Raw genomic sequence first — 115,343 nt, forward strand, 5'->3', positions numbered from 1 at the left:
TATAATGAAAGAAAACATGGAAAACAAGAATACCTGTTGATTTTTAAATGCACGATAAAAGGAAGATGATTTATCACCCTCCTTTTTCTAATCTAATATTTCACATTAATTCACTGCAAGGTGGTATATAAATACCTTTATCAATAAGATAAAAACTTATTGTACCACCCCGTTCTCCGCAGGAGATAAATCTATATTGTTGGAGGCAGGTCTTCTGACTTATCCTTTCCTAGAGTCTTCCCATTCATGAATGAACAGTGACGTAGTTCTAGGAAGTCAACTTCAAATTGAAGTTAGGACTTACAGCTGCGGGAACAGTTACCGAATTACACGGTATTCCCTTTTAATCTTTATCTAAGATAAAAGAACCTCTTTCCTATGATATTAATAAATTGCTATATTTTTATGACAATTTATTTTTAAGAACTCTTGGCAAAGATAAATAATATTTCTTTGAATATATCCCTTTGTTGTGTGATTTTTCTATTGAATATGAAAAATATTTTAGAATATGTCAAGTTGAAATTTGATTTTTTCAACAGATGATGAATAGAGAGTAATCCAAACATTTTGAAAATTTTGGGTGTAATATCATGGGGCGGGAAGGGAATCCGGAGAAGTACTTTATGTCGAGAACGGGATGAGGTTCTCCTCAAAAACTATATAAATTCAGTTTGAATTCCGTATCAATTCCGGTTTACTTCCGATTATAAAGTTTTTACTAAGCTTTTAGTAAGCTATTAAAACGCTATTACAATATAGGGTTTTAATAGCGTTTTAATAGGGAACTAATAGCGTTTTACACGGAAGTGAACCGGAATTCATACGGGAATGATACAGTATTCGGGTAGGATTTATTACTGTTTATCAGTCTTATTGGTACTGAAGTCTTCAGTTGTTAATTGAATTTCTCTTTTGGAATGTATTTATTGTCTTTCGTGTAGCACGTGAAGATGCCCAAAGCTCCTTGTATGTTACCGACGAGGGGAACGGGAGTGGTGATACTTCCTTGGTTGGCGCTGTTCGCCTCGTAAAGGGAAATCTGGTAATTATAGCATGCCTCGGTGATACGCATCAACGTGATAAAAACAGCGTCGGCTTGCTCTATCTGCGGGCATTTTATCGTTTTTTCGATGGATGTTCCCGGGGTATGGTCGGACAGATCCATGTAGATGGTTTCTTTTTTCAATATCGGGTCATCCTGAGCGCTCTTTCGGGCTTGCATACTGAAAATATAGTAGTTTTGCCTCGGGTTCCGGGATGTCGGGAATGTAATTGACACGGAATTGGTTGTTTGGGAAACCGTGTAAGAAGAAATTTCAATAGCCTCGGGAACGGCTGTTTTAGCTGTAATGTGTTCGTCCTCGGGTGTAAGGATGCTCAGGAAGAGAGAGTCTATCCCGTAATTCTCCATGCGGGTCATGTGTTGGTAATTGCCTAGAAAGGAAGGGGCTCCCGGCACGGGTACCAGTTGAATGACGCTGTCGGCTTTGATAGATACATCCAAGTCAACGACGGCTCCCGGGTCAATCATTTCGGTAAGAGGTAAAATCTTTGCCGCGTTTAGAATATAAGGTTCTCCGGGGATGCAATAACATTCGATAAAATATCCGGAGATGGCTCCCATGTCTTTGATCGGGAGTTCCTCTTCGGGCATACAGGAGAACAGCCCTGCCAATATGAATATGGAGATGATTTTCCTCATTCGTTTTTACCAATTAATGCGCAGTGAAAGGTAAGGAATAAATGGTAACATTACCTTGGATTTTGGGATAATTTTTGTTAAGTTACGGGTGGTTTCCGATTGAAAATAAACAAACGAGGGGTTGGATTGGTTGTACACGTTGTATGCCCCGATGCTTAATTTGTAAAAGGTTTTCTTGCCGCTGAATTTGTAATCCAGACTGGCGTCCAGCCTGTGGTTGTCCGGTAATTTGTAATTATAACGGTCCGTGTACACGGGAATCAGAACCGGATTTTCCCCTGTCTGGATTTCCGTGATGTTTTGTGCCACGACCATCCCTTTCGGGAATGTCGTGTACACGCCCGACGAGAATGTCCATAGCGTGTTCAGCAGGAAACGGGGTGAAATTTCATAAGACAGGTTCAGTACGACGTTGTGTTTCACGTCATACGGGGGAAAAAAGGATCGCCCGTTGTTGATTTCGGCAAACTTGCGTTTGGATTCCGAGAGCGTGTAGTTGGCACGTGCATACAGGGCATGGTGGTTTAACGTGAGGTCAAACTCCATGCCTTTGGCATATCCCTTGCCTTGAATCAGGTTGTCGGTCAAGGCGGAGTATTCCGTCTGGATATCCGAGGCGAAGTCTTTCACGTTACGCATGTCTTTGTAAAACAGTCCGGCATAAAAAGAAAGGGTTTGCCCGATCTCTTGGTTTACGCCGATCGAGTACTGGTGGCAGATCGCGGGTTTCGTGTTTTTTGCCAGCGGGTACCAGATGTCGATAGGGGTTTTTACCGTGAAATAAGGGTACAGGCTCAGATACTGCACCGTTTTCGCGTAGTCAGCCCACAGGGTGGTTTTGTTATTTGTATAGCTGATCTTTGCCCGGGGGGAGAACGTGTGAGCTCGGGTATCCCCGTGGTAATACTGGTAATTGCCCCCGATATTTAACGTGAAGTTGTGATTTAACCGGTAGTTTATATCCATGTAAATCTCGTATAGATTAAAATCCCTGTCGGAACTTTTTATCAGAAGGTTTTCACGTTCGTTTGATTTGTTCGCCGTTTCAAAACGCGAATACTCGAATTTGCTCCCTGTGTTTATATTTATTTTGTCGGAGAGTTTACGGTTGTAGGAAATTTGTCCCAGTAAAGCGTAATGGCGGTTGCCGCCGCCCATGGGGATGCTGCCGAAGGCGTCGCCCTCGCTGTACGTGTTTTTACCACCGAATTGGAAATCCCATTGTTCTTTGGAAGTGGGGGTATAGGAAGCGTTGATGTTGCCGGAAAACGTGTGCCAGTCGAATATGTATTGCACGTGTTCGCTGATCTTCATTTTCATGTGGTCGATGGAGAAGAGCCCGAAAGCGGAGGCTTTCCACTTGTCCGAAAGACGTGAATCTATACTCGCGGTAATATCACTGAAAGAGTACTCCGGCATATAGTTAGGATTTTGTTCGTTGTCCATTGACCGGTTGTAGAGTTTGGAGATATGCTGCAAATAAGAGGTACGGGCGGAAACGGCAAACGAGGTGTGATTCTTTATGATCGGTCCTTTGGCTTTAAGAGCGGATGACACGAGTCCTATGGTGACTTCCCCCTCGTGTTTGTATTTGTTGCCCGGATCGGGACGCATGTTTATATAAGAGGAGAGAAAGCTGTTGTATCGGGCGGGGAAGCCGCTTTTGAAAAGGGTGGAATTTCCCAGAATGTAAGGGTCGAAAGTGGAAAGTACCCCGGTAAGGTGATCCGGGTAGGCTATCACCATGTTGTTGATTAAAAAGCCGTTCTCGTTACTGTTTCCCCCGCGGACGTAAATGCCGGAGTTCAGCGCGTTGGTGGTCACGATGCCGGGCATCGTGGCAAGGTATTTCAAAACGTCCTGTTCTCCCAGTATCGCGGGTATCCGTTCAATATTTTTTATGGACGAGAGGATACGTCCGCTTGCCGGCACGGCTTTTACCACTACTTCTTTCAGGTTGTTTTGCTTGTTTCGTAACGTGACGACGAAAGGAGCATCACTTTTCGTTAGTTTGTAGGTTTCGCTCTTGTAGTTGACATGCGAAAATTCCAAGGTACAGGGGATCGTGCATTCCAGTTGGAAAAAGCCTAGCGAGTCGGTGGTGGTGCCGTTTTTATTCTCCATGCAATAGATATTTACCCCACTCACGGGTTCTCCCGAGTTCGCGATGACTTTTCCCATGACAAGCGTTTGTGCCTCAAGGGAAAAAGAGATAAGGGTGAACAGGATAACGAACCATCTAGCCATACATGCAACCATTTGTATTTCCGAAACATTACAAATGTAGTAAACAAATTAACAGGATCATGGTTGAGCGTGTGAATAAATGTTGTTATTTTGCAGATTAACAGTAAAACTCATGTCATGGGAATATATGTACACGTGCCTTTTTGCCGGAGTAAGTGTTTTTATTGCGGTTTTTATTCGGTGGCTTCTCTGAAATTGAAAGAGGCTTATCTGGACGCGATTGAGCGGGAGATAGCGTTGCGGCGGGGGTATTTGCCGGGTAAGGATGTGAGTACGGTTTATTTCGGCGGGGGAACTCCGTCCTATCTGGAGCGGGGGGAGTTGCAACGGATAGTGGATGCGTTGGAAATGCATTATGATATTTTGCCGGGAGCGGAACGGACTATCGAGTTGAACCCGGAGGATTTGACAAGGGAGCGGTTGGCGGGTATCCGGGAGATGGGTTTTAATCGTTTAAGCATTGGTGTACAGTCGTTTTCTGACGTTCATTTGAAGCGAATAAACCGGACGCACACGGGGCGGCAGGCAATCGAGGGGGTGCGATTGGCGGCATCTTTGGGGTTTGATAATATCAGTGTGGATTTAATTATCGGGTTGCCCGGACAGACGGACGAGGAGTTGATGCATGATGTTGATATTGTAAATAGTTTGCCTGTAAAGCATTTGTCGGTTTACATATTAAGTGTTGATTCAAATACGGTTTTCGAGGTGATGGTGAGGCAGGGGAAGTTTAAGCCGGAGGATGAGGAGGTGATGGCTTGTCGTTATGACAGGGTGTGCAAGCGTTTGAAAAGTATTGGTTTCGAGCATTATGAAATATCTAATTTCGCGCGGGAGGGGAGATATTCGATTCATAACACGTCCTATTGGCAGCAAAAGCCTTATATCGGTTTCGGTCCTTCGGCTCACTCGTATGATTTGTATTCCAGACAATGGAACACGGCGAATTTGAAAACCTATATAGAGAGTTTAAATAATGGATTGTTATCTTTTGAAAAAGAGGAATTAACGGATGTTGATTTGTATAACGAGTACGTGATGACGAATTTGCGGACGATGTGGGGGATAGATAAGTTGGATGCGGATAAGAAGTTCGGGAAGTTTTGGAGGGAAGTCGGGATGTCGTTACAAAAGTATTTGGACTCCGGCGATTTGGTAGAGCGGGATGGGAAAATCCGGATTACGGAATCCGGTTGGGTGATATCGGATGCTATTTTGAGTGATTTGTTTATAGCCTAGTGATGGGGCGAACGGGAGATTTCGGGTTCTGTGATGGAAGAATCTAAGAGAGAATTCTAAGTTTGGCAAGCAATTTGTACAGCACCGAAAGGGTCTATAAGTTATTTTTTAAGGGTTTTGACTGTGCCGTAGTGGAAAAAATACTATTTTTGCAGTGTAAGTTTAATATTTAAATGTTTTTCAGATGAAAACAAGTAGAATGTCAGTCAAAGAACTGTTGCAATCAACGGATTGCGGTATTGAGGTTGAGGTTAAAGGATGGGTAAGAACCAAACGCGGTAATAAACAAGTGAATTTTATCGCGTTGAATGACGGCTCTACGATAAATAATATACAGGTGGTGGTTGACATGGAGAAGACCCCGGAAGAGGTGATGAAGAAGGTGACAACGGGTGCGGCTGTTCACGTGAAGGGGTTGCTCGTGGAGAGTGCCGGAAGTGGACAGGCTCGTGAGATTCAGGCTTCGGAGGTGATCGTGATGGGAGAGGCCGATCCAGATAAGTACCCGATTCAACCGAAAAAGCATAGCTTGGAGTTCTTGCGGGAAGTGGCGCATTTACGTTTCCGCACGAATATTTTCGGTGCGGTGTTCCGTATTCGCCACGCGATGGCTTACGCTATCCACAAGTATTTTAACGATCATGGTTTTTATTATTTGCATACGCCGTTGATCACGGCTTCCGATTGCGAGGGGGCGGGAGAGATGTTCCGGGTAACAACGCTTGATCCGGTTAACCCGCCATTGATGGAAGACGGGAGTGTTGATTTTAAGCAGGATTTCTTCGGGAAAGCCACGAACTTGACAGTGAGCGGACAGTTGGAAGGGGAGTTGGGGGCTATGTCCTTGGGACGTATTTACACGTTCGGACCTACTTTCCGGGCTGAAAATTCCAATACTACGCGGCATTTGTCGGAGTTCTGGATGATCGAGCCGGAAGTGGCTTTCTATGATATTAATGATAACATGGATTTGGCGGAGGATTTCTTGAAATACTTGATCCGTTACGCTTTGGATAACTGTATGGATGACTTGCAATTCTTGAGTAAGCGTTTGCAAGAGGAAGAGAAGGACAAGAAAGCGGAAGAGCGTTCCATGGAGTTGATAGAGAAGTTGCAATTCGTGCTGACTCATGATTTCGAGCGGGTGACCTACACGGAAGCTATCGATATATTGATGAACAGCAAGCCGAATAAGAATGGTAAGTTCCAGTATCCGGTGACGGGCTGGGGCGTGGATTTGCAAAGTGAGCACGAGCGCTATCTGGTGGAGAAGCACTTCAAGAAGCCGGTGATTTTGACGGGATACCCGAAGGAGATCAAGGCTTTCTACATGAAGCAAAACCCGGACGGCAAGACCGTGGCGGCGATGGACGTGCTTTTCCCGCAGATTGGGGAGATTATCGGTGGGTCGCAACGTGAGGAGAATTACGATAAGTTGGTTACCCGTATGCAGGAAGTCGGGATTCCGGAGTCCAGCATGTGGTGGTATTTGGATACAAGACGTTTCGGTTCGGCGGAGCATAGTGGTTTCGGGCTTGGATTCGAGCGATTGTTGCTGTTCGTGACCGGAATGGGAAATATCCGTGACGTGATCCCGTTCCCGCGTGCGCCGAAGAATGCTGAATTTTAATTTTTAGGATAAAGGGATGCTCAAGCAGAGTTTACAACAGAAGTTGGGGTTGAAAATCAATCCGTTGCAAATCCAGCTGATAAAGCTGCTTGAGCTTCCCACGTATCAATTGGAACAACGGATAAAGGAGGAGTTGGAGTCGAATCCTCTTTTGGAAGAGGGAGAAGAGAAGCCGGAACCGGAGGTGGATTTCAAAGAGGGGGATGATGAGGTGGATTACGAAGAGAATGCGCATGAAGAAGAGGAATATAATTCCGCGGATGATGAATTTTCTTTGGATGATTATATTAGTGACGATGATGATATTCCGGATTACAGGCTGAGTTCCTCGAATGCATCCAAGGATGATGATGCCCGCGAGTTCGTGCTTTCGGGCGGGATTTCGTTCCGCGAGAATCTGGTGCAACAGTTGGGCACGCAGCATTTGCGTGAGCTGGATCGAAAAATTTGCGAGTATATTATCGGTAATATTGACGACGACGGTTATTTGCGCCGGGACGTGGAGAATATCGTGGATGATTTGGCTTTCGGCGCGGGTATCGAGGTGGACGACGCGAAGATCGAATCCCTGTTGAAGGTCGTGCAGCAATTTGACCCGCCGGGTGTAGGGGCGAGGGATTTACGCGAGTGTCTGTTGTTGCAGGTGAAACGCCGTTTGTCGGAAGGGGCTTCCCCCGCGTTGGTGGATGCCCGTATTATTCTGGAGGATTATTTCGAGGAATTTTCCAAGAAGCATTACGAGAAGATTTCCAAGCGGATGAAGATTTCGGATGCCGAGCTGAAAGAGGCGGTGGACGAGATATTGAAATTGAACCCGAAACCGGGTGGACAGATTTCCGATTCGTCCGTGCCGGGTGCGGAAAAGATTATACCGGATTTTAATCTGGATATCGTGGACGGGGAGTTACAACTTAGTTTGAACACGGGAGATATTCCCGAGTTGCGGTTGAATAAGTCTTACGTCAATATGCTGGAGGATTACCAGAAGCATTCCAATTCACGGGAGAAAAAAGATGTGGTTTCTTTCGTGAAATACAAGTTGAGTTCAGCCCGTTCGTTTATCGATGCCGTGCAGCAGCGGAATAACACGTTGATGCTGACGATGACGGCTATCGTGCAGTTCCAGAAACAATTTTTCATGACGGGGGACGAGAGTAAGTTGAAACCGATGATCTTGCGGGATATTGCTGATATCACGGGATTGGATGTTTCGACGATATCGCGTGTTTCCAATTCAAAATATATACAGACATGGTTTGGTATATATTCTTTGAAACAGTTCTTTTCAGGGAGTATGCCGACGAGTAGCGGAGAGGAAGTGAGTACAGGGGAAATTAAAAATGTGCTTAAGGATATTGTAGAAAGTGAGGATAAGCGTAAGCCGTACACGGATGACGAATTGGTGGATATGATGAAAGACAAGGGATACCAGATCGCCCGGAGGACGATCGCCAAGTACCGCCAATTGCTGGATATTCCGGTTGCCCGACTTCGTCGAGAAGTTTAAAATGAATGTTTTTTTAATATGAGAATTTTTGCATGGTGTGTGTCGGTACTTTTTCACCCGTTGTTGTTGCCGATGTATATGTTATTTATCACGTTTAATTCGGACACGATTTTCTCGGGGATTCCGGTTTACACGCAACGTATGTCTTATATGTTGACTTTACTGGGAGTGACGATGCTGCCGTTGTTGAGCCTTCCGTTGTTGAAATGGCTTGGGTTAATAGGTAATTATCGGTTAATACATAAGCAAGACAGGGTGTTTCCCGTGCTGGCTACTGTCGTGGGGGCTTTTTTGGTGTTTTATCTGTCCCGGAATCTGCCGTTTTCCAATATCGTGCGGGAGTTGTACTTGATTATGGTGATTCTGCTTTCCGGGTTTATGATCGTGACGATGCGCTGGAAGATGAGTATGCATATGACCGCGATAGGGGCTTTGTGTGCTTTTGTCTTTACGTTGGGGACGAAGTATTTCGGGGAGGTGGTAAACCTGTTGCCTTTTCTGATTCTGATTGCCGGGGTTCTGGCTTTTTCAAGGCTATACTTGAAACGACACACTCCCGCCCAGATTTATGCCGGGTTCTTTTATGGCGTAATCGTGGTGAGCGTACTGTTTAATAAAGGGTAATCCAGATATCATCCTGTTTCAAGCGGCGAGCCAGTTCGTCCCTTTGCCTTGTGGCTTCCTGTTTGTCGGGATTGTTCGCTATACTTACCCGGTAGCGTTGGTCTTTCGTGATGATTCGCGCGTCGGTGTATCCCTGTGCTTTTAACCGGGCGACATCTTCCCGTGCGAGGCTCTCGCGGGGATGGCTTGCCACGATGATGTGGTAGCTTTTTGTCGGTGTTGCAGGTTTTTTCGTTGTTGTCGTTTGAGGTGTCGCGGAAGGTTGTGCTTCCGCCGGCGGCACGGGTGTTTCTTCCGTACTTTTGGCGGCGGCTGTTGCCTTGGCGGGAGTCACGCTCAGTTCTCGCTTGACATTAACGGTTGTCAGGTTTTTAGGATTCATTTTATCGCGTTGACAACCGACGAGGGTGAGCAACGCGATAAATGACAGGAATAACACGAATTTCATAGTCGTTCAATTATTTGACAGGATGTATCCATGCTTCTTCATTGCCGGGAATCTTGTGGAGTTGCCGAGCAGCGGCAACGGCCTCTTTGTGAGTGGCGTATCCCTCGTAAGCGACCAGATACAGGTTTTCAAAATAGGGCATGACTAACGCGTTTGGGTATCCTTCTTTCTGAAGTTTCTCGCGTAGGCGGTCCGCGTTGCTTTTGTATTCAAAACATCCGGCGATAAGGAAATAAGCGGGAGCTTCTTTTACGGAGGTCGTTTTTGGCTCTTCCTTGTTTATATAAACAGTGTCCCGGATGATAACCGTTTCTTTCTGAACAGTCTGAACGGTTTCTTTTTTAGTGGTTTTCTCCGTGCATGAGGAGAAAAAAGCGACTAGAACAGCAATCGTGAGAAATAAATATGCTTTCATACTTCGTGAAATTTATAATTTATCATGCCAAGATACGAACAAATTTATTGTTAATAAAGTATTTTCCTCTATTTTTGCGTGGAAAGTAAGAATTTCTAATTTAACTACCGATTATGAATAAGATTATTGGCGTTTTGTTGCTTTTGGTGATGGTTTCTTCCTGTAAGGAGGAGGCTGAACCTGTCGTGAAAATTTCCACGAATTATGGTGATATCCGGATTCGTTTGTACGAGAATACTCCCAAACACCGGGATAATTTTTTGAAGTTGGTGAAAGAGAATTTCTATGACAGTTTGTTGTTTCACAGGGTGATAAACCACTTTATGATTCAAGGTGGTGACCCCACGTCCAAGAATGCAGCGCCGGACGTGATGTTGGGCGAAGGGGATGTCGGCTATCGGGTGGACGCGGAATTCCGTGTGCCGGAATATTTTCACAAGAAGGGAGCGCTTGCTGCGGCTCGTGAAGGCGACCAAGTAAACCCGGAACGCGGTTCCAGCGGGGCACAATTCTATATCGTTCAAGGGCGGGTTTATGAACCGGAAGAGTTGGAAACCATGGTGCAAAGTATTAACGGAAGACGTAAACTGGCATTGTATAACCAATTAAAGATGAAATATGTAAGCGAATTGGAGCGTTTGCAGGAAGCGAACGACACTGCCGGTCTTGCTACCTTGTCGGAGAAATTGACGCAAGAGTGTGACAGTCTGTTCGCCGACGAGGAATTGGTATTGTCCGAAGAACAGAAAAAGGCTTACACGACGGTTGGCGGTACGCCGCATTTGGACGGGCAATACACGGTTTTCGGGGAGGTGATCGAGGGATTGGACGTGGTAGATAAAATTGCAGCCGTGAAAACGGGAAGTGCCGATCGCCCGGAGAAGGATGTGGTGATTTATAGCGTGAGGAAGGAGTAAGAATAGATTATATAATATAATGGATTAAGGAGGGCGTGTCAAAACACGCCCTCTCGTCCATAAAGTCTGAAAGTGTCAAAAGTCATTTTTAACTCCCTCCCCCCTTCGGGGTATTGAGCCCGGAAACCGGTCTCGAGGTGGCTGCGAAGCAGACGGAGGAGTTTTAGAAGGGAATGGACTTTTGACACATTCTTTTATCTCTTTTAGATACCCGTGATTTTCTTGATCTCGTTCAATTTGTTCAAGGCTTCCAAGGGGGTTAAGCTGTTGATGTCGAGTCCCGCGATTTCGTCACGGATTTGGAGTAACACCGGGTCTTCCAACTGGAAGAAACTTAATTGAATACCTTCCCGTTCGTTGCCGATGTTGGCTACATTTTTTTGTATGTTTCCGTTGGAATTACGGTCATTTTCAAGTTGTTTCAGTATCTCGGACGAGCGTTTGATGACGGATTGGGGCAGTCCTGCCATTTTACCGACTTGGATTCCGAAGGAGTGGTTGGAGCCGCCCTTGACCAACTTGCGGAGAAATACGATCTTGTTGCTGATTTCTTTCACCGACACGTTGAAGTTCTTGATCTTTGGGAAGGAACTTTCCATTTCGTTCAGTTCGTGATAGTGGGTGGCAAATAGTGTTTTAGCTCTATTTTTGGGATTCTCGTGCAGGAATTCCACGATAGCCCAAGCGATGGAAATTCCGTCGTAAGTAGAGGTACCCCGTCCCAGCTCGTCGAAGAGGACAAGACTGCGGTCGGAGATGTTGTTTAGTATGTTTGCCGCCTCGTTCATCTCGACCATGAAGGTGGATTCCCCGAGGGAAATATTGTCAGAGGCTCCTACACGGGTGAAAATCTTGTCGACATACCCGATTTTGGCAGATGCGGCGGGGACGAAACATCCGGCTTGTGCCATGATGACGATGAGTGCCGTTTGCCGCAAGAGGGCGGATTTACCTGCCATGTTGGGTCCGGTGATGATAATGATTTGTTGTTTCTCGTTATCCAGATAAAGATCGTTGTCGATGTAATTTTCTCCCGGGGGTAATTGTTTCTCGATCACGGGATGGCGTCCGGCTTTGATGTCGATAACGAATGATTCGTTGATTTCCGGGCGATGGTAGTCGTTAGTTATGGCAACGTTGGCAAACGAGATTAAAGCATCAATATGCGATATGATCCGGGCATCCTGTTGGATAGGGCGGATATATGTCGTTGCCTTTGCCATGAGTTCGTTGTAGATGTCGCTTTCCAGTGTTTGAATCCGTTCTTCGGCACCCAGTATCTTTTCCTCGTATTCTTTTAATTCCGGGGTGATGTAACGTTCGGCATTGACGAGCGTCTGTTTGCGGATCCATGTTTCGGGAACTTTGTGCGTGTGGATTCTGGTGACCTCGATATAGTACCCGAACACGTTGTTGAAGCTGATTTTCAGCGTGGGGATTCCGGTATTTTCGATTTCCCGTTGCTGCATTTTCAACAAGAGTTCTTTCCCGTGGGAAGAGATATTCCGCAATTCGTCCAGTTCCGCGTTCACGCCTTCGGCGATCACGTTGCCCTTGCTTAGTAAAGCGGGGGCGTCTTCCCGGATGTCTTTTTCTATTCTTTGGTATAATTCTTCGCAATCATCCAGTCGTTCCACCCATTTGCATAGAATCTCGTTGCCCGTAGACAAGGCTTGTTCTTTTAACGGTTTAATGGCTTGTAATGCAACTTTTAGTTGAACTATTTCCCGGGGGGAGATACGTCCGACGGCAATTTTAGAAGCAAGACGTTCCAGATCGCCGATGGTGCGAAGTATTTGTTCCAGTTCCAAGCGTTCGTTCTCGTGGTTCACGAAACATTCCACGATGTCAAGACGTTCGTTGATCTCTGCCGGATTTTTCAAGGGCATACAGAGCCAGCGGCGTAATGTACGTCCGCCCATGGGGGTGATGGTTCTGTCGATAATGTCTGCCAAGGAACGTCCGCCCTCGTGAAGCGTGTCCAGAATTTCGAGATTGCGCAACGTGAACCGGTCGAGCAATACGCAGGTCGATTCGTCGATACGGGAGATCGAGGTGATATGTCCGACAAGCTCGTGTTTGGTTGCATCAAGATAGTAAAGTACGGCTCCGGCGGCAGAGATACCGCAATCCATTTTGTCGATCCCGAATCCTTTCAGGGTGGTGACCTCGAAATGTTTTTTCAATCGGTCGGCTGAAGATTCGGTTTCAAAGAACCATTCTTCTATGGGGTACGTGTAATATTTAGAACCGAAGATTTCGTTGAAACGGGTTTCCGAGCCTTTGGGGTAAAGAACTTCCTTGGGCTGGAAACTGTTTAGTATCTTGTCCATGGTTGCCGGGGTGCCTTCCGTCGTGAGAAATTCTCCCGTGGAAAGATCCAGAAGGGAGAGGCCGGCTTTGGTCTTGGTAAAATAAACGGCAGCGAGAAAAACGTTATTTTTGTTGTCAATGGTGTTCTCGTTGTAGGAAACACCGGGTGTTACCAATTCGATAACGCCTCTTTTCACGAGTTTCTTGGTTTTCTTGGGATCTTCCAATTGTTCGCAAATGGCTACACGTTGCCCCGCACGCACGAGTTTCGGGAGGTAGTTGTCTATGGCGTGATACGGGAAGCCTGCCAGTTCGACGTCACCGGGAGAGCCGTGGGAACGTTTCGTCAGGGTGATGCCTAGAATTTTAGCGGTGAGCTTGGCGTCTTCGCCGAAGGTTTCGTAAAAGTCACCCATACGATATAACAGGATCGCGTCGGGATATTTTGCCTTTGCCGAATAATATTGCTGCATTAACGGGGTCGTTTGTTCTTCTGTTTTGGTTGCCATATATTTTATTATCTTTAGCTTATAGATTACGGTTGAATTTCACCTTCCAAAATTAATTATTTTGGGCGAGATTTACTTTAAAACCTCACAAACATTGTGTAAATTTGCCTTGGCTTTAGGAAACGAACAAGGGTTATTGCCATAACCCAGTGGTGTTTTTTTCGTATGAAGGAAGATGGAGGTAGGGGAGGAGCCTAAGTAATAAATTAAAGTATATGGAGAATATAGTGGAAACATTGGCGGCTTACGGGTATTCAAATTTGGAAGATCGTATCGAATTTGAGTTGGACGGCGTGATTGAAAAAGAAATCGCTCCGGCTTATTGCAACGAGAATTTCGAGTTGTGCGTTTCTTGTATGGATTACACGACGTTGAAAGTGACTGACTCCGAAAAGTCCGTGACTGCTTTTGTGACAGAACTTTTAAAGAAAATCAAGAAGAATACGTTGCCGGACGTGGCTTCTGTTTGCGTTTTTCCCCGTTTCGCTCCAGTCGTGAAAGCAGGGTTGGCGGGTACGCCGATCAAAACGACCGTGGTAGGGGCTTGTTTTCCTGCCGCGCAGACATTTCTCGATGTGAAGTTGGCCGAATGTAAGGAGGCTATTGCCGCCGGGGCAGACGAGATTGACGTGGTTATTCCCGTGGGGGAGGTGCTGGAACGCAATTACGAACAAGTTTATAAAGAGTTGGTTGCTATTCGGGAAGCGTGTGCCGGAGTCGTGCTGAAAGTGATTCTCGAAACAGGAGAATTGAAGACGATAGAAAGTATATTCAATGCTTCTCTGCTCGGGGCATACGCTGGGGCGGATTTTATCAAGACGTCAACGGGAAAGGTGCCTATGAATGCTACCCCGGAGGCGGTTTACGTGATTTGTGAGGCTTTGCGCCAATTCCATGTTCAAACAGGGAAAATGGTCGGAATAAAGGTAGCCGGGGGTATCACGAAAGTGCAAAACGCTATTCGTTATTTGACAATCGTGAAACACGTGCTGGGTGAAGCATGGATTAGTCCGAAGTATTTCAGAATAGGAACGTCACAATTATTGGAAGACGTACTGAAAGAGATAAAGACGGTAGCGGCTAAAGACGCGAGTCTTTAGTCATTGCCATTTGCCAAGCGCGTGTAATCTTTTAAAATGGTTTTTACAAAGTCGAGAGGTACCATATCGGTTTCAATACCTGTTACCTCTTTAATTTTTTTTGCCAAAGGGGCAAGTAAGCTGTAATTTTTGTTTCTGTTTACTTCACGAAGTATGTCTTTGATGATTTTGATATCCTTGTCGGAAAGGAGAGCGGCTTGTTGAAACACGACCTCGTATTCCTCCGGGGCATCGTACTGGCTCATCTGTTTTAACGTGACGCTTCTCTCGTGACGAATTACGGTTGTCCCCGCTGCCAGATCTCCAAGACGTTGCGTGTGTTTGGAAACAATGATGGATATAAGGGCGACGGCTCCGCTGGAAATGGTGATGTCAACCAAACGGAATACCCAACGGAGCATACAATCCCAGAATGTGAGTTTTTTACCGTTTAGTTTGACTACTTGAAGACGCATGGTAAATTTTCCGAGGCTACGCCCGTTGAACGCGTATTCACAAATTAAATGATAGAGAGATAATAGAAATACAAGAATGAATATCGCCCAGTCCATGTCTATGAAAGTACTCAATGCGCCTAACACGAAAGCACCCATGAATAGCAACCCGAACAGGAATGCAAAGTCTATAATGGTGGCTAAAACACGGTCTATAACTCCCGCGGGAGTGTAATTGATAGCTACATTATGGGCGGTATTGATAGAGATGTTCATGTTTTATGGAAATATTTTCACAAAAATACAGTTTTTCTCTCGAAATGCATTAATTTTAGCACAGTAAAAAACGTGTGGAAAACGGATTATGAAAGAATCGCGGTTTGTAAATAGGAATAAATCAAAATGGGCGGAAATGGAGAACGTGGGACGTTTGAACACGGATACGCTTGCCTCTAATTACGTGATTTTGTCTGATGATCTTTCTTATGCCAAAACTTTTTACCCGGGAAGCGACGTGGAGAAGTATCTGAATCAGTTAATATCTGTTTACCAGATTAATATATACGGCAAGGGTGAACAGTCCGAGAGTAGAGGGATGTTGACATTCTGGGGACACGAGTTTCCCTTGTTGCTTTACCGGGAACGACGGACTTTATTGTTCGCGTTGCTTCTCTTTTTGTTCTCGGCATTAATCGGGGTGTTTTCCACGGCACATGACGAGAGTTTCGTGCGTTCTATTTTGGGAGATGCTTACGTGGAAAGAACGATCAGTAATATTGAGAATGGGACGCCAATGGGTATTTATGCTTCCGGGGACGAGTTGGATATGTTCGTGATGATTACCACGAACAATATAAAAGTGTCGTTTGTCGCCTTTGTTTTCGGTATTCTTTTCTCGGCGGGGACTTTGTGGATTCTTTTCACGAATGGTTTGATGGTCGGGGCTTTCCAGTATTTTTTCTTCCAACAGGGATTGCTGTTACATTCGGTTCTTTCGGTCTGGGCACACGGGACATTCGAAATTACCTCTATTATTATAGCCGGAGGAGCCGGGTTGGTTATGGGGAATAGTTTCTTGTTTCCGGGCACTTACCGACGGATGTATTCATTTAAAGAGGGTGCGTTGCGGGGTATAAAGATTGTCACGGGATTGATTCCTTTCTTCGTGATTGCCGGATGGATTGAAAGTTTTATCACGAGATATGCCGATAGTTATCCTGTCGTGGGAGCCGCGGCGATTATCCTTTCGCTGGGTGGCGTGATCGGTTATTTTATTGTTTATCCTTATTACTTACATAAAAACGAATTGCATGGAAAAGATTAATTTGAGCGTGGAACGTTCTTTTTCGGACTTGATAACAGCAACTATAAATTTTATGAAACAGGAGTTCGTGCCTTTTATTCGGGCTTTCGCGGTGATCGGGTTTCCGGTAATTCTGTTGGTTGTGTTTTTAATGAAGGATTTGTTATTGGGTGCGCTTGATATGACTTATAATCCGCAACAATATCTGGGAACGACGGATGCTTTCGGGAATATGATGATTAATTCCATGATGACGGGACTTTTTGCCATGATTATGGTGGCGTGGGTGCAACTGTTCTCCATTTGTTATCTTCGGGTATATTGGGATCATTACCGGGGAGGGGTGGAGGAACGGATTACGATTAACGAGGTATTTGCCATGATGATGAGAAAACTAGGAATCTTTATCGTATGGTCGCTTTTTTATATGATTATCGTGGTTGTGGGATGTCTTTTTCTGATTGTACCGGGGATTTATTTTGGGGTGGCTTTGACTTTCGGGACTTATTTGATTATTATCAAGGACAACGGCTTTGATGCCTTGATGTCTAGGGCTATGGCGATCACGAAGGGGAACTGGTGGCGAACTGTCGGTTATGCCGTGGTTTTGCAGTTATTGGTGGGAGTTGTTGCTTATGTATTCAGTATACCTTATATGGCATTGACCGTAACTTCAGCGTTTACGGGGGAAATGCCGGGAATTTACGAGGTGACGTTCACGCTGTTACTTTCTTACTTGGGAAAATACACGCTACACACGATTGTGTTTATCGGGCTGGGGATGTTCTTCTTCTCCCGGTCGGAAGAGATGGAACATACGACATTGTTGAGCCGGATAGATGAATTGGGAACTCGACCTGAAAATAAAACGGATGAGATGGCTGACTAGATATATTATTCTGTTTGTACTGGTTTGCTGCCGGGGAACGATGCTGGCGGAAGAGGTGACGCGTTCCCCCGGTGCCAATTTTCTGGAAAAATATAGAAATGACGCTAATTTCGATTACGAGAGGGATATGTCTGCCGCTCCCGGGTTGTGGGATTGGATTAAACGTTGGATTTTGGAACGGTTGTTCCGGATGAAATGGTCTGATTCTTCTTCACAGGTCATGGATATCGTGTTATATATTATCTTGATTCTTTTGGCGGGCGGTTTGATCATTTTACTTATAAAATATCGGAAGAGTTTGGTTTTCAGAAAGAGGGGAGAGGGACTTTTTGCCGCGGATACGGGAGATTATAACGGGGAGCAGGACGGGGATACTTTTTCCCGGATGTTGGTAAAGGCGGAGCAGGAAAAAGATTACACGCTCGCTGTCCGGGTAAGTTATTCCGGGTTGCTTCAAATTTTAGATGAGAAGCAGGTGATTCGTTGGGAAGCTTCCAAAACCAATCGGGACTATGTTTACGAGATACGTGACCGGGAATGGAGCCGGACTTTTGAAGATCTAAGCCGTATATTCGATCACGTTTGTTACGGGGAATTTCCGGTCGACGAAGAGGCATACCGGAATATCCGGCAATATTTTATAGACTTCAGAAAGGAGGTGGAGAAATGAAGCGTAGGCAGAATTTGTGGATCATCCTTCTCGTGGTAGCGCTAATGACGGTCTACACGATTTACGAGGCAAATAAGCCGCAACCCGTGGATTGGAGTATGAATTTCTCGGTGGATAAGAAAGGACCTTTCGGGACTTATATCATGAAAGACGCCTTGCCGTATATGTTCCCAGAAGGAAAGACAACGGTTTCACGGGTTTCCCCGCGAGAGAGATTGCGTCTGAAAGATAGTGATGAACCGGAAGTATATTTCTTCGTGAACCGATATTTTAAAAATGCGAATGGAGAGGCTGATATTCTGTTGGATTACGTGGGAGGGGGAAACACGCTTTTTCTTTCGGCAGAATATATACCGGATACGTTGTTATCTGTCGCGGGAGTAAAAGAAGTACAGGATTTTCGGGAAGGGAATGATTACATCCGCGGGTTTGGAAAGGCATATCCTTTCCGGGTAAAACACCGGTATTTTAAATTGGAAAAATCATTTGCCGGGGAAATACTGGGATACGTGGATACGGTAACGATGCCGAATTTTATCCGTCTGCCTTATGGTGAAGGGGTGCTTTACCTGCACGTGAATCCGGTCGCTTTCACGAATCTTTATTTGTTGGATTCTTTGGCGGGCGATTATTACCAGAAGGCACTGTCTTTTCTCCCTGCCGATCTGAACGCGATTTGGGACGAGTACCAGAAAAACGAGCGCAAGGGACAGGCTACTCCTTTCCGGGTACTTCTTCAATATCCGGCATTGAAATGGGCGTATATATTATTGTTGCTGGGTGGCATTTTGTACGTGTTGTTCCGTTCAAAGCGGGAGCAACGGTACATTCCTGTCATTCGTCCCCCGGAGAACAGAACGTTGGAATTTGTCGGGGTGGTGAGTTCCCTGTATTATAAACACCGGGATCACGTGGCGATTGCTAATAAACGGATAGATTGTTTCTTGGAGGAAATCCGGTATTACTATAAGTTACGGACAGATGAATTAAACGCCGAGTTCGCGGTATTATTGGCGGAACGTTCGGGAGTACCGAAAGAGGAAACGGAGAAGTTGGTGAACTTGATTTTGTTGATCCGGAAGACAGAACACGTGAACGAAGAGAAGTTACGAGAATTAGTGAAATATATAGAGTTGTTTAAAACTAAAAGATAAAAGCATGGAAGACCAGATAAATTTTGAGTCCAGAATTGACTTCACGAGTCTGCACGAGAAGGTTGCCCGGATTCGGGAACAAATGGGCAAAGTGATTGTCGGACAGCGGGAAGTGGCGGATTTGTTGTTGACGGCGATGTTGGCTGACGGACATATTCTGATCGAGGGGGTACCCGGTATCGCCAAAACATTCATGGTGAAGGTCATGTCCCGGATGCTGGACGTGAATTTTAACCGGATACAGTTTACGCCGGATTTGATGCCGAGCGATATTTTGGGGACCTCGGTATTTATTCCCGCGACAGGACGTTTCGAGTACCGGAAAGGACCGATATTTACCAATCTTGTTCTCGTGGACGAGATCAACCGTGCCCCGGCAAAGACTCAAGCGGCTTTGTTCGAGGTGATGGAAGAGCGGCAGATCACGAATGACGGGGTAGAATACAAGATGGACTACCCGTTTATCGTGGTCGGTACCCAGAATCCGATCGAGCACGAGGGGACCTATCGGTTGCCGGAAGCACAATTAGACCGTTTCCTGTTCAAGATAAACGTGACTTACCCGTCCGCGGAGGAAGAGGTTGAGGTGCTTGAATTGCATGACCGTGGAGCAATCAAGGCTTGGAACACGCTGGAACCCGTGCTGAATGTCAATATGTTGCGGGAGTTGAGGGAATCCGTGTCTCAAGTGGTGGTTGATCCGAAGATCAAAACGTTTATCGTGAATATCGTTTACGCTACCCGCAAGAGTGGCTGGTTGTATTTGGGGGCTTCTCCGCGTGCTTCTATCGCTTTGATGAATGGAGCAAAGGCTTTCGCGGCCATCCAAGGAAGAGATTTTGTGACCCCGGATGACGTGTTGCAACTGGTGGCTCCCGTGTTGCGGCACAGGGTGCAGCTGTCTTCCGAGAAAGAGTTGGAAGGTGTGACAGTCGATCAGGTTATACAACAAATCGTTTCTAAAATAGAAGTACCAAGATAGTGCGAGTATTTAAAGATACATATCTGACCGGGCGTTTTTTCACCTGTTTGCTGTTGGGCATTTTTGCCCTCGTGATGGCTTATGTCTTTCCTTTACTATTGATATGGGTGGCGGGGGCTTTGCTCATGTACGCGGTGATGGTGTTATTGGAGTTGATAACCTTGTACCGTTATAAACAAGGATTCGAGGCTTCCCGTGTTGTTTCGGACAAGCTTTCTAACGGGGAGGAAAATCCCGTTCGTGTCGAGGTTCGGAATCGTTATCCCGTGGGGGTGCATTGCCGTTTGATAGACGAGATTCCTGTAGAGTTCCAGAATCGGCATATTTCTTTCTCTTTAAATATGATGCCCGGCGAGCAGCAGGGAATAAATTATACTTTGCGCCCAACCAAACGGGGCGCATACGGGTTCGGCAAGGTTCGGGCTTTTATATCTACCCGTTTGTCGCTGGTGGAAAGGCGTTACTCTTTTGATTTGGAACGGGAGGTTGCCGTTTACCCGTCGTTTATGATGATGCACCGGTACGAGTTAATGGCTTACGGGAATTATCACCCGGAGAATGGTGCAATGCGTACCCGTGCGTTGGGGGGAAATATGGCGTTCGAACAGATCAAGCCTTACGTGGTGGGGGATGATCCCCGTACCGTGAACTGGAAAGCCACGGCAAAGCATAACCATTTAATGGTAAATACTTACACGGAGGAACGCTCGCAACAGATTTATTGCCTCGCGGATAAAGGTCGTACCATGCAATCCCCCTTTAACGGGATGACGATGCTGGATCATGCAATTAATACTATTCTGACATTGTCCAACGTGATATTGAAAAAAGGTGATCGGGCAGGATTGATCTCGTTTTCCAATACTTCCCGGAATTGTGTGAAAGCGGATAATCGGGTGGGACAATTGAATAGAATCAGTGAATCCCTCTATCGGTTGGAAACACATTATCAAGAGTCGGATTTCGAGAAATTATATATTTCGGTTGTCCGACAAATCCCGACACGTAGTCTGTTAATCCTTTTTACCAATTTCGACACCGTAACCGGAATGCAGCGTCATCTTTCGGCTTTGCGACGACTGGCGAGCCGACATTTGGTATTGATTGTTTTATTTGAAAACTCGGAGCTGAATAAAGCTTTGGAACGTCCTGTACGTGGTGTCAAAGATGTCTATTTCGAAACCATTGCCGCCGGATTTGCCATGGAGAAACGACAAATGGTGCGGGAATTGAGCCAAATGGGTATCCGAGTGATTCTTTCCAAACCGGAAGCCCTCACCGTGAACAGTATCAATAGTTATTTGGATTTGAAGGAGCGGAAGCTGATATGATGCTTCCGCATTCTCTATTTTTCTTTCGTTTCCTCTTCCGAGAAGATATCAATTTTTGGGTCTTGGAATGTTTTGTTCGTGGTGTGTTTATCCAGCGTCAGCAAGAGTGACGGGAGGAGGATCAAGTTGGAAAGCATGGCGGCGAGCAAGGTGATCGATACTAGGATTCCCAGTGCGACGGTTCCCCCGAAATCGGAAAGGGCGAAGATGCCGAAGCCGAAGAACAGGATGATAGCGTTGTATATCATACTTTGTCCCGCTTCTTTCAAGGCCAACACTGCGGAGGAACGGATACTCCAGTTCGTTCCCTGCAATTCCTGACGGTATTTGGCCAGATAGTGAATGGTTCCGTCTACCGAGATTCCAAAGGCAATACTGAATACCAGTATCGTGGATGCTTTGATGGGGATTCCGAAATACCCCATGATGGCAGCCGTGATGATTTGCGGGATAATATTGGGGAGCAATGCCACGAGTACCATACGTTTGCTCTTGAACATCCACGCCATAAAGAGGGCAATCAGAAGAATGGCCAAGGCAAGTGAGGTAAAAAGGTTGAATACAAGATATTGGGTTCCTTTAAAGAAAATGATACTTGAACCTGTCACTTTCACCGTGTAACGATCACTTGGAAAATACTTCTCCGCGATTTCATACAGTTTAATTTCTTTTTCCTGCATTTTCTTGGTGCCGATGTCTTTAATCCGGAAACTTAACCGCGTTCGCTGGAGAGTGGAGTCAATAAATGAATTGGCTTGGTTACCAAGTTCTCCCGTGGATTGTGAAGCGTATTTCAGGATGAAATTCTTCGTCATATTGGTCGGAAGTTTGTAATAAGTCGGTTTGCCGTTATAAAAGGCTTGATTGGCAAACTTGATTACTTCCACGATAGAAATAGGCTTGGATACATCTTCATCTTCGGCTAATTCTTTGGAGAGTCTATCCAGTTTTTCGAGATTAGGTAAATTTAAAACCTGCTTTGGTTTTTTGAAATCGACAGTTACTTCCAACGGCATCAGTCCGTCAAAATTCTTTTCAAAAAAGGAAAGGTCTTGACGAATAGGATCTGTTTCTTTCAAATCATCCACCATATAGCCGGTAGATTTTATCATGGATATCCCTATTCCACCTAGAATGACTATCACGATAGCTATGGCGTAAACTACGTTTCGGCGATTTAGAATAAGTTGGATGACACGATCTATTGTATTATTTACTAATTTGTTATGCAGATGTTTGATTTGTTTGCTATCCGGGGCAGGCATAAAACTGAATCCACAGGGAATCATGATGAGGCACACGAAGTAAACAAAGGCGATACCGATAGATGCCGTGATACCGAACTCTACCAGAATTTGGCTGGAAGTCACGATAAACGTGGCAAATCCGGCAGCCGTTGTCAAGTTACTCAAGAAAGAAGCGTTTCCGATTCTTTGAATCATGCGTTGCAATGCCTTGATTTTGTTACCGTGTCGATCGTATTCCGCGTGGAATTTGTTAATCATGAATACCAGATTCGGTATACAGATCACGATTAATAATGGTGGAAGCATGGCGGTCAGCAGAGTAATTTTAATCCCCAGCATAGCCATGACGCCGACCGTCCAACTCACGCAAATCAGTACAATCAACAAGCAGAAGCCGATAATCCGGAACGACCGGAAAAACAGGTACAAGATGCACGTGGTAATCAGCAAGGACAAGAAAATGAACATGTACATTTCTCCCTTGATATTCTCGGCATTGATTACCCGGATGTAAGGCATCCCCGAATAATGCATCTGTATGTTATATTTCTTTGAATACTCTTCCGTGATTTCCAACACATCCTTTACCAGTCCTACCCGTGCCGGAGAATTCATCACATCGGCGGAAACCGAAATCATCATCCCGTAAATATCTTTCGCCTTGTTAAAAAGCGTCCCGTCGTAGAAGGGTAAGTTTTCAATAATATTGACAAGGCTGTCCAGTTCCTTCTGATCTTTGATACGATTCGGAAAAATGGGATGAATCTCGAATTTTTTGTTGAGAGTGTCCTTTTGCAAGTTATATGAATGCGTAATATCCACTAGGGCAATGACTCCATGCAAAGCCTTTAAACTATCACACATGGCAATCCAGTCATTCAACTTATCCAACTGGTAGAAGTTCGAATCTTGAACGGCAAAAACCATTACATTGCCTTCTTGACCGAATTTCTCGTGAAAATCAATGTAATCCAGATAGGCGCTATCTGTGGCTGGTAGCAAATTGGCATATTCGTAAGACATTTCCACTTTTGGAATTTGGAATCCCATGAAGATGGTTATGATCAAGATCCCTGTAATAAAGGCAATCCGGTTACGAAGAAGAATCCCTGCTATCTTAGTCCACATGATATATTTTATTGTTTACGCATTTGTAGGCAAAAGTAGGATAAATGTGGTTAATCTTTAAAGAGTTTGGGATTTTTTTTGTGCCGATTAGCATCTCTTGCTGTTTTTTTGGCAAAATTATTGTTTATGGCCTCGTTCAAATCCACCCCTGTTTGATTTGCCAGACACACCAAGACCCACAACACGTCGCTTAGTTCTTCGGCCAAATTATCTACTTCTCCTTCTTTATAGGATTGTTCCCCGTACTTCCTTGCTATCACCCGGGCTAATTCCCCGACTTCTTCCACGAGAATCGTCATGTTCGTCAACTCGCTGAAGTATCTGACTCCATGCGTCTTGATCCATGCGTCTACTGCTGTTTGTAATTCCGCAACATCCAAAGTGTTATAATTTTAAAAGTGAATTAATTTGAAAGTCCCAAAAATAGTCATTTCATTTTTAAATTTTGGATTTGCTATCAATAATAATAGTCACCGGACCATCATTGATGAGTTCTACTTTCATATCTGCACCGAATTGACCGGTTTGCACCGGTTTATGAAGTTCTTGGCTTAATACCGAGACAAATTTTTCGTACAAGGGAATCGAGATTGCCGGTGGAGCGGCGTCAATATACGATGGACGATTGCCTTTTTTCGTGCGAGCCATCAGTGTGAATTGGCTGACGGCGAGGATTTCACCACTCGTTTCTAAGATGGATTTGTTCATTACTCCGTTTTCGTCATCGAAAATACGAAGGTTCACTATTTTGGAAGAGAGCCACGCGATGTCTTCATCCGTGTCGTCAGCTTGAATGCCCACCAATATAAGCATTCCTTTTCCTATGGAAGAAAACAATTGTTGCTCGATCGTGACGCTGGCACGTGTAACTCTTTGAATAACTATTTTCATTTAAATTTGAGTTTTAAAATTTAGAGTGAAATATATGAATTTTGTTCATATACTCCACTCTAAACTTTAAATTTTAAATTCTAAATTATTTATGTCTTGCGTACAATTCTTTGATAGATTCGGCAAGTCTTCTCACACCTTCGATGTTCATTTCCTCGCTCATGTACGAGAAGTTGATACGCATGGTGTTTTTGCCTTTACCGTTCACGAAGAACACGGTTCCGAGAACGAATGCCACGTTTTTCTCGATGGCGATCTGGAACAATTCTTCAGCGTCGTATCCTTCCGGCAAGTTCAAGAACAAGAACAAACCACCTTCCGGACGAGTCCATGTAACACCTTCCGGCATGTATTTTTCGAAAGCACCTAACATGGCCTCCAGTTTCTTGCGATACATTTCAACGATATTCTTTACGTTGGCATCGAAGTAGTTCTTCTGGAAGAATTTCACCGTGATTTTTTGCAAGAACGCGGAAGTACAAAGGTCTGTATTTTGTTTTGCTTTCACGAAGTTGTCGATTACCATCGGGTGAGCGAGAACCCAACCCATACGGAATCCCGGTAAGAAAATTTTAGAGAAAGTTCCCAACGTGATCACGTTACCTTCACCCTTGTCCAGATCATACAACATACGTTGCGGTTTACCCGTGAAGCGTAATTCGCGGTAAGGGCTATCCTCGATAATCAAGATGTCGTATTTCTTGGCAATGCTCAGGATTTCCATTCTTCTGGCCTCCGGCATAGTCATACCGGCGGGATTCTGGAAGTCCGGAATCAGATAAATAAATTTCGGTTTTTCACCTTTAGCCTTCATTTCAGCCAAAGTTTTTTCCAATTCCACGGCACTCATACCTTGTTCATCTTGAGGGATTCCTACGCCAACGCCGCCGTAAGAGTTGAATGCACCTAAAGCACCAAGATAAGAGGGCAATTCGCAAATATATTTATCTCCGCGATTCAAGAAAAGTTTACCAACAGAGTCCAATCCTTGTTGAGAAGAAGTGGTCATCGTGATATTTTCTTTGGTAACAAAACTTAATCCTTGGTCACGATAACGTTGAGCCAGAATTTCCAATAATTCCGGAACACCTTCGGTTGAACCGTATTGACAAGCGGCAGCACCATCCGTGGCGATTACTTCCGCGGAAATCTCCTGTAATTGTTCTAACGGGAAAGATTCTTTGGCGGGAAGTCCCCCGGCGAAAGAAATGATTTCCGGTTTTTGAGTTAACTTTAATAACTCCCTGATAGCAGAGCGCTTCATTCCTTTGGCGCTGTCTGATAGAATTTCTTTGTAGTCGCTAACCATGTTTATCTGTTTTAAAGTGAATATACGCTGTTATGTATTTGTGTTGCGAAGTTAATAATAAGTTTTTGAAATAAAATTTTTCATATCAATTTTTTAATAAAATCGATTGCAAAACTTTCAATTTCGATGTTTTAAGGCTGTTTTAGTAATAATTTAATTTTTAGACAAGCGGAGATAACGAGTGATACACACGGGAATAAAGGTTATTAGTGTCAGCTGTGTGTTTTAAAATATAACAAAATAGCATACTTTTCGACAATTACATCTTAAAAGTGACTCCGGTAAAGAAATAAAATTCATACCTTTGTCTCAGGTAATTAATTAAAAAGGTGTGTATGAGAAAAGTTTTATCTGTTTTGGTAGCCGGAGTAATGTTCGGAGCCTGTTCCGACGGCTTAAAAAGTGACCTTACAAAGGAGGATGTTTCTCGTTTTATTACAACGGAAGAATTTAATGTTCCGGTGAAGGACGGGAAAGTAACTATAGTAACCGTGGGAGAAGATACGGTAGCCATTGGGTATTCGGAGTTTCCGATACTTGTTCCTAAAGGCGTGCAGGCAAAAGTTTCTTACGTGGATAAGAATGAAGATCTTGGGGGAAGAAGTTTGTCCAGAGGTTTTGATGATAAATTCCCGAATATTGTAGGAGAAAATCAATTCCGATTGTTTCAAGTGATTTGTTTCGAGGATTCTTGGGTGGGTGACTATGATTATAATGATCTCGTGATTCACGTGAAATACCAGCAATCGGGAAACATCTTTGGCTTCGGGGTACAACCGGTTGCGTTAGGTTCTACAAAAGAGATAAAGTTGGGATGTGACGTTTATAAAGGAAGTAAGCAAATCTTCAGTGGCCTGATCACGAAAGACAAGACTTGCCGAAAACAAATGTTCAATTACGGGAAAGAGCAGGATGACAAAGAGTATGAGGGGTTTCTCAATGTCATGTTCAATGAAGTAAATTTTGACCGGAATAGAACCTTTCTCGGTTCCACGATAAGAAGTTGGGATATATCCAAGATTAACGGGGAAGGGGCTATGAGAGTAGAATGGTTTATTGAAGTGGACGGTGGGACTCGAATATACGCTTTATCCGTGAATCACTTGAAAGAATCTTTGGATAAGGATAAATTGCCTTACGGTTTGGTGATTACCGAAACGGGAATGCAATATAAAGACAAAAACAATCAAGTGTGTGGTAAAGATTGGTTTAATTACCCGCAAGAGATGAAACATATAAAAGACGTGTATCCCGAAATTTGGGAATGGATGAACGGGAAGGGTGAATTTGACGGGAAGATTTATGAAAACGGACGAGAGATTTGTCCGGAAGGTGCTTTTAATGCTAATGAACTGGGAGTGTACGTGATAGAAGATGATTCCGGTGTATTGAACAACGGACGGCAGAATTAGGGGAGATTTGTCGGAAAATGATTGCACGATGATGGAGAACTTGGTGAGGATCTTTTTTCATAGCAAAGCTATCGGCAATTTGGCTGGTAGCTTTTTTTATACTTGAACGGATTTATATATGTATTTGAGGCTTTTCGAAAAAAATGACTTGAAAAGTTGTATTGGAGAGTTGAATCTGCGGATTTGTGAATTGAAAATATTATTTGGAACTAACGTTTTTTTCGATTAGTTTTGCAATTCGATTAGGAGCCCCTGTAGTTCAACGGATAGAACGGAAGTTTCCTAAACTTTAAATGGCAGTTCGATTCTGCCCGGGGGTACGGTTAGACTTGATGGTGTTTTGCTGTCAAGTCTTTCTTTTTAAAATCCAAAGATGATAAATTGTAAGTTTTTGCGCAGGATTGCGATAGCCCGTTTATAATGTGTTTTTGCGGTTGATTCGGCGATATCCAGCTCTTTGGCGATAGAAGGGAGAGTCTTGTGTTCTACTGCGTGTTTTAATAGCACCTCTTTTTGTTTTTCCGGTAATTGGGTGAGGATTTGATTCAAACGGCGATGCAGATTTTCGTCCGGTTCTTCGTCCGGGAGGTTAGAAAAGAGAATGGCTTCGATCATCTTGTCTTGGTTATTGTCGTGAATTTTAAGATCACGGATATATTTCAGACAAGCGTTTTTGACAATCGTGAGCAAGTAAGCGATGATATTACGGTTTTCATTGTATTTGTCCAAGTTGCACCATAACGTGAAGAAGGCTTCCTGTACAAGATTTTCCGCTTCATCCCAGTCGTAAAGGTAACGCATGGCGTAATGTTGGAATTTTGAGAAATATTCCAAGTACATGACACGAAAGGCTTCTTCATCTCGCCTTTTGATTCTTTTTCCAAGTTCATTGATATTTATTTCTTCGTTCATGTGAAATGGATTTTGATTACAAATTTATTTATATTCTCGATTCTTTGACAAAAAAGATAAAAATATTGTCCCCCGTTTTGGAGTTGTGTGGATATTATACTTGAAAATTGAAACACGGATATATGAAACAGGATGAATACATAGATTGGAGTTTACTCGTGCGGAGCATGAACGGGGAGCTGTCAGAAGAGGAAAAAGCATCTTTTGAAGAATGGATGACAGACTGGAAGCATCGGGAGTATTATGAACGGATGGTTGCCGAATGGAATGAGGATGTGGTACACGAAACGAATATGCCGAGAGTCATGTTGCGATTGGATAGCATGTTGAAAGAGCAGAAACGACAACGGCGTTTGACTTTACGTCGGAAATGGTTGGGTTGGAGTGCTGCGGTTGTGTTATTACTGGGTATCGGGGGAATATTTATGATAGAGAATCGGGCAATAGAGGAGGAAAATGTAACGGTTGCAGAGATTACCCCGGGGGAGAGCAAAGCAATTCTAGTACTGGCTGACGGGACGAATGTAAACTTGGATAAAACGACAGACACGGCTCGATTGGCGATAGGGGTGGCGGAAATTATACGAAACGAGGGAAAAATCACTTTCATGGGGGATGGGGAGGCAGGTGAGTTGGCGTACAACACGGTTATTATTCCCAAGGGGGGTGAGTATCATGTGGTATTGAGTGACAAGAGTGAGATTTGGCTGAATGCGGATTCGGAATTAAAATTCCCCGTGAATCTTAAGGGACGGGAACGTCGGGTGATTCTTTCGGGAGAAGCGTATTTTAAGGTGGCGCATGATACGGAACGTCCGTTTGTGGTGGAAACAGATTTGGGAAATGTAAGGGTTTACGGGACGGAATTCAATGTGAAGAGGTACATGGGGGAAAAGGAGATAAAAACTACTTTGGTGGAGGGAAGCGTGGGATTTTGCAAGAAGGACGACAAGGAGAATTATATAAAAATCAAACCGGGGTTCCAGATCAGTTATGAAAATGGCGGGAATCCGGTTGTTCAGGAAGTGAAGGTTGATAACGAGATTGCTTGGAAAAGTAAACAATTCCGTTTCGAACGTTGTCCTTTGAATGAGATCATGAATGATGTCATGCGTTGGTACAACGTGGATATCTCGTTTAGTGATGAGACGTTGAAAAAGTTGTATTTCACGGGGACATTGAATCGTTATGCCAAAATTGAAACTTTATTACGCTTTTTTGAAGAAGGGTGTGATATTAAGTTTGAGATAAAAGGCCGGAGTATTGTGGTTATGAAAAGATAAAAAAGTACGAGTCGTAAGTTTGGCGACCTAAACTCGTACCTCTAACAAGTTTCACATTAATGTTAACATGTAAACAATCAAAAGTATGAAAAAAAATCGGTTTGACAGGCAAGGTATTCCTGTTAATTTAAGAAAAATGTTTTCGGGCATGAAATTACGCGTTGTTTTCATTCTGTTATTAACGTTTACTGTTTCGAGTGCCATTTTGGCGCAATCGAAAACAGTAACGTTGAACGTGAAATCGGAACCGCTGAGTGATGTTCTGATTTATATTAAGGATGCGACGGGAGTACAGATTATTTTTAACGAGAATCAATTGGAAAAAGTGATGTGTGGTCCTGTGTCATTGAAAGATGTTTCGGTAAAAGAGGCTATTGATGCTGTGTTGAAAGGGAAGGGTTTCTTTTGCGAGGTGCTTGACGGAGTTTATGTTATAAAACGAGAAACGAAAAAAGAAGAGGTGAAGAAGTTGACGATTACCGGGAAGGTGGTCGACGTGCAGAATAATCCGCTTCCGGGAGTGACCGTGCGTATCAAGGGTACGACGTTGGGTGTTGCCACGGATGTTGATGGAAATTATTCTATCACGTTGACGGCCGGACAGGAGAAACCGGTGCTGGTCTTTTCGTTTGTCGGCATGACTTCGAAAGAGGTCGTATATGCAGACAAGGATGTAATTAACGTGACATTGGAAGATGAGACCTCAGAGATTGATGAGGTCGTGGTTACCGGTATCTTCAAGAAAGCGAAAGAAAGTTATACGGGGGCCGTTTCAAGCATTACTTCAGAGCAATTGAAAATGTACAAGGGACAAAACGTGTTGCAGACATTAAAAAATATTGATGCATCGTTGAATTTTATGGTGAATAATGCGGTCGGAAGTAACCCGAACGCTATTCCTCAAATCAATATCCGGGGTAATTCTTCATTGCCCGTGAGCGTGCAGGAGTATAACGAGAGTGCATCTAATGCTGTTAATACTCCCTTGATTATCATGGATGGTTTCGAGATCACGCTGGAGAAATTGATGGACTATAATGATGATGAGATTGAATCGATCAACATATTGAAGGATGCGGCGGCCACGGCTATTTACGGTTCAAGGGGATCGAACGGTGTGATCGTGGTAATTACCAAACAACCGGAGGCAGGTAAATTGAGGATTAACGCGGAGATTGGGATGGATATCGAGGCGCCGGATTTAAGTTCTTATGACCTGTTAAATGCTGCAGAGAAGCTTCAGTTGGAAAAGATGTCCGGGTTGTACGAGTCTTCTTTACCGGGAAATGACGTGAGATACACGGAAAGATATAACAAGCGTTTGAAGGCTGTACTTGCAGGGGTTGACACGGATTGGTTGAGTAAGCCTTTACACACGGGCGTGGGATCTCATTATAATTTGCGAATGGAAGGGGGAAGTGAACAATTTCGGTGGAGCGGTTCTTTGGCGTATAAAAATGTAGTCGGGGCGATGAAAGGTTCTTCCCGGCGTAATTTCAATGGTTCGATCACGTTGATGTATACGATTGATAATTTGATTTTCAAGAATTACACGTCTTACGGGATGAATCGGGGACGCGAAAGCAGGTATGGTTCGTTCAGTACTTATGCAGAACAACAGCCGTATGATGCGCCGTATGATGAGAACGGTAATCTCGTGCGTTATTTTGACGGTTTTCGTTATAGTGATCTGGATAGGCAGAATCCGTTGTATGATGCCTCGTTAAATTCTTTTGATAAAACGGGATATCAATCATTGACTAATAATTTCTCGATCGAGTGGAATATTATGGAAGGATTGATGCTGAGGGGGCAATTAGGTATTTCCAGCACGGATAATAGTAGTGATTATTTCTTACCGGCAGAGCATTCTTATTTCACAACCGGGGATAAAAAAGCGGAATATGCCACGGATGAAGGTTTTTTTCGTAGAGGGTTATATCGCTACGGAACCGGGAAAGAGTATAGTTACAGCGGAAATGTCACGATGACGTATAATAGAACTTTTGCGGAAAAACATCTTTTGTCCGTGGGTATTGATTGGTCATTGGCGGAGACTCAATCTCGTTCGTATAGTTTTGAGTTGGAAGGATTCTCGAGTGAAGATATGAGTTTTCTGGGGAATGCCCGACAATATATGAAAGACGGGATTCCTAACGGATTGAAAACAAGTACCCGCCGTTTCGGGTTGACCGGGAACGTGAATTATATTTATGACGGTCGTTATTACGTGGATTTGGCTTACCGGGTTGACGGTAGTTCCACGTTCGGGAGTGACAAGAAGTATGCCCCGTTCTGGAGTTCCGGTATCGGATGGAATTTGCATAACGAGTCTTTCTTGCAAGGTCATCCGGTAATAACCATGCTGAGGTTGAAGGGGTCTTACGGTGAAACAGGTTCGCAGCAGGGGTCATCTACCGGGGCATCGACAACTTACAAGTATTCCACGGATAACAAGTATATGAATTGGAACGGGGCGATTCTGCAAGGATGGGGAAATCCGAGGTTAACGTGGCAAAAAACGAACGAGTTGAATGTAGGCATGGAAGTTGGTTTGTGGGCAGGGCGTTTGAAAGGTGAATTGAACGTGTACACGAAAAAGACTGCAAATCTTCTTTCCAGTATGGATTTGCCATTGTCCATGGGTTACTCTTCTTATATCGCGAATGTTGGGGAGGTGAAGAATAATGGTTGGGAGTTGGCTTTGAGCGGGTATGCTATTCGTGATTATGAGCGGGAGGTTACTTTGATGTTTAGCGGGCAATTGGTATATAATAAGAATCGTATCACGAAACTTTCGGAGGCGATTAAGGCGCAGAATGAATTGTATTTACAAGAGGACGTGGACGTGAGCAACTTGTTCTACGAGGGACGCCCGCAAAACGCTATTTATGCTGTTCGTTCTTTGGGGATTGACCCAAGTACGGGTAACGAGATTTTTCTTGATAAGGACGGAAATATCACGGATACTTGGAAGCCGTCGGATAAGGTGTATTTGGGTGCGAAAGAGCAGAAATACCGGGGGAACGGTAGTATCCTGTTCATGTGGAAAGGGTTGACGGTGAATGTTGCCTGTTCTTATTACTGGGGAGGTAAAGCGTATAATGAAACTTTGTTGAACAAGGTGGAGGTGACAAAAAATACCTTGACTAGCCAAAATGTGGACGCCCGTGTGCTAAAAGCCCGGTGGTTTCAAGCGGGTGACGTGACGTTCTTCAAGCAACTGAGTAATACCCAAACTCGTGCGACATCCCGTTTCGTGATGAATGATAACGTGTTCGAGATATCTTCTGTCGGGATACAATATCGTTGGGATTCTCCTTGGGTTCAGAAATATACTCGTGCCGGTTCTATCACTTTTGGCGTGAATATGTCTGATATTCTGCATTTGTCATCCATTAAAATGGAGCGCGGAACCAGTTACCCGTATGCTCGTAATATTCAAGGATATATTAAGTTCTTATTCTAACATGTAATATTAAAAACTGTATTTATGAAAAGATTATATATCATAACGGTAGTCATGGCTTTGTTTTCCGTTTCCTGTAATGATTGGTTGGATGTGCGGCCGGACACGGAACAGAAAGACAAAGACTTGTTTACCACGTACAAGGGATTTCAGGATGCTCTCACGGGTTGTTACATGAGTTTAGCCGGTCAAGATATTTATGGGGAGAGATTGACAATGTCTAATATCGAATCATTGGCAAATCTTTGGTATCAATTCCGTAATTCGACTCGTTACGAGGATAATGATTTGATGGAACATAATTACACGAGTGATTATTCTAAGGCCGCGATCAAAACGATATATGCCGGGTTGTTTAACGTGATTGCTCAGGCTAATATGATTATTAAGTACGCCGAGAAAAATGGTGATGTCATCGAAGATCCGGCGGCTCGTGCCGTGATTACGGGAGAGGCTTACGCCATCCGTGCTTTTTGTCAGTTGGATGTGCTTCGCTTGTTCGGGCAGATGCCGCAAGGAGCAAGCCAACAAGTTGAATTACCCTATTCTGAAACTACCTCTATTGACGAAATGCCTGCTTACTATGGTTTCGATGCTTACGTGGCAAAACTAGAAAGCGATTTGGTTAAAGCGGAATCTTTCTTGAAAGATAGTGATCCGGTGTTTCAATATACTTTCTCCAACTTGAATTCTGTAAGCGGGAATGAATTGAATGACAGTTATATGTATTATCGTCAAGCTAGAATGAACTATTGGGCGGTGAAAGCAATTCAAGCTAGAATGTACCTTTATTTGGGAAAAAAAGAAAAGGCTTACGCGTTGGCGAAAGGAATTATAGACGCCAAAGGTGTGGATGGAAAACCTGTCATGACAATGAGTGGCGAAACGGATATCGCAAAAGGGTATAAGACTTGTCCGTCCGAATGCCTGTTGTATCTCAGTAAATATAACGTGAAAACCTACTCGACGGAATTTTTGCTTGGAAATCAGACAGACGTGCAGGTTGGTTCGGGACATTTGGTTGTCTCCCATTCGATGTTGACAGATTTGTACGCGGGACAGAATACGGGTTCGCATAACAGATATTTGAATTGCTGGAACCGGAACGTGAAAGATGCGTCGGCTAGCCTATATGCGGCGATCACGAAGTATTATTTCGCGGATGATGCTGAAAATCAAATGCTGTATTATCAGATTATTCCGATGTTGCGTATGTCCGAAGTTTATTTGATTGCTATGGAAACATCTTCCGATTTGGATGAGATAAACGGGTGGTATACGGATTACATGTTGGCTCATAACGTGGTGTTGAATGAAGCGGGATTTTCTTCCTTGAACGATGTTCCCAAGGAGATCGTGAACGAGTATCGCCGGGAGTTTTATGGAGAGGGGCAGATGTTCTATACCTACAAGAGAACCGGAACGGCAAGTATGCTTTGGGGTAATGGGACGGCTGACGAGAAAGTATATATTCTTCCTTTGCCGGAAACCGAATATAATCCTAATTCTCAAATAAAGTAAATGATTATGAAACAGTTGATAAATATAATGATCGGTTGTATCCTACTTTTGGGGATGAGTTCTTGCGAAAAAGATTTGCCGGTGTATAGTACGTCGGATTGCTGGTTAAATTTCGTTTATTACAATTATGACGGAACTATCGTGGAAACGGAAAAGGTTACGGACGAGATGAGATACGCCTCGTATTCATTCGTGTATGCCGGGGAAGATGTGGACGTTGATACGGTTTGGTTCAAAATATCAACGATGGGTTTCGTGTCGGATGAAGATCGACCGTTGGAGTTGGAGCAGGTTCTTACCGGGCAGAATGATGCGAAAGCGGATGTACATTATGTCGCCTTCACGAATGAAGAGTTGAAAGCGAAATACTACATCATCCCTGCTCGTAAAACGATAACGGAAATTCCGGTGGTTGTAAAAAAGGATCCTTCATTGGAGAATGGAGATGTCACGTTACAATTTACATTCAAGGATAACGGTTATTTTAAACCGGGATATGCGGGATTGACTGTCCGTGTGCTGTCAATCTCTGCAAAATTGACGAAACCTTCGGTATGGGAGGAATATTATTGTGATTATTCATTTGGCCTTTACGGAACAGAAAAACATCGTTTGATGATAGAATGGACAGACGAGAAATGGGATGACGAGTATATCAAGGAACTGATGGAGGGTGACAGTGCTTATGTCGATTATCTGGCAGGATGGTTTGCTCGGAAGTTAGAGGAAGAGAATGCCAAAAGGATAGCGGAAAATAAGGAACCTTACAAAGAAGAAGACGGTACCCCGGTAAGTTTTGAACCGAAATCTTGGAATTGATAATTTAATGGATGATAGTATGAAAAAATATATTTTATTAGCCGTATTGTTTACATTGTTCGGGCTAGTTGCCTGTTACGATGATGATAGTAGTTTGGCAACCAGAGAGATTGGCGATATTGCGATTGATACATTGAAAGATGCTTCAATTATCTCTTATAGTGGAAATAAATTGGAACGGGAACCGAAAATCGAGACAAAATATTCGGAAGAGCAGTTAGCTTACGCGTGGTATATTTATAAAGAGGATCAACAAGAGGGATTCCGGACGAATAAAATCGATTCCGTCAAGAATTTATCGTACGAGATAAATTTGGCGGCCGGGAATTACACGGTTGTGTTTGAAGTGACGGCTAAAGAGAACGGTTATTCAGTTGCGGAAGAGATGAAATTAGCTGTTTCCACGACTTTTTCTCAAGGTTTTTACATCTTGAAAGAAACGGCGGAAGGGAACTCGGAATTGGACGTATATACACAAGACGGTCTTGTTTCAGATCTTTTGACGAACTCGCAAGGGGAACCGTTGATTGGGGCTCCTCGTAATTTGTCCGTGTGTTTCGGGCAGGCTTTTATTGATACGGAAGAGAACGTAATGGCAACGGGCAACACGGTATGTGTTACCACGGAACAGAATAAATTTGCCTGTTTCCGTACGGTGGATATGTTGAAAGTTTTTGATAATTCGAATTTACTTTTCGAGGAAATGGAGGCCGATGAGTCCCCTTATTGTATGGTTAGAAGTCTTTCGAGAATATTTTATTTTTCCAGTAAAGGCATCCGTTCTGCTTCTACCGATGAAAATAGCGGTAAAATGGGCTTCCCCTTGGATAGTGAAAGCAGTAAGCATGTGCAAATAGTGAACGGGGGATTCGGAGGTCATGTATACTGGAATAATAGTAAACATCGTGTCATGACGGTGGATTATAATTGTTCCGGTGTATCGGAAGTTGAGTTCAATACGGAAGTGAATCAAGATAATTTGGAATGCCTGTCGAGTGGACTTAATTACGTGGGAGGAAGTGAGATGATCTATTTCCTGTGTCAGGATAAAACTTCGGGAGTCCGGTATTTGTATTTGCTTTCCGGGGGAAATATCGTGGAGATTAGGCCTTTAAAATCTAATTTGCATTTGGCTCAAGGGGATATTATTGCGGGCAACGGTTTGACGGGAACATTGATTTATTGTGTGCATGATAATAAATTATACGGTTATAATTTTGATGCCGAGAGTGAAATGGAGATTCCGATAACCGGCATCCCGGAAGGAGCTACAATTTCTTATTTCTCCAATCAATATTGGAACATGGGGTTATTCGGGGATACATCGTTGAATTTTGACAACATAGTGGTCGGGACACAGGAAGGTGATAATTATACCGTGTATTTGTATAATATACGCGGAGGACAACCTTACGGGGAACCTATAACAGTTTTCTCCGGCGAAGGCAAACTGAGAAGTGTGCGGTATGTTTGTCAGGCGGCTGTGGATATGACTGCCATGCTGGGACCTATGTATGGATTTGGTCCATGTTTCCCTTATTGATTATAACGTGTAAATAAAAAGACGAATATAATGAAAAAGATTGTTTTGTTGTTGTTTGTTTCTTTGTTGGTCATTTCTGCAACGGCGCAAACGAATTTCCGGAATATTACTTATAAAGAAGCCCTCGCTGCCGCGAAAGACGAGAAAAAACTGGTATTTATCGATTTTTATACCTCTTGGTGTGGTCCGTGTAAAATGATGATGAAAAATATCTTCCCGTTGAAAGAGGTTGGGGATTATTTGAATGATAAGTTCGTGTGTATTAAGATTGATGCTGAAAAAGGAGAGGGACCGGAATTGGCAAAAAAGTACAAGGTAAAAGCGTATCCTACTTTTGTAGCCATAGATGTGGTTGAGAGAGTATTAATGATTAAAGAGGGAGGTTCGGTGGATGGAACTGCTTTTATCACGAGTATTGACCGTCAAATAGACCCCGATAAAACTCCCGAACGAATGCAACAACGTTATGAAAGCGGCGAGCGTACAGCCGAGTTGATTTCTGCCTATGCGGGAATGAAATTGGAACAAGTATACCGGAATCGTCGTCCGGATATGTCTAAAAAAGAAGAGGCTTTTAAAATCGTGCAAGATTATTTTAGCGGGTTGAATGATAAACAAAAGCTGGCCGATGAAAACTTGTTTGTGTATATTTCTTTTACCGAAAGTCCTATGGATGCAATCGCCCGCTATATGATAACTTGTCGGGATAAATTTGCTCCTGCCGTGAAGGATAAAATCTCGGAACAAATCGGGAATTTGTATAAAATGGAAATGCAAAAATATCTGATAGCTCAAATACCTTTTGAACAACAGCAATATGATGTAGTGAAAAGGGAGATTATTGATTTGGGATTGAATAAGGATAATTATTACACGGAAGCATTTCGTTTCATAGAATGCCACGGGAAAGGTGATTTGAATGCTTTTATGACTCTGTGTGAGAAGGAGTATGCTCAGTTGAATGATGACTATAAAGCGTATATCATGTATAATTTTGCGGCATTGTTTGTGAACGGGGATGAGGTCGTGAAAAAGCGTGCGGCGAAATTCGTGCGGCGGTTATTCATGGAAATGGATGCGACAATGATTATGTTTGTTGCCCAGCAATTAATGCAATTGGAAGGCGGCGGACATTAAGAAGATGCTCTCGAAATCGTTTTTCGTGTATCCCGGTTTTCCTTGTCGGAAGCCGGGATATTTCTGTTAAAAAGATATTTCTGCTTGTTAATGATGCGTTGTTTGCTCTTTTTTTATACTTTAGCGGAACAAATTTGTAAAACGTGAAAGAGATGTACACACTAAATGACTTAAGGGAGATTATAACGAAAGAGTTAGAGAAAAAAGAGTATATGCAAGAGCCGTATTCGTTGTTTGAGCCGATACAGTATATACTGGAAGACGGTGGAAAACGGTTACGTCCGATGCTTACTTTAATGGCTTATAATCTCTACCGGGAGGACATCGAGAAGGTGTTGAAATCCGCTATCGGGATAGAAATCTTTCACAATTACACGCTTTTGCACGATGACGTGATGGATGATGCCGAATTGAGAAGAGGACGTCCGACGGTTCACAAGAAGTGGAACAGTAACGTGGCGATATTAAGTGGTGATGCGGCTGCTATTATGGCTTACAAGAGTATAGAGCATTGCGAGGATAAATACTTGCGTCGGGCAATTGACTTTTTTAATCAGGTGGCGCTGGACGTGTGCAAGGGACAGCAGTATGATATGGTGTTCGAAACGAGAAATAACGTGACCGAGGAAGAGTATATCCACATGATTTATTTGAAGACAGCCGTTTTGCTTGCCGGTAGTTTGCGGCACGGGGCGTTGCTTGCCGGGGCTCCGGAACACGAGTACAAAGCGTTGTATGATTTCGGGGGATATCTTGGGTTAGCTTTCCAGTTACAGGATGATTACCTTGACGTGTATGGGGATGTTGCCGAATTCGGGAAAAACATAGGTGGAGATATCGTGGCAAACAAGAAAACTTATATGCTTATCAAGGCGTTGGAGTTGGCTGATCCGGCGACAAAGGAGGAGTTGTGGGGATGGATAGAGAAGAAGGATTTTGATCACAAGGAAAAAGTGGAAGCCGTTACACGGATATATGATCGTTTAGGGATAAAAGAAGTCGCTTTTGCGGCAATAGATAAATATTTGGAAAAGAGTCGGGAGATATTGGATAAGATTGAAGTTCCGGCAGAACGAAAAGTCGATTTCTACGAGATGTTGGACGAGATAGGAAGTCGGAAGAAATAAAATAGTGTATTAAATGGAGAAATCTAAACAGCGATTGTTAGACGAGCGTTATTTGAGAATGGCCCGGATATGGGCGGAAAATTCGTATTGCATACGTCGTCAGGTAGGAGCCTTGATCGTGAGGGGCGATGCCATTATTTCGGACGGGTATAACGGGACTCCTTCCGGGTTCGAGAATATATGTGAAGACGAGGACAATAAAACAAAGCCCTACGTGTTGCATGCCGAGGCGAACGCTATCACGAAAGTGGCGAAATCGAATAACAGTAGTTTCGGGGCAACGTTGTACGTGACGGCTTCTCCTTGTATCGAATGCTCGAAGCTGATTATTCAGGCGGGCATCCGACGGGTGGTATATTCGGAACATTACAGGAGCGCGGATGGAATCGAATTACTGCAAAAAGCGGGAATAGAAGTGGAGTATATAGGGTTTGCGGATGATAAAGAGATAAAAGATTAAATATGAACAAGAGTAATTTAAGAGCGTTATTGACACCGATCGTGTTGGCTTTGGCCATCGTGCTCGGTATGATGATAAACAGGTTTTTGCCGGATCGCGGACAAATGTCTGTTGCTGCGGGAGTGTACCCGCAGATGGGCAATAAATTGGATGTGATTTTGGGAATGATACAACACTCGTACGTGGATACGGTGAACATGACAGAGTTGATAGAGAATTCAATCCCGATCATATTGAATGATTTGGATCCTCACACGATATATATTCCTGCGAAAGATATGCAGCGGGCAAATGAAGGAATTATCGGTAATTTCGGGGGTGTAGGCGTGCAGTTCTATAAATATCTGGACACGGTTACGGTCGTGAAAGTCGTTCCCGGCGGACCTTCCGAGAAAGCGGGGATATTGGATGGTGACCGGATTATCCGGGTAGGCGATTCTGTGGTAGCCGGGGTAAACAAGAACACCGACCAGATTATGGCAATGATGAGGGGAGAGTTCGGTTCGAAAGTAGATTTGACCATCGTGAGAAGGGGTGAACCGAAGCCGATCAAGAAGACGGTTACCCGCGGCAGTATCCCGGTAAAAAGTGTTGATGTGGCGTATATGCTCAATGATACAACGGGTTATTTGAAAACCAATACATTCGGTATGGTTACCTATATGGAGTTTATGAATGCTATGGAGAGCTTGAAGCAGGCGGGGATGAAAAAGATAATCATCGACTTGCGGGAGAACGAGGGCGGTGTGCTGGAAACGGCAATCAAGATGATAAATGAATTTCTGGACGCGGACAAGCTGATTTTGTACACGCAGGGAAACGCCAGAGCCCGTATGGATTTCACGTCCAACGGTCAGGGACGTTACAAGGATATCCGTGTGGATGTATTGATTAGTGAGTTTAGTGCGTCCGCCAGTGAGATTTTCGCGGGTGCAATACAGGATAACGACCGGGGATTAATTATCGGACGTCGTTCTTTCGGCAAGGGATTGGTACAGGAACAACGCCCGCTATCCGACGGTTCTGCCGTACGGTTGACGGTAGCCCGTTATTATACGCCTTCGGGACGTTCTATTCAGAAACCTTATGACCAAGGGAAAGAGAAATATTACAGCGATATTTACAACCGTATGATGCACGGGGAGTTTTCTCAAAGGGATAGCATCACGTTTGACGAGAATTTGAAATATCAGACTGTTGGCGGACGTACCGTGTATGGCGGTGGCGGAATTATGCCGGATGTCTTTGTGCCGGCTGACACGACTGGGGCTACCCGTTATCTGGCAGCGGTGACGAGAACTCAGTTCTTGTATGATTATACTTTTGATTTCATGGATAGACACCGGAATGAGATGAAGGATTTAAAAGATTACAAGGCTATCCAGCGATACTTGAAGCAGTTCGATCTGGTAAACGAAATGGCGAATTATGCTGCCCGCCGTGGATTGAAGCGGAATGACAAGGAGATAAAAGAGTCTTACCAGATTTTGAGAACACGGATAGAGGCTTATATCGGTCGTCACGCTTTGGATGATATCGGTTTCTACCCGATAATCGGTCAGATTGATAATACCTTACAGGAAGCGATTAAACAATAGACAATGATGAATATTTTACACGGGAGGCTGATAGGCCTCCTGTTTCTGTTTTGCACGCTGGGTGGTTTCGCGCAAAACCGTTATATTCCCTCGGGGGAGGGAATGTTGGTTGAATATACCTATTATTGTTTGGGTTTTGACAAAGAGCATAAACAGGCGAATTGGGTGTATTACGAGTTGGAAGCCAAGAATCTCACGGGGAAGGCGAGCCGGAAAGATAATTTTCGGGTAGACCCGAAACTAGATACATGGAGTGCCACGTTAGCCGATTACAAGGGAAGCGGGTATGACCGGGGGCATTTGTGTCCTGCTGCTGATATGTCGTTTAACGCGAAAGCGATGAGCGAAACGTTTTACATGTCGAATATGTCGCCGCAAGTGCCGATGTTTAACCGGGGTATCTGGAAGAAGTTGGAGGAACACGTTCGGGAACGGGCAAAGCGGGAAAAACTGTACGTGGTAACCGGACCGATTTTCAAGAGTAACAAGGGGAAGATAGGCAAAGGAAAAGTGACCGTTCCCGGTTACTATTACAAATTATTTTACTCCCCGTCGAAGCAGCAGATGATAGCTTACGTGTTGCCGAACGAGGAGAGTCGGCGCCCGATAAACAGTTTCGCGGTACCCGTGTCGAAAGTGGAGAAAATGACCGGTATTGATTTCTTCCCGCAACTACCGGATGAGCTGGAAAAGCTGTTGGAAGCGGATACCCTTTCGCATCTGGAACATATGCCCAAGCAACCCGGTAAATCATATCCCCCGACCCGGAAAGAACAAATTATCGCCGTGGCGGGAGCCGTGCTCTTGTTCTTGCTCGTGTATTTCCTGATCAAACACCGGGGTGGGAAAAAGAAGAAAAAGAAAAAAGCCAAGAAACCTCTCAAGAAAAAGAAATAAGCCCGAAAGGCTTATTTCTTTTTCAACAAATCATCAATCACTTTTGTCATTTCCTCGAACTCTTTCGGTTCGTACAGGCGGGTGAGATAGACAATCTTCCCCTCTTTGTCTATGATAACGTTCCGGGTGACGCCTGCGCCTTGTGCGGCAAAAGAATAAAAGGCTTTACCTTCCGGATCGAGCAGGAGAGGGTAAGTGATACCTGTTTCTTTGGCAAATTTTTTGACCACTTCTTTCGATTCCTTAAGATCAATGCCGTATAAAACGAAGTCGGGATTATCCTTGTGTTTCAGCCAAATATCTTTTTCGATAAAGGGCATTTCTTTTCGGCATACGCCACACCAGCTGGCAGTGAATTGAAGCATAACGATTTTCCCTTTTAGGTCTTTCAGTTGTTTCTTTGTGCCGTCGGGAAAGATTAATTCGATATCAGGTGCTTTGTCGCCTACTTTCACGATGTATCCTCTATCGTCTTCCGGGGCTTGAACCCAAGCACAGGTCATGAATAATAATAAAATTAGAGTCAGGTGTTTCATATTGGATCATGTTTGATTAATATCGTTTCAGACTTTTCGGGCTACCGCTCCACGAGCATCCCAAGCAATAGAGAATTGTCGTGTCGAATCCCTCCAGAGAGTCATTTTCATTTACCGGAACAACCTCGTAATCGGTTGTCACTTGCACCAGACATGGATTGCCTTGTGCGTCTTTCACGTGAAAACGGCGTATGCCGCATTGTGGACAAAGTAAAAATCGCATATTCTAAAATTTGAGACATAGTTACTGATTATTATTGATAGTTGTACGGGGTACGAGGGAAAAATTGTTACTTTTATCAGATTCTTTTCATATACGGGAAGAAAGACTGTATATTTGTCGTAACAAGATGATAGTAGTTAGTGGGTTTTGATATGGAAAAACAGAAGAAATATAAAATACATTTTGCACCCGTGCAGGGGCATACAGATTGGACGTACCGGAACCTGCACGAGAAATACTTCGGGGGAGTGGACGCCTATTATACCCCGTTTATCCGGGTTGAAAAAGGGGATAGTTTCCGGTCGAGAGATATGAAGGATTGTGATCCCGAATTAAATACCGTGCAGAGATTGATCCCGCAGGTGTTGGGGGGCGACCCGATGGAATTGGATGTATCTCTGGAGATGTTGGAAGAGAGAGGCTTCACGGGGGTGGATATCAACATGGGATGTCCTTTCCCGATGATCGCGAGGCGGGGGAAAGGAGCGGGCGTGTTGTCCGACCCGAAGCGGGTACGGGAGCTGATGGAAGTTGTGAAGGAATACCCGGGGATGCAGTGTTCCGTGAAAATGCGTTTGGGATGGGAGAATCCTGAAGAATGTTTGTCATTGCTTCCTGTTTTGAATGACACCCCTTTAACTGCCGTTATCCTGCACGCTCGTGTCGGTACGCAGGAATACAAGGGAGAGGTTAACCCGGATGCGTTTGAGGCATTTTATAATCAATGTAAACATCCCTTGTATTACAACGGGGATGTGTTGACCCTAGAGGATATTCAACGGGTGACGGCACGCTTTCCCCGTTTGGAAGGCGTCATGATCGGCCGGGGATTGTTAGCGAACCCCGCGTTGGTAATGGAATACTTGGATGGTAAAGAATTGACCTCGGAGGAGAAGTACAGGAAATTCAAACTCTTTCATGCCGAACTTCTGGCCGCTTATGCCGAACGTTTGCAGGGTGAGCATCAATTAGTGATGAAAATGAAAACTTTCTGGGAATATTTCATGCCGATGACCGACCGGAAAATATTGAAGAAGATTCACAAGAGTAACAAACTATCCCAGTATAACGAAGCGCTTGCGCGTGCCTTCGTGCCGGGACAGGAAGAAGGGTGATTGCGGATGAAGAAAGCGATATATATCATTATAGGCTGTATTTCCGTGGTGTTGGGTATAATCGGTATTTTCGTGCCCGGTTTGCCGACGACACCTTTTCTTTTATTGAGTTCATGGCTTTTTTACAATAGTTCCAAGCGATTGCATGATGCCTTGCATCGTTCCAAGTGGTTGGGGCCTTATATCCGGCATTTTCAAGAGAAAAAAGGAGTGGGTTGGAAGACAAAAGCGGTATCCATTATTTGTATGTGGACGATGATCAGTATTTCCGCTTTCGGGATTATTGAGAATTTGCATGTGAGGATATTATTATTGATATTGGGTGTGGTTGGGACATGCAGCGTGTTGTTTATCGTACCGAATCCCAAAAAGAAATAAAAGAGAGCGACGCTCTCTTTTATTATTATCCTATCACCACGTTCACGATTTTTTTCGGTACGATAATCATTTTCTTGATTTCCTTCCCGTCCATCCATTTCGCGAAGTCCGGAGTGGCTTTTACGGCTGTTTCAATCTCCGCGTTGGTTGCTGTCGTGGGCATGGCGAGTTTGAAACGTACCTTGCCGTTGAAGGAAACCGGGTATTCGAACTCGTCTTCCACGAGGTATTTTTCTTCCCATTTCGGGAAGGCTTCTTTCGTGATGCTTCTAGTGTGGCCTAGCAGGCTCCACAGTTCTTCCGCCATGTGTGGGGCAAAAGGAGCGAGGGTGATCACGAGAGGTTCGAGGATAGCCCGTTTATTGCATTTCAAGGCTGTCAGTTCGTTCGTGCAGATCATGAAAGCGGGAATGGACGTGTTGAACGAGAAGTTCTCGATATCGTATTCCACCTTCTTGATCGTTTTATGCAGTACTTTCAATTCTTCTTTGGTCGGCATCTCGTCGCTCACGCTGAAATCTTCGCCGTTTTGGAACAGGCGCCAGAATTTACGCAGGAATTTGTACACCCCGTCGATACCTTGCGTGTCCCACGGTTTGCTGAATTCCAGTGGTCCGAGGAACATCTCGTACAGGCGCAACGTGTCAGCCCCGTATTCTTCGATAATCGTGTCGGGGTTCACCACGTTGAACATGGACTTGGACATCTTCTCGATAGCCCAGCCACAGATGTATTTCCCGTTTTCGAGGATAAACTCGGCATTGGCGAATTCCGGTCGCCATGCACGGAACGCATCCACGTCTAACACGTCATTCTTCACGATATTCACGTCCACGTGTAACTCCGTGGTCTTATGTTGATCCTTCAACCCGAGGGAAACAAACGTATTCGTGCCTTGTATCCGGTACACGAAATTCGAACGTCCTTGAATCATACCTTGGTTGATTAGTTTCTTGAAAGGCTCTTCTTCGGTGGCAACACCGATATCATGCAAGAACATGTTCCAGAAACGGGAATAAATCAAATGTCCCGTGGCGTGTTCTGTCCCGCCCAAGTAAAGATCCACGTTTTTCCAGTAATTGCAGACGTCCTTATCTACCAGAGCCTTGTCATTGTGCGGGTCCATGTAGCGTAAAAAATACGCCGAGGAACCCGCGAAGCCGGGCATCGTGTTTAATTCCAGAGGATAACCCTCTTCCGTTTTCCAGTCTTGTACACGACCTAGAGGCGGTTCTCCTGTTTCTGTCGGCAAGTATTTATCTACCTCCGGCAACTCCAGCGGCAATTTTGACTCGTCGAGCATATATGGCATACCGTCTTTGTAATACACTGGGAACGGTTCGCCCCAGTATCGTTGACGACTAAAAATGGCATCCCGCAGGCGGTAATTGATCTTGCTTTTACCGATTCCTCTTTTCTCGACTTCTTGCGAGATATACGCGATGGCATCTTTTACTTCCATGCCGTTGATGATACCGCTGTTAATCATCTTGCCGACTTTCGTGTCGTATGATCCTTCGGACATATCGTGTCCTTCCCCGTCGTCAATCACGGGAACGATCGGGAGATTGAAATGACGTGCGAAAGCGTAGTCGCGGCTGTCGTGTCCCGGTACTGCCATGATTGCTCCGGTTCCGTAGCCGGATAGCACGTATTCGCTGATCCACACGGGTATCGCCTCGTTCGTGAACGGGTTAATGGCGTATGAACCGGTAAATACTCCGGTCACTTTTTTCACTTCCGTCTGGCGCTCCCGTTCCGTGCGTTTCGACACGTAGTCCAAGTACTCGGCAACGGCGTCCGCCTGTTCCGGGGTGGTCAGCTGTTTCACGTAATCCGATTCGGGAGCCAGCACCATGAATGACACCCCGAATATCGTGTCCGGGCGGGTGGTGAAGATTTCCAGTTTCACGTCCGAATCTTTCACGTCGAAAATCACGTCGGCACCTTGCGAGCGACCTATCCAGTTGCGTTGAATATCCTTCAGCGAATCCGACCATTCCACTTTATCCAACCCGTCCAATAGCCGTTGGGCATAGGCGGATACGCGGAGCGACCATTGGCGCATTTTCTTTTGTACCACGGGATAACCGCCTCGTTCGGACAGCCCGTCTTTCACCTCGTCGTTGGCAAGCACGGTTCCCAGTTCCGGGCACCAGTTCACCATCGTGTCGGCAAGATAAGCGATACGGTAATTCAATAATATCTCTTGTTTCTCCTTCTCCGATTTGGCTTTCCATTCTTCGGCAGTGAAATGCAATTCTTCGCCGCATGCCGCGTTCAGTCCTTCCGTACCCACCGTTTCAAAAGCTTTTACCAGATCGCTGATCGGCATGGCTTTTTGCTCGTTGTAACAGAAATAGCTGTTGAACATCCGGATGAAAGTCCATTGTGTCCATTTGTAATATCCCGGGTCGCAGGTACGGATTTCTCTGTCCCAGTCGTACGAGAAGCCGATCTTGTCCATTTGTTCCCGGTAGCGGTTGATATTTTTCTCCGTCGTGATAGCCGGGTGTTGCCCTGTCTGGATGGCGTATTGCTCTGCCGGCAGTCCGTAGGCATCATACCCCATGGGATGCAACACGTTAAAACCTTTCAAATGCTTGTAACGGGAATAGATATCGGAAGCGATGTAGCCTAGCGGGTGTCCGACGTGTAGCCCTGCCCCGGAGGGATAAGGGAACATGTCCAGCACGTAATATTTGGGTTTGGAAGGATCCATTTCAACCCGGTAAGTTTTGTTCTCTTGCCAGTAGCTTTGCCACTTTTTCTCGACTTCCTTGAAATTGTATTCCATGTTATTCTTTTTTTAGTTCTCGTAATGAATGACAAAGGTAATAAAAATACAGAAGTCGGAAACTCTTTTATTATTTTATGTCATAGGGGTGATTACCTAATATTGTAAGAGGATGTACTCTTTTCCTATATAAATCCGGTATGAATTCCGTATGATTTCCGGTTCAATTCCGTTTATAAAGTTTTTACTAAGCTTTTAGTAAGCTATTAAAACGCTATTACTATATAGGGTTTTAATAGCGTTTTAATAGGGAACTAATAGCGTTTTACACGGAAGTGATGCGGAATTCATATGGAATTGATATGTATTTTATTATTGTAATCCAGATGTTTAGTGACTGACGTGATATCTTATTTGTACCGTGGTGAAATTTAAGGAAGAATCCCTAATATAGATGAAATGGAGTCTGTTTTTCCTCATTTTTGGGGATTGTGAAGGGATGTTCGGGGATATACTTTTGTGGCGATAAATAGTCTGTTAAATTAAAATTTTTATATAATGAAAAAGATGAATCAGTTTATCGCGTGGGGGCTGATGTTGTGTGTTGCCTGTTTTACAGCTTGTTCTGATGACGATAACGGTAGTGGTTGGGATGGTGAATACACCGTGGTTGCTGCCGCCGATTATGACGCGTGGACGTATTTCGATTTTAAGACGGGTACCGTGAAGACGCTTAGCGTGAAATCCCAAGAAGGTGGTATCACCGGGATATACAAGGGTGATTTAGATATCTCCGTTATGGGGAGTTCTTACGGGAATCAAGAGGGCGTGAAGTTGATTATTTCTACAATTGCCGAGGATTCGGTATTGCTTTCTCTGGATAGTTTGACGCTCAGCATGAGTGGTGATGTGGAGCCTTATTCTTTATCGGCGAAAGCGGCAATAGCGCGGGACGGGGAAGAGTGGGTGTTGACGGGAGTACCGACAAGTGTCGATGTGGTCAACGGAGAAACAACCACGGTGTACAAGGAAGTAACTTTCAGCGGAAGAATAGGTGCGGCAGCCGGAAGTGCGGCAAGTATAAAGGTGACTTTTAAGCCGGGCGCTATGCCTATGGCGATCACTGGGACTTATACCGTGAAAGAGAGGGATAACAAGGTCTATATGTTGAACGGGGACGAAACCTCTTTTGACTGGGATATTGCTTTCCACAAGTATGATGTCAAGACGAACGGCGGGGGTGCGGTGAAATTGAACACGTTCGACCTTGACGCGGTAACCTTGTCTTCCGTAACCGGGGAGAATTTCACGGCTGACACGGACGATCACCAAGTAATGGTGGATATGACGAACATGATGGAAGGTTTCGTGGGGTATCAGTCCACGAAATTGAATGAAGTATTGTGTGGTTGGGTGACGGCAACCCCGACAGGTTCGATGCCGCCTTATACTTACGAGATCAATAAGAATGTATTCGTGTTGAAAACGGCAGCCGGGGAGTATGCTAAAATAAGATTCACGGATTATTCCAATGATAAGAACGAGAAGGTATATGCCGCGTTTGATTACGAATATCCTCTAAAGTAACGCACGGAAGCCGTGCTTGGTTCAATGGAGAAGCAGATGAGAAACGGATTGTTGATATTGTTTTTGATATTTTTGTCCCCGTGTTTAATGGCGGATGAACACGAGAATGAGGCTCCCTCTTTTAAGGTAAAAGGAGTAGTCGTGGACGAGAAAGGGGAACCGCTGGCAGGGGCTTCCGTGTGGGTGAAAGGGACTGTTGTCGGTGCGGGAACGAACGCGAAGGGGGAGTTCACGGTAAAACTGACGTCGAGGGAGAAATGTGTGTTAAGAGTTAGTTTCACGGGTTATGCCCCGAAGGAACGGGAAGTAGTTCCCGGTCTGGATAGTTTGTTTCACTTCGCACTGGCTCCGGGTGATAACGCGCTGAACGAGGTGGTGATCACGGGAACCCGCACGATGAAACCGTTGAAGGATGTACCCGTGCTGACCCGTGTCATCTCACGAGAGGATATAGCACAAATCAATCCTTTGGATTTGCAGAGTCTGTTGGAGTACGAGATGCCGGGATTGCAGTTCGGGTTGGCTCACGGTTCGGGTTTGCCGGAATTGAAATTCCAAGGCTCGGCGGGGGGATACGTGTTGTTCTTGATTGACGGGGAACGCGTATCGGGAGAAGGTTCCAGTAATAATATAGATTATAGTTTGATTGATGTTGATAATATCGAGCGGATAGAGGTGGTGAAAGGACCTATGTCGACGTTGTACGGTTCGCAGGCGATGGGGGGCGTGGTGAATATTATCACGAAGGATGCCGATCGTCCCTTCACGGGAAACGCTTCCGTCCGTTACGGTAATAACGACGAGAGTAAGTATTCGCTGTCATTGGGTACGAAGCAAGGGCGATTCTCCGCGTTGACGTCGCTTTCTTATCGCACGCGGGATGCTTATGCGCTGAAAGACGAGGTCGGGCAAATTCAATACACGCACTACAAGGATATGTATGACCGGGATTCGGTCGTCGCGGATACTTCGACCAAAGGGATGACGAGCGTTAAGGGGTTCGAGATTTGGCAAGTGAACCAGAAATTGAGTTTCACGTTTAACGATCGCTTCCGTGTATCGTTGGACGGAACGTATTATAACAATCATATTCTGGAATATATACAGGAAAAGGAACAGGATGTGTTTTCGACTTACAAGCTCAACCCGAAGATGTTTTACGCGATAAATGATAGGCATATTCTGGATTTGTCGTACGTGTTCGAGAATTACGAGAAGAAAATAGAGTATAAAAAATCTCCCACGGAAAAGAGGCTTGGGGATATGATCCATAACATGCGATTGAATTACACGGGATATCTCCATGACAGACACACGCTGACCGCGGGGATCGAGATGAACACGCAGCGGTTGCAGCATTACTGGTTTGATAACGGGTCGGGCAAAAAGTTTGATGCGCAGACTTACGTGTTGTATTTGCAGGAGGATTGGAAAGTGAGTGATTCGTTTAGTATTCTGGCGGGTGTGCGGTCGGATTGCCATTCGGAATACGGTTTCCACGCGAGTCCGAAAATATCGTTGATGTACAGGTACGGGGTGTTGGCTTTGCGTGGCGGTTACGGGATGGGATTCCGTATACCTTCGTTGAAAGAGTTGCACAGCGAGTATGATATGGGCGGACAAGGTTTCTTTATGATTTACGGTAACGAGGATTTGGAACCGGAGATCAGTCACCAAGGGACGTTGTCGGCGGAGGTGACGAGGGGGATTTTTAACGGTTCGGTATCCGGGTACTACACGAGGTATTTCGACGAGATCGGTTTGGGGTTGTCTTCGGACGGGAAGAACCAGCAATATTATAACGCGGATAACGCGACAAGGACGGGGGTGGATGTGATGGCGCAATTCCGTTTCAGGAACGGGTTGACGTTGCGCGGCGCATACGCCTATATTGATGCGCATTCCGAGGTTGACGGGTATAATATGGCGAGTGACCGTCCGCATAGCGTGACGTTCACGGCGAATTATTCCAAGACGTTCGGGAAGGTGACGCTGTCGGTGGCACTGAACGGGCGTTGGATGTCCTCGGTGGAAACGTGGTACAAGAATAGCGCGGGCGGTTACGTGCAGAATGAATATGACAGCCGGACGTTTTGCGCGTTGAATCTTAGCGGGCGTTTCCCGCGAGGGTTCCGTTTTACGGCGGGACTGGATAACCTGTTTAATTTCAAGGATAAAAACGTGACTGCCGATCAATCGGTTACCCCGCAACGAGGAATAGGGGTGCTCGGGACGTTGTCCGTGAATTTGGCGGATTTGTTTAAATTATAATCAGATAAAAAGAAAACGGATGAAAAAGAAATGGCTTAAATGGGGATGTCTTTTGGTCGTGATCTTGTTGGGAGTGTGGGGGTATCGTGTATGGTTCGGGACCACGAGGATTGCTTTCGTGAATTTCCAGACGATGACGATGGGGAGTATCGCGAAGGCGAATGACAATTCATTTATTCAATTGCAGGAAGTTCCCGTCGAGGAGTTGGGGCGTTTGTCCGGCTTCGATATGGTGTTCGTGAACGGGATGGGGTTGCGTGTCGTGGAAGAACAGCGGCAGCAGATACAAAACGCGGCGGACAAGGGTGTACCGGTGTTCACGACGATGGCGACGAACCCGGCGAATAATATATGCACGATAGATTCGGTCGATCAGGCTGCCTTGCGGGCTTATCTCGGTAGCGGGGGCAGGCGGAATTACAAGAATTTGCTGAATTACGTGCGGAAGAATATTGACAGGAAGGTGATGATTGCTGTCGAGGAACCGGGGGAGCCGATCGAGCGGGCATCGGATATCCTGTACCATGCGGATTTGGACAAGCCGGGGGAGGAACTGGACTTTCTGTCTGTCGGGGAGTACGAGAAATATTTGAAAGATAAGAAATTATACAGGGATGGGGCGAAAAAAATCGTGGTGACGGGACAGATGGCCGATGCCACGGGGTTAATCGACACGCTGGAACGGGTCGGGTATAATGTTTACCCGGTGTTGTCGTTGCGGCGTTTGCTTGATTTTATCTGGGAGATTGCCCCGGACGCGATAATTAATATGGCGCACGGCCGTTTGGGCGATGACATGGTGCGTTATTTGAAAGAACGTAATATTCTGTTGTTCGCGCCGCTGACGGTGAATAATCTGGTGGAGGAATGGGAACGCGATCCCATGGGAATGTCCGGCGGGTTTATGTCCCAGAGTATTGTTACGCCCGAAATAGACGGGGCTATCCGCACGTCGGCTTTGTTCGCCCAGTATAAGGACAAGGAGGGATTACGCCATTCCTACGCGGAGCCTTCCCGTTTGAGAACATACGTGGAGAATATACAGAAAACGCTTGCCTTGAGGGATAAGCCGAATAGCGAGAAACGGGTGGTGATTTATTACTATAAAGGACCGGGACAGAGTGCCATGAGCGCGGCGGGAATGGAAGTGGTTCCCTCGTTGTACAATCTTTTGAAGAAGATGAGAGAGGAGGGCTACCGGGTGGACGGCCTTCCGGCAAATCACAAGGAACTGGAGAAAATGATCATGGCGGAAGGTGCCGTGTTCGGGACTTATGCCGACGGCGTGGTAGATCGTTTCTTGAAAGAGAGTCACCCTTTGTTGATTTCGAGGGAGGAGTACGAGAGTTGGGTGAAACAAGCCCTGCGCCCGGAGAAATATGCCGAGGTGGTTGCCGCTTTCGGGGAATTTCCCGGGGAATACATGAGTCCCGCTGACGGGATACTGGGAATATCCCGGATACAGTTCGGGAACGTGGTGATAATGCCGCAACCCGCTGCCGGGGGCGGGGATAACGCTTTCCAGATCGTGCATGGGACGGATGCGGCTCCCCCTCATTCTTATATTGCGGCTTACTTGTGGATGCAATACGGGTTCAAGGCGGATGCCATGATACATTTCGGGACGCATGGCAGTCTGGAGTTTACGCCCAAGAAGCAGGCAGCCCTGTGCGATTTGGATTGGCCGGACAGACTCGTGGGCAGTGTGCCTCACTTGTATATTTATTCCATTGGCGACGTGGGCGAGGGGATGATTGCCAAACGTCGGGGATACGGGATGTTGCAATCCTATCTGACTCCCCCGTTTATGGAGAGTAACGTGTGGGGTATTTACCGGAGTCTGACGGAAAAGATAAAGATATACAACCAGAAATTGTACCCGGAGAAGGGTATCGCCAACGCGAAGGACGTGGAGCAGGCTTCCTTGGCGGTGAAAGAGTTGGCGGTTTCCTTGGGCATGCACCGGGAGTTGGGGTTGGATAGCGTGTTGACGGTTCCCTATACCGAGGAAGAGGTTTTGAAGATTGAAAACTTCGCGGATGAACTGGCGGCGGAGAAGGTGACCGGACAGTTGTACTCTATGGGAGTGCCTTACGAGGCTGCCCGGATAGAGTCTTCCGTTTATTCTATGGCGACCGACCCGATTGCTTACGGGTTGTACGCGTTGGATAAGTTGCGGGGAAAGGCGGATGCCGGGGTATTGAAGCGGAAGGCTATTTTTACCGAACGTTATCTGGAGCCGGCGAAGAAGTTGGTCGGGAGGTTGTTGAACGGGAGAGAGAACGTGAACGACGACTTTATTTGCCGCGTGGCAGGAATCACGAGCGGGGAGTTGGCTCAAGCCCGGGAGATTGATGCGGACCGGAACGCGCCCAAGGGGATGATGGCGATGATGATGGCGGCGACGGCAAAGCAACCGACCGTGAAAGATGAAAAGAAGGAAGAGGGGATGTCCGGGATGATGAAGGAGATGATGAAACAGATGGGCAAGGACAAGACTCCCGAGGAGCGATTGGCTATGGCGGAGAAGATGGGAGCGCCGAAAGAGGCGATGGAGAAGATGAAGGCGGCAATGACGAAGCCGAAAGAGGATAAGCCCGATATGAGTGCCATGATGAAAGCGATGATGGGCAAGAAAGCGAAAGAGTACTCGAAAGAGGAGGTGAACAAGGCTCTTGCCATCATGGAGGTGGAGAAGACGTTGAAGAACGTGAATAATTACAAACGGGCATTGGCGGAAAGTCCGGCAGTCGAATTGCAGTCGTTGATGAACGCTTTGAATGGCGGGTACACGGCTCCTTCGCCCGGCGGGGATCCTATCGTGAACCCGAACACGTTGCCGACGGGGCGCAATCTTTTTGCCATTAACGCGGAGGAAACTCCCACGGAGTCCGCTTGGGAGAAAGGGATGCAGTTGGCAAAGAGTACTATCGAGATGTACCGGAAACGGCATGACGGGGAGTTCCCGAAGAAGGTGAGCTACACGCTTTGGTCCGGCGAGTTTATCGAAACGGGAGGAGCCACGATAGCCCAAGTGTTGTATATGCTCGGCGTGGAGCCCGTGCGGGATGCTTTCGGGCGGGTGAGCGATTTGAAGCTGATTCCTTCTGCCGAGTTGGGACGTCCCCGGGTAGACGTGGTGGTACAGACTTCCGGGCAGTTGCGGGATATTGCGGCTTCCCGTCTTTTCCTCGTGAATAGAGCCGTGGAAATGGCAGCGGCTGCCAAAGATGATAAATACGAGAATCAAGTGGCTGCCGGAGTGCTGGAAGCGGAGAGGACATTGATTGATAAGGGAATTTCCCCGAAGGATGCCCGTGAGATTTCGACATTCCGGGTGTTCGGGGGTGCGAATGGCGGTTACGGAACCGGAATCACGGTGATGGTAGAGGCGGGAGATCGCTGGGAGAGTGAATCGGAAATTGCGGCGACTTACTTGAATAACATGGGGGCTTACTACGGTAGCGAGAAGAATTGGGAGAAATTCAGGCAATTCGCTTTCGAGGCAGCGCTAACCCGCACGGACGTGGTGGTACAACCCCGGCAGAGTAACACGTGGGGAGCGTTGAGCCTTGATCACGTGTACGAGTTCATGGGCGGAATGAATCTTGCCGTGCGTAACGTGACGGGGAAAGACCCGGATGCTTACCTGAGTGATTACCGGAACCGGAATAATAACAAGATGCAGGAGGTGAAGGAGGCGATCGGGGTGGAATCCAGAACGACGATATTCAATCCCTCGTATATTAAAGAAAAAATGAAAGGAGAGGCAACCTCCGCATCCGGTTTTACTGAAATTATCCGTAATACTTACGGGTGGAACGTGATGAAACCTTCGGTGATTGACAACGAGATGTGGGACGAGATTTATAACGTGTACGTGAAGGATAAATTTGACCTCGGGGTGCAGGATTTCTTCGAGAAAGTGAGTCCTGCCGCGTTGCAGGAGATCACTGCCATTATGATGGAAACCGCGCGTAAGGGGATGTGGAAGGCTACCGGGCAGCAGTTGGCGGATTTGTCGGAGTTACACACGGATTTGATTAAGAAGTATAAACCGGCATGTTCCGGATTTGTGTGTGATAATGCCAAATTGCGTGATTTTATCGCTTCCAAAGCGACTCCCGAAGCGGCGAAAGAGTACCGGAACAGTATTCAGCAGGTGAGGGAGGTTGCGGCAGACCGGTCCAAAGGGGTGGTGATGAAGAAAGACGAGATAGCCTCGGAAACACAGAAGCGCACGAATCGGGTGAGTACGCCGTGGATAGCGGCAGGGGTGATTGTGGTGTTGATCGGTTTGGCGGTCTTGATGAGGAAAAGACGTAAAAGCAGTATGTAATCATGGATACGATAGTTTGGATTCTGATTCTATTGACGGCATTTAATTTTTTGTTGAAGCAGACCTTTTGGAAACCGGTAGCGACGCTTGTCGCTACCGGTATTGCCGCGGTTTTCGTGTTGCTGGTGTGGCCTTACGCTATCGAGCAATCGAAGACGCAGATCGCGGATTGGTTGTTCGACAATCAGTTGATGCTGGATACATCGGTGATTCTGACACTGGAACTGTCCCTGCAAATGGCTTTTTGCCTGTTGTCGGTTCACGTGGCGAATTTCTCTCCCGTGAAGCGGCGTATGATGTGGGCTTACCGGGTGTTGTACCGGTTCCCGGGGGTGTTGATATTGCCGGTATTGTTTTTCGGGCTCACGCAAACGATATTTACATTCCCGGGTGTGTCGTTTGAATTAATCGCTTGGTTGTTTGCCTTGTTTATCGCGGTAGTTGTTCCCTTGGGACGTTGGTTTATCAAGTGGTTGTTGCCGGAGGCGGAATTGCGGTTGGAATTGTTTTTCCTAACCAATGCTCTGGCGGCCATTCTGGGGATTATTGCTACCGTGAACGGGCGTACAGCCGTGGACGGGACGACGCGAGTTGATTGGTCGGCAATGTCCGGCTGTATCGGACTTTTTGCGGTGGGGGCTGTCGTGGGGTGGAGCGTGTATGTAATAAAAAGAAAACTAACTTTTAAATTGAAAAGATAATGAACGCGATTTCTGATATCATGTTTTGGATATCAACAGGATTGTTGGTGCCTGTTATTGTATTGTTGATTTTATTGTTTTTCCGCTCCCTTTTGCTGGTGGGCAGTTTCTTCGGTCAGTATGTTTCTATTCGCAAGACGGACAAGTTGATCCGGGAGCAGATGGAAACGCTGCATGTGGATAATATCGATCATTTCGGTTCCAAGTTGCCGGAGAAGAGTAGTTCATTGGTGGTGATGTTTATGAAACGGATATTGGCGGAACAGGGGAACAAAGCCCAAGTGCAGCGGTTGTTGGCGAATTTCGAGATTGCCGCCGATAAGGATTTGGCAACTTCCAAGATGTTGACGAAGCTGGGGCCCATTCTCGGGTTGATGGGAACCTTGATTCCCATGGGACCGGCGTTGGTAGGGTTGTCAACGGGTGATATCGCTTCTATGGCTTATAATATGCAGGTGGCTTTTGCCACGACGGTGATCGGTCTGGTGGCGGGAGCTATCGGTTTCCTGACGCAGCAAGTGAAACAACGTTGGTATTTGCAGGATATGACTAATCTGGAATGTTTGGTCGAGGTGTTGAACGAAAAAAATGAACGAAAATGAAACGCAATTTGTTGAAGAAGGAGGAGGATAATGATCCGATTAGCGCGGTATCCAATCTTTTCGACGTGGCAATGGTGTTTGCCGTGGCGTTAATGGTTGCGCTGGTGACTCGCTATAATATGACGGAAATGCTTTCGACAGAGGATTTCACCATGGTGAAGAACCCGGGAAAGGAAAATATGGAGATCATTACCAAGGAAGGTGAGAAGATCAATCGTTACACTCCCTCGGAAAATCAAGACAAATCGGGTAAGCGGGGAAAGAAGGTGGGGATTGCCTATGAACTTGAGAATGGTGAAATTATTTATGTCCCGGAATAGAAAAGGAGCGTAAAGTGACTATATTTGCCGTGGAATTTAAAATAATTGTCTGTGTCCACGAGTGTAGTTTTAGCGATATTGCTGTCTTATTTTCTGTTGTTGATTCTGGTTGGCTTCGTGACAACCAGAAAGGCGAATAGCGAGATGTTTTTTACCGCGAACCGAAATTCGCCTTGGTATCTGGTGGCTTTCGGGATGATCGGGACTACGCTTTCCGGGGTGACTTTTATTTCCATTCCCGGGGAGGTCGGCAATACGCATTGGACGTATTTGGCAGTGGTTGCGGGCAATTGCGTGGGGTATATCGTGATTGCCCTCGTGCTTTTGCCCTTGTATTATAAACAGAATCTGGTTTCCATTTACTCGTGGCTGGGTTCCCGATTCGGGAAGAAAGCCCGGTTGACGGGTTCTTTTTTCTTTATCGTGTCGCAGTTGGTGGGGGCTTCCTTCCGCTTGTTCTTGGTCGTGGGGGTGTTACAGTTGGCTTTTTTTGACGCAGTGGGGATTCCGTTTCCCGTGACGGTGTTTGTCACGATTGCTTTCGTGTGGATTTATACCGTGCGGGGAGGTATAAAAACGATCGTGTGGACGGATGCCTTGCAGACGATATGTATTCTGGTGTCGGTCGGTCTGACGATTGCCGTGGTGAATAAAGCGTTGGATCTCGATTTTTCATCGGCAGTGGCGGCGGTGAAAGAGAGTCCTCTCTCGCGAGTGTTCGATTTTGACTGGCGTTCGGGGCAGAACACTGTGAAGCAGTTCTTGGCGGGAATAGCGATCACGGTCAGTTTGAACGGGTTGGATCAGAATATGATGCAGAAGAATCTGACTTGCCGTTCCCTGCGGGATTGTAAGACGAATATGTTCACGTTTTCGTTTCTCTTTCTGGTGACGAATTTGTTGTTTCTTATGCTGGGAGCCTTATTGTACATGTATGCCGAACGGGAGGGGATCGTGTTGCCGGGGAAGTCGGACGATGTGTTCCCGTTTTTATCGTTAAATTATTTCGGTACGGCGGCGGGAATATTCTTTTTGCTGGGAATCACGGCGGCGGCTTATTCTTCTGTCGATTCTTCGCTGACCTCGTTGACAACCTCTTTCTGTATTGATTTTTTGAAAATAGATCCCCGGAATAAGCGGGATAAGAGAAAGCGTATGGGGGTGCATGTCGTTTTCTCTTTGTTGATGATTTTTGTCGTGGTACTTTTCCGGGAGTTGAATAATTCGAGCGTGATTTTGGCTCTTTTTAAAGCGGTGGGGTACACGTACGGTCCGTTGCTGGGGCTTTTTGCCTTCGGGTTGACTACCCGCTGCCAAGTGCGGGAAAAGTATATTCCTCTCGTGTGCTTGATTTCCCCGGTGCTGTCTTACGTGGTGAATTGTTACTCGGAAGAACTGCTTTTCGGGTATAAGTTCGGTTTCGAGATTCTTTTGCTCAACGGGTTGCTGTGCTACCTCGGACTGTTGCTTATCCGGGAAAAGCGTCATAAGTCTATGCCCGTGACGACTCTTAAAGCGTAACCGATACCGAAACTGATTGCCGCTATGCCAAGGCTGATCGCCGCCATTTCGAGAAAGCGTTTTCTGAAGTTTTCGTCTTTCACGATAGAATAGTAATAGTTGAATATCGCGATGATCGTGATTGCCCCGGTAAGGCAAACGACCAATGCCCGGTACGGGTTCGACATGACGACGAAAGGCATGATGAGTACGACTACCGTGATGATATAAGCTATTCCGGTGTATATTGCCGCTTTTATCGCGTTCTTCCCGTCATTCTCTGCGCGGGAGGAAAGATATTCGGAAGCCGCCATGGAGAGGGCGGCGGCAATACCCGTGATACTTCCGGTCAAGGCTATCAGTTTGGGATTTTGCAGGGCGAAAGTGTAACCTGCCAAGGCTCCCGTGAATTCTACCAGAGCGTCGTTCAGTCCCAGTACCACTGCTCCCATGTAATTGAGCCCTTCTTCATCAAGCAGTCCGATGAGTTTGCTCTCGTGTACTTCTTCCTCGTCTGCCATGGTCTGCAAATCTTTCTCGTCCGCCCATTTACGATAGGAGTCTTGCGCGTGAACTTCTCCTTTCTCCATGAGCTTTATTCCGAAAGTAAGACCGAAAAAACGGGCAATCAACACGTAGAGTGTGATTTTCCAGTGCTTGGGAGAAGGGCTTTTGCCCGTGTATTTTTTTAGAATATGGTAGTGTTTGAGTTCCTCGGCGGATAACTCCTTCAATACTTCGCTGTTGTGCGTGTCCTTTTGTATGTTTGCCAGTCGGCTGTAAATTTTACTTTCTGTGATTTCATTTACTTGAAAGTCAACAAGTTGTTTTATATCTTCCGGTGTCATTTGTGTTCTTTGTTTGAAAAATGATAATACTGGTTTTTCCTTACGGGATAGATTTGTTTTAGTTTGTAAAAGTACTCTTTTTTTAGAGGAGGTTAACTTGATACAGGGTTGACATGAAAAAAACCGTATCCCCAAAGATACGGTTTTTTCACGTGTGTTATATATTATTGATAGGGTGGAACTTCTATAAATAATACCCGTGATTTTTCTGTGGCTTTGAATTCGACTTCTTCCGTGTCATACACGCCTACACCGTCACGGCGTTTCAATTCCAGCTCCTTTATCGTGATGCCGCCCTCGATGATGAAAATGTAGACGCCAAGGCTGTCTTTTGATTTCATCTTGTAGCTTTGCAGCACGTTTTTGTCCAAATGGCCGATGGAGAACCAAGCCTGTTGATATATCCATAGCCCTTTGGCGTTCCCGGGGTAGGGAGATACAATTTCACTGATTTCGTTGCGTTGTACCAGATCGGAAATAATGGCGTTCTCGTATCGGGGCGGAACGTTTTTCTTGTTCGGGAATACCCATATCTGCAAGAACTCGGTGGGACGGTCGTCGTTCCGGTTGTACTCGCTGTGCATGATACCCGTTCCGGCACTCATTACTTGTATTTCACCCTCTTGAATGGTATCCTTGTGACCGAGGCTGTCCTGATGTTCCAAATCCCCTTTTAACGGGATGGAAATCACTTCCATGTTCTGGTGCGGGTGCAGGTCAAATCCCGTGCCGCCTTCAATCCGGTCGTCGTTGAGAACTCGTAAAGCCCCGAAATTAATGCGTTGCGGGTTGTAGTAATCCGCGAAACTGAATGTATGGTGGGTTTTTAACCACCCGTGGTCGAAAAATCCCCGGCTTTCAGCTCTATGTAATATTGTTTTCATTGTCTTTTATTTTTGGTGTATAGATTGTTGTACGTGAGAATGTGGAAAGGGTTTTCTTGTGTTGTTTTTTGGAGGATTGAGGATTAGAGTTGGTTATCTCTTTTAAAAAGATTATATTTGTACATACTAAAAGTTTGATTATGTCAGAAAAAGAAATGAACTCTTATCGTTTGACGGGTTTGGAAGAACCATCAGATGAAATGCTTGCTACTTTAATGAAGGAGGTAGCAGAAGAAGCTAAGCGTAAGTCAGAAGAAGCTCATAAAAAGTTTTTTCAAGAAATAAGGGATTATATCCGTGGACATCAAGCGGAGTGGAGCAAAGAGTATAATGTGAGTTTTTAATAATGAGTGATTTTCATAAACCGGTACTTATTGTCATTGCGGGGCCTAATGGCTCTGGTAAGACATCTGTTACTTCAAAAATTCTTCATCATGAATGGATGGAAAATTCGATTTATATAAACCCAGATATTGTTGCTCAAGAAAAATTTGGTAACTGGAATTCTAGAGAGGCGGTGATGCAAGCCGTGAAATATTGCGAAGATTTACGAGAGGATTGTTTGATAAAACGACAGAGCCTTATTTTTGAAACGGTTCTTTCTGTTGAAGACAAGGTTAATTATATTTATAGAGCTATTGATGCGGGTTTTTTTGTTCGTTTCTTTTTTGTTTGTACAGAGTCTCCTACGATAAATGCTGCACGAATTGCTGGTAGGGTAATGGAAGGGGGGCATGATGTTCCTATTACCAAGATTATTTCAAGATATCAGAAATCTATTTCTAATTGTTGTTTAGTTTCTAAATTAGTGGATAGAATGTATATTTATGATAATTCAATAGAGGATAAAGAAGCTACATTATTATTTCGCTCGATGAAAGGGCGATTAACAAAACAATACGTAGAAATCCTTCCGGAATGGGCAGTCCCGATTTATGATTGTAATTTATAATCAAATAGAAATGGTGTAAGTTTTAACTTACACCATTTCTATTTGATATTTTGTAACGAAAATTACATAAGGAAATGGTCGCTAATGGACTTGTGCTCGTAAATGTTGCGGATAGTGTCTGCAAACATCGGGGCGATAGGCAATACCTTGATTTTCGAGCATTCTTGTTTTTGCGGAATGGAATCCGTGAAGATCACTTCCGTGAGTTTTGAATTCTCGATGTTCTCGTATGCTTTGCCCGAGAGAACGGCATGAGTAGCCACGGCACGTACACTGGCTGCTCCCGCCTCAACGAGCATATCGGCAGCCTTGCAAATTGTTCCCGCAGTATCAATCATATCATCCACGATGATAATGTTTTTGCCTTCAACATCTCCGATTACTTTCATGTCGGCTACTTCGTTGGCTCTGATACGGGTTTTGTGGCAAATGATTAAGCCCGAATCGAAGTATTTTGCCCACGAATTAGCTCGCTTGGCACCACCGATGTCAGGAGAAGCTATGGCGAAATCTTTTAATCCCAACGATTTGATGTAAGGAATCAATATCGTGGAACCGTACAAGTGATCTACCGGAATATCGAAAAATCCTTGGATTTGATCGGCATGCAAGTCCATCGTCATTACACGGTCTACCCCGGCAGCTTGCAGCATATTGGCTACAAGTTTTGCCCCGATGGCAACACGCGGCTTGTCTTTCCGGTCTTGACGGGCAAACCCGAAGTAGGGAATTACCGCGATTACCTTATAGGCTGACGCTCTTTTAGCCGCGTCAATCATCAAGAGTAACTCCATGAGATTATCACTTGGCGGGAAGGTTGATTGAACGATAAACACATGTTCCCCTCTCACCGTTTCGTCGAAAGAGGTGACGAATTCTCCGTCACTGAATCTTGTAAACGTTTTTTTACCGAGCTCAAGCCCAAGAGAACTAGCGATGCTTTCCGCAATGTATCGACTGTTTTCTCCGGCGAAAACTTTAATTTCGGGCAAATTTGACATATCTAAATCATTAGTTGAAACACTTGGCAAAAATAGAAAATTAATCTTAGATAGCATGTTGAAATGTTGAAAAGTTTCGATAAATACGTTTGTCAAAACAGTTACAAGTTACAACTTAGCAAGTTGCAGGTTCTGGGTATTGAACTTATAACTTGTAAACCTGTAACTTGCAACCGGGTGAAGGAATTAAACGGCAGCGTTTTTTACACGTACCGTTTGATTCCTTCACCCGAATATATTATATTTACACGGCGAAAGCGTGTTTATTATTTATTAATCAATATATATTCAAGTAAATGGAAGAAATCAAAAAGTACGTGGAAGAGAACAAGGAGCGTTTCCTGAACGAGTTGTTCGAGTTAATCCGGATTCCTTCAATCTCTTCATTGTCCGAGCATAAGCCGGATATGTACCGTTGTGCCGAGCAATGGACCAAGATCATGTTAGCCGCCGGGGCTGACCGGGCAGAAGTGTATGAAACAGACGGAAATCCCGTGGCGTACGGGGAAAAGATCGTAGATCCCGCTCTCCCGACCGTGTTGGTTTACGGGCACATGGACGTGATGCCGGTTGATCCGATCGACTTGTGGAACACGAAGCCTTTCGAACCCGTTATCAAGGACGGTAGGATTTGGGCTCGTGGGGCTGACGATGACAAGGGACAGGCTTTCATGCATGCCAAGGCTTTCGAGTATCTCGTGAAGTCCGGCAAGTTGAATTGCAACGTGAAATTCATGATCGAGGGAGAGGAAGAGATTGGTTCTCCTAACCTGCCGAAGTTCTGCAAAGAGCATAAAGATATGCTGAAAGCTGACGTGATTCTGGTTTCCGACACGAGTATGATCGCTCCCGATGTACCTTCTATCACGACCGGGTTGAGAGGTTTGGCGTACTGGCAGGTAGAAGTGACCGGACCGAACGCTGACTTGCATTCCGGTATTTTCGGTGGTGCGGTGGCAAACCCGATCAACGTGCTGTGCAAGATGATTGCCGAGATGCAGGACGAGAAAGGACATATCACGATACCCGGTTTTTACGACGATGTGCTGGAAGTAAGTGCCGAGGAACGTGCTAAAATGGCAAAGGCTCCGTTTAATTTGGAAGATTACAAGAAATCTCTCGATATCAAGGAGGTAAAAGGCGAAGAAGGATTCTCCACTAACGAGCGCACGGGTATTCGCCCGACGTTTGACGTTTGCGGTATCTGGGGCGGTTACACTGGAGAAGGTGCAAAAACCGTTTTGCCGTCAAAAGCTTATGCCAAGATTAGCTGCCGCTTGGTTCCGAACCAGAAGCACGAGAAAATTGCGAAATTATTCAAGGAATATTTCGAGTCTATCGCTCCCGATTACGTGAAGGTAAAAGTGGAATACCTGCATGGGGGACCTTCTTACGTGTGCCCGATTGACCTTCCGGCTTACGCGGCTGCCGAAAAAGCATACGAGGAAGTGTACGGAAAGCAACCCGTTCCGGTACGTTCCGGCGGAAGTATCCCAATCATCGCCACTTTCGAAGAAGTGTTAGGCATCAAGTCTGTGCTGATGGGCTTCGGTTTAGGTTCTGACGCTATCCACTCGCCGAACGAGAACTACCCGTTGGAGCAGTTCTACAACGGAATCACGACCATCCCGTTATTCTACAAGTATTTCGGGGAGATTATGAAGAAGTAAGGCACTTTAATTTAACAAGAAAATCGCCAAATCCGTTACTTGGGTTTGGCGATTTTTTGTCTCTTATATTTAATGTATTTGTGATGTATGGTTGTTTGGTGATTCCAATAATCCAAGGTAAAAGGTCGTGAATTTCTAGGGGCTTTCAGGAATTGCGTAGTAAGGCTTGCCGATAGATTTCGTTGATTCTTGCCTTGAGATTTAATGGTTGAATAACTCGCAGGGAGCGGCTTCTAGAAAGGAGTTCCATGACAAAATCGTTCGTGACGCGCAAGCGAAGGGTGATGGTGAACTCGTCGGGAGTGTCTTTTATGATTTGTTGCGAGTGGTGGAAGGGTTTCGTTTTTATGTATTGCCCGTCAAGGGCGTCAAACGATAGGGTGATGTCCTCGACGGGGAATTTCTCGTCGTTTATAATCCCGAAAGAATCCCGGAAGGAGCGATTGATGTCGATAGCGTTATTTCTCTTGAAAGCGCACGGGGTGATATTTAAGTTCGTGATGTAGTTTAAGCTGAATGTTTTAAATATGTTCGAACCGGATTCTTTCCCGATTAGGTACCAGCGTCCCCTGCATTCTTTCACGGCGTATGGTTCTACTTCGCGGGAGGTCATTAATTGTTCTCGGAATTTGTAGTAATTGAAAGTGATAAGCCGATTTTCTTTCATCGCTTGAACAAGGGGGTAGAGGTGTTGTGTACCGGAAGGGTGATGGTGTTCCGGGAAAACAAAGCGGGATAGCCCGTTGTCCGCGTTCAGGGAGTTTAGAATCTCGAAAGATTCCAGGAAGCGGGCGATTCCCTCCGGGTCGTTTGCCTCGTCATTGTCGGGGATGTAGTATCCTTTTCTTCGGTTGTCCCATTCTATGGCAAAACCGAGTTTGTCGCGTATTTCTTGTAAATCCCGTTTCAGGGTGCGGGTAGAGAAGGAGGTGGCTTCCGAGTCGTGTAGAACGAGTTGCCGTGACACGTGTTCGATTAATTCTTTACTGGAGATGTAAGGGTGTTCCTGTACGTCGCGGATGATGTATAAATATCGCTTGGTGTAGTCGCTTTTTGCCATAATATGTCGTGTAAAACGGTTTAAAGATAATATTTTTTTCGAGTGCGTGCCATACTCTGTCCCTGTTCCCGTTTTTCTTTGTCATAAATTAAAGTTCTTGCAACAACCCACGGACGTTGTTTATTTCGTGATAAAATTGTAAATTTGTTGCATCACGGGCATGGAGATGTCACGTGGTGGATATATTTTATATTGAAGCGTTTTGTTTGATTCTTGGTAAAGAAAGTCTGGTAAATTTTCAAGGTACAGGAACACAAACGAATGACGTTCATGCTTGCCGTATATGTATTTCATATATACCGGTTAAGCGTGGGTTGTTGTTTATTTGTACCAATGGTTTACCAGAGCCACTTTACCGGATAAGCATACAGTACCCACGCTTTTTTCGTGTATATATTTTTCCGCATCGGGGACTGGCGGAAGGAATAAAAATGAGAAAAAAATGATGAAGTTACATGAAGCTATCGAGAAAGTCTTGAAAGACTAAAAAAACTAATAACAGCGGCAGAAATTATGTTTGAGAAGAAAGGCGAGTATATTAAGTTATCTTGTTGTTAATTGCGGGATTATGATTATTGCGATTTGTATTGTAGGTTTAGCGTTGTTGGTATTAGGTGCAGCAGCGGCTAAAAAGCCGGAGCCCATGACTCATGAGGAGATGGTAAAAAAGAATGAAGAAAGGGCTAATCGGGTAACGGGATGTGTATTTTCTATTATAGCCCTTCTAATGTTAGTAGGGATTATAATATCTTTATTCGAGTAGTAGAGAATATTTTGTAAGGAATTCATCAAATAGTAAATAACTAAAAAATGTTGTATGGCAATTACAGTTTACAATTTATTGAAAGAGGTAGGATTGAATCCTACGAATTTGAAACGAGTGAGATGGGGTGAACGATTTACTTGTCAAGAGATAGGAATTTATATCATTTCAACTTCTTGCGATGCATCAGAAGATAGAAAACTTTATTCGTTAGCTCCGATTGATGAAAAAATATTAGCTTTTTGGTTGAATAAAGTTTCCTGTTTGCAATTGGATAATAAACGTCCGAGTATACAGGAATTAAAGAAACGACTTACTGATTTTGGGTTACCAGATGAGAATATTCTTTATATTGGTCAGACTGAAAATACATTGGCTAAACGAGTAAGTCAATATTATACGACAGAATTAGGTGATGCAAAGCCTCATGCCGGAGGACATTGGATTAAAACATTAAAAATATTGCATGATTTGTGGGTGTATTATATACCTTGTTCTTCCCCGAAAGAGAAAGAAGAACAACTTTTAGCGTGTTTTGGGAAACAAGTATCAAAAGATTCATTGCAAGGTTTGCCAGATAAAAATCTTGTTCTTCCTTTTGCTAATTTAGAGTTAAGTAGAGGAAGAAGAAAAATGCATGGTATACGCAGTTCAACATTGAAGAAATAACAACAAGATGATGCAAGCATGATTACAGAATATTTTACCGGTAAGGAGATATTAGAAGAGTTAAAAAAAGAAGACAAAGAGATTGGGGCTTATTTATCTCGGGAACAGAAAAAGATTGTCCGATTTTTTTGTCATCGGACAGTCTTTCCCGTGATGACTTCCTTGGATTATCGTTCCAAGGGAGGTAATCAGTATATAGTCTTTTTGGAGTGTAAAGAGAGGCGATGGAGGAATGATTTTGGCCATTTGCTTTATCATGCTGTTTGTATTTATAATAATGGTGGTGCTTGTGCGGCTATTTTGAATACGGATTTTGACGAAGTGAACGGACAAGCTGGTTTGGATATTTTTTCGGCTCACGTGTTTTCACGTTACCGGAAACGTCTTTTGAAAGACGATAATATCTCGAATAAAGAGTTGATAAGAAGTTTCTTTATGCGCAATATCGGTGTTGCGTGGAAAGAGGGGATAGCCGAAAATCACATGGAAGGAAGTACCCAAGATGGAGTGCTGTTCGCTATACAACAAGAGAATGTTTGTATGATTAAAACCTTCGTGACATTTGATATGTTATTCGAGAGTCAAAAAGAATTGAAAGAAGAGTTGCAAGAAAATTATCTTGATATGAAGAACACGATGACAGATAGTTTGCTGCAAGAACTAGAAATAACAGCTCCGGATGCGTTGGAAAAATATATCGAGCGCTTAAAACGGACGGTAAAATGAATATCACGTTATGGGAACAGTCGAAGTTATGGTTATTTTGTAAATGAAGTTTTTGTACTAATCTGTATATATTGTTTGTTTCATGATAAAATTATAAGTTTGTATGTCATAGAATTTACTTGTTGTTAAAATGTTGCGTGAACAATAAAAATTTGATGTGTTTAATTATTAAATAAAAATTGTATGGGGAGCAAGCTACATAATCGCATAAAAACTTGGAAAAAACTTTTGTTAGATTTTGGTAAAAGAAATAGGCTTATAAATTTCAAAGATGGTAAGCGCTCTAATGTTGAGATTGTGATGCCTTCGTACAAGCCCCTATACGACTTGATTGCTGTGCATGAAAAGGAGGTAATTTTTCCATATGCAGGTAAAGTTCGTGTCAATGAAAATGGAGAAGAAGTGTACAATGCTGTAATAGAAGGTAATGTAGAAACGACAAAAACAGTAGGTGAATTACAAAAAACACTTAAAATGTTGAGATATAGAGCTAATACTTCTATTGAAGAACAGGGAATTAATACTTTATACCTTGCTTTTGGTTTGTTAAAATGGACAGAGAGAGAAGATTCTTCCCAAACTTTTGCATCACCGTTGATACTTGTTCCTGTAAAACTTACGATTGATTCATTGACATCTCCCTATAAATTGCTTTTGCATGAAGATGAAATTGTCGTGAATCCGACATTAACATACAAGTTAGATAATGATTTTTCGATTAAAATTCCCGGATTTGATAATACCCAAGATGATATAGAGAGCTATTTCGAGCACGTGGAGAAAATGATAGCAAAGAGGGGATGGTCTGTTGATCGTTGTGTAAACTTAACAAACTTGTCATTTCTTAAGATAAATATGTATAAGGATCTTGAGAACAACAAAGAGAAGTTGCAAGCCAATCCGATAATTTCAGCGATAGCGGGGGAGCATGAGCCTATTAGTTTTCCTGCAGAATTGAATAATTATGACCATGATACGAATACACGCCCTATAGATATTTTTCAAGTTGTGGATGCAGATTCTAGTCAGCAAGATGCGATTTTACTATCAAAGGCTGGGAAAAGTTTTGTGTTGCAAGGTCCCCCGGGAACAGGTAAAAGTCAAACTATTACTAATATTATTTCAGAAGCATTGGCTGATGGGAAAAAAGTATTGTTTGTATCTGAAAAAATGGCAGCATTGCAAGTCGTGTATAAGCGACTTGCAAATGTTGGATTAGCGGATTTTTGTTTTACTCTTCATAGTCATAAAGTTAGTAAAAAAGAAATACTTAATGAACTTGCGAACGCTATAGCAATAGACCGAAAGAGAGTGCGTGAAGAAGCATTAGTGCGATTGGATATGCTTGAACGCAAACGTTCTATACTTAATGATTATCAAAAAGAATTACATACACCTTGTTCAGCTTTGAACAATACGATATTCAATATTAATGGTAGGTTGGCTAAGTTAGATGATGTTCCAGAATACATTTTTGAGATAACGGATGTAGAGAATACCACAGAATTACAATTGGGTGAAAAAATATATTTACTTTCAGAATTGGCAAAAACTATTGATAACAATAATGTATGGAAAGATGCCACGATACCTTATTTATCCAATGAATTGCGACATGATATAGATGCTAAGATTAATTCTATTGTGGCAATTCTGCCTGATATTGAAAAAGATTTGCTAGTTTGTAGTCAAGAGTTAGGAATTTCTATCACACCGTCTTTATCTGGGTTAGATTTTGCAATGGAATTGCTTAGAATTGCGGCAAAATCACCTCTGACATTGAAAAAATGGGTGTATCAGGATGATTTTGAAGAATTGGAAAGTAAACTCGCAGAACATAGGGAATTGTGTGAGTCATATGTTGTTCAAAAAACAACTATCTTAAAAGAATTTGATAGAGAAATTCTTGGGCTGGATTACTATCCTATTTTGCAAAGATTTCGAAGTGACTATAACACTTTTATGAGAAAACTGAAAAGTGGATATCGTAAAGATATTCAACTGCTTAATCGTTTTTCAAGTACGGGTGCGAAACTTGATTACAATGAAGCCATAGAATTGTTGAATAATATCAAATCGTATCATGAAAAACTTGATTGCGTGTTAAGTCAAGAGGGTATAATGAAAACTTTGTATGAGGGATATTATTGTGATGAAAATACAGACTGGGGTGAGATAAATGATTCTGTTGAATTCGCAAAAGAGTTAAGAGGCTTTATAAGTAGGTTTTCTATGCCGGAAATTCTTGTTGAGAAAATTTGTGGAGATAATTCAACTATTGCATATTGTAAGAATAGTTTATTGTCATTGACTGCTCTTTATGATTCTATTCATTCACAATTAGAATGGTTTTTTTCCTTGTTTGATAATGTGGAGTCATTCAAGGACTGTGGAATTGGTGAGTTGACAACTCGATTGTCTGAATGTAAAGATAAAAAACATCTTTTAGAAAAATGGGTTGATTATAGAGCTAATAAAGAAAAATGTAATGCTGCAGGATTAACGTCATACTTACAACAAATAGAGGAGAATGTAATAGATGCGAATCTTATTGTAAATGTTTATTTGAAACGTTTTTATAGATTGTGGCTCGATTCTGTTTTGTTGAAATTTCCTGCAGTACAGAATTTTCGAGGAAGAATTCAAGAACAAGTGATTGGAGAGTTTTGTCAATTAGATAAAGAACAATTTGTGATTGCTCAGGCAAGGGTACGGGAGCGTGTTGTTGCACGGATGCCGGATTTTAACACTATTACTTCGACGAGAGATGAAATAGGAATATTGAAACGAGAATTGAATAAGAGGCGAAGGTTAATGCCGCTTCGTAAATTGTTTATGGCTATTCCTAATCTTGTAACGGCATTAAAACCTTGTTTTATGATGTCACCATTATCGGTTAGTGTGTTCCTTGAAGCAAAGAGTTATGATTTTGATTTGGTGATTTTTGATGAGGCTTCACAAGTTCATACAGAGGATGCTATAGGGGCTATAATGAGAGGTAAGCAGGTTATAATAGTTGGAGATGCAAAGCAACTTCCACCGACAAATTTCTTTGCGGTGTCTTTGAATGATGAGGAATACGATATTGATACTAATGATGAAGAACAGGATAATGATGCTGGTGCATTTGATTCAATCCTTGATGAAGCTTTAGCCGTGTTGCCTGAGAGAAGTTTGCGTTGGCACTATCGTAGTCGTCATGAGCACCTTATTGCATTCTCAAATGCCAAGATTTATAATCATAGTTTAATTACGTTTCCGTCAATAATAGATAAAAGTCCCAACTTTGGCGTTGAATATATTTATGTTGCGGATGGAGTGTATGATAGAGGGGGTAAAAAAAATAACCTTGCGGAAGCTAAGCGTGTTGCCGATTTAGTGTTCGAACATTTTCAAAATTTTCCAGAAAGGTCATTAGGTGTTGTAACTTTTAGTGAGGCGCAACAAGCCGCAGTGGATATGGCAATAAGGCAGAAACGTCATGAAAATGATGCATTCGAGAGTTTCTTTGTTGAAGATAAAGAGGAAGCTTTTTTTATCAAGAATTTGGAAAATGTACAAGGGGATGAACGCGACACAATTATTTTTAGTATTGGCTATGCAAAAGACAATAGAGGTATAATGTATATGAATTTTGGACCGCTTAGTAGAGATGGTGGTTATCGTCGTTTGAATGTAGCAATTACTCGAGCTAAGTATAATGTTAAATTGGTCGGTTCTATTATGCCCATTGATATAGATGTAGCTAAGGTTGAGTCAGAGGGAGTCAAGATGTTGCGTTCTTATATAGAGTTTGCTCAGCAAGGTGTTGTTGCTTTACAAAAAGAATTATCTTATAGTGATTTACCTGTATTTGACTCTCCTTTTGAAGAATCAGTATATGATTTTTTAACTTCAAAAAAATATGAAATTGTTACACAAGTAGGATGTTCTGGTTTTAGGATAGATATGGCAATAAAAAATCCTCAGCGTAGAGGTGAATTTGCAATTGGTATAGAGTGTGATGGTGCAACCTACCATAGTTCAAGAACTGCTCGTGAAAGAGATAGGTTACGTCAAACCATATTGGAAGATATGGGTTGGGTAATTTATCGAATATGGTCTACTGATTGGATAAAAAATCCAGAAATCGAGAAAGAAAAATTGATTCAAGTAGTTGAGAAAGCTTTATGCAAAATTAATATCGATAAGTTAAGCGATAGTAATGTGTTGGAAGCGGTTTCGTGTTTGGATGTAGAAGAGGAGGTCGAAGAAAAGGAGATGGTTAATAGCGATAGTAAAGGTTTTTCCAACTATGTATATGCAGATATAAATGTGTTAGAAGAATTGCCAGTTACACGTGCAATAAAAAGAGTAGTGGAAATAGAACAACCGATACATCTTGAGGAGTTATGTCGTAGAGTTGCACCATTATACGGGAGGCAAAAAGTTACTTCTAGTGTCGTCGATGAGGTTACATATCAAATAAAGAAGCAATTGACTAATGATGTACAAATAGGTAAAGATTTATTTGTGACAATTAGGAATTTTAATACGCCTGTCGCTAGAAAAACTTTGGATGCTCCTCGTAAAATTGAATATATATCACAAAGTGAACTTGTTGAAGCCTTGCGAATTGTAATTGGACATAGTTTTGGTATAACTCCCAATGATTTATTTTTAGTTACTGCAAGGAATTTAGGATATAAGCGTACATCTGTTAATATCATATCTAGTATCGAAAAGGCATACAAGACTATGTTAAGAAAAGGTATGGTAAAAGAGATTGAAGGTAAGGTTTCTTTAATAAATGATTAAAATTAAGAGAATTCCTGTTATTTAGTAGTAATTTTGAGTTATTAAAGAAGTTGTGTGTGTTATTCTGTAAGGATTCCTGCCGAATTCGGCTTGCGAACGTTGAATAAAGCCGACTTATAGTCGAGTCAAAGTTGAGTTAAAGCCGATAGGTATCGGGTTTGTGCGTGGTGGGAAACGAGAATAAACTTCGTGTGTTGGAGGAATGCGGGAGGATTTCAACCTTAAAAGGGGTAAAATATGTCTTTTGCTAGAATGGTATTTGCTCGGGTATATTACGCGGGTGGGTTAAAATTGGCGGGAATCCATGGTTTGGAATACATGGAAGCGGGTTTTCTTGCCGCCACCCTCGATGGTGATTTGGTCCGTGTTGCGGGAGCCGTTGCGGGTGGTGAGTTGCAGGGAGATGTTGTTTGTTCCGGCGTCGAGGGGGATACGCGTGTAAGAGATGGAATAGGGGAGAGTCTGCCAGTTGCGGGTATCCGCTTTTTCTGTCAGAGAGTTGGCGATGCCGACGGCGAATCCGAGCCATTCGTTTTGCTTTCGAGCCGTGTATTCGAGTCCCTTTTTTGCCGCGACACGTAGGAGTGACGTGGAAAACTCGCGTACCATACGGTCACGCAGGGTTTTGAATGCAATCTCGTTGATGTTTTCGGCAATTTCGAGGGGGTAGGTTTTGGCATCAAGCACAAGGGAGCCTTTGGCGTACAAGGGCGGGCGTTCCATGTATTTGGGGAAGGCGACTCTTAACATTTGCAGGTTGGCAATGCTTTGGCGGTCGGAATCCGAGTAGCGGGAGTCGAAAAAGAAAGGAAAGGCGAATCCGAATTCGTCGTTGTGGAACACGATAGCCCCATCACCTCTTTTCTGTTTGGCGAAATTGATACTCCACTCCGCTTTCACGGGTCCCACCCCGTTCAGCCAGAAAAAGACGAGTTGCCCATTCGCAGAGGTAGGGGTATGTTTGTAAGTGGTGTTGAACTCTTTTTCGTATTGCTTCAATTCTGTCGTGAAGCCACAATTGTACGCGGAACGCATCAAGTCTTGTTTTAATTGTTCCGGGGCTTGTACGCCGAAGTTCTTCACGTAGTCGGATTGATATACCTCGTAAGCGTTACGGTAGGCGATGAAAGCGTTGTTGGCGTCGCCCGATGCATCGTAAATCAATCCCATAAGCAAGTGGGCGAAAGCGTCCCGCTGATAACGATTTTTGTGGTCGGGATACTTGTCGTTCAGTTGATTTAGTTTGATGTTTATTTTCCTGACTTCGACTAACGCACCTTCCATGTCATTCAAGTCAAGATAATTCAATGCCTTGTAGAAATTAATCATGATTACCTCGAAGTCTTCTGGTTGGTAGGGACGCATTTCGGGATTCGTTACCAAGGCTGCCGCTTCTGCCCCGAGATTGCGGTGTTGCTCGTCAATCAAGTTTTCGGCGGTTTCAAAGTACTTGTTACTATTCTCGGGTTGCCCGAGCATGAACTCCACGTATCCCTTGTTCAAGTAATAAAGAATCCGGTTTTTCCCGGTGGCTTGTTTTTTATCTTTATCCAGTAGCTTGTTTGCCTTTTCGAAGTTTCCGGCAGTGACTGCCGATTGGAATTCAGCCGTGCGCTGGTACCACGTGGCACACCCGGAAAAGAGGAAGAGGATGATAATGAGTCCAAAGAGTTTGTAAGGTTTATAAAGTTTATAAGGTTCATAAGGTTTATGAATCCTTATTGTATTTCTACTGAAGCATGAATGATGAATGTGTATCATTATGGGACTACTTTATAAACTTTATGAACCTTATAAACTTTGCGAACTAATTAGAATACTCTATCCGTGATATGTTTCTTTATCTTCTTGTCGCCCATCCATACCACTTCATTGGTTTCGATGTTGGTGAGTTGCAAGTCGATTTGATAGGTTACCACTTTTTGCTTTTTGTACGAGTCCACGATGCTGTTGATGGTGCCTTGCAGGATAAAGTCGGCGCCCAGTTCTTTACCCCATTTCTTGGTGGTTTCGGGGGAGGCGTAGTCTTGTTGTTCGGCACGTTCTTTCCGTAGCTCGTTTCGTTTCTCTCCTGCCACGACCAGACGGATATTTCCGTCACGAATAATGGCTTTCTCGACATCCTTGATAAAGGTTTCCGAGTTGATGTGTTCGTGGCTCTTGTTCTCGACTAATCCGACCACGACTACCGGGCGTTTATCATTTGCTTTCAGGTATTTGGGTATCCACGCGGATGTCAGTAGATCGCCGATCATCTCATCCGATACCATACGGGAATCACTATCATTCCAACGTCCGCTGAGGTCTATTGTTTCGCTTGGGTCTACCCGGGCTATTCTCCGGCTACCGCATCCGTTTAATATCGCTATGGTTAACACGACAAGTGTTCCGATAAATACTTTTCTCATATTCTTTTGATTTTAGGTTTATATTCAAATTCCACGATCTATATCAAATGTTATTACAATTATTTGACCAAATATACGTGTTAGATGTCTTTTAGGATGTTAATTACATTTAAAATTGATAGGGACGGGCAATTATTATTCCGGAATGAGAGCGAATGCCTTGCAAGTATTCGGAGAGGGGTACTTCTGAAATGACCACTTTCTTGGTGGAAAGTGACGCGTGGAGCAAGTGAATCTGCCCGTTTTGTTCTATGGCTATTCCCACGTGGGCGGTGTCGAGCCCTTTTTTGTCTGTCGTGATGAGCAGGATATCCCCCAGTTGGATTTGCCCGGTCGCGGCGGATACCTTGTCCTTGGGGATATAATGGTATTTCCGGAGGTTTATGTTGTTCTCTACCCGAAGCATTTTTCTTGCGAGGAGGGAATCTTGCGCGAGGGCGGGATATTTCTGCCAGTTTCGGGAAATGAAACCCACTTTGTTAGGGAAGGGGATGCCTCCGTTTTCCAAGGTGACGTCTTTTACAATGCTGTCTAGGCTCATCTCGTACAACCAATCGGTGGAGTAATGAAGCCGGGCAGTGTAGTCGGTGATTTCGCCGTCCCGGTAGCGAATCTTTTGTAAATTCTTCAAGTAGACCTCTGTTTGTCGGGGGGTATATTCTTTCAATAGAGCCAAGGCAAGCACGTTATCCGTGAATGTTACACAGTCGAATTCCCGCAGGTTCACGACGAGTTGTTCTTTCGGGTTGATTTCGAGAGTGCCGCTTTTGTAGGGGGTATTGATAAAGAATTGACCGATAGCAACGATTCGTTCGTTCACGGGAAGCCGGTGTAATTCTTTTCCCGAGGCATACTCGAAAAACCGGGAGAGGATTGCTTTATCTTCTTCCGATACGGGAGATTGTGCTTTACATCCCGAGATGACAGGGAAAAGGGCGACAAGTAGCAAAAGAATCGTTTTTTTCATGTAAAGCGTTTTGGGTGAATAAAAAATGAGGAGCCGCGTGAACGGCATCCTCATCTCTCTTGTGTTGTGTTTATATATTATTTGCCTGCGGCCGAAAATTGTTCAAGGAAGCGGATGTCGTTCTCGAAGAAAAGACGTATGTCTTTGATGCCGTATTTCAACATCGTGATACGTTCGATTCCCATTCCCAACGCAAATCCGGTATATTTTTCTTTGTCGATACCGTTTAGTTCGAGTACGTTGGGGTCAACCATTCCACAACCTAAGATTTCTAACCAACCCGTGCCTTTGCATACGTTACAGCCTTTCCCGTGGCACAATGTACAGGATACGTCCATTTCTGCCGACGGTTCGGTGAACGGGAAGAACGAGGGACGCAGACGGATTCGCGTGTCTGCACCGAACAGTTCTTTCGCGAAGTAGGTGAGGGTTTGCTTCAAGTCGGCGAAAGAAACGTTTTCGTCGATATAAAGTGCCTCAATCTGGTGGAAAATACAGTGTGCTCGCGCCGAAATCGCCTCGTTGCGGAACACCCGTCCTGGGGTCACCAAACGAATGGGCGGTTGATGTGCTTCCATGTCGCGTACCTGCACGGATGAGGTATGCGTGTGAAGCACGATATCGGGATTTTTCTGGATGAAGAACGTGTCTTGCATGTCGCGTGCCGGATGTTCTTCCGGGAAGTTCAACGCGGAGAAATTATGCCAGTCGTCTTCTATTTCGGGTCCCTCGGACACGGTAAAACCAAGTCTGCTGAAGATGGCTAGAATTTCGTTTTTAACGATAGACAGAGGATGACGAGTTCCGAGTTTCATGGGATTGCCCGGCATGGTTAAATCCATCCCGCTGAGTCCCTCTTCGGCGTTACTCAACAATTCTTTCAGTTCGTTTACTTTCGCTAAAGCCGTATTCTTCAACACGTTCAACTCCTGTCCGACAGCCTTTTTCTGGTCTGCGGGGACGCTTTTGAAATCGTCAAAAAGAGCGGCGATAGAACCTTTCTTGCTTAAATGCTTGATTCTAAATTGCTCTACTTCTTCCAAGCTACCGGCTTGGAAGTTTGCTATTTCATCACGGAGTTGTTTAATCTTATCTAACATCTTCTCAAAAATTTGAAATCCTTGGTTTGCAAATGTAATAAAAAAGTCTGATACATTTCAATTATTCGAGAACTTCAATTTTTATCTCGAATATTTTTACAGAAACGGGCTACAAGTTTATCCATTATTTTTTTTGCCGTGGGATATAATAAACATCCCGTAATTCCGCCGAGTACATCGGCGAGCAAATCCCACCAGTCGCCCCCTCGATGGAAATATTTGTATTGAAGTATCTCTATTAAGCCGCCATACGCGAAACTGAACCCGATGGCAATCAAGTAGCAGGCACGTGAGGATAGTTTATGGCGTAAGGCATCGCATAGGAAGACGGACATGATGAAGAACATGCCGAAATGGACGACCTTATCCAAATGCGGGATATTCAATTTGGGGTCCGGTATGGAACTCGAGGGAATGGCGCATAAGAAAAAGATAACGCCTGCCCATAGAAGATTACACCATAATAATACGTGTTTGTGTGCTATCATTATTCAATTATTTTTACTCGAATTATTCTCACGTCTTTTAACGGGCGGTTCTTTTTATCTGTTTGTAAAGCGGCGATTTTGTCAAGAATGTCAAAACCTTCAATCAATTCCCCGAACACCGTGTATTCGCCGTCCAGACTGTGTGCGCCGCCCTCTGTCGTGTATGCTTGTTTTTTAGCCTCGTCCATGAAGAGTTTTTCAGTGTTGTTTTCCCAGTCACGGGCGATGTCCGCCTTGATTTTGTTGGCTATTTTCCGGAATTCCGGTACATTCTTTTGTGCTTTTAAAGAATCTAGAATCGCTTTTTTCTCCGGGGTATAGTATTTATTCTGGATAGCCCTCTTGATGGGCACGTTTACCGATTTCTCGATATGCTCCAGTTCTTCCGGCGGGTATTTTCTCCCGACGGTGAAATAGAATTGCGAGATATCCGATTTCTTGAGCGGGTTTGTTTCGTCCGGTTGCCGGGGGGCAGCCAAAGCTCCTTTTTTATGGTAGTGGTGCGGTTTGATTTCGGCATCAATCGTGATTTCTCTACCATATCCCAGTTCCTGACCGGCAACCGCGTTACGGCTGTCCGCGGAACCGCCTTGTATGATGAAGTCTTTGATTACCCGGTAAAATAGCGTCCCGTCATACTGACCGGATTTCGCTAATTCAATAAAGTTATCCCGGTGAATCGGGGTGTCGTTGTATAATTTTGCCTTGAGATTGCCCATGCTGGTTTCTATCAACACGATACGCTCTTTTTCCTGTCCCGTGGATGGAAGCGTGAAAAGGGCAAGCGTGAACGAGAGTATCAGAAGTTTATACATACTATATATCATTTACGATTTGACAATTTTATTCACGAGGTATCGTACCGGGAAATGCGAGGCGATGTACCCGATGGCAATGACCGTGAGCATGATAATCAATATATCCGAGGCAACGACTTTCACGGGGTAAGCGTTGATGATGTAACTGCCGTTACCGAGGGTAATGAAACCGTAATATTCTTGCAGCAGGCAAAGTCCGGTTCCGATGATAAGTCCGGCGAAAGCCCCGACTCCCGTGATTAGGTTCCCCTCCAGTTTAAAGATTGAAACGAGTTTCTCTTTTGTCATTCCTAGGGCTTGATAGACGCCAATATCTTCTTTCTTGTCTATAATCAACATTGAAACGGAGCCCACGATATTGAATGAGGCGATTAGTAGGATAAACAACAAGATTAGGAATACCGCGAGTTTCTCGGATTTCATCATGGCATAGAACGAACGGTTGAGGTCATACTTGTCGAGTACCTTGTATTTTGTTCCCACTTTCGTCGCGAGTGATGTTTTGAAAGACGCGAGGTTGTCAGGGTTTTTCAGTTTAATCTCTATTTTGGATATTTCACCCGGAACCCCGAATAATTTTCTCGCGGTTTCTATTCCGGTAATCACGTATTTCCCGTCGATATCCTGTTGCGCGGAGAATATTCCAATCGGGTATATCCTTTGACTGTTCAATGCCGACATGGATGCCGACGACGCGGTTTTGTCCGGGTAATAGAATGTTACCGGTGATTGCATGCCAAGGCGGGTTCGCAAGGCGGCGGCAATACCGTACCCGAGTACCACGGTTGGTTTGTCTTCTTCTTCAAGACTGAATTTCCCGCTAATGATGGTGGGGGCAATTCCCGCGTGGAGGGCGTAATCTTCCTCGACTCCTTTCACTATCACGGGGACAAGTTTATCACCGAATTTTACCAGTGAATTTTCTTCCACGACGGCATCGAAAGACGCGATGCCGGGCATGTTTTCCAACTGTTCCAGTAGCAGGGAGTCGGTGGCGACGAATTTTCCTTGCGCGGGAGAAACCGTCAGGTCGGGAGTGAAGCTATCTGTTACCGTGGTGAGTAACGTGTCGATGCCATTGAAGACAGAAAGTACGACAATCAACGCGGTCGTGCCTATCATAACTCCTACCATACTGATGATAGAAATGATATTTATGGCGTTCTGTTTCTTTTTAGAGAACAGGTACCTCCGGGCAATGAATATCGACAGTTTCATCGTGGACGGTTTTCTATTGCTTCAATAGATTGTCTATTTTATCTATATAGTCCAAGCTGTCATCCACGAAGAAACGTAATTCCGGGATGATACGCGTTTGCTTTCCGATTTTTTTCCCGAGGATAAAACGGATGTTTTTATTTTTCTCGTCCAGAATACCTAATACTTTCTCCGCGAGTTCCGACGGGAAAATACTCAAGTATACCCGGGCATACGACATGTCAGGGCTAACTCGCACGGCAGTAACGGATAACATTGCACCTCCGGTGTATTCTTTACACTCTTTCTGAAACATTTCGCTTAAATCTCGTTGTATCAAACGCCCTACTTTATTTTGTCTTATAGTATCCATATCAAGAAAAAAATTGTTTGCTAAAAAAATTTCCACAAATATAGTGATTATAATTGATACTTTTATTATCTTTGCCCTCGCAAAACGGAAACGAGATGTAGCGCAGTTGGTAGCGCGCCACGTTCGGGACGTGGAGGCCGCTGGTTCAAGTCCAGTCATCTCGACCAAATAGGAAAGAACGCTTGTGAAGGCGTTCTTTCTGTTTTTTATATTCTCGAAAATAATACGTACATTGCATAACGATTTTAGGATGTAGATTCGTTATGATTGATATTCAAGTAAAGCTGCATGACAGATACTCCGTGGAGTTTAAGGTGGGTTACGTGGTAGATCGTGACCGGGAGGAGAACGAGTTCAGAATGGACACGTGGTTTTTCGTGCCTCATAGTCTTGGTATCAGTGCATCAACTTACTCGAAAGATGATTTTTACAAGGACGTGCGTTCTAACGTGAGGCTAATTACCCCGATTTATTCGTTGGAGGAAATCGCGGAGGGTGAGTGGACCCCTTTCGTGTTTCTGGAGGATGCGTTTCAACATCTGGTAGAGGAACGCACGAGGGAGTCTGTCGAAACTTACGAATACCAAATCAAGATGTTCACCTCGATATTCAAAAGTGCCTTGCGGGGGAACGTGAATAAGGCGATTCATCACGAGGTGGAAGGGAATGAACGGGGATTGATGGTAGGGCACTATGTGGCTTGTGTTCGGATTATTGCCCGTCGTTATCGGGAGTTGAAAAAGATTGTTCATGTACAGGGTTTGCCGAAAGAAGCGTTGAATTATTTTTCTTTCGGGGACGAGTATCTCTCCAATCTGATTGAATTTCACACGTTTCGCTTATTGGACGGGTTGAAAGAGGTTGACGTGGAATGTTACGAGCGCAAGGAGGGTAAATTGCTGGAACTGGTGCATGAAGAGATTACCTACAAGAAGAAGCATGGTTATCCGGTAGCGGAGAAAGATAGTCGGGATCAGAACCGGACAGTGATTTATCGGCGGGGGATATTGAAGAAATACGCGGAAAGTGATCTTTTCTTGAAGGCATCGAAAAAACGGGACGGGGTATTGGTCGAGCAGATATATTATAGTTTGGCAGCCGGGCTCTCGATGATATTTGCCACGGTAATCGCGTTCTCGTTTCAAAAGAAGTACGGCAATTTTACCATGCCCTTGTTCGTGGCTTTGGTCGTGAGTTATATGTTGAAAGACAGGATCAAGGAATTGATGCGATTCTATTTTGCCCACCGCTTGGGAAAGAATTATTTTGACCGGAAAACGAAGATCAGTATGGGGGATAAGGTGGTCGGTCAGATCAAAGACGGGGTGGATTTTATATCGGAAAATAAGGTGCCGGAAGAAATTATTAACCGACGGGCACGTACTGATCTCTTGGCTGCCGACAACCGATACGCGGGTGAGAAGATTATTCTCTACCGGAAATGGATACAGTTGGACGCGGAAATTTTAGGTGAATATAGTCAATATGACATTTCGGGAGTAAACGAGATTATCCGCTTTGATTTGGGAAATTTTGCCCGGAAGATGGATGAGCACGCTTATGAACTTTATGTTCCGGAGGGGGATTCGGGTTACACGGCAATCAAGGGAGAGAAAATTTACTACGTCAATTTCCTGATTCAATTGCGACACGAGGGAAACGTCGATTACAGGCGTTTCCGTCTGATGATTACCCGTGATGGGATACGGGAAATTCAAAACTTATAGGAATCAATCAGTTTATAAAGTTTATTATTCACGGCAGCATGGCTGCCGATAGATATAATCCGAAGGACACCCGTTACTTTATAAACCTTATAAACTTTATGAACTTTATAAACTCATATATAAAAATATATTGTAGCTTTGCGGGACAATCAACCTTAAAGATCTTTAGAATAGAAATGAGAAAATGGAGCATTGACGATTCAGCAGAACTGTACAATATCAACGGTTGGGGGCTGAACTATTTTTCGATTAACGAGAAAGGACACGTGACGGTAACACCGAAAGTAGGAGGACCAAGGATTGACATCAAAGAATTGATGGAGGAACTTCAGGTGAGAGATGTGTCCGCTCCCGTGTTATTACGGTTCCCGGATATTCTGGATAACCGGATCGAAAAAATCTCAAGTTGTTTCCAGGCGGCTGCCACGGAATATGGTTACACGGGGAAAAATTTTATAATTTACCCGATCAAGGTAAACCAGATGCGTCCGGTCGTGGAGGAGATTGTAAGTCATGGGACGAAATATAATATCGGTCTTGAGGCTGGTTCCAAACCGGAACTGCATGCCGTGCTATCCATCGATATTGACGATGATGCCATGATTATCTGTAACGGGTACAAGGACGAGAACTACATCGAGCTGGCCTTGTTGGCACAGAAGATGGGGCGGAATATTTACCTCGTGGTCGAGAAGTTGAACGAGTTGAGGAATATAGCCGCGATATCCAAGCGCCTGAAAATTCGTCCGAATATCGGCATCCGGATTAAATTGGCAAGTTCCGGTAGCGGAAAGTGGGAAGAGTCCGGGGGTGACGTCAGCAAATTCGGCTTGAACTCCAGTGAATTGTTGGAAGCGCTCGACGTCCTGCAAAAGAACAAGATGACCGATTGCCTGAAACTGATTCATTTCCATATCGGAAGTCAGGTAACGAACATTCGCCGTATCAAAACGGCATTGAAAGAGGCATCCCAATTCTACGTGCAATTAAAAAACATGGGATACAATATACATTTCGTGGACATCGGGGGCGGACTGGGTGTTGATTATGACGGGACTCGTTCCGCTACAAGTGGCAATAGCATGAACTACTCGATTCAAGAGTACGTGAACGATGCCGTTTCCGCTCTGGTGGATGCTTGCGAGAAGAATGAATTGGAACAGCCGAATATCATTACCGAGTCGGGACGCTCCTTGACGGCGCATCACTCCGTGTTGATTTTCGAGGCATTGGCAAGCACGAGCCTGCCGGCTTTTGACGAGAACGAGGAGATTGCCGAGGATGCCCATGAACTGGTGAAAGAATTGTATGACCTTTGGGAGAACTTGAACCAGCCCCGCTTAATCGAAACGTGGCATGATGCCATGCAGATTCGTGAGGATGGCTTGGGATTGTTCAATCTCGGGTTGATTGATTTGCATACCCGTGCCCAGATCGAACGTTTGTTCTGGTCGGTAGCCCGTGATGTATATGATATGGCGGTGAACACGAAACATTCACCGGACGAATTAAAGAAAATCTCCAAGTTATTGCCGGATAAATATTTTTGTAATTTCTCGTTGTTCCAGTCGTTGCCTGATTCATGGGCGATAGACCAGATTTTCCCGATCATACCGATTTCCCGTTTAAATGAACAGCCGACGAAATCGGCAACTTTACAGGATATCACTTGCGACTCCGATGGGAAGATAGATAATTTTATCTCTACGCGTAATTTCTCGTACCACCTTCCGGTACATGACTTGAACGGGAAGGAACCTTATTATTTCGGGGTATTCCTCGTTGGGGCTTACCAGGAGATTCTGGGAGATTTGCACAACTTGTTCGGGGACACGAATGCCGTTCATATTAAGGTGAAAGGTGATGAGTACGTGATTGATAAGGTAATCGAAGGGGAAACCGTCGCAGATGTATTGGAATACGTGCAGTTTATGCCGAAGAAAATGGCTAGAACCGTCGAGGTATGGGTAACGAGTTCCGTGAAGAAAGGAATTATCTCGGCAGAAGAAGGACGTGAGTTCTTGTCAAATTACCGTTCCGGATTGTACGGGTATACCTATTTGGAATAAGCAGAATATAATTTTCGAAATATAGAAGGTCGTGTTAGTTATCTCATTGTAGATGTTGACACGATCTTTTTTTTGTGAAAACGCAATTCTGGAAGTGTTAAAGCGAAAAACAACACTATTGATAACTAGAGTGTTGTGGTTATTCTGATATTTAACACTATTAAAAGTGGTGCAAACGTTTGTAGGTAAAAAAAGATTTTATAGTTTAGCAACGGTGAAAGAAAAAAAGCCTCGTGCTGTCACAGCAGGAGGCAACCAATAACAAATTTATGAAAAAAAATCGAAGTCTCTTTTGAAATCCGATACAAAGGTATCGGCTTTTCTTTATATATGAAAATTCTTATAGTTAAATTTCCATTATATAGATTAATCATTGAAATCTATAGTAGTAAACGTATTTCTCGACGAAAGGTTTCACTATGTACTGAAATAATCCCTTAAAAAAATCAATTGTATTCTCGGGAAGAACCTGCTATTCTGCCGTAGCCGAACTGTTGCTTCGCCGTGGCACAGCTATCCCGGAGTATGGTTGGTCTGTTTGAGTTCTGGGCGGGCTCTGGAAAAGGTGAATTATTACCTTATTAATAGAGTTTGAATACGGTTGGAATTAGGTGTTAATACAGTCCCGGTTTGCCTAGGAAAAAAAACGCTCCCGTGTACTTTGGATGTGTACAGGGTAAAATAAAAATGGTCCGCGCTGTCTCAGCGGGGACCCAAAATACCAATAACAAATTTATGAAAAAAAATCGAAGTCTCTCTTTGAATACTGATACAAAGGTATCAGGTTTTCATCGTAACCGAGTGACGTTTCCGTTAAGTTTCGGTTACATGATAATTTATTCAAATTGTATGCCTATATACGTCAATTAAACGTAAAGGTTTCATAATTAATCAAAATCAAACCTTAATTGTAATGGTCCTTCAATAGATGTCGCCTCGAAAGGATTTGATACAGAGAGTCCTATGAGTCTAATCCTAAATTGAGTAAGTTCTAATTCCCGGAGTAATTTTTTTGCCAGAGGGAGAATTTCTTTTAAAGTTTTCAGTTCATATGCCACGCTGGCACTACGTGTTTTTTGAGAAAAGTCGTGGAATTTTATTTTTAGCGTGAGGGTATGTCCCTTGAAACCGGATGTTTCTAGCCTGTGTATAAGTTCAACTGCCACGTGGTACAACTCGATGATAACGGCGATATAGTTTGTCAAGTCGTTGTCGAAGGTACTTTCGCAACCCACTGATTTGCGGATACGTTCGGGGGAAACAATTCGAGGGTCTATTCCATGCGCGAAATCGTGGTATAGAGCCCCGTTTTTCCCGAAATTGCGAGCGAGAAAAGCCGCAGAACATTTGCGAAGGTCTGCCCCCGTGTGTATTCCTAGCGAATGCATTTTTCGGGCGGTAACTTTCCCGATACCCCAAAAAGCTTCTATGGGTAATTTCGCTATAAAATCGGCAGCCCGTTCGGGATGTATCGTGTATAACCCGTCTGGCTTACGGTAATCGGAGGCGATCTTGGCAAGGAATTTATTGTAGGATACTCCCGCGGAGGCTATCAAACCGAGCTTTTCTTTTATTTCCCGCTTTATTTCCCGGGCGACATCCACGGCAAGGGTGATGCCTTTTTTGTTCTCCGTGACATCGAGAAATGCCTCGTCAAGCGCCAGCGGTTCGATGATATCGGTATATTCCCGGAATATTTCATGTATTTGGTGGGAAACGGATTTATAATGTTCCATGCCGGAAGAGACAAAGATCAAATCCGGGCAAAGTTGTTTGGCTTTCATGGACGACATGGCAGAGCGTACGCCATAACGTCGAGCCTCATAACTGGCAGCTGCCACGACTCCCCTTTTCTCCGCTCTTCCCACGGCAAGAGGCTTTCCCCGGTATTCCGGGTGATCCCGTTGCTCTATGGAAGCATAGAACGCGTCCATATCAATATGAATGATTTTCTTGTTTTCCATCTCCCGTTTTCGAAAAGTAAATATAGGCAATTTCTTGGATAGTTGAAAGAATATACCCGGAAGAATGGGTGGGGAATTTTACCCCTTGACGGTGTAGAGATTTTCCGCAAAAATGCGTTATAAATGAAGAGGCTGTCTAAAAAGTAAATAGACAGCCTTTTCTTTCTTCATTATTTCAGGAATAATTTATTCCAATTTTTATATTCTCTTTCTTTCCAAGGTCCGTTGTGATAAACGTAACTTGCGATAGCGGGGATAACGGTTGTACCTTCGGCGTAAACCATTTGCTCGTAGGTAACGTCGACTTTACCCCAAGAGCAGGCTTCTTTCAAGGTTGAAGAAGAGCATGCTCCGTCGCGAACGTCAGCCACGGTGATTTGGATGGCGTATTTGTGCATAGGCACGTCGAAACCTAAGATTTCAGCACAGACTACGGTGTCTTGTGCGAAGTTCTTCGGGGTTCCGCCACCGACCATGAACAGTCCGGTAGTACCAGCCTTGATCTTGATTTGGGTCAGTTCAACGAAGTCCTTTACCGAGTCAATCGACAGGTGTTTGTCGGGGTGTTCCCATTGGTGTTTACCGATACCGAATCCCGCGCTACAGTCTGAGAATGCCGGGCAGAAGATGGGTACACCACATTCATAGCAAGTTTGGATCAAGCTGTCTTTTTTCACGGCGTGTCCCTCGTGTAACCATTTCCCGATTTCCCAGATAAATTCACGTGATGAATAAGGACGGGGTTCCAAGTTGTTGGCGATCTCGTAAGTCGTGTGGTCGCAAGCTTGTAATTCCTCCTCGTCGATGAACGTATCGTAAATACGGTCAATGTAAAGTTCTCTCAATTGCATGTCAGGCACGTCCTGGTGTCCCTTGTAGTGTTTGAAACCCAGAGCCTCGAACAAGTCCATGTCGATGATAGATGCCCCGGTAGAAACTACCACGTCAACCATTTTGTTGCGAACCATATCCACATATACCTGCATACATCCGGCAGCACTTGTACTTCCGGCAATGGTAAGAATATTAGTACACTCTTTCTCTCCAACCATCATCATCAGGATATCAGTTGCTCTGGCAGTATCGCGAGAGGTGAAGGACATATCGCGCATCGCGTCGATCAATTGGGTTGAGTCATACGATTTGATGTCGATGTGTTTGATAGTGTCTTTTAATAAATCTTTCTTTTCCATTTTATTTATTTAAAAATATAAGGTACAATTATGAGGACCTTATTGACTCAATTTCTTTATTTGTGATTTATGATTTTAGATTTTGGATTCCAACCGCGCAAGGCTTACGCTTTTTTGAATCATAAATCGTAAATCATAAATCGTAAATTGTTTCATTGGTTTTGAAACCTCATGCTCAATATCTGGTAGATCAGTTTGCTTGCAAGGAAATCGGATGATTTATTGATTTCGTTGGGGCAAAGTTCTACCACGTCCAAACCGATGATGTTGTGGCGCTCGTTGATCAGTTTCAGGAAATTCAATACTTCCCGGTAATACAATCCGTCCGGTTCCGGGGTTCCCGTGGCCGGAAGAATAGCGGGATCGAAAACGTCCAAGTCGATCGTGATATAAACGTTGTCATGCAATTTCTGGGATACCATGTACATCCAGTTGTTGCCCTCTTTGGCATCATGCAGGTCGTGAGCGTAAAAAATACGGTCGGGCATGATGTTTTCCTTTTCCTCGATAGCGGAACTTCTGATGCCTACTTGTGCAACGGTAGCCACTTCTTTGGCACGGGCCATCACGCAGGCGTGGTTGTGGGTGGAACCCTCGTATTCGCTGCGCATATCGGAGTGTGCATCCAATTGCAGGACGGAAAATTTGTCATAGTGTTTGGCAAAAGCCCGGAATGCCCCGATACTCACGGAGTGCTCCCCTCCCAGTATCACGGGGAATTTTTTATCTGTCAGAATTTTATCAACTTGTTTTTCCACTTCTTGAGACATGGCTTCGGGAGAAGAGGCTTCCGTTACCGGGTCTAATGTCGCGATGCCGCGGGTGTAAACTTCGGAATCCGTTTCGATATCGTAGAGTTCCATGTTTGCCGATGCTTCAAGAATCGCGTCGGGACCTTTGTCCGCTCCCTTCAACCACGTGCTTGTCCCGTCGTAAGGTACTGGTAATACTACAATCTCGGCTGTTTCGTATGCCGTAAACTCGCTGTCGAGTCCTCCATAATTTTTATTCTCCATATCTATTTGGGTTTATAGTGTTTATAAACTCCTTTCTTTATAAAAAGGTCTGCAAAACTAACGTATTTAATTGAAAATTGAAAATTGAAAGTTGAAAATTATTTGTTGCGTTTTTCAGCCTCATTCACAAGATGTTTCATGGTATCCAGTGTTGCCGCCTTGTCGATGTTCAGAACTTCCCGGTTTCGCATGATCCATTTGCCGTTGACCATGGAGGAACGGATGTTCTTGCTGTTCGCCGCGTACACGATAGCAGAGTACTCGTCGTACACGGGAATCATGTTGCTGGCGTCGGCGTGAATCACGATGAGGTCTGCCCGTTTACCTGTTTCGAGGCTTCCGGTCAAATGACCTAATCCCAAGGCTCTAGCCCCGTTGATGGTTGCCATGCGAAGGGCGGTGCGGGCGCTGACAGCTTCCGGGTTGTAACGTGTTCCCTTGGGGAGAAGGGCGGCGAAGCGTGTTTCTTCGACCATGTCCAGCGTGTTGTTGCTTGCCGTGCCGTCGGTCCCGATGCTCACGTTTACCCCCGCTTTCAGGTAGGCGTCCGTGTCGGCGATTCCGCTGGCGAGTTTTAGATTGCTTTTCGGGCAATGCGCCACGGAGGTGTGTGTCCGGGCATATAATTCGATTTCTTTCGGGTTGAGCCAAACGGAATGGGCAGCAATTACGTTTCGGTCAAGTAAGCCGATCGAGTAGAGATACTCGGCAGGGGAGGCTCCTGTTTGTGCCGTGACGTCCTCTACTTCTTTGCGGGTTTCGGCCACGTGAATGTGAAGGGGAATATTGTATTTTTCCGTTATATCTTTTGCTTTTCTCAGGGTTTGTTTTGAACAGGTATATGGCGAGTGGGCGCAAACCGTCGGGTGGATCAGGTCGTTCCCGTACCATTGCTGCACGAGGGATTCACAGCGGGCAATACCCTCGTCGAGCGTGTGAAAACTGGGAGTCGGGAAGTCTATGAGCGATTCGCCGATAACGGCACGGATTCCGGCTTTCTTGGCTTCTGCGGCGATAATATCCTCGAAGAAGTACATGTCGTTGAAACAGGTCGTACCCGATTTGATCATTTCAATAAAGGCCAGCCGGGTAGCCACGGCAACATTCTCCGGTGTCACCATACGGGCCTCTGCCGGGAAGATATGGTCGTTTAGCCACGTGTGAAGGGGAAGGTCGTCGGCGTACCCGCGTAACATGGTCATCGGCACGTGCGTGTGCGTGTTCACGAATCCGGGCATTACGATCATGCCTTCCGCGTCGAAATATTCGGCATCGGGCATCTCGATTTTACCGTCACGAATTTCTTTGATACAATTTTTTTCTATCAGAATAGAGCCGTTTTTAATTACCTCCATGTTCTCGTTCATGGTGAGGATGCGGGCGTTGAATATGATGGTGTTTTTCATGGTGTTTTATTTTTGTGAAAGAGATTCTTTTTCAATGATATTTGGTAATTGTCCCACGAGGTAAATTAATGAGGTTGTTATTTTAAAGTGATAATTGCTTTGGTGTTGATTATCAGTTGCAAATATACGAAAATGTTTCAAATCGGAGGCAAGTCATCCTTATTTTTGTTTCAAATCGGAGGCAAGTCTAATAATTGAACCTGAAATGCCAGAGCGGTATGATATTGCCGGATGCAAATTCTATATCGTTTTTTTGTGAAAAATTGCTCAATAAATGAGCAATTTTAGATGAATTTTGCTCAACTTATGAGCAATTTGCGAGAATTCCTTCGTTTAACAAACATACCTTTTTTACACAAGATGTTAAACTATATTAAATACAACTCACCTCAGGTAAAAATGAGCGGAGAAAACTGTTTTATAATAAAAGCATGGCAAAAATATATGAAGAAATTGGATAATAAAGAGAGAAAAGATTTGGAAATTGCCGGGAAGGCGATCGAGCGGGCGGAGTCGATGAAAAAGGAGATTCTCTTGCGTGAGATGGAGTTTACCGAAGAAGAGGAAGGGAGGCAAACGGGGACGGATGTCGTGGAACGGATGGTAGAGGAGATACATCAGATAGCACGGATGGACAAGGAGAAGATGGGGGAAAAATTGCAGGCAAGATTGCGGGGACTGGAGCGGAAGAAAAGAGCATCCCGTCATTGGTTGTATGCGGGGAGTTCCGTGGCGGCAGCGATCGTGTTGTTTTTCATGGTAACAACGATGTTGCCTGAAAGGGAACAAGTGATAGAAAGAACTCCCGTGATAAAAATGGCCGAGATAAAAGTGCCGACCTTAATCACTACCGAGAAAAACGATGTGATCCTTTCATTAGATACGCTGGAAGTAAAAGAAAAAGGGAATGTCTATGTCGTGGGGAAAAAGAAACAAGAAGAATTATCTGAGAAGAATCTCACCCCTGTTAAAAAAAATGTCCGAATCGTTCGGGTTGTAATTCCTGCCGGATATACCTACAGTGTGCAACTAGCAGACGGTTCCACTGTTATGTTGAATGCCGGCAGTGAATTAAGATTCCCGGAGGAGTTCTGTGATTCAGTCCGGCGGGTGGAACTAAAGGGGGAAGGCTATTTTAGCGTGGAGAAATCCGATATTCCTTTTGTCGTGAAAGCCGGAGAAACACAAGTGAAGGTGTATGGTACGGAGTTTAACTTGTTCAGCAGTGAAAAACTCGCTCTTGCCGAGGCGGTACTCGTGAAAGGGAGTATAGGTATGACGGCGGGAGGCAAGGAAACCATGATTTTACCCAACCAGCGGGTATGTTACTCGATGATAGATAGTGCCGTGCGGGTGGAAAAAGTAGATCCGGCAGATTATACCGCGTGGTTGGGGAATAGTTTTAAATACAACCGGGCGAGATTGGATAAAATAATATTTGATATATCCCAATGGTACGGGGTGGAGATTCGCCTTGCCCCGGGATTGGAAAAAGAAACTTTCAGCCTGGAGTTTGACAAATCGTCGACGATAGACTGGGTGGTGCGTGCTTTAGGACTGATTATTAACAAACCGGTAAAAAAAGAAGGAGGTGTCTATTATATAAAGTAGATTGTATTTACCAAAAAAGAGAATCTTCTTAGAGAAGATTCCCTTGAAAAAATAACCACAAGGTTCGATTTCGAAGGTCTGAAACCTTTGGTGGTGTCATTACAGAAAACGTAAGTAGAACGTTATATCTATAATTTCTTACAAATTTATGAAAAAGAAAGTAGAAACGATTAAAACAGGGGTGAATAAAATTGCTATAGGCATATTTTTGTTGATTATGCCGATTCTATATTGCCCGAAACAACTCTTTGCTTCCGGTTTTCCGGAGGTGCAACAGCAAAATGATAAGAAAGTTACTCTGAACGTGAAGGATAAGACGTTAGTAAGTATCCTGTCGGAAATTAAAAGACAAACGGGATTTGCCTATGGCTTCCGGGATGACCGGAATGCGATTTCAAACGAACATTTCTCGATCCAGGTGAAAAACGTGAGCGTGGATTCCGCGTTGACCGTGTTGTTGAATGGATCAAAGTATTCTTACCAGATCGAGGGAGAATTAATCTTGATCGGGATCAAGAAATCACAAACCGAGAGCGATCAGCAAAGCACGATCAGTATAAAAGGTGCGGTCGTTGACGAGAAAGGAAATCCTATAGCCGGGGCGACGGTTCTTATTCTTGGTACCACGCGGGGTACCGCTTCGGATGAAAACGGGCGGTTTACCTTGAACGTGAAGCCGGATGACGTGTTGAAAATTACTTTTATCGGTTACGAGGATGAGGTGTTTCCCGTTAAAGGAAGATCGAGGGCGAATATCACGATGAATCCCACGGAGGAAAACCTGGAAGAGGTAACCGTCGTGGCTTTCGGGGAACAGAAGAAGGAGAGTGTCGTGGGGTCGATCACCACCGTGCGACCGATGGATCTGAAGACTTCCAGCAGTGACTTCACCGCCGGGCTTGTCGGGAGGGTTTCAGGACTGATCGGTTATAAACAAAGCGGTTTACCGGTAGCTTTGACGGAAGAGGAACTAAATAACAAGATTGTCATTCGCGGGATCACGTCTTTCCAGAGAGGGGCTAATTCCAGCCCGTTGATTTTGTTGGACGGGGTGGAATGTTCCATGTTGGATTTGTCCCGTATCGCACCGGAAGATATGGAAAGTTTCAGCGTGATGAAGGATGCTTCTGCCACGGCGATGTACGGAGCCCGCGGGGCGAACGGTGTCATTTTGGTTACCACCAAGAAAGGTGCGGAAGGCAGCGTGTACACTACCGCTCGTTACGAGATGGTAGTGACCCAACCCACGAAAGAAATAGAGGTGGCAGACCCGATAGAATATATGCGGTATTACAACCAGGCATTGATCGGTCGTTCCAATTCGGCTACCCCGAAATATAGCGTGGAGCGGATTAATCGTACCGCTTCCGGCAAATATCCTTCTTGGGTTTATCCTGCCAACGATTGGTATGATATCCTGTTTAAAGATTTCAGCGTGAACCACTATGCCGGGGCGACTATCCGCGGTGGCTCCCGGGTGGTGCAGTATTACTCTTCTCTTGCTTACAATTACGATCAGGGTATGTTGAAGACCGACCGGTTGAACCAGTTCAACTGTAATATCCGGAATCACCAGATTGCTTTTCGAACCAATTTGAATATTGATCTTCATGCAGGAATCAAACTCGTGATCAATTCTTCAGCCACCTTGGATAGGTATAATGGTCCGTTGATCGATACCCAATCCGCGTATTCTTTGGCGTTCAACGCTTCGCCGGTAGATTTTGCCCCGACTTACCCGGGAGACATGAAATACGGGTGGCCGCATCTTCGTTTCGGTACGACCTCTGCCGGTCCGACGGTAGATGTAAACCCGTACGCTCTTTTGCAACAAGGGTATAAAAAGCGTATCCGGTATTCGACAATTAACAAAGCCGAGTATATACAGAATCTGTCTGTGCTGGTGAAAGGCTTGGAGTTGCGTTTAAGTGCTTCTTTGGTACAAAGCGGTTTGTACGACCAGGGGTATACAACAGCACCTTATTACTATTCTTTGCCCGAGGGAAATTATGACTTCGAGACGGGGGAACATACGCTGGTAGCAGATGGTCGTAATGCGGGTTCCTCGAGAACGTTGAGTGTCGGGTCGTCGGGTTCTTCTACCGATACGAGGTTGACGTTCGAGGGACGTCTTTACCATACTGCCGCGTGGGGTGACCACCAAACCTCGTTGACGGGAGTATGCCAGCTGTACGAGCGCACGTTCAACCCGATTACTGAAGTGCTGAACGGGATGCCGCAACGTAATTTGAATTATTCGGCTCGTGCTTCCTACGGATACAAGAATCGATATTTTATTGAAGCCAGTGGCGCTTACAACGGGTCGGAACGTTTTGCCAAAGGGAACCGTATGGGGTTCTTCCCCGCTGTCGGCGGAGCCTGGGTAGCTTCCAGTGAAAAATGGATGGAACCTGTCGCGAAGGTGCTTTCTTATTTGAAATTCCGTTTCTCTTACGGTAAAGTGGGGAATGACGGGGTTATCGACGAGCCTCGTTACGTGTATATCCCGAAACTGGGAACGATCCAGTCAAAAGGGATGTCAGCGGTAGCGATGAATCAGGAACGTATAGATTTGCCTCCCTATTCGTCACAAAGATTTTCACGCAAAGCCGTGGTTACGTATGCCAATGATAACATTCAATGGGAGGTGGCAGAATCGATGAACTTCGGTATCGAAACTAAATTCTTCCGGGATTTAATTGAAATTCAAGCGGATATCTACCAGGAAATACGCCATAATATCATTTCGCAGCGTGTGATCGTTCCGGCATCCATGGGTATTGAAGTGCCGCAACTGGATAATATCGGATCAACCCGCTCCCGTGGAGTCGATTTTTCAGGGAAACTCCAGTATATGTTCGACAAGGATTTCGGGTTTATCCTGAACGGAACCCTGACGTATAATAAAGTTATTTATAGAGATATAGAAGAAGCTATCGGTACACAGCCGTGGCAACGTAAAAAGGGGCGCGAGATCAGTCAGGCTATAGGGTATATTGCCGAGGGGCTTTTCCGCGATCAGGCAGAAATTGATAATTCTCCCAGCCAGGAAGGTGACGTGAAACCGGGTGATATCCGTTACCGGGATTTGAACGGGGATAACAAGATTGATATAAATGATGTCACGTTTATCGGCTACCCGGAAGAACCTCGTTTGATTTACGGTTTTAGCGGATACTTGACTTACAAGAATATCGAGTTCTCGTTCTCGTTCCAGGGATCGGGCAAGCGCACGTTCTTCATGGACCCGATGGCTCTCAGCCCGTTCGTGAATAATCACGCCATGCTCAAAGAGATTGCCGACGACCACTGGTCGGACGATAATATGGCGAAGAAGCCTTTCTGGCCGCGTCTTTCCAATCAAGCGATAAGTGCGCATAACCCCCAGGAAAGATGGAATGACAGTGACGTGGAGGTTCGAAAGAGTACCTATTTCATGCGGGAATGTTCATTCTTGCGTTGCACGGCGATCACGTTAGCTTACAGTTTACCCAGGAGATGGTTGGACAAGTTGAAACTCCAGAACGTGAAATTGGCGATTAGCACGAACAACCCGTTCTGCATCACGGATTTTAAAATCTGGGACGTGGAGTTGGGGAAAAATGGGTTCAATTACCCGATTCAAAAAACTTATTCAGTGGGTTTGAATGTTAGTTTCTAAACTGAAAACAGATATGATGATGAAAAAATTATGGTATAATGTATTGTTCGCGTGTTTCGTTTTTCTGACCGGATGCAGCGGGTTCCTTGATGTTGTTCCGGATAATGATATCGAAACGATCGAAACTGATTTTGAAAAACGTGAAAACGCTGAAGTGTGGCTCAAATCCTGCTATGTTTTTCTAACTGTAAACGTGGCGGAATCAGCGGGAAATCCGGCATACTTGGGGGCGGACGAGTATTGTGGGGCAGAGTATGTCAGGACGAAGAATGCAGGCTTGGTTCCTGCTTTGTTTATCGGTGACGGTTTACAAATGGCACAATCACCCTATTGTAATGTCTGGCATAAGAACCAGTATTTCGCGGCTATTCGTTATTGCAATATCTTCCTAGAACATATCGATGGGGTATATAATATGGAAGCCGATGAGAAAGCCTTGTGGAAAGCTGAGGTGAAAGCCGTGAAGGCGTTTTATTATTTTGACCTGATGCGCCGTTACGGTCCGATCGTTCTGGTGGATAAGAATATCGATGCTAACGTGAGTATGGAGGAAATGATACAATCCCGCCGCCCGATAGACGAGTGCGTGGATGCCATCGTGAAATTGTGTGACGAGGCTATGGGCGAGTTACCTTATATGAGTGCCAAACCGACAGATCATTCGCTTTACTTCAACAAGGAGGCTGTTGCCACGCTGAAAGCCCTGACGTTGCTCTATGCGGCCTCTCCCTTGTTTAACGGTAATGCTTCCCTGCAAAATTTCGTGAATAGAAACGGGGAAAAGCTTTTCCCGGCTTACGACAAGGAGAAATGGAAAAGGGCTGCCTTGGCGTGCGATACGGCACTTCTTATTTGTAAAGCTGCCGGCAAGGAGTTAATCTCCGGGACGGGTAGCGCTCCCTCTCCGTTGCTCAACAAGCTGATGGATATCGAACGCACGTGGATCGGTGACGGTTATTCCAGTAAAGAATCAATCCTTACCGTTAATAACTCGGATAGCTATGATTACCTGACGAGTATGACGCTGGTGTACTCGCCTTCCCAATCTGATGGGTATTATGATGCGGCTAGTTACGGGTGTTTGGGAGCCCCGATGAAAATGGTGGAGATGTTTTACACCGAACACGGGGTTCCCATTACCGAGGATAAACAATGGGTAGCTTCCAAGTATAGCATGAGTAAAGAGGCGGACGAGAAATACCGTGACGTGTTGCCTTTAGGTGTTGACGTGTTGAGCTTGCATCGTCGCCGCGAACCTCGTTTCTACGCCATGATTGCCGCGGATCGCTCGCAATGGTATCGTGCTTACACTACCGGAGGTGAGGTGACGTACAAGGGAGTGGATATCAAGGTAAGGCAGAACGAGGTGTTGGGTACGAAACTGAAACGGTATGACGAATCTACGCCCCAGAATATTACTGGTTACTGGATCAAGAAATGGTTGAGTTCGGACATACCATTCAGAAATTACCATACAGCTTTGAAAAACAGTCTTAAAAATCCGAGATATATATTCCGTTTGGCGGAACTTTATCTGGCTGCCGCCGAGGCGTGGAATGAATACCTGGACGTGCCGGATGACCGGGTTTATGATCCGTTGGACAAGGTGCGCACCCGCGCAGGAATTCTTGAGGTGCGCGAAGCCTGGCAGGCTTATGCGAAGAATCCCGATAAAGTGACCACGAAAGCCGGTATGCGCGAAATTATCCAACAGGAGTGGAATATCGAGTTCGCTTTCGAGGGACGCCGCTACTGGAACTTGCGCCGCTGGATGACTGCCCCGGAGGAGTTAAACGCCCCGCAGTACGGGTGGAACGTGTTGTCTTCCACGGAGAGAGGTTTTTATTGCGATTACGACCAACCGATGATCGTGTGGAAGAAGCGTAAATTTGAAGCTCCCAAGGATTATTTCACACCGATACGTTCGGAGGACATTCAGATATCCGATATCGTGCAAAACCCGGGGTGGTAACGGATAATGTAGGATTTGCTATATTAAATTGTAAATTTTATAAACAGGCAATTATGAGAAATATATTATTATTGTTGTTGATTATAGGGCTTTGGGCTTGTGATGATGATAAGTCGGGATTTGTTGTTGCCGAATTGCCGGATAACGCTTTCTCGTTCAAACCGATGTCCGGGGGAGCCGTCATGCACTATATCCTTCCTGAGGATCCGGGTATTGTCGGGATTAGGGTGCGTTACAAGGATGAATACGGGAAAGATATGCTTCGGGCTGCCAGCAGTACTTGCGATTCCGTGAAACTGGTCGGTTTTAATAAAGCGACAAGCAATATTCCCGCCCAGGTAAGTTTTTGTTATTATGACGATCGGGAATCCCAGCCGTTTGACGTGACGTTCAGTACTGCTGATTCCGGTCCCGTGACGTTTATAAAAAACGTGAAAGTGCTTTCGAACTGGGGAGGTTTCACGTTGCGGTACAATAATCCGCCGGAAACCACGGGTATGGCTCACGTGTTCTATCTCGGTTACGACCCGGTGACGAATTTGCCCGATACGATTTTGATGACCAGTTTCTTGTTGCAAGAGACGACCGGAGTTGAGGAGGTTAATTACCAGATTAAACAGGACGTGGATACGTACACGGTGATTCTCCGGGTGGAAGATTTCCGCGGTTCCATGGTGGACGAGCGGACGTGGACGGACGTGGAAAAATACGAGATGACTAAACTAATGCCCCAGGATTTTTCTTTCTATTGCGACAATTCCATTGAAGACCCGATAGATAAATTGGGCGTGGAGTATTTATTCGACGGGGACACGAAAGGGTTGGTTTGCTTTCAACCCGGGAACCGGAATAAATGTTGTTCGTTCTTGGCAGGACCTTATGGAGCGGGAGAATATGCGCACCCCATGTATCTGGATTTGAAACAGAACATGATAGTGGCTTCTACCCGTTTTTACTCCATGCTCAAAAATGTGGCGGGACCGACGTGGTATGATTCGGGTAATGGCGGGATGGGAGGTCTCTGTAATGTTTACAATGAAAATGAATTGCCTTGTGAAGTAACACTTTACGGGATAAAGGATGACGGTAAAGCACCGGCTTCATACGAAGAGATGAATCGCTTGGAAGGATGGGAAGAGTTGGGAACGTTCAAGCAAGAAAAAAGATTGTATCCATATACTGATAGATGGTGTAATTATAGTTGGAATACGATGCAGTATCAGGAACTCGATGAAAAAGCATTATTAGCTGCGGAGGCGGAATTCATGGAAATTTTAGTCCCGATGTACGTTCAAGGAGAGAATGGATATCGCTATCTGAAGATTGTTGTTAACGATGTATTCGCTACTGCCGATGCTACTAGTTTTGCGAAATATGAGAATGTTGACAACTATGTTCAATTTCATGAATTAGAAGTTTACACAAACAAGACGAATTGATTATGAAAATAAATAGATATATAGGAATTTTACTCGGAATACTTGTATGCGTGTCCGCCTGCCAGAATGAAAGTTTGGAAGACACGTACAAGGATTATTCGGGCAACGGGGAGATCCGTTATATAGGTAAATGTACTGATCTTCTGGTAAAACCGGGTTGGAAACGCTTGATTGTAACGTGGGCGAATAATATTGATCCTATTATTCGGAATATAAAGGTGAAATGGGCGCAAGGGGGAGTGACGGACTCCGTGTTGTTGGAGCGCGGGACCACGGAATATAGTATTGGGAGTATAAACGGGAAAGAATTGGAAGATGGTAATTATGAAGTTTCCGTGAGCGGGGTGGACGTGAATGGCAATTCCTCTATCGTGACTTCCCTTTTCGCTCGTCCTTACACGTATGCCCATGAAGAGGTATTAGGGTTCAATCGTGTGATTTCCAAGTCGTACGTGATAAAAAATCGTTTGATTCTTTATTTTCTCCAGTGGCAGAGTAATATGGAAAAGGCGGGATTGAGCTACACGAAAAAGGACGGTTCGTTGGGAAACTTTGAATTGACCAAGCAAATTGTCAATAAACTTTATTTGTTGTTGCCGGACGAGATTGATCCTTCGAAACCAATCATTTTGACTCGCAGGGGAAAGTTGCCGGGTTGCGAAGACGTGATTGACTTTGAACCGTATGAATATTCTTCTGCTAGAATATTTGAGGCGGACTTCAAACAGGAAATGAAACGCCAGTACGGTTTTGATGACGAGATTCCGGAGGAATGGGCAGATACCGTGAAAACGCTCTATTTGGATTGGTCAATTCGTTCGTTCGATGATATTTTGAACTTGCCGAATTTGGAAAAGTTGGTACTAGGAAGTCGGCGTTATCTTTTGCCCGAAGCCGTGACCAATGTGAAGTACGGGCAAAGTACTGTCGCTGAAGCAGCGGCTTCGAAATTTGCATTAGATGTATTGCATGAGTTAAATGGTTTGACCGTGGACCGGTACAATAAGCATTACCGTACCGTTAGCAAGAGTTATATTGTGGAGAAAGAAAACACGAATGTCCAGCCGGAGGTAACCCCTCTCGATTTGACCGGATTGAAGATTACCCTGGTTCCTGAAGATAAGGAGGGATTTTCTTCCGAATTGGAAAATTTGACGGACGGTGATTATGCCACGAGTTGGAATCCTATTTATTTGTCCCAGTTCACGACGTATGAATTTACGCTTGATTTGAATAAGTTGGAAAAGTTAAATGGACTTCGTTTGGTGCAGAGAGAATTTTCCCGGACGGGAGAGAATTCCGTTGCCCCAGAGAAGATCATCATTAAGCTTTCTAAAGACAAAGTTCATTGGGTGAATGCCACGTACGTGGAGGAAAATCCGCTGGGAAGGAGTAACGGGGAGATCAATTATGTCCCGTTCTCGAAAGAAGTGAAAGACTCCGAATACCGGTATGTACGATTAACAGTTAGCGCGGGATCTTACATGGAATTCTATTACTCGGGGATCGCGGAAATAAGTCTTTATTAACACGGAAGTGATAAATTAAAGAGAGCAAACGAAGAGGGTGGATTCACCCTCTTTCGTGCTCCAATAATCCTTTAAATTTTAAGACTATGAAGAAAATTATGTTATTGCTGGGAATTTGTTTCTGTATCACGGGAGTGTATGCCCAGCGGTTTGAATCAAAACCGATTGACGACGGGGACTCGTTTGAAATAAGGATTAAAAACTTTAACAAGTTGTTCGGGGAGATGTTTGAACCCGAGAAACTAGCCTCGTTGTCGAAGGAAAAAAAGAAGACCGAGCAACGTGCCGAATGGCGTAACAAGTGCGCGAAAAGATTGATGACGGATAAATTGAAAGAAATACTGAAAGAAGTTGGAGAGACGGAAGGCGGCGGGCTGTGGGTAACGTTTTACATCGATGCAAATGGCAACGTGTTGACCGTGCAGTTTGTAGCGTCCTCCACGGTTTACGTGAAACTGCCCGCCAAAATATTGAAAGAATTGTATAACATGGCGATGAATGAAAAGTTTGATCCCTCTTGTTACGATTTCAATAACCAACGAACTTACGCCGTCGACGGCTTTGATTTGATGAAACGAGCGGTAGGGAAATGAATTAATGGTTATGTAGATTCAATGAAATACGGCTAAAGAGAAATAAAATATTGAAATGCTTATGAAAAGAATACTATTAATTTTCTTGGTCATTTTGTGGTTTACAAGTTGCCAGGAATCACTATTAGAGGATTCTATATCGGAGGTATCAACGGAGAGTGAGTTAAATCTGCTTCGCCCATCGGGTACAAAATATTATGCCATTATCGCTCCCACGTCACCACTGACACCTATGCAAAAGCAATATTTATTAGAATGTTTGTATAGTTTGGAAATGAAATACCCTGAATTAGATGCTGTTATATCAAATATTATGCAGAATAGGGGAGCTTTAATGTTTAAAATGAATTCAAAATTAAGTAGTTACGCTGCATATGATTTTTCTAGTATTGAATTTCAAAGTGATATCTTCATCGAAGATGAACTGGTACTGGAAGAAATTCTGCACGTCGCACAGGATATTAATTACGGTTACGAGGTGATGAGATATGCGACAAAGAACATAGAATTCGAAGCTCGAGTTCTACGGGATATTTGGGAATTACGACGTGCTCAAAGAGAACATTCACCAACATGGTATCCTCGAGCTTTTGAAAAATTTGGAGAATATAATGCATGGCTTGTTAGTCTTAGTTGCGGGAACTTGTTTTTTTTAGGTGTTCCAAAATTTAATGAGTACGTACAAAAATGGAATGATCCTCTTTATGAGCGTTATAATCTTCCTTTTTATCCTGACTTTAATCCAAGCTTTTTGAAATCTTTTGTAGGAGACTCACTATAAATATTTTGAATTATGAAAAAAATAATATTACTTATAAGCTTTTGCTGTTTTGGCTTTATCATGCAAGCGCAAGAGTTTTTAATAGAATCTCTAGGGGGTATAGTGATTCTACCGTTATTATGTACATTTCGAATCGAAATATGAGAGAAGATCGTACTTTACTTTTTCGGTATTTGTCTTCTGATGATGGTAAGCTATTTTCTAAACACGAGGAGTTTCGAAAGAAATGGTTGAAGCAAATTAAAAATGAAGTGCTCACGAGGGAACTTAAGCACAGCTTGAAAGACACGAGCATTTTTGCTGATAAAAGATTTTGGATATATGTTTATTTTGATAAGGAGGGGAAAGTTTTTACTGTTACTTTCGAGATTGAAAAACATATCTATAACCTGTTGCCGGAAAAATGGGTGAAAGAAACATTCAATTTCTTGATGAAAGAAAAGATTAATATAACTGAAATTTGGGAAACCTCTTCTGCCAAGCCTGATGCACTTGCGAGAATGAAATTTTCCGTCAAAGACTTTTTCCTCGGAAAAATCAGAGATCAAAAAGAACTGATAGAAAAACCAACGAAGCCAAAGAGAATATATCCTCCATGTGGTACGTTCACTACCAAGATAAAGCCTGGCTACAGATCCCCCTCGGAAGTGTTTTAAATAAATGATCGAGGTAATAGGAAGAGATTGCTTCGTTCATCATTTGATGTGGATTTTTTATATACAGGTATTAATCACGGGCAAGAAAGAATAAAGGTGACAGAAGAACTTCGAGTAAAATTGAATGATTCGCTTTTTTCCCATTTTTATATGGGTGAAAGTAGTAAGCCATTTCTCGACTCGGGGCATAAAAGAGTGATTTATGATTCATCAAGAGTAAATGATGAGGATGATTTCACGTATAATCTTTTTATCTCAAAAGAAATGGGAGCAGAAAGTGTTTATGACACGCTTTTGAATTTCGCTAAGCAAAATGCGATAGAGATTTGTGATGTGCAAGACACGAGTTTGTTTGTACTTGTTCCAACTCCTTCGGAAGGAATGCTAACGGAAGGGATTGATTTGATGATAGATTATAACTCTATTATGAATTTTTTTTAACAAGCGAGGTCATTACCCAATACTAGTGGTTAACACTATTATTCCATTTTGGGGAGATGTAACTTACACGGGTTGGGATAAAGGCATGAAATTGTACGTGTTGGTAGCCGGTGCAAGTAAGTATGCAGAAGACTGTTACCTATATAACAAGAAAGGGGAATTACCCCCGGAATGGGGACATGGTTATTCCCGGGGGAATAGTGATCAACGAGAAGAAGAAAGAGATTTATTACTGGCTCGTGATCGGGTAGATTGTCGGTCGTGAGAGCTTGAAAAAAGTATCTAAAATAGTTTTCAACCGGGAGGGTATATATTTCTCTCTCCGACGAAGCAAATAGTGGTATTAGTATTTCCGTTAGAGTTTTTTTTTCAGGAAGATCAGGGGGCAAGAAGTTTGGGAAAAATACCCGATAAAGGATCCCTAGGATTAAGTTTAAATAAATGATCGTGGTAGTTGGAATTGGTGGCCTCGTTCATCATTTTTAAACAGTGGAGTGAATGACATAATAAGCGTGTGGTAAGATTATTTGACGGATAAGCCGGAACAAATACTGGGCAAGTTGGTGAATAGTAGCGTTTATCCGTCCAGAAAATCGAGACGAGTGGCGTGAACTAAAGTGGTAAATTGGACAAAAGATAGTCGGGTACCCGCCGGTGCTTCTTTCCGAAGGCATAAATCTATATATATGGAAAAGAATGCACGAGGTGTATCGGCACCTGTAAGGCCAGCCCGTAGAATCAATAACGGGCTTTTTATATTGAATGGCGAGTGTCGCCAGAGATACCTTTATGTCGACATCCTTTTGGTGGAGGCATCGAGGAGTTATTGTCATGTTTATTTGAAAGACGGTACCCGGCTCACGGTAACAAGTCCCTTGTTAGCGTTGGAACGTAAATTACCGTGGCAATTTTTCGCCCGGGTACACCAGAGCTATCTTGTAAACTTGCTTCACGTTGACGCTTTTTTCGGCACTTCGGTAGTCCGTGTCGGTGGAAAACTGATACCCGTCAGTAAACCCTATCGGAAAGAGTTGACTGAAGTGTTTAATATTTTGGAGGACACGTCCAAACGATTGGATAAAAAAGAGGATAAAGAGTAATTTTTAATTATTAGTATAAACCCGCCCGGGGAATGAGTCCACTGGCGGGGAACCCCGGTCGTGGATTACAACCAAAGATTAAAATATTTTGAGGAGTTGGGACGAGGAAAATATTGTACTATCTTTGTGATAATAACCTTAAAAGTAGTTTGGCTATGAAGTACCCGATAGGAATGCAGAGCTTTGACCAGATCATAGAGGACGGTTATGTCTACGTGGATAAGACAGAGATGATATATTCTCTCGTGAAAGGGGGAAAAATTTATTTTTTGAGCCGTCCCCGTCGTTTCGGGAAGAGTTTGTTGGTATCGACCTTGAAGAATTATTTTCTTGGTCGAAAGGAACTTTTCAAGGGGTTGGCGATCGACGAACTGGAGAAAGATTGGTTCACTTATCCGGTATTTCATATTGATTTTAACGGAAGTGATTTCACTGAGGGAGGTGCGTTGGAAAATGTGATTGAAGGATATATTTCTGGTTGGGAGCGTGATTTAGAGATAGTGCCGGACAATTCCCTCGACAGAGGACGACGTTTCATTCGAGTGTTGGCGGAAGTACACGAGCGAACGGGACGTCGTGCGGTGGTGCTTATCGATGAGTATGACAAGCCGATCCTTGATGTGCTTGATACCCGGTTAGAAACGGAGGTCGACGGGAACCGGATGTTGTTAGAAGACCGTAACCGGGGAATCCTGAAAGGTTTTTACTCTGTATTCAAGGCAGCCGATGAGCACTTGCAATTTGTTTTCTTGACAGGGGTGACGAAATTTTCCCAAGTAAGCGTGTTCAGCGGTTTTAATCAACCGAAAGACATCAGCATGGACGGGCGTTACGAAACGCTTTGCGGGATCACGCAAGAGGAGTTGGAAAGCTATTTCGCGGAGGCGATCGTTGCTATGGCAGCGAAAAGGAAGTATGGTGTCGAGGAGATTAAACAATTGTTAAAACGTCAGTATGACGGTTATCATTTTGGCGAAGAGTTGGTGGATGTCTATAACCCGTTCAGTTTGCTGAACGCTTTCGATTCGATGAGAATACAGGATTACTGGTTCCAGAGCGGTACGCCGACTTACTTGATTCGCTTGTTGAATCATGCGCGAGAGAATCTTGATGAGTTGACTGGTCAATATTACGATCCGCGGGAGTTCGTGGATTACAAGGCAGACGTGGAGAAGCCATTACCGATGATCTACCAAAGCGGTTATCTCACGATAAAGGATTACAACGTGCGTCGCAACACGTTTTTGCTTGACTTCCCGAACAACGAGGTGAAAAGTGGTTTTCTGACAATGATAGCCTCGGATTACTTGAAACCGAAAGTGCGCGTGAACAACTGGGTACTGAACGTGGTGGATGCGCTGGAGGCAGGCGACACGGAACAATTTCGGGTGCTGTTGACCTCGTTCTTGAGCGACATTCCTTACACGATGCGCCGCAAGGAGAACGAGCGGGAACGGGAGCGTTATTTTCATTATACTTTCTATTTGTTGATGCGTTTAGTGAGTGTCTACACGGTGTACACGGAGAAGCAGCAGAGCGAGGGGCGAGTGGATTGCATCGTGGAGACGGACGCTCACGTTTATATCTTCGAGTTCAAGTTGGATGGAACGGCGGATGAAGCTTTGCACCAGATAGAGGAGAAGGGATACGCTTTGCCTTACTTGAATGACTGTCGTCTATTGCATCGTGTCGGGGTTAGCTTCTCTTCCGAAACGGGGACCGTGGATGATTGGAAGGTGATAGAGTAAATATTCATTATAGGGAATCCCGTTGTAAATGGGGAAAAATCCCGTGGAGAAAAGGGAATATTGACGCTTTAAAGCCGGTACAAAGTCGGTGCAAAGCCGCTCACGGGCGTCTTTGTACCGGGAGTGAGGCGGGCGTGAAAGGGGATTGCGGTGTTAGTTGGAGGGTATTTCATGAGAATGTGTTATTTTATTCGTGTGGTGGTGGGCACGAGGTAATCAAAAGGGAAGAAGTTTCGTGACAAGGGGAAGAACGTTTCGTTCAAAGGGAAAATAGAGTTGTTGACGCTTGTATGGCAAGTTATTTTTGTATCGTTAAATGAAAAATAAACGAATATGGCAATAACGAACAGTACAATTCAAGGGAAAGTGGGAAACGCTATTTTTTATCGGGTTGGGCGGACGAGCCGGGTGAGAAGTATGCCCGCGGGGTATCTTGACGCAAATACTTTGCAACAGCAGGAAAATCGTTCTCGTCTGAGAGTGGCGACCCGTTTTTATCAATGTTTGGCGGAAACTGTCCTCCGGGATGCGTGGAAAGTGGCGGTGGGAGAATCGGGAGTGAACGGTTTCAATTTTTTTATGAAGGTAAACATGATGGTTTTCCGTCCGGATGGCAAGATTGGCGATTTCTCCCGCTTGCAATTGGCCGTGGGTATGATGCAAAAGGTGGATCATTTGTCGGCGATGGTCGGGGATGATGATACCGTGACGTTGACATGGGAGAATGGTCCTAACTTGCCCTCGGCACGGGTGGATGATAGTCTGGTGGTGGTCGTGCTGTACGGGAATCGTTCTTTCACGCCCGTGTTTGTTGAAATCGACGGGGCAACGAGAGGAGACGGGAAAGCAACATTCCGGCTGGAAAGGAAACGGGGTACGGCGGCACATTTGTACAGCTTTTTCCGGGAGAAAGAGGGGAAGGCGTATTCGGGGAGCCAATACATTCGAATTTAAGATTTATGATTTATTGATTCAGTAATTTCTGATTTAGTGATTTACATTTTCAACTTTCAATTTTCAATTAACATGGCAAGAGTAGTTAACAAAAATGAAAAAGGGGGAGAAATGTCCCTATTGTTGCTGCGGCAACTGAAAGAGTACCGGCAGGAGGTTCGGTTGGCGATAGAAACGGCGGCGAACGTGTCGCACAGGTTGATGACCGCCGCGGAAGTTTGCAAGGCGATGGGTATCTCTGCTAATACTTTGCGCCGTTACGAGAAATTGTTTGCTATCCCCGTGCGGAGAATGGGAAACAAGAAGTTTTACTTCGAGGCAGAGGTAAAGAATAGTATTCTCGCGGGATTCAGGTGGTGGAAGGAGTAAAGGGTGTGGTCAGTGCGGTTGGCGAGGTGGTCGACCGCCTGACACTCCCGGCAAGGGAGAAGAAACAACTGGAAACGGATTTGATGCGTGTTTTCGTGGAGTGGGAACAACGGGTGATAGAAGCCCGGTCGGCAGTTCTGGTAGAGGAAGCCCGGGGTACGTGGTTGCAACGATCGTGGCGCCCGATGGTGATGTTAACGTTCGCGGTGATCGTGCTGGTGGGAACATTCGTGAGTTTGCCGATACTTGATGATACCTCCCGATTCTGGGATTTGTTGGAGATCGGGTTAGGCGGCTACGTGATGGGGAGAAGCGGGGAGAAAATCGTGCAAGCCTTCACGGGAAAAAAACGCTTCTAATTTTTGATTTTAGATTTACGATTTATGAGTTCATTTTCAATTTTCAATTCTCAATTTTCAATTGTCAACCACCGTTTGGTGGGAGACGGGGTGAGTCATCTGGTGTGCGCCAAAAACACGCGTAAACTTGTAGGGCCGGATATGATTGTATTGCATTACACGGCTGCGGCAGGTAGCGAGGCTGCAGCAATCTATCTGACAAGGCCTGACGTGAACGCTTCGGCACATCTGGTGATCGGGCGGGAGGGTAAGATTATTCAACTGGTGCCGTTTGACACGGAGGCGTGGCATGCCGGACGGAGTTGGTACGCGGGGCGTTCGGGACTGAATCGTTATTCCATAGGGATCGAACTGGATAATCTCGGATTATTACGCTGGCGTGAAGGTTTGTTTATTGCCGAGTGTGGACGAATCGTTCCGGCAGAGGAAGTTTACACTCATGACTCGGGTGGGAAATTGACTTACTGGCATCGTTACACGAGGGTACAGGCATTGATGAAGGTATGCGAGGTGTTGGAAGAATATTACCCAATCAAAGACGTGGTGGGACATTCGGCTATCACAACGAGAAAGGTGGACCCGGGACCGGCACTGGAATCTGCGCTGAGGGAATGATTTATGATTTTAGATTTTAAATTTTAGATTGAACTCCCTCCCGGCTTCGCCGTACTCCCTCTATAAACAGAGGGAGAGCTGAATTACCTTATATTATTTGGTTCGTGAAGTTGAGGGAGGAGTTCATTTTCAATTTTCAACTTTCAATTTTCAATTATTTTATGGCAGAATTTAATTCTTATTTGTTAGGTAAAGCGAGAAAATCAGTAGGTAACATCACGTTGTGTTACACGAGGAAGAAGAACATCGCGAAGGCGAAGATATTCTCCCGGAAGGATAACCCGACGCCAGAGGCTTTGGCACAGCGGGCGAGGATGAAAACGTTAGTACAGCTATCCCAGAGTCTATTGCCGATCGTGCAGAAAGGCTTCGTGGGGATCGGGAAGGGGACGACGTCGAATGCGTTCGTGGCGTCGAATCAGAAAGCCGTAACGGTGGACGAGAAGAACGTGGCGACAGTAGATTTTGAGAAATTGCTGGTAGCTACCGGGTTGGTGAATCCGCCGAAGGTAACGGTAATGTACGACGAGGAGAGTAAGAAGTACCAGTTCACGCAGGAAGTACAGGAAGAGGAGGACGGGTACGCTTCCGCGGAGGACAAGGTGTATGGTGTATTGTACGAGACGACACGGGGACGGGCGAGACTGGTGGCGTTGAGAGAGCGTGGCGAGAGTGGCAGCACGAGTTGTGCGCTCCCGGAAGAGTGGGACAACACGAACGTGAAGGTGTATTGTTTTGCCACGTTGAAAAACGGGAAAAGGGCGTCGGACAGCTTACTGATTTCTTGATTTCTGATTTTAGATTGGGTGATTTCAGCCGCACGGGGCTTCGCTTTTGGGCGGCTGGAGCCCTTTTGTTTTTAACTTTCAATTTTCAATTGTATGGATTATTTTGTGATAGGAATGTTTACAACGTTGAGTTTTAACTCGGTGTTGTCGCAGGTGGCAGATCACTTGTTTGCCGGCATGGTTAGTATCGTGGGAGGAATCGTGAGTTCGATAGCAGTGGCTTGGGTGAAGCGACGATGGAAGAAACGAGAATAGTATAATTTTGGAATAACTTGTATAGATACTATGAGATTTGTAATTTTTTTCTAACTTTGAGGAGGAAAATATCAAAGTGTCGTGTATGGATCCTTGCAGGAATGATGATGAGCTTACGGTTTTGTTAACACGTTTTAATCGACGTGATACTTCGGCTTTTACTTCCGTGTATATGAAATATTTCACGGAACTTCATACTTACGCTAGGCGTCTTTACGCGACTACTTCAATGGAACCGGATGATGTGGTGCAGGATGTGTTCTGTAATCTCTGGGAGCGGACGGATATTACTTTTGACAGTTTTTTGAAAATAAAGGCTTTCCTGTTTGTTGCGATCAAAAATGGTTACAGGAATTACGTGAATCATTTGGAAGTGGAGCGGAAATATAAAAATGTGGCAGAATTGAATGGCGGTTTTGAGAATGATATCGTGGAAAGTGAACTGGGGGCTTCATTGTTGGAATATGTCGAGCGGATTCCTGATCCCGGGGGGAAAGTGATGAAACTTTATCTGTCGGGTTTCGAGGCGGAAGAGATAGCCGAGAAGTTACGGATGAGTATTCGTACCGTGTATAACACGAAACACCGGGCTATCGGGATGCTGAAAAGGTTTTTTGCCTTAAAATAGAGTCTGGGTAAGTTTTATTTCTCCTTGTATAAGTGGAATAAATTTGTTATATTTGTGTATAATGAAAATAAGATAGTATGCCGACATTGTTTATATTATTTGGATTGCGTTTCTTTTTTTATTCAAACGATCATGAACCGATTCATGTTCATGTGCGTAATGCAGACGGGGAAGCAAGATTTTGTGTGAGTCCGGTATTATTAATAGAAAACAAGGGACTTAAAAATAAAGATTTGAATCTTGCGGCAGCGATTATTGAGGAAAATAAAGAGATTATAATAGAACGCTGGAATGAATATTTTAATAAATGAGAATATGATAAAAGTTAAGAAAGTTTGGTTGGATAACGAACGCATTTTTATTGAGACGGATAAAGGCGAAGTGAAAAGTCATCCTTTCTCGTGGTTTCCGCGTTTGTTTAAGGCCACACCGGAGGAAAGAAGAAAATTTGAGTTGTCCCCTTTTGGAATTCATTGGCCGGAATTAGATGAAGACTTGTGTTTTGAGGGTTTTTTCGAGTTTTCTAAAATATAGTAAGCGAGGTGTGTTTTAACACACCTCTTAGTCCAGTTTCAGTACGGCAAGGAATGCTTTCTGCGGCACTTCGACGTTACCGATTTGTTTCATTCGCTTCTTTCCTTTTTTCTGTTTTTCCAATAGTTTACGTTTACGGGAGATATCACCACCGTAGCATTTTGCCGTCACGTCCTTGCGAACAGCCTTGATTGTTTCGCGAGATATGATCTTCGCTCCAATGGCAGCCTGTATGGCGATATCGAATTGTTGGCGGGGAATCAGTTCTTTCAATTTCTCGCAAATGCGCTTCCCGAAGGAGTAAGCATTGTCGAAATGGATAAGGGCGGACAGGGCGTCCACGGATTCACCGTTGAGCAGGATATCCAGTTTCACCAGATTTGCCCGACGATAACCGATCTGGAAATAGTCGAAAGAGGCGTATCCTTTCGTGATACTTTTCAGTTTGTCGTAGAAGTCGAAGACGATTTCAGCTAGTGGCATCTCGTAATTCAACTCGATACGATTTCCGGTCAGGTAATGTTGCTTTATCAGTATCCCGCGTTTACCGAGACAAAGCGTCATGATTTGTCCGATATAATCCGTGGGGGTGATGATTTGTGCCTTGATATAAGGTTCCTCGATATAATCCAGTACGGTAGGTGACGGCATATCCGAGGGGTTGTGCATCTCGAAGGATTCGCCTTTTGTGGTGTGGGCGATATACATTACGTTGGGAACCGTGGTGATAACGTTCATGTCGAACTCGCGGTCGAGGCGTTCCTGCACGATTTCCATGTGCAACATGCCCAAGAATCCGCAACGGAACCCGAAGCCCAAGGCGGCAGAAGATTCCGGCTCAAAGGTTAACGAGGCATCGTTTAATTGCAATTTCTCGATAGAAGTACGCAAGTCTTCATAATCTTCCGAATCAATGGGATAAATTCCGGCAAAAACCATAGGTTTCACCTCTTCGAATCCCTCGATCGCGGTTTCACACGGGCGACTGACATGGGTGATGGTATCACCGACTTTTACTTCGGACGAAGTTTTAATTCCCGAGATAATATATCCCACATCCCCGGTGCATAATTCGTTACGGGGTTCCTGTTCCAGACGCAATACTCCAATCTCGTCAGCATCGTACTCTTTGGCTGTACTGACAAATTTCACTTTATCACCTTTCTTCAAGCTGCCGTTCATGATCCGGCAATAGGTAATAATCCCTCGGAATGAATTGAATTCCGAGTCGAAAACCAGAGCTTGAAGAGGAGCGTCCGGATCTCCCGTGGGAGCCGGAATCCGTTCGACCACGGCTTCCAGAATTTTGTCCACACCCAATCCCGTTTTTCCGCTAGCCTCAAGGATATCTTCCCGGTCGCAACCGAGCAATTCCTCGATCTGGTCCTTTACCTCTTCGGGCATGGCGTTCGGCATATCCATTTTATTGAGTACCGGGATAATCTCCAGGTTATTGTCGATGGCGAGATAGAGGTTCGATATCGTCTGTGCTTGAATCCCCTGAGTGGCATCCACGATCAGCAAAGCTCCTTCGCAAGCGGCTATCGAGCGTGAAACCTCGTACGAGAAGTCCACGTGTCCCGGGGTATCAATCAAGTTAAGGACGTATTTTTCGCCTTTATAATTGTAGTCCATCTGTATAGCATGGCTCTTGATGGTAATTCCCCGTTCTCGCTCCAAGTCCATATCGTCAAGCACTTGTGCTTGCAAATCTTTCCCCACGACAGTCCCTGTCGTTTCCAACAAACGGTCGGCAAGAGTACTCTTGCCATGATCAATATGCGCTATGATACAGAAATTTCTAATGTTCTTCATTCGGGTGTAAAACTCTAAATTAGGGTGCAAAGATAGTGATTTTCTTGTTATAAAAAAAGAGAGTATCTCGATGACAGAGATACTCTCTTTGTGATATGGTATCGTATGGATTTATTATAAAATCGGTTTTCCATTATAGGTAACCGACTTCAGTAATGCTTTCGCGTTTTTCACGGCTTTGGAGGGAAGCGGGGAGTAGTTTACTTTCGTGGTCATGGATTGTGCTTCCGAATCCAACATCCAATCTAAAAGTTTTAGCGTTTCTTCTGCTTGTGCCAGACTCCTGTTGGCATAGGCTTGTTCCTTGTACAGGAGAATCCATGTAAAGCAGCTGATCGGGTAAGCATCCGGTGCGGTGGAATTGGTAATCATCGTGCGGGTGTCGGCGGGCATGTCTCCTTTGGCGGCGGCGGAGATACTTTCCGTGTTCGGGTTGATGAACTTTCCGGCTGCATTTTTCATTTGCGCGAATTGGATTTTCATGGCAAAGGCGTACTCGGAACCCACGTAACCGATAGAACCCACGGTCTGGCTGATTACCCCGGCAACACCCGGATTGCCTTTAGCTGCCATTCCTGCCGGCCATTTCAATGATTTTCCGGTACCGATTTTTTCTGCCCATTCCGGGCTGATTTTGGTCATATAGTCACTGAACACGAAAGTGGTTCCACTACCGTCTGAGCGATACACGGGACTCATGTCTTTGTCGGGTAAATTTACTCCGGGGTTGATAGCGGCAATGCGGCTGTCGTTCCATTTGGTGATTTTACCCATGTAAATGTCTGCCACTATCTCTCCGGTTAATTTCAGATTATCTACTCCCGGAAGATTGTAGGCTAACACCACGGCTCCCATACAAGTCGGGATGTGGATCACCGCGGCGGGCATTTCGCTCATTTCTTTGTCTGAAAGGTAAGCATCCGAACCTCCGAAATCCACGATTTTATCTTTCAGGCTGCGGATACCTCCACCGCTGCCGATTCCCCCGTAAGTGACGGAATTCCCGGTTTTGTCCTGATAGGTCTTGAATGCTAGGTTGTAGAACGGAAGAGGGAAGGTAGCCCCGGCTCCCGAGATAGATACTTTTTTGTTGGGAGTGGTTTCCCCATTCGTCGCGTTGCTGTTGAAAATAACAGCTAACATTAAAATTGTTGTTAGAAATAAGTTTTTCATTTTCTATTCATTTAAGTAATCTGTTTTCTATCTTTTTACGACCGCAATTTCCGCTGATATTGTGAATCTTTTGTTACAGCACAGATACTTAATTGTTAAGAATATATGGGTCCATAAGGTCTATAATGTCTGTAATGTCCATAAGGTCACGGGTGTTCTTCGGACAATATTTATTGACAGCTGAAGCTATTGTAAACAAAGTGCCCCACAGGGGGCTGTGGACTTTCGACCTTATGGACTTTATAGACCTTATGGACTTACTTCGTGGTTTCTTGTGGTAAAATCAAGTTAAGTACGACTCCGAGTAAAGCGGCAAGTCCGATTCCCGACATGGAAAAGTTGCCCCATTGGAAGGCGGCACCGCCGATACCGAAAGTCAGGATGAGGGAAACGACAATCATATTTCTGGTTTTCGAGAGATCCACTTTGTTTTGGATCAGGTTGCTCATGCCCAGTGAAGCGATAGTGCCGAAAAGCAGTAACATGATACCACCCAGCACGGGGGCGGGGATGGATTTCAAGAAAGCGCTTATTTTACCGAAAATAGAGAAAATAATACCTGTAACAGCGGCAATCCGGATGACTGCCGGGCTGGTTACTTTCGTCAAGGAAACGGCGCCTGTTACTTCAGAGTAAGTTGTTACCGGGGGACCGCCGATGAGTCCGGCAAAAACACAGGCAATACCGTCACCCAGCAAGGTGCGGTGTAACCCGGGATTCTTGATAAAATCTTTGCCCGTGACGCTATTCACGGCGTAGACATCCCCGATATGCTCGATGACGGGAGCGATGGCCACGGGTATCATAAACAGAATGGCTTCCCACGAGAAATCCGGGGTTATAAATTGAGGCAAGGAAAACCACGGGGCTTCCTTTACGGGAGTCGTGTTTATGCCATAAAAGAAAAATGCCACGAGATAGCCCACGATAATCCCGCAAAAAATAGGGATTAGTTTTAAAAGTCCTCTTCCTTTCAAAGAAACAACGACAGCGGTGACGAGAGCGGTTAGGGCAAGAATCCAATTCTCGCTAGCCATTTTCACGCCGGCTCCGGCGAGAGATAACCCGATCAGAATAATGACCGGACCGATAACAATCGGGGGAAACAGTCTTTTTATAAAGTCCGTGCCTCGCCATTTGACGAGCAGACTCATGACTCCATATACCGCACCCACGGCAACCATGCCGGAGAGAGCTCCTGCCATGCCGTACAATTCCGCGGCTTTTATGATGGGAGCGATAAAAGCGAAACTACTGCCGAGGAAGATAGGTACGATACCTTTGGTCACAAGGTGGAAAAGCAATGTCCCGATTCCTGCTGTGAGAAGCGCGGTGGACGGGTCAAGCCCGACAAGTAGAGGAACGAGTACGGTAGAACCGAAAGCGACGAAAAGAAATTGTACGCCGACAACTCCTTTTTGGAAGGTAGAGAGACGATTTGTTTCCATTATGTAGTGTTTAAAACTCAACAAAGGTAAATATTCGACGTCGGTTTTCAAAAAAAGCCTTACTTTTGTGCTTAAATGTTTGTATAAAAAACAAGAACGTATGATAAAATCAATGACCGGTTTCGGTAAAGCAACAGCAGACTACGGAACGAAGAAAGTAATTGTCGAAGTAAAAAGCTTGAATTCAAAGCAATTGGATATTAATCTTAGAACCCCGAGTCTTTACAAGGAGAAAGATATCGAGATCCGGAATATGATTAAAAATGTGTTGGAACGCGGTAAGGTGGATATGTATATCTATTTTGATAACGCGGAGGAAGAAAAAGGAGTCGCGGTGAATCAGGCGGTGGTGAAACAATATTACAACCAGATGAACGAGGTGGCTTCGTCTTTGGGTATTGAGATAGATAAAGGGGAATTACTACAAACCGTGATGCGTTTCCCGGATACCATGCAGGTGAAGATGGATGAATTGGATGAGGAAGCTTGGAATGCTTTGAGAAGTGCTATCGAGAAAGCCTTGTCCGACGTGGATCAATTCCGCGTACAGGAGGGAAAGGTATTGATTGCCGATATATTGAAACGTGTAGATTTAATCAAGAGTCTATCTGCCGAAGTCCCCCGCTTCGAGAAACAACGCGTGGTGACGATTAAACAGCGTTTGCAGGACAAAATGAAAGAGTGGGGCGAAATCAAAAATATCGACGAGAACCGTTTAGAGCAGGAAATCATCTATTATCTTGAGAAACTTGATATCACGGAAGAGAAAGTTCGTCTTGCCAACCATTGTAAATACTTTATCGAAACTGTCGAGAAAGAAGTTGCTCCCGGTCGTAAACTCGGATTTATAGCCCAAGAAATCGGTCGTGAAATCAACACCATGGGTTCCAAGGCTAACGATCACGACATTCAAAAGCTCGTCGTCCGCATGAAAGATGAACTTGAAAAGATAAAAGAACAGAGCCTTAATGTGTTATAAGTCCGTAAGGTCTGTAAGGTCCATAAAGTCCATAAGGTCATGAAAATAGAGAGATTTGAAGAAATTCTTGCTTGGCAGAAAGCTAAGGAGTTAACAAAAAATATTTATAAATTGTTGGCTCCAATAAAGGACTATGGTTTTAAAGAGCAGATACAACGGGCTGCTGTTTCTGTCATGAATAATGTTGCAGAAGGTTTTGAACGTCGATCAGATAAAGAATTTAAGCACTTCCTTTTTGTTGCTAAAGGATCTTGTGGAGAGGTTCGTTCAATGTTAATATTAGCCAAAGAATTGGATTATATAGAAAAGAATACTTGTGCCGATTTGATTTTGGAAACAGAAAGAATCTCCAAAATGTTATCGAATTTTATAAAAATGTTAGATTAACAAAGAAGGACCTTATAGACCTTATGGACTTTATGGACCTTATAGACTTATAATTAATAATGAAAAAAGTGATTATTTTCTCAGCTCCCAGTGGTTCCGGGAAAAGTACTATTGTGAATTATCTGCTCTCCCGGGGTTTGGGATTGGAATTTTCGATTTCAGCGACGTGCAGATCGCCGAGAGGGGAAGAGCGGCATGGGAAGGAATATTATTTCTTTTCGACGGATGAATTTAGACAGAAGATCGATAAGGATGATTTTTTGGAGTGGGAACAGGTTTATCCGGGTTGTTATTACGGGACACTGAAGAGCGAGTTGGAAAGGATTTGGGCGAAGGGGCATACGGTCGTATTCGACGTGGATGTTGTCGGGGGCGTGAATATCAAGAAGATATTCGGGGAACGGGCTCTTTCTATTTTTGTGCAAGCGCCATCCGTGGAGGTTTTACGTCAGCGATTAGAGTCCCGGGGTACCGATTCCGCGGAGAAGATCGAGGAGCGGGTGGCGAAAGCGGAATATGAAATGACCTTTGCCGATAAATTTGATATCGTCGTAGTGAACGATAAGCTGGAAAGTGCTCTGGAGCAGGCGGAAAAAGCGGTAAGAGATTTTTTGAAATAGTTATGGCGGTGCAGGATGAAAAGGGATACAGGCAGCCCGTGACGGCTCTTTTTTTCGGTTCGTTCAACCCGATCCATAACGGTCACGTGGGAATTGCCCGCTATTTATTGGATAATAAATTGTGCGACGAGGTATGGTTTGTTATCAGTCCCTGTAATCCTTTTAAAATCAATCGGTTCCTTTTGTTGGAGGCAGACCGTCTGCGAATTGTTGAGGCAGCTATTGCCGACGATCCCCGGATGCGAGCCTGTGACATTGAGTTCACCATGCCTAAACCCTCTTACACGGTGGATACACTGCATTTATTGTTCGA

99 protein-coding genes, 2 tRNA genes and 1 riboswitch (1 of these 102 running past the window's edge) are annotated in these 115,343 nt (G+C 44.5%); of the genes, 68 read left to right on the forward strand and 33 right to left on the reverse strand.

The window, feature by feature from the left end:
• Window positions 1-188: 188 nt before the first annotated feature.
• Window positions 189-388: riboswitch (cobalamin riboswitch) on the reverse strand.
• 510 nt (window positions 389-898) lie between these two features.
• On the reverse strand, window positions 899-1,705 hold the full coding sequence (locus ACK8P8_RS15800; RefSeq protein ID WP_303178161.1) for a DUF4249 family protein: 807 nt from the start codon (window positions 1,703-1,705) through the stop codon (window positions 899-901).
• A gap of 6 nt (window positions 1,706-1,711) precedes the next feature.
• Window positions 1,712-3,952 (reverse strand): TonB-dependent receptor, encoded by a 2,241-nt coding sequence (locus tag ACK8P8_RS15805; RefSeq protein WP_303178162.1) that lies wholly within the window; start codon window positions 3,950-3,952, stop codon window positions 1,712-1,714.
• 117 nt (window positions 3,953-4,069) lie between these two features.
• On the opposite strand from ACK8P8_RS15805, the gene hemW reads away from it, so the two are divergent.
• From hemW to ACK8P8_RS15825, 4 genes are all read left to right on the forward strand, one after another.
• Window positions 4,070-5,191, forward strand: a complete 1,122-nt coding sequence (gene hemW / locus ACK8P8_RS15810; protein WP_303178164.1) for a radical SAM family heme chaperone HemW — start codon at window positions 4,070-4,072, stop codon at window positions 5,189-5,191.
• Window positions 5,192-5,375: 184 nt separating this feature from the next.
• Window positions 5,376-6,821, forward strand: a complete 1,446-nt coding sequence (gene asnS, locus ACK8P8_RS15815; protein WP_303178166.1) for an asparagine--tRNA ligase — start codon at window positions 5,376-5,378, stop codon at window positions 6,819-6,821.
• Between the two features lie 16 nt (window positions 6,822-6,837).
• Window positions 6,838-8,328: an RNA polymerase factor sigma-54 gene (rpoN, locus tag ACK8P8_RS15820; protein ID WP_099291313.1), complete on the forward strand. Its 1,491-nt coding sequence runs from the start codon at window positions 6,838-6,840 to the stop codon at window positions 8,326-8,328.
• An 18-nt stretch (window positions 8,329-8,346) separates the two neighbouring features.
• Complete coding sequence (locus ACK8P8_RS15825; protein ID WP_222621127.1) at window positions 8,347-8,952, forward strand: phosphatase PAP2 family protein; 606 nt, start codon at window positions 8,347-8,349, stop codon at window positions 8,950-8,952.
• Here the strand turns inward: ACK8P8_RS15825 and ACK8P8_RS15830 are convergent.
• Both ACK8P8_RS15830 and ACK8P8_RS15835 read right to left on the reverse strand, forming a co-directional pair.
• Window positions 8,939-9,400, reverse strand: a complete 462-nt coding sequence (locus ACK8P8_RS15830) for an SPOR domain-containing protein (protein WP_303178168.1) — start codon at window positions 9,398-9,400, stop codon at window positions 8,939-8,941. The genes ACK8P8_RS15825 and ACK8P8_RS15830 overlap by 14 nt on opposite strands.
• A gap of 10 nt (window positions 9,401-9,410) precedes the next feature.
• Window positions 9,411-9,815, reverse strand: coding sequence for an SPOR domain-containing protein (locus ACK8P8_RS15835; protein ID WP_303178170.1), 405 nt, complete (start codon window positions 9,813-9,815; stop codon window positions 9,411-9,413).
• 113 nt (window positions 9,816-9,928) lie between these two features.
• Between ACK8P8_RS15835 and ACK8P8_RS15840 the strand changes: the two genes are divergently transcribed.
• Window positions 9,929-10,732: a peptidylprolyl isomerase gene (locus ACK8P8_RS15840; RefSeq protein WP_099291310.1), complete on the forward strand. Its 804-nt coding sequence runs from the start codon at window positions 9,929-9,931 to the stop codon at window positions 10,730-10,732.
• A 203-nt stretch (window positions 10,733-10,935) separates the two neighbouring features.
• Here the strand turns inward: ACK8P8_RS15840 and mutS are convergent, their stop codons facing one another.
• Window positions 10,936-13,554 (reverse strand): DNA mismatch repair protein MutS, encoded by a 2,619-nt coding sequence (gene mutS, locus ACK8P8_RS15845; RefSeq protein ID WP_303178172.1) that lies wholly within the window; start codon window positions 13,552-13,554, stop codon window positions 10,936-10,938.
• 215 nt (window positions 13,555-13,769) lie between these two features.
• Between mutS and deoC the strand changes: the two genes are divergently transcribed.
• Window positions 13,770-14,654 (forward strand): deoxyribose-phosphate aldolase, encoded by an 885-nt coding sequence (deoC, locus tag ACK8P8_RS15850; RefSeq protein WP_227216959.1) that lies wholly within the window; start codon window positions 13,770-13,772, stop codon window positions 14,652-14,654.
• Here the strand turns inward: deoC and ACK8P8_RS15855 are convergent.
• On the reverse strand, window positions 14,651-15,364 hold the full coding sequence (locus ACK8P8_RS15855; RefSeq protein WP_303178175.1) for an RDD family protein: 714 nt from the start codon (window positions 15,362-15,364) through the stop codon (window positions 14,651-14,653). The two genes, deoC and ACK8P8_RS15855, sit on opposite strands and share 4 nt — an antisense overlap.
• An 88-nt stretch (window positions 15,365-15,452) precedes the next feature.
• Between ACK8P8_RS15855 and ACK8P8_RS15860 the strand changes: the two genes are divergently transcribed.
• From ACK8P8_RS15860 to ACK8P8_RS15885, 6 genes are read left to right on the forward strand one after another with little or no spacing between them, the layout of a single operon-like run.
• Window positions 15,453-16,412, forward strand: coding sequence for a stage II sporulation protein M (locus ACK8P8_RS15860; protein ID WP_303178177.1), 960 nt, complete (start codon window positions 15,453-15,455; stop codon window positions 16,410-16,412).
• Complete coding sequence (locus tag ACK8P8_RS15865) at window positions 16,399-17,280, forward strand: hypothetical protein (protein ID WP_303178178.1); 882 nt, start codon at window positions 16,399-16,401, stop codon at window positions 17,278-17,280. The genes ACK8P8_RS15860 and ACK8P8_RS15865 overlap by 14 nt, the downstream gene beginning before the upstream one ends.
• Window positions 17,264-17,950 carry a DUF4129 domain-containing protein gene (locus tag ACK8P8_RS15870; protein WP_303178180.1) on the forward strand — a complete coding sequence of 229 codons (687 nt, stop codon included), beginning with the start codon at window positions 17,264-17,266 and terminating at the stop codon, window positions 17,948-17,950. The genes ACK8P8_RS15865 and ACK8P8_RS15870 overlap by 17 nt, the downstream gene beginning before the upstream one ends.
• Window positions 17,947-19,104: a DUF4350 family protein gene (locus tag ACK8P8_RS15875; RefSeq protein ID WP_303178182.1), complete on the forward strand. Its 1,158-nt coding sequence runs from the start codon at window positions 17,947-17,949 to the stop codon at window positions 19,102-19,104. The genes ACK8P8_RS15870 and ACK8P8_RS15875 overlap by 4 nt, the downstream gene beginning before the upstream one ends.
• Window positions 19,105-19,108: 4 nt before the next feature.
• Entirely contained in the window at window positions 19,109-20,086 is a 978-nt protein-coding gene (locus tag ACK8P8_RS15880) for an AAA family ATPase (RefSeq protein ID WP_303178184.1), read from the forward strand.
• Complete coding sequence (locus ACK8P8_RS15885) at window positions 20,086-21,417, forward strand: DUF58 domain-containing protein (protein WP_369859483.1); 1,332 nt, start codon at window positions 20,086-20,088, stop codon at window positions 21,415-21,417. The genes ACK8P8_RS15880 and ACK8P8_RS15885 overlap by 1 nt, the downstream gene beginning before the upstream one ends.
• Before the next feature lie 14 nt (window positions 21,418-21,431).
• Here ACK8P8_RS15885 and ACK8P8_RS15890 read toward each other — a convergent pair whose 3' ends face one another.
• The 4 genes from ACK8P8_RS15890 to ACK8P8_RS15905 all read right to left on the reverse strand — a co-directional run bounded on the left by ACK8P8_RS15890 (window position 21,432) and on the right by ACK8P8_RS15905 (window position 25,992).
• A complete protein-coding gene (locus ACK8P8_RS15890; RefSeq protein ID WP_303178187.1) occupies window positions 21,432-23,792 on the reverse strand; it encodes an efflux RND transporter permease subunit in 2,361 nt (786 codons plus the stop codon).
• Between the two features lie 50 nt (window positions 23,793-23,842).
• Entirely contained in the window at window positions 23,843-24,172 is a 330-nt protein-coding gene (locus ACK8P8_RS15895) for a nucleotide pyrophosphohydrolase (protein ID WP_186974856.1), read from the reverse strand.
• Between the two features lie 58 nt (window positions 24,173-24,230).
• A complete protein-coding gene (gene dtd / locus ACK8P8_RS15900; protein ID WP_303178190.1) occupies window positions 24,231-24,683 on the reverse strand; it encodes a D-aminoacyl-tRNA deacylase in 453 nt (150 codons plus the stop codon).
• 85 nt (window positions 24,684-24,768) lie between these two features.
• A complete protein-coding gene (locus ACK8P8_RS15905) occupies window positions 24,769-25,992 on the reverse strand; it encodes an aminotransferase-like domain-containing protein (protein ID WP_099291296.1) in 1,224 nt (407 codons plus the stop codon).
• A gap of 335 nt (window positions 25,993-26,327) precedes the next feature.
• Here ACK8P8_RS15905 and ACK8P8_RS15910 point away from each other — a divergent pair, with 335 nt between their 5' ends.
• Both ACK8P8_RS15910 and ACK8P8_RS15915 read left to right on the forward strand, forming a co-directional pair.
• The gene (locus ACK8P8_RS15910) at window positions 26,328-27,404 is read left to right on the forward strand and encodes a hypothetical protein (protein WP_303178192.1); all 1,077 of its coding nucleotides are present in this window, start codon (window positions 26,328-26,330) and stop codon (window positions 27,402-27,404) included.
• A 248-nt stretch (window positions 27,405-27,652) separates the two neighbouring features.
• Window positions 27,653-27,724: transfer RNA gene (locus ACK8P8_RS15915), tRNA-Arg, on the forward strand.
• Window positions 27,725-27,764: 40 nt separating this feature from the next.
• On the opposite strand, the gene ACK8P8_RS15920 is transcribed toward ACK8P8_RS15915, so the two are convergent.
• Window positions 27,765-28,316: an RNA polymerase sigma factor gene (locus ACK8P8_RS15920; protein WP_099291294.1), complete on the reverse strand. Its 552-nt coding sequence runs from the start codon at window positions 28,314-28,316 to the stop codon at window positions 27,765-27,767.
• A gap of 122 nt (window positions 28,317-28,438) precedes the next feature.
• Here ACK8P8_RS15920 and ACK8P8_RS15925 point away from each other — a divergent pair, with 122 nt between their 5' ends.
• The 10 genes from ACK8P8_RS15925 to ACK8P8_RS15970 all read left to right on the forward strand — a co-directional run bounded on the left by ACK8P8_RS15925 (window position 28,439) and on the right by ACK8P8_RS15970 (window position 42,170).
• Entirely contained in the window at window positions 28,439-29,599 is a 1,161-nt protein-coding gene (locus ACK8P8_RS15925) for a FecR family protein (RefSeq protein ID WP_303178195.1), read from the forward strand.
• An 85-nt stretch (window positions 29,600-29,684) separates the two neighbouring features.
• Window positions 29,685-33,068 carry a SusC/RagA family TonB-linked outer membrane protein gene (locus ACK8P8_RS15930; RefSeq protein ID WP_303178197.1) on the forward strand — a complete coding sequence of 1,128 codons (3,384 nt, stop codon included), beginning with the start codon at window positions 29,685-29,687 and terminating at the stop codon, window positions 33,066-33,068.
• 24 nt (window positions 33,069-33,092) lie between these two features.
• Entirely contained in the window at window positions 33,093-34,589 is a 1,497-nt protein-coding gene (locus tag ACK8P8_RS15935) for a RagB/SusD family nutrient uptake outer membrane protein (protein ID WP_186974852.1), read from the forward strand.
• A 6-nt stretch (window positions 34,590-34,595) separates the two neighbouring features.
• Window positions 34,596-35,408: a DUF4843 domain-containing protein gene (locus ACK8P8_RS15940; protein ID WP_303178200.1), complete on the forward strand. Its 813-nt coding sequence runs from the start codon at window positions 34,596-34,598 to the stop codon at window positions 35,406-35,408.
• 19 nt (window positions 35,409-35,427) lie between these two features.
• A complete protein-coding gene (locus ACK8P8_RS15945) occupies window positions 35,428-36,951 on the forward strand; it encodes a PKD-like family lipoprotein (protein WP_292264921.1) in 1,524 nt (507 codons plus the stop codon).
• 30 nt (window positions 36,952-36,981) lie between these two features.
• Window positions 36,982-38,088, forward strand: coding sequence for a thioredoxin domain-containing protein (locus ACK8P8_RS15950; protein WP_292264919.1), 1,107 nt, complete (start codon window positions 36,982-36,984; stop codon window positions 38,086-38,088).
• Window positions 38,089-38,240: 152 nt separating this feature from the next.
• Window positions 38,241-39,215: a polyprenyl synthetase family protein gene (locus ACK8P8_RS15955; protein WP_227216990.1), complete on the forward strand. Its 975-nt coding sequence runs from the start codon at window positions 38,241-38,243 to the stop codon at window positions 39,213-39,215.
• Window positions 39,216-39,228: 13 nt separating this feature from the next.
• On the forward strand, window positions 39,229-39,675 hold the full coding sequence (locus ACK8P8_RS15960; protein WP_099291286.1) for a dCMP deaminase family protein: 447 nt from the start codon (window positions 39,229-39,231) through the stop codon (window positions 39,673-39,675).
• Window positions 39,676-39,677: 2 nt separating this feature from the next.
• Window positions 39,678-41,273 carry a S41 family peptidase gene (locus ACK8P8_RS15965; protein WP_099291285.1) on the forward strand — a complete coding sequence of 532 codons (1,596 nt, stop codon included), beginning with the start codon at window positions 39,678-39,680 and terminating at the stop codon, window positions 41,271-41,273.
• Window positions 41,274-41,276: 3 nt separating this feature from the next.
• Complete coding sequence (locus ACK8P8_RS15970) at window positions 41,277-42,170, forward strand: DNA/RNA non-specific endonuclease (protein WP_292264913.1); 894 nt, start codon at window positions 41,277-41,279, stop codon at window positions 42,168-42,170.
• Between the two features lie 11 nt (window positions 42,171-42,181).
• Here ACK8P8_RS15970 and ACK8P8_RS15975 read toward each other — a convergent pair whose 3' ends face one another.
• Together ACK8P8_RS15975 and ACK8P8_RS15980 are read right to left on the reverse strand one after the other, a co-directional pair.
• A complete protein-coding gene (locus ACK8P8_RS15975; RefSeq protein WP_410026055.1) occupies window positions 42,182-42,706 on the reverse strand; it encodes a TlpA family protein disulfide reductase in 525 nt (174 codons plus the stop codon).
• Window positions 42,707-42,722: 16 nt separating this feature from the next.
• Window positions 42,723-42,929, reverse strand: coding sequence for a hypothetical protein (locus ACK8P8_RS15980; protein WP_099291282.1), 207 nt, complete (start codon window positions 42,927-42,929; stop codon window positions 42,723-42,725).
• A 152-nt stretch (window positions 42,930-43,081) separates the two neighbouring features.
• On the opposite strand from ACK8P8_RS15980, the gene ACK8P8_RS15985 reads away from it, so the two are divergent.
• Entirely contained in the window at window positions 43,082-44,044 is a 963-nt protein-coding gene (locus ACK8P8_RS15985; RefSeq protein WP_292264910.1) for a tRNA-dihydrouridine synthase family protein, read from the forward strand.
• A 6-nt stretch (window positions 44,045-44,050) separates the two neighbouring features.
• Window positions 44,051-44,422, forward strand: a complete 372-nt coding sequence (locus ACK8P8_RS15990) for a YbaN family protein (protein ID WP_292264908.1) — start codon at window positions 44,051-44,053, stop codon at window positions 44,420-44,422.
• A 25-nt stretch (window positions 44,423-44,447) separates the two neighbouring features.
• On the opposite strand, the gene leuS is transcribed toward ACK8P8_RS15990, so the two are convergent.
• Window positions 44,448-47,219 carry a leucine--tRNA ligase gene (gene leuS, locus ACK8P8_RS15995; RefSeq protein ID WP_292264906.1) on the reverse strand — a complete coding sequence of 924 codons (2,772 nt, stop codon included), beginning with the start codon at window positions 47,217-47,219 and terminating at the stop codon, window positions 44,448-44,450.
• A 498-nt stretch (window positions 47,220-47,717) separates the two neighbouring features.
• Here leuS and ACK8P8_RS16000 point away from each other — a divergent pair, with 498 nt between their 5' ends.
• From ACK8P8_RS16000 to ACK8P8_RS16030, 7 genes are read left to right on the forward strand one after another with little or no spacing between them, the layout of a single operon-like run.
• Complete coding sequence (locus ACK8P8_RS16000) at window positions 47,718-48,746, forward strand: HmuY family protein (RefSeq protein ID WP_292264904.1); 1,029 nt, start codon at window positions 47,718-47,720, stop codon at window positions 48,744-48,746.
• Window positions 48,747-48,782: 36 nt separating this feature from the next.
• Entirely contained in the window at window positions 48,783-51,017 is a 2,235-nt protein-coding gene (locus tag ACK8P8_RS16005) for a TonB-dependent receptor (protein ID WP_292264902.1), read from the forward strand.
• A gap of 19 nt (window positions 51,018-51,036) precedes the next feature.
• A complete protein-coding gene (locus ACK8P8_RS16010; protein ID WP_410026056.1) occupies window positions 51,037-55,356 on the forward strand; it encodes a cobaltochelatase subunit CobN in 4,320 nt (1,439 codons plus the stop codon).
• A gap of 2 nt (window positions 55,357-55,358) precedes the next feature.
• Window positions 55,359-56,057: an HmuT family protein gene (gene hmuT / locus ACK8P8_RS16015; RefSeq protein ID WP_369859557.1), complete on the forward strand. Its 699-nt coding sequence runs from the start codon at window positions 55,359-55,361 to the stop codon at window positions 56,055-56,057.
• Window positions 56,057-56,659 (forward strand): MotA/TolQ/ExbB proton channel family protein, encoded by a 603-nt coding sequence (locus tag ACK8P8_RS16020; protein ID WP_369859558.1) that lies wholly within the window; start codon window positions 56,057-56,059, stop codon window positions 56,657-56,659. Before hmuT ends, ACK8P8_RS16020 begins: the two co-directional genes overlap by 1 nt.
• On the forward strand, window positions 56,656-56,979 hold the full coding sequence (locus tag ACK8P8_RS16025) for a DUF2149 domain-containing protein (RefSeq protein WP_099291273.1): 324 nt from the start codon (window positions 56,656-56,658) through the stop codon (window positions 56,977-56,979). The genes ACK8P8_RS16020 and ACK8P8_RS16025 overlap by 4 nt, the downstream gene beginning before the upstream one ends.
• A gap of 51 nt (window positions 56,980-57,030) precedes the next feature.
• Complete coding sequence (locus tag ACK8P8_RS16030) at window positions 57,031-58,500, forward strand: sodium:solute symporter (protein WP_369859559.1); 1,470 nt, start codon at window positions 57,031-57,033, stop codon at window positions 58,498-58,500.
• On the opposite strand, the gene ACK8P8_RS16035 is transcribed toward ACK8P8_RS16030, so the two are convergent.
• Together ACK8P8_RS16035 and ACK8P8_RS16040 are read right to left on the reverse strand one after the other, a co-directional pair.
• Window positions 58,464-59,327, reverse strand: a complete 864-nt coding sequence (locus ACK8P8_RS16035; protein ID WP_369859560.1) for a VIT1/CCC1 transporter family protein — start codon at window positions 59,325-59,327, stop codon at window positions 58,464-58,466. The genes ACK8P8_RS16030 and ACK8P8_RS16035 overlap by 37 nt on opposite strands.
• 164 nt (window positions 59,328-59,491) lie before the next feature.
• Window positions 59,492-60,211 (reverse strand): pirin family protein, encoded by a 720-nt coding sequence (locus ACK8P8_RS16040; RefSeq protein ID WP_186974838.1) that lies wholly within the window; start codon window positions 60,209-60,211, stop codon window positions 59,492-59,494.
• 140 nt (window positions 60,212-60,351) lie between these two features.
• Between ACK8P8_RS16040 and ACK8P8_RS16045 the strand changes: the two genes are divergently transcribed.
• Window positions 60,352-60,555, forward strand: a complete 204-nt coding sequence (locus ACK8P8_RS16045; RefSeq protein WP_186974837.1) for a hypothetical protein — start codon at window positions 60,352-60,354, stop codon at window positions 60,553-60,555.
• A gap of 2 nt (window positions 60,556-60,557) precedes the next feature.
• Window positions 60,558-61,163: an ATPase gene (locus ACK8P8_RS16050; protein ID WP_186974836.1), complete on the forward strand. Its 606-nt coding sequence runs from the start codon at window positions 60,558-60,560 to the stop codon at window positions 61,161-61,163.
• 62 nt (window positions 61,164-61,225) lie between these two features.
• Here ACK8P8_RS16050 and ACK8P8_RS16055 read toward each other — a convergent pair whose 3' ends face one another.
• Window positions 61,226-62,164 (reverse strand): ribose-phosphate pyrophosphokinase, encoded by a 939-nt coding sequence (locus ACK8P8_RS16055; RefSeq protein WP_099291269.1) that lies wholly within the window; start codon window positions 62,162-62,164, stop codon window positions 61,226-61,228.
• Window positions 62,165-62,460: 296 nt separating this feature from the next.
• On the opposite strand from ACK8P8_RS16055, the gene ACK8P8_RS16060 reads away from it, so the two are divergent.
• On the forward strand, window positions 62,461-63,834 hold the full coding sequence (locus ACK8P8_RS16060; protein WP_186974835.1) for a dipeptidase: 1,374 nt from the start codon (window positions 62,461-62,463) through the stop codon (window positions 63,832-63,834).
• Between the two features lie 145 nt (window positions 63,835-63,979).
• Here ACK8P8_RS16060 and ACK8P8_RS16065 read toward each other — a convergent pair whose 3' ends face one another.
• Window positions 63,980-64,894: a helix-turn-helix transcriptional regulator gene (locus tag ACK8P8_RS16065; protein ID WP_186974834.1), complete on the reverse strand. Its 915-nt coding sequence runs from the start codon at window positions 64,892-64,894 to the stop codon at window positions 63,980-63,982.
• Window positions 64,895-65,462: 568 nt separating this feature from the next.
• Between ACK8P8_RS16065 and ACK8P8_RS16070 the strand changes: the two genes are divergently transcribed.
• The 4 genes from ACK8P8_RS16070 (at window position 65,463) to ACK8P8_RS16085 (ending at window position 71,849) form a co-directional block, all read left to right on the forward strand.
• Window positions 65,463-65,657 carry a hypothetical protein gene (locus ACK8P8_RS16070; protein ID WP_186974833.1) on the forward strand — a complete coding sequence of 65 codons (195 nt, stop codon included), beginning with the start codon at window positions 65,463-65,465 and terminating at the stop codon, window positions 65,655-65,657.
• Window positions 65,658-65,711: 54 nt separating this feature from the next.
• A complete protein-coding gene (locus ACK8P8_RS16075) occupies window positions 65,712-66,326 on the forward strand; it encodes a hypothetical protein (protein WP_186974832.1) in 615 nt (204 codons plus the stop codon).
• Window positions 66,327-66,344: 18 nt separating this feature from the next.
• Window positions 66,345-67,052, forward strand: a complete 708-nt coding sequence (locus ACK8P8_RS16080) for a hypothetical protein (RefSeq protein ID WP_186974831.1) — start codon at window positions 66,345-66,347, stop codon at window positions 67,050-67,052.
• 183 nt (window positions 67,053-67,235) lie between these two features.
• Window positions 67,236-71,849 (forward strand): DUF3320 domain-containing protein, encoded by a 4,614-nt coding sequence (locus ACK8P8_RS16085; RefSeq protein ID WP_369859561.1) that lies wholly within the window; start codon window positions 67,236-67,238, stop codon window positions 71,847-71,849.
• 285 nt (window positions 71,850-72,134) lie between these two features.
• On the opposite strand, the gene ACK8P8_RS16090 is transcribed toward ACK8P8_RS16085, so the two are convergent.
• From ACK8P8_RS16090 to rbfA, 8 genes are all read right to left on the reverse strand, one after another.
• The gene (locus ACK8P8_RS16090) at window positions 72,135-73,610 is read right to left on the reverse strand and encodes a COG3014 family protein (RefSeq protein WP_369859562.1); all 1,476 of its coding nucleotides are present in this window, start codon (window positions 73,608-73,610) and stop codon (window positions 72,135-72,137) included.
• Between the two features lie 50 nt (window positions 73,611-73,660).
• Window positions 73,661-74,257 carry a penicillin-binding protein activator LpoB gene (locus ACK8P8_RS16095; RefSeq protein ID WP_369859563.1) on the reverse strand — a complete coding sequence of 199 codons (597 nt, stop codon included), beginning with the start codon at window positions 74,255-74,257 and terminating at the stop codon, window positions 73,661-73,663.
• A gap of 109 nt (window positions 74,258-74,366) precedes the next feature.
• A complete protein-coding gene (locus ACK8P8_RS16100) occupies window positions 74,367-75,224 on the reverse strand; it encodes an N-acetylmuramoyl-L-alanine amidase-like domain-containing protein (protein WP_369859564.1) in 858 nt (285 codons plus the stop codon).
• A 77-nt stretch (window positions 75,225-75,301) separates the two neighbouring features.
• Window positions 75,302-76,324: a phenylalanine--tRNA ligase subunit alpha gene (pheS, locus tag ACK8P8_RS16105; protein WP_369859565.1), complete on the reverse strand. Its 1,023-nt coding sequence runs from the start codon at window positions 76,322-76,324 to the stop codon at window positions 75,302-75,304.
• A gap of 74 nt (window positions 76,325-76,398) precedes the next feature.
• Window positions 76,399-76,812, reverse strand: coding sequence for a VanZ family protein (locus ACK8P8_RS16110; protein ID WP_227217013.1), 414 nt, complete (start codon window positions 76,810-76,812; stop codon window positions 76,399-76,401).
• Entirely contained in the window at window positions 76,812-77,627 is an 816-nt protein-coding gene (locus ACK8P8_RS16115) for a peptidylprolyl isomerase (protein ID WP_186974825.1), read from the reverse strand. The genes ACK8P8_RS16110 and ACK8P8_RS16115 overlap by 1 nt, the downstream gene beginning before the upstream one ends.
• A 12-nt stretch (window positions 77,628-77,639) precedes the next feature.
• Window positions 77,640-78,848 (reverse strand): ABC transporter permease, encoded by a 1,209-nt coding sequence (locus ACK8P8_RS16120; protein WP_369859566.1) that lies wholly within the window; start codon window positions 78,846-78,848, stop codon window positions 77,640-77,642.
• 13 nt (window positions 78,849-78,861) lie between these two features.
• Window positions 78,862-79,200, reverse strand: a complete 339-nt coding sequence (rbfA, locus tag ACK8P8_RS16125; protein ID WP_099291857.1) for a 30S ribosome-binding factor RbfA — start codon at window positions 79,198-79,200, stop codon at window positions 78,862-78,864.
• Between the two features lie 91 nt (window positions 79,201-79,291).
• On the opposite strand from rbfA, the gene ACK8P8_RS16130 reads away from it, so the two are divergent.
• The 3 genes from ACK8P8_RS16130 (at window position 79,292) to speA (ending at window position 82,996) form a co-directional block, all read left to right on the forward strand.
• Window positions 79,292-79,367, forward strand: a tRNA-Pro gene (locus tag ACK8P8_RS16130).
• Window positions 79,368-79,463: 96 nt separating this feature from the next.
• Complete coding sequence (locus ACK8P8_RS16135) at window positions 79,464-80,927, forward strand: hypothetical protein (protein ID WP_369859567.1); 1,464 nt, start codon at window positions 79,464-79,466, stop codon at window positions 80,925-80,927.
• 176 nt (window positions 80,928-81,103) lie between these two features.
• On the forward strand, window positions 81,104-82,996 hold the full coding sequence (speA, locus tag ACK8P8_RS16140; protein ID WP_186974822.1) for a biosynthetic arginine decarboxylase: 1,893 nt from the start codon (window positions 81,104-81,106) through the stop codon (window positions 82,994-82,996).
• Window positions 82,997-83,883: 887 nt separating this feature from the next.
• Here speA and dinB read toward each other — a convergent pair.
• The 4 genes from dinB to ACK8P8_RS16160 form a co-directional block, all read right to left on the reverse strand.
• A complete protein-coding gene (gene dinB, locus ACK8P8_RS16145; RefSeq protein ID WP_099291252.1) occupies window positions 83,884-84,960 on the reverse strand; it encodes a DNA polymerase IV in 1,077 nt (358 codons plus the stop codon).
• 170 nt (window positions 84,961-85,130) lie between these two features.
• Entirely contained in the window at window positions 85,131-86,153 is a 1,023-nt protein-coding gene (locus ACK8P8_RS16150) for a 1,9-bis(guanidino)-5-aza-nonane synthase (protein WP_099291251.1), read from the reverse strand.
• Between the two features lie 152 nt (window positions 86,154-86,305).
• Window positions 86,306-87,169 (reverse strand): agmatinase, encoded by an 864-nt coding sequence (gene speB, locus ACK8P8_RS16155; RefSeq protein WP_369859568.1) that lies wholly within the window; start codon window positions 87,167-87,169, stop codon window positions 86,306-86,308.
• Window positions 87,170-87,267: 98 nt separating this feature from the next.
• Window positions 87,268-88,575, reverse strand: a complete 1,308-nt coding sequence (locus ACK8P8_RS16160) for an amidohydrolase family protein (RefSeq protein WP_369859569.1) — start codon at window positions 88,573-88,575, stop codon at window positions 87,268-87,270.
• 444 nt (window positions 88,576-89,019) lie between these two features.
• On the opposite strand from ACK8P8_RS16160, the gene ACK8P8_RS16165 reads away from it, so the two are divergent.
• The 21 genes from ACK8P8_RS16165 (at window position 89,020) to ACK8P8_RS16265 (ending at window position 108,608) form a co-directional block, all read left to right on the forward strand.
• The gene (locus ACK8P8_RS16165; RefSeq protein ID WP_176554980.1) at window positions 89,020-90,186 is read left to right on the forward strand and encodes a FecR family protein; all 1,167 of its coding nucleotides are present in this window, start codon (window positions 89,020-89,022) and stop codon (window positions 90,184-90,186) included.
• Window positions 90,187-90,334: 148 nt separating this feature from the next.
• Window positions 90,335-93,847 carry a TonB-dependent receptor gene (locus ACK8P8_RS16170; protein WP_099291248.1) on the forward strand — a complete coding sequence of 1,171 codons (3,513 nt, stop codon included), beginning with the start codon at window positions 90,335-90,337 and terminating at the stop codon, window positions 93,845-93,847.
• A gap of 13 nt (window positions 93,848-93,860) precedes the next feature.
• Entirely contained in the window at window positions 93,861-95,819 is a 1,959-nt protein-coding gene (locus tag ACK8P8_RS16175) for a RagB/SusD family nutrient uptake outer membrane protein (RefSeq protein WP_410026058.1), read from the forward strand.
• Window positions 95,820-95,872: 53 nt separating this feature from the next.
• Entirely contained in the window at window positions 95,873-97,258 is a 1,386-nt protein-coding gene (locus ACK8P8_RS16180) for a DUF4959 domain-containing protein (RefSeq protein ID WP_099291247.1), read from the forward strand.
• A gap of 2 nt (window positions 97,259-97,260) precedes the next feature.
• The gene (locus ACK8P8_RS16185; protein ID WP_099291246.1) at window positions 97,261-98,787 is read left to right on the forward strand and encodes a DUF4998 domain-containing protein; all 1,527 of its coding nucleotides are present in this window, start codon (window positions 97,261-97,263) and stop codon (window positions 98,785-98,787) included.
• Window positions 98,788-98,873: 86 nt separating this feature from the next.
• Window positions 98,874-99,380, forward strand: a complete 507-nt coding sequence (locus ACK8P8_RS16190; protein WP_099291245.1) for a hypothetical protein — start codon at window positions 98,874-98,876, stop codon at window positions 99,378-99,380.
• A 61-nt stretch (window positions 99,381-99,441) separates the two neighbouring features.
• Window positions 99,442-100,161, forward strand: a complete 720-nt coding sequence (locus ACK8P8_RS16195) for a hypothetical protein (RefSeq protein ID WP_141560913.1) — start codon at window positions 99,442-99,444, stop codon at window positions 100,159-100,161.
• Between the two features lie 140 nt (window positions 100,162-100,301).
• Window positions 100,302-100,817 (forward strand): hypothetical protein, encoded by a 516-nt coding sequence (locus tag ACK8P8_RS16200; RefSeq protein ID WP_410026059.1) that lies wholly within the window; start codon window positions 100,302-100,304, stop codon window positions 100,815-100,817.
• A gap of 96 nt (window positions 100,818-100,913) precedes the next feature.
• Complete coding sequence (locus ACK8P8_RS16205; RefSeq protein ID WP_369859571.1) at window positions 100,914-101,258, forward strand: hypothetical protein; 345 nt, start codon at window positions 100,914-100,916, stop codon at window positions 101,256-101,258.
• Window positions 101,259-101,283: 25 nt separating this feature from the next.
• Window positions 101,284-101,523: a hypothetical protein gene (locus ACK8P8_RS16210; RefSeq protein WP_141560911.1), complete on the forward strand. Its 240-nt coding sequence runs from the start codon at window positions 101,284-101,286 to the stop codon at window positions 101,521-101,523.
• Between the two features lie 421 nt (window positions 101,524-101,944).
• The gene (locus ACK8P8_RS16215) at window positions 101,945-102,358 is read left to right on the forward strand and encodes a LytR/AlgR family response regulator transcription factor (RefSeq protein WP_099291241.1); all 414 of its coding nucleotides are present in this window, start codon (window positions 101,945-101,947) and stop codon (window positions 102,356-102,358) included.
• A 155-nt stretch (window positions 102,359-102,513) separates the two neighbouring features.
• Window positions 102,514-104,106, forward strand: coding sequence for a PD-(D/E)XK nuclease domain-containing ATP-binding protein (locus ACK8P8_RS16220; protein WP_099291240.1), 1,593 nt, complete (start codon window positions 102,514-102,516; stop codon window positions 104,104-104,106).
• 333 nt (window positions 104,107-104,439) lie between these two features.
• Window positions 104,440-105,060: a DUF6266 family protein gene (locus tag ACK8P8_RS16225; RefSeq protein WP_369859572.1), complete on the forward strand. Its 621-nt coding sequence runs from the start codon at window positions 104,440-104,442 to the stop codon at window positions 105,058-105,060.
• 72 nt (window positions 105,061-105,132) lie between these two features.
• The gene (locus ACK8P8_RS16230; RefSeq protein WP_141560910.1) at window positions 105,133-105,429 is read left to right on the forward strand and encodes a MerR family transcriptional regulator; all 297 of its coding nucleotides are present in this window, start codon (window positions 105,133-105,135) and stop codon (window positions 105,427-105,429) included.
• Window positions 105,414-105,788: a 3TM-type holin gene (locus tag ACK8P8_RS16235; RefSeq protein WP_369859573.1), complete on the forward strand. Its 375-nt coding sequence runs from the start codon at window positions 105,414-105,416 to the stop codon at window positions 105,786-105,788. The genes ACK8P8_RS16230 and ACK8P8_RS16235 overlap by 16 nt, the downstream gene beginning before the upstream one ends.
• A gap of 24 nt (window positions 105,789-105,812) precedes the next feature.
• Complete coding sequence (locus tag ACK8P8_RS16240; protein ID WP_369859574.1) at window positions 105,813-106,403, forward strand: N-acetylmuramoyl-L-alanine amidase; 591 nt, start codon at window positions 105,813-105,815, stop codon at window positions 106,401-106,403.
• A 161-nt stretch (window positions 106,404-106,564) separates the two neighbouring features.
• Window positions 106,565-107,191: a DUF6266 family protein gene (locus ACK8P8_RS16245; RefSeq protein WP_369859575.1), complete on the forward strand. Its 627-nt coding sequence runs from the start codon at window positions 106,565-106,567 to the stop codon at window positions 107,189-107,191.
• Between the two features lie 93 nt (window positions 107,192-107,284).
• Window positions 107,285-107,446, forward strand: a complete 162-nt coding sequence (locus tag ACK8P8_RS16250) for a hypothetical protein (RefSeq protein ID WP_176554979.1) — start codon at window positions 107,285-107,287, stop codon at window positions 107,444-107,446.
• A gap of 85 nt (window positions 107,447-107,531) precedes the next feature.
• On the forward strand, window positions 107,532-108,074 hold the full coding sequence (locus tag ACK8P8_RS16255; RefSeq protein ID WP_369859576.1) for an RNA polymerase sigma factor: 543 nt from the start codon (window positions 107,532-107,534) through the stop codon (window positions 108,072-108,074).
• A gap of 77 nt (window positions 108,075-108,151) precedes the next feature.
• Window positions 108,152-108,385 (forward strand): DUF4160 domain-containing protein, encoded by a 234-nt coding sequence (locus tag ACK8P8_RS16260; RefSeq protein WP_369859577.1) that lies wholly within the window; start codon window positions 108,152-108,154, stop codon window positions 108,383-108,385.
• A gap of 4 nt (window positions 108,386-108,389) precedes the next feature.
• A complete protein-coding gene (locus ACK8P8_RS16265) occupies window positions 108,390-108,608 on the forward strand; it encodes a DUF2442 domain-containing protein (RefSeq protein ID WP_369859578.1) in 219 nt (72 codons plus the stop codon).
• Window positions 108,609-108,635: 27 nt separating this feature from the next.
• Here the strand turns inward: ACK8P8_RS16265 and lepA are convergent, their stop codons facing one another.
• The 3 genes from lepA to ACK8P8_RS16280 all read right to left on the reverse strand — a co-directional run bounded on the left by lepA (window position 108,636) and on the right by ACK8P8_RS16280 (window position 113,044).
• Window positions 108,636-110,423, reverse strand: coding sequence for a translation elongation factor 4 (gene lepA, locus ACK8P8_RS16270; RefSeq protein ID WP_099291853.1), 1,788 nt, complete (start codon window positions 110,421-110,423; stop codon window positions 108,636-108,638).
• A gap of 114 nt (window positions 110,424-110,537) precedes the next feature.
• Window positions 110,538-111,596 carry a phosphate ABC transporter substrate-binding protein PstS gene (pstS, locus tag ACK8P8_RS16275; protein ID WP_369859579.1) on the reverse strand — a complete coding sequence of 353 codons (1,059 nt, stop codon included), beginning with the start codon at window positions 111,594-111,596 and terminating at the stop codon, window positions 110,538-110,540.
• 257 nt (window positions 111,597-111,853) lie between these two features.
• Window positions 111,854-113,044 carry a uracil-xanthine permease family protein gene (locus ACK8P8_RS16280; RefSeq protein ID WP_099291232.1) on the reverse strand — a complete coding sequence of 397 codons (1,191 nt, stop codon included), beginning with the start codon at window positions 113,042-113,044 and terminating at the stop codon, window positions 111,854-111,856.
• A 100-nt stretch (window positions 113,045-113,144) separates the two neighbouring features.
• Between ACK8P8_RS16280 and ACK8P8_RS16285 the strand changes: the two genes are divergently transcribed.
• The 4 genes in view from ACK8P8_RS16285 to nadD are tightly spaced (at most 59 nt apart) and all read left to right on the forward strand, a layout consistent with a single transcriptional unit that may run on beyond the window.
• Window positions 113,145-114,023, forward strand: coding sequence for a YicC/YloC family endoribonuclease (locus tag ACK8P8_RS16285; protein ID WP_099291231.1), 879 nt, complete (start codon window positions 113,145-113,147; stop codon window positions 114,021-114,023).
• 39 nt (window positions 114,024-114,062) lie between these two features.
• Window positions 114,063-114,410 (forward strand): four helix bundle protein, encoded by a 348-nt coding sequence (locus tag ACK8P8_RS16290; RefSeq protein ID WP_369859580.1) that lies wholly within the window; start codon window positions 114,063-114,065, stop codon window positions 114,408-114,410.
• A gap of 59 nt (window positions 114,411-114,469) precedes the next feature.
• Window positions 114,470-115,030: a guanylate kinase gene (gene gmk, locus ACK8P8_RS16295; protein WP_186974804.1), complete on the forward strand. Its 561-nt coding sequence runs from the start codon at window positions 114,470-114,472 to the stop codon at window positions 115,028-115,030.
• Window positions 115,031-115,032: 2 nt separating this feature from the next.
• Window positions 115,033-115,343, forward strand: partial view of a nicotinate (nicotinamide) nucleotide adenylyltransferase gene (gene nadD, locus ACK8P8_RS16300; RefSeq protein ID WP_227217038.1) — the 5' portion only. The gene runs 286 nt beyond the window's last position; only the first 311 of its 597 coding nucleotides appear in the window; it begins with the start codon at window positions 115,033-115,035; its stop codon lies off the right edge, out of view.

It is taken from the genome of Butyricimonas muris, from assembly GCF_046365375.1.
GTDB classification, from domain to species: domain Bacteria; phylum Bacteroidota; class Bacteroidia; order Bacteroidales; family Marinifilaceae; genus Butyricimonas; species Butyricimonas muris.

Bases quoted from the DNA above. Each gene is read 5' to 3' on its own strand.
- ACK8P8_RS15800 (WP_303178161.1), bottom strand. From the start codon at position 1,705: ATGAGGAAAATCATCTCCATATTCATATTGGCAGGGCTGTTCTCCTGT.
- ACK8P8_RS15805 (WP_303178162.1), bottom strand. From the start codon at position 3,952: ATGGCTAGATGGTTCGTTATCCTGTTCACCCTTATCTCTTTTTCCCTT.
- hemW (WP_303178164.1), top strand. From the start codon at position 4,070: ATGGGAATATATGTACACGTGCCTTTTTGCCGGAGTAAGTGTTTTTAT.
- asnS (WP_303178166.1), top strand. From the start codon at position 5,376: ATGAAAACAAGTAGAATGTCAGTCAAAGAACTGTTGCAATCAACGGAT.
- rpoN (WP_099291313.1), top strand. From the start codon at position 6,838: ATGCTCAAGCAGAGTTTACAACAGAAGTTGGGGTTGAAAATCAATCCG.
- ACK8P8_RS15825 (WP_222621127.1), top strand. From the start codon at position 8,347: ATGAGAATTTTTGCATGGTGTGTGTCGGTACTTTTTCACCCGTTGTTG.
- ACK8P8_RS15830 (WP_303178168.1), bottom strand. From the start codon at position 9,400: ATGAAATTCGTGTTATTCCTGTCATTTATCGCGTTGCTCACCCTCGTC.
- ACK8P8_RS15835 (WP_303178170.1), bottom strand. From the start codon at position 9,815: ATGAAAGCATATTTATTTCTCACGATTGCTGTTCTAGTCGCTTTTTTC.
- ACK8P8_RS15840 (WP_099291310.1), top strand. From the start codon at position 9,929: ATGAATAAGATTATTGGCGTTTTGTTGCTTTTGGTGATGGTTTCTTCC.
- mutS (WP_303178172.1), bottom strand. From the start codon at position 13,554: ATGGCAACCAAAACAGAAGAACAAACGACCCCGTTAATGCAGCAATAT.
- deoC (WP_227216959.1), top strand. From the start codon at position 13,770: ATGGAGAATATAGTGGAAACATTGGCGGCTTACGGGTATTCAAATTTG.
- ACK8P8_RS15855 (WP_303178175.1), bottom strand. From the start codon at position 15,364: ATGAACATCTCTATCAATACCGCCCATAATGTAGCTATCAATTACACT.
- ACK8P8_RS15860 (WP_303178177.1), top strand. From the start codon at position 15,453: ATGAAAGAATCGCGGTTTGTAAATAGGAATAAATCAAAATGGGCGGAA.
- ACK8P8_RS15865 (WP_303178178.1), top strand. From the start codon at position 16,399: ATGGAAAAGATTAATTTGAGCGTGGAACGTTCTTTTTCGGACTTGATA.
- ACK8P8_RS15870 (WP_303178180.1), top strand. From the start codon at position 17,264: ATGAGATGGCTGACTAGATATATTATTCTGTTTGTACTGGTTTGCTGC.
- ACK8P8_RS15875 (WP_303178182.1), top strand. From the start codon at position 17,947: ATGAAGCGTAGGCAGAATTTGTGGATCATCCTTCTCGTGGTAGCGCTA.
- ACK8P8_RS15880 (WP_303178184.1), top strand. From the start codon at position 19,109: ATGGAAGACCAGATAAATTTTGAGTCCAGAATTGACTTCACGAGTCTG.
- ACK8P8_RS15890 (WP_303178187.1), bottom strand. From the start codon at position 23,792: ATGTGGACTAAGATAGCAGGGATTCTTCTTCGTAACCGGATTGCCTTT.
- dtd (WP_303178190.1), bottom strand. From the start codon at position 24,683: ATGAAAATAGTTATTCAAAGAGTTACACGTGCCAGCGTCACGATCGAG.
- ACK8P8_RS15905 (WP_099291296.1), bottom strand. From the start codon at position 25,992: ATGGTTAGCGACTACAAAGAAATTCTATCAGACAGCGCCAAAGGAATG.
- ACK8P8_RS15910 (WP_303178192.1), top strand. From the start codon at position 26,328: ATGAGAAAAGTTTTATCTGTTTTGGTAGCCGGAGTAATGTTCGGAGCC.
- ACK8P8_RS15920 (WP_099291294.1), bottom strand. From the start codon at position 28,316: ATGAACGAAGAAATAAATATCAATGAACTTGGAAAAAGAATCAAAAGG.
- ACK8P8_RS15925 (WP_303178195.1), top strand. From the start codon at position 28,439: ATGAAACAGGATGAATACATAGATTGGAGTTTACTCGTGCGGAGCATG.
- ACK8P8_RS15930 (WP_303178197.1), top strand. From the start codon at position 29,685: ATGAAAAAAAATCGGTTTGACAGGCAAGGTATTCCTGTTAATTTAAGA.
- ACK8P8_RS15935 (WP_186974852.1), top strand. From the start codon at position 33,093: ATGAAAAGATTATATATCATAACGGTAGTCATGGCTTTGTTTTCCGTT.
- ACK8P8_RS15940 (WP_303178200.1), top strand. From the start codon at position 34,596: ATGAAACAGTTGATAAATATAATGATCGGTTGTATCCTACTTTTGGGG.
- ACK8P8_RS15945 (WP_292264921.1), top strand. From the start codon at position 35,428: ATGAAAAAATATATTTTATTAGCCGTATTGTTTACATTGTTCGGGCTA.
- ACK8P8_RS15950 (WP_292264919.1), top strand. From the start codon at position 36,982: ATGAAAAAGATTGTTTTGTTGTTGTTTGTTTCTTTGTTGGTCATTTCT.
- ACK8P8_RS15955 (WP_227216990.1), top strand. From the start codon at position 38,241: ATGTACACACTAAATGACTTAAGGGAGATTATAACGAAAGAGTTAGAG.
- ACK8P8_RS15960 (WP_099291286.1), top strand. From the start codon at position 39,229: ATGGAGAAATCTAAACAGCGATTGTTAGACGAGCGTTATTTGAGAATG.
- ACK8P8_RS15965 (WP_099291285.1), top strand. From the start codon at position 39,678: ATGAACAAGAGTAATTTAAGAGCGTTATTGACACCGATCGTGTTGGCT.
- ACK8P8_RS15970 (WP_292264913.1), top strand. From the start codon at position 41,277: ATGATGAATATTTTACACGGGAGGCTGATAGGCCTCCTGTTTCTGTTT.
- ACK8P8_RS15975 (WP_410026055.1), bottom strand. From the start codon at position 42,706: ATGAAACACCTGACTCTAATTTTATTATTATTCATGACCTGTGCTTGG.
- ACK8P8_RS15980 (WP_099291282.1), bottom strand. From the start codon at position 42,929: ATGCGATTTTTACTTTGTCCACAATGCGGCATACGCCGTTTTCACGTG.
- ACK8P8_RS15985 (WP_292264910.1), top strand. From the start codon at position 43,082: ATGGAAAAACAGAAGAAATATAAAATACATTTTGCACCCGTGCAGGGG.
- ACK8P8_RS15990 (WP_292264908.1), top strand. From the start codon at position 44,051: ATGAAGAAAGCGATATATATCATTATAGGCTGTATTTCCGTGGTGTTG.
- leuS (WP_292264906.1), bottom strand. From the start codon at position 47,219: ATGGAATACAATTTCAAGGAAGTCGAGAAAAAGTGGCAAAGCTACTGG.
- ACK8P8_RS16000 (WP_292264904.1), top strand. From the start codon at position 47,718: ATGAAAAAGATGAATCAGTTTATCGCGTGGGGGCTGATGTTGTGTGTT.
- ACK8P8_RS16005 (WP_292264902.1), top strand. From the start codon at position 48,783: ATGAGAAACGGATTGTTGATATTGTTTTTGATATTTTTGTCCCCGTGT.
- ACK8P8_RS16010 (WP_410026056.1), top strand. From the start codon at position 51,037: ATGAAAAAGAAATGGCTTAAATGGGGATGTCTTTTGGTCGTGATCTTG.
- hmuT (WP_369859557.1), top strand. From the start codon at position 55,359: ATGGATACGATAGTTTGGATTCTGATTCTATTGACGGCATTTAATTTT.
- ACK8P8_RS16020 (WP_369859558.1), top strand. From the start codon at position 56,057: ATGAACGCGATTTCTGATATCATGTTTTGGATATCAACAGGATTGTTG.
- ACK8P8_RS16025 (WP_099291273.1), top strand. From the start codon at position 56,656: ATGAAACGCAATTTGTTGAAGAAGGAGGAGGATAATGATCCGATTAGC.
- ACK8P8_RS16035 (WP_369859560.1), bottom strand. From the start codon at position 59,327: ATGACACCGGAAGATATAAAACAACTTGTTGACTTTCAAGTAAATGAA.
- ACK8P8_RS16040 (WP_186974838.1), bottom strand. From the start codon at position 60,211: ATGAAAACAATATTACATAGAGCTGAAAGCCGGGGATTTTTCGACCAC.
- ACK8P8_RS16045 (WP_186974837.1), top strand. From the start codon at position 60,352: ATGTCAGAAAAAGAAATGAACTCTTATCGTTTGACGGGTTTGGAAGAA.
- ACK8P8_RS16050 (WP_186974836.1), top strand. From the start codon at position 60,558: ATGAGTGATTTTCATAAACCGGTACTTATTGTCATTGCGGGGCCTAAT.
- ACK8P8_RS16055 (WP_099291269.1), bottom strand. From the start codon at position 62,164: ATGTCAAATTTGCCCGAAATTAAAGTTTTCGCCGGAGAAAACAGTCGA.
- ACK8P8_RS16060 (WP_186974835.1), top strand. From the start codon at position 62,461: ATGGAAGAAATCAAAAAGTACGTGGAAGAGAACAAGGAGCGTTTCCTG.
- ACK8P8_RS16065 (WP_186974834.1), bottom strand. From the start codon at position 64,894: ATGGCAAAAAGCGACTACACCAAGCGATATTTATACATCATCCGCGAC.
- ACK8P8_RS16070 (WP_186974833.1), top strand. From the start codon at position 65,463: ATGATTATTGCGATTTGTATTGTAGGTTTAGCGTTGTTGGTATTAGGT.
- ACK8P8_RS16075 (WP_186974832.1), top strand. From the start codon at position 65,712: ATGGCAATTACAGTTTACAATTTATTGAAAGAGGTAGGATTGAATCCT.
- ACK8P8_RS16080 (WP_186974831.1), top strand. From the start codon at position 66,345: ATGATTACAGAATATTTTACCGGTAAGGAGATATTAGAAGAGTTAAAA.
- ACK8P8_RS16085 (WP_369859561.1), top strand. From the start codon at position 67,236: ATGGGGAGCAAGCTACATAATCGCATAAAAACTTGGAAAAAACTTTTG.
- ACK8P8_RS16090 (WP_369859562.1), bottom strand. From the start codon at position 73,610: ATGATACACATTCATCATTCATGCTTCAGTAGAAATACAATAAGGATT.
- ACK8P8_RS16095 (WP_369859563.1), bottom strand. From the start codon at position 74,257: ATGAGAAAAGTATTTATCGGAACACTTGTCGTGTTAACCATAGCGATA.
- ACK8P8_RS16100 (WP_369859564.1), bottom strand. From the start codon at position 75,224: ATGAAAAAAACGATTCTTTTGCTACTTGTCGCCCTTTTCCCTGTCATC.
- pheS (WP_369859565.1), bottom strand. From the start codon at position 76,324: ATGTTAGATAAGATTAAACAACTCCGTGATGAAATAGCAAACTTCCAA.
- ACK8P8_RS16110 (WP_227217013.1), bottom strand. From the start codon at position 76,812: ATGATAGCACACAAACACGTATTATTATGGTGTAATCTTCTATGGGCA.
- ACK8P8_RS16115 (WP_186974825.1), bottom strand. From the start codon at position 77,627: ATGTATAAACTTCTGATACTCTCGTTCACGCTTGCCCTTTTCACGCTT.
- ACK8P8_RS16120 (WP_369859566.1), bottom strand. From the start codon at position 78,848: ATGAAACTGTCGATATTCATTGCCCGGAGGTACCTGTTCTCTAAAAAG.
- rbfA (WP_099291857.1), bottom strand. From the start codon at position 79,200: ATGGATACTATAAGACAAAATAAAGTAGGGCGTTTGATACAACGAGAT.
- ACK8P8_RS16135 (WP_369859567.1), top strand. From the start codon at position 79,464: ATGATTGATATTCAAGTAAAGCTGCATGACAGATACTCCGTGGAGTTT.
- speA (WP_186974822.1), top strand. From the start codon at position 81,104: ATGAGAAAATGGAGCATTGACGATTCAGCAGAACTGTACAATATCAAC.
- dinB (WP_099291252.1), bottom strand. From the start codon at position 84,960: ATGGAAAACAAGAAAATCATTCATATTGATATGGACGCGTTCTATGCT.
- ACK8P8_RS16150 (WP_099291251.1), bottom strand. From the start codon at position 86,153: ATGGAAAAGAAAGATTTATTAAAAGACACTATCAAACACATCGACATC.
- speB (WP_369859568.1), bottom strand. From the start codon at position 87,169: ATGGAGAATAAAAATTATGGAGGACTCGACAGCGAGTTTACGGCATAC.
- ACK8P8_RS16160 (WP_369859569.1), bottom strand. From the start codon at position 88,575: ATGAAAAACACCATCATATTCAACGCCCGCATCCTCACCATGAACGAG.
- ACK8P8_RS16165 (WP_176554980.1), top strand. From the start codon at position 89,020: ATGAAGAAATTGGATAATAAAGAGAGAAAAGATTTGGAAATTGCCGGG.
- ACK8P8_RS16170 (WP_099291248.1), top strand. From the start codon at position 90,335: ATGAAAAAGAAAGTAGAAACGATTAAAACAGGGGTGAATAAAATTGCT.
- ACK8P8_RS16175 (WP_410026058.1), top strand. From the start codon at position 93,861: ATGATGATGAAAAAATTATGGTATAATGTATTGTTCGCGTGTTTCGTT.
- ACK8P8_RS16180 (WP_099291247.1), top strand. From the start codon at position 95,873: ATGAGAAATATATTATTATTGTTGTTGATTATAGGGCTTTGGGCTTGT.
- ACK8P8_RS16185 (WP_099291246.1), top strand. From the start codon at position 97,261: ATGAAAATAAATAGATATATAGGAATTTTACTCGGAATACTTGTATGC.
- ACK8P8_RS16190 (WP_099291245.1), top strand. From the start codon at position 98,874: ATGAAGAAAATTATGTTATTGCTGGGAATTTGTTTCTGTATCACGGGA.
- ACK8P8_RS16195 (WP_141560913.1), top strand. From the start codon at position 99,442: ATGAAAAGAATACTATTAATTTTCTTGGTCATTTTGTGGTTTACAAGT.
- ACK8P8_RS16200 (WP_410026059.1), top strand. From the start codon at position 100,302: ATGAGAGAAGATCGTACTTTACTTTTTCGGTATTTGTCTTCTGATGAT.
- ACK8P8_RS16215 (WP_099291241.1), top strand. From the start codon at position 101,945: ATGGAAAAGAATGCACGAGGTGTATCGGCACCTGTAAGGCCAGCCCGT.
- ACK8P8_RS16220 (WP_099291240.1), top strand. From the start codon at position 102,514: ATGAAGTACCCGATAGGAATGCAGAGCTTTGACCAGATCATAGAGGAC.
- ACK8P8_RS16225 (WP_369859572.1), top strand. From the start codon at position 104,440: ATGGCAATAACGAACAGTACAATTCAAGGGAAAGTGGGAAACGCTATT.
- ACK8P8_RS16230 (WP_141560910.1), top strand. From the start codon at position 105,133: ATGGCAAGAGTAGTTAACAAAAATGAAAAAGGGGGAGAAATGTCCCTA.
- ACK8P8_RS16240 (WP_369859574.1), top strand. From the start codon at position 105,813: ATGAGTTCATTTTCAATTTTCAATTCTCAATTTTCAATTGTCAACCAC.
- ACK8P8_RS16245 (WP_369859575.1), top strand. From the start codon at position 106,565: ATGGCAGAATTTAATTCTTATTTGTTAGGTAAAGCGAGAAAATCAGTA.
- ACK8P8_RS16250 (WP_176554979.1), top strand. From the start codon at position 107,285: ATGGATTATTTTGTGATAGGAATGTTTACAACGTTGAGTTTTAACTCG.
- ACK8P8_RS16255 (WP_369859576.1), top strand. From the start codon at position 107,532: ATGGATCCTTGCAGGAATGATGATGAGCTTACGGTTTTGTTAACACGT.
- ACK8P8_RS16260 (WP_369859577.1), top strand. From the start codon at position 108,152: ATGCCGACATTGTTTATATTATTTGGATTGCGTTTCTTTTTTTATTCA.
- ACK8P8_RS16265 (WP_369859578.1), top strand. From the start codon at position 108,390: ATGATAAAAGTTAAGAAAGTTTGGTTGGATAACGAACGCATTTTTATT.
- lepA (WP_099291853.1), bottom strand. From the start codon at position 110,423: ATGAAGAACATTAGAAATTTCTGTATCATAGCGCATATTGATCATGGC.
- pstS (WP_369859579.1), bottom strand. From the start codon at position 111,596: ATGAAAAACTTATTTCTAACAACAATTTTAATGTTAGCTGTTATTTTC.
- ACK8P8_RS16280 (WP_099291232.1), bottom strand. From the start codon at position 113,044: ATGGAAACAAATCGTCTCTCTACCTTCCAAAAAGGAGTTGTCGGCGTA.
- ACK8P8_RS16285 (WP_099291231.1), top strand. From the start codon at position 113,145: ATGATAAAATCAATGACCGGTTTCGGTAAAGCAACAGCAGACTACGGA.
- ACK8P8_RS16290 (WP_369859580.1), top strand. From the start codon at position 114,063: ATGAAAATAGAGAGATTTGAAGAAATTCTTGCTTGGCAGAAAGCTAAG.
- gmk (WP_186974804.1), top strand. From the start codon at position 114,470: ATGAAAAAAGTGATTATTTTCTCAGCTCCCAGTGGTTCCGGGAAAAGT.